A 115343-nucleotide genomic window follows, 5' to 3' on the forward strand; every position below is an offset into this window, starting at 1 on the left:
GCAGTGGCTTATATTGTGGCAAATGCGAAGAGCGATGCCAAAGCAGTGTATGCCGGTAGCTTTGCTTATTTACGTCTGTCTGGCTTGGTATTGGGTGGTTGGCAAATGGCTCGTAGCCTCTTAGCTGCGGAGCGTTTACGCAACAGCGACCCTACTTTTTATGGCGCCAAGATTGCTACGGCGCGTTTCTTTGCGGAGAATTTATTGCCACAAGCTAGTGCCTTAGCCACTTCGATTCTTGAGAGTGGCCACTCTACAAATGCTTTAGAGGTAGAGCAATTCTAAAGTTATTGGGATAGCTTTCTTGCTTCATGAATTTGAGAGATGAAGAATTGCTCAAAAGAGACAGCCAAAAAGGTCATCATCACACCAGCACCCAATATGAGTGAGAAGATCACCGTCAGAATCACTGGCCAGCCAGAGCGGGTACGATGGCGATCTTCAATGCCAGGATTAAATTGTGCATCCCATTTCTCATCAGGGCGAAGACCAAAGGCAATCGTCGTTAACCAACTGGCTTCTATAGCAATAAAACCGAAGGTGACGAGAACCCAACCAGGTGCGGAGTGAAAATGGGCGTTCTTTAAGATGATCCAACCAGCAATGCCGCCAATCAAAGAAAATAATTGTGCCCAGGCCAAAAAGGATTTTAGGCCTTGTAAGTAAAAACAATTGAGTCCGCTACCCGGGAAAAAAAATCCGAGGGCGCAAAAAATCAGTTTGGAGTTTTTCATTAATCTTTTATCTTTTGATTGACTTATTTATTGACATTGGGGCGCTGCGTAAAGCTCAGTACTTCACGATCAGCTCCAATCATCAGCAATTGATCGCCATTTCGGACGATGCTGCGATAGTCATTGAGCTCATACAGAAAATCATTTTCTAATTCATTACGTTGAGGCGTACATGCCATCTTGGTGCTCACAATCTTAGTGAAGGTAAAGCCACGATTATCTTCATCCAACTGTGCAGTAAACCGATTGCAGCCGGTGGAGCCACTCACGCGCTGACCAGCGGCATCAAAACTTATTTGAATGGGATTACTAGTGTCACCTTGTGGAATTTGGCGGGTACGTACCTCACCACTGCTGTTGGGGGATAAGTTCCAGCGGGTGAGCTCCCATTTGGTATTGCGAAGTTCACTGCTAGGGGGACTAGTTTTAGCGTTACAGGGCGGAATGACGTTAGCGCACCCAGTCAAGAGAGCGATACCCAGAGACGAAAACACCACAAATAGGCTTCTTGAAAAGCTCTTAGAGAGCTCTTTTGGGAGGGTATGGGTCACTATATTTGCATGCATATTTATCTAAGTTATTGTTTTATATGTATTTTTTATTCACTGGAGGCTTCTATTCTACTGTCTTAGGCGCTTAAAAAGGTGGAAGAAGTAGGGGTTTTCGTCTAGAATATGAGGTTTTCCGCTCTACCGTGCGTTACTTTGGTGGGCCGGAGCCCAAGATTTTTTCATTTTAGATTTTTTAAGGAATAAGTATGGTCGTCATTCGACTGGCACGCGGCGGTTCTAAGAAGCGCCCTTTTTACAGCATCGTTGCTACTGATAAGCGCAACCGTCGTGACTCGAACTTTATCGAGCGCATTGGCTATTTCAATCCACAAGCAGTTGCAACTGAGCAAGCTATGCGCATCGCTCAAGATCGTTTGACTTATTGGACTGGTGTTGGCGCGCAAATATCTCCAACCGTTGTTCGTTTGATCAAAAATAATCCTGCTGTTTAAATCACTTTGCTAAAGACTTCATCTATGTGGTGGAGTTTTTGGCAGCAGGATTTCAGTAGTTTTATTTCGGGAAAATAGGGTGTCTTTCAAATGAGTTCACCTTCCCTAAATGATTTGATTGAACTTGGCGCCGTTTCTGAGGCCCAAGGGTTACAGGGTCAAGTGAAGGTTAGACCTCACTCATCAGAGCCAGTAGCGCTTCTATCTTCTAAAGCTGTTTGGTTATCTCTGATCCCGCGTAGGGATGCAGGTGTCTCTGCGTCTGTTGAGCAGGCTTCGTTAACTCAATTTAAAGTGAAGAGCGCCAAAATGCATAGCGGCAATGTCGTCATGGCCCTAGAGGGCGTGAGCAATCGTGATCAAGCACTGGCATTAAAAGGCGCCAGAATATTAGTAGCGCGTGATGCGTTTCCGATACCAGATGATGATTCTTATTATTGGATTGATCTGATTGGATGCATTGCAGTGAATCTGCAAAATGAAGCACTTGGTGAGGTGATTGATGTCACTGAGAATGGTGCGCATGGTGTGATCGCCATTGGCGATGTATCAAACAAAACGATTAAACAATTAATCCCATTTGTAAAAGAAGTGGTGAAAAACGTAGACTTGGCTAATAAAACAATTACTCTTGATTGGCAGAGTGATTGGTGATGAACGAATAAAAAATAAACCGACGAATATAGATATGCGCTTTGATGTTGTGACTTTATTCCCAGAAATGTTCTCCGCTTTAACGCAGTGGGGTGTGACTGGTCGCGCATGTGAGCAATCACTAGCTAGTGTTCATCTGTGGAATCCGAGAGATTTTTGTACCGATCCTCGTAAGACGGTAGATGATCGCGCCTATGGCGGCGGTCCAGGAATGGTCATGATGGCCAAACCCCTGGAAGATACCGTTGCCAGTATTAAAGCGGCCCATCAGGCCGCCAATATCAAAACAGGCCCTATTTGCCTATTAGCGCCTCAAGGTGAGCGGTTTTCTCAGAAAATAGCCGCTGACATTCTCCAATATGGCAATTTGAGCTTCATTTGCGGTCGGTATGAGGCAGTCGACCAACGTTTTGTTGATCGAAATGTCGATTTGCAGCTCTCTATTGGCGATTTTGTCCTTTCTGGGGGTGAAATCCCCGCTATGGCGATGATGGACGCGGTGATTAGGCTGATCCCAGGAGCTCTTGGAGATGGCGAATCTGCGGCCCAGGATAGCTTTATGAACGGTCTTTTGGACTATCCACACTACACCCGCCCCGAAATATATGAAAATTTGTCAGTGCCGGACGTGCTTTTAGGTGGACATCACGCTAAAATAGCGGATTGGCGTCGGCAGAAGTCTTTAGAGCTGACGTTCAGGTTCCGGCCGGATTTAATTGAATCTGCTAGAGCCAATGGGTTGCTAACCCGAGAAGATGAACAATTTCTTCGCTCGCTGTGAATACTCTCAGTAGTGATTTAAAGGTTATGTTTTTGGTTTAGTGAAATTGTTTTAACTGCATCCTCTGTTAAGTCCGTTGATAAATATCTCGGGATTAAACGTTAACAAGATGTTTAAGGATTGAAAATGAATTTAATTGAAAAAATTGAGCAAGAAGAAATTGCTCGCTTAACTGCTAACAAAGTATTGCCAAGTTTTGCGCCTGGCGACACAGTGGTTGTTAGCGTAAACGTTGTTGAAGGTACACGTAAGCGTGCCCAGGCCTTTGAAGGCGTTGTGATTGCGAAGCGTAATCGCGGACTCAATTCTAACTTTATCGTGCGTAAGATTTCTTCTGGTGAAGGCGTTGAGCGTACTTTCCAAACATACTCACCATTGATTGCTAGCATTGAAGTGAAGCGTCGCGGTGATGTTCGTCGCGCGAAGTTGTACTACTTGCGTGATCGTTCTGGTAAGTCAGCACGTATTAAAGAAAAGCTTCAAGCTCGCACTAAGGCAGTAGCTGCTCCAGCTGCTGAATAATGGCTGCTTTGATGCAAATTAAAAAGGCGGCCTAGGTCGCCTTTTTTGTAGCCTTAAAATATGAATATGCCCAAGATCCCTGAGACCGAAGAAGATGCAATCAATGTGGCTGCACCGCCGGGATTTGATGCGCAAGCTATTCCGATTCATGAGGTTTGTAGTAATCAGAGAAAAGTACCTATAGAGCATCTTGAGCCAGCAAGCTTAAGGGCCCGTTTTGAGTCTCCTCCAGTATGGCAGCCAGAAATTACTGATGAGAATCGTCATGTGATTGCATCTGACATCATTGCTAAACGCAATGCTGCCGGCAAGGTGACTAAAGCAGCGGTACTGATTCCTTTGGTGTTGAAGGAAGATGGCTTATGGGTTTTATTGACACAGCGTACTAATCATTTACGTGATCATGCTGGGCAAATTAGCTTTCCTGGAGGTCGGATGGACTCGGAAGATCAGAGCCCTCACGAGACTGCGCTTCGGGAGAGCGAAGAAGAGATTGGTTTGGACCGCAAGCAGGTTGAGATTATTGGGCATTTACCGCAATATTTAACCGTTTCTGGCTATAGCGTTACGCCGGTAGTGGGGTTAGTACAAGCTCAGGCAGAATACGTCTTAGATGAATTTGAAGTGGCAGATGTATTTGAAGTGCCCTTACGTTTTTTGTTAGATCCAGCAAACCATCAGGTTAGGGTGTGGCAAAGTGAGCAGGGTGGCCGTCGTTTTTATTCAATGCCTTATGAGAACCGCTTTATTTGGGGTGCCACTGCGGGAATGTTGCGTAACCTATATCATTTATTAAAAGTATGACTTTCTTTTCTATTCTCTTCGCCCTCATTGCTGAGCAATATCGCCCAGTAACTGCTAGCCATTGGATTGTGCGTACTAGCACCCGTTGGCTAGATTGGGTCGCTGGAGAATTCGGTGGCAAGACTGAAGAAGGTGCAAGCCCAGTTGGCGCACGCTTGGCCTGCTTAGTAGCCTTTATTCTGCCAACCTTTTTAGTGTTCTTGGTTTATGTCACCTGTATGGTGACCTACCCAATCTTGGGTTTCTTGTGGAACATCGTGATTGCCTATTTGTTTTTCGGCTTTCGTCAGTTCAGCCATTCCTTTACTCTGGTCCATCAAGCCATTGAGGCTCATGATTTGCCAGCAGCACGCGCTGCATTAGGTGATTGGTATGGCCCAGACTTGGATACTTCCAATTTGACAGAAACTCAAGTCATCTCTTTAGCGCTTGAGCGTGCCATCATTGGCTCACATCGCCACGTGTTTGGTGTACTGTTCTGGTTCATGATGCCAATGGGCCCCGCAGGTGTTGTGCTCTATCGTTTGGCTGATATTGCTGCTCAGCGTTGGTCTGAGCGCGGTGACTTTAATTTGAGCGAAGCCGCACGTCATTTCTTCTTCGTGCTCGATTGGATTCCATCGCGTATCACTGCAATGGGCTTTGCAATTGTTGGTAATTTTGAAGGTGCTGTTTATGCATGGCGCTACCTCACTCAAAAATGGACTGACTCTTTGTCAGCAGTCATATTGGCTGCAGGTGGTGGCGCCTTGGGTGTGCGTTTAGGTGAGCCCTTAAGCGAGCCCGACAGCGATGAAGCATTAAGGATGGCAGAGGCTGGTGAGCCGCTAATCTATGAAGTAGGTCTTGAGCCTACCGAACGCACAATGCGCTCCGCAGTAGGCTTGGTATGGCGCCTAGTTATCGCTTGGATGGCTTTATTGCTAATGCTGACCATCGCTCTTTGGCTTGGCTAATTCCCTGAATTTGCGTATCTGCAGTTTTTGAGTCCGAGTGCAGCTGTCTAAATAGCGCCAGTCTTTCTGGCGCTATTTCATTTCTATCGACTGCATCTCTTACGGCGCAATCTGGCTCTGATTCATGTGCGCAATTATGAAAGCGACACTTTCCCAGTAAGTCTTTAAATTCTCTAAAGGCGTGTTGTAATTCACTTACGGACATGTGGGCCAAACCAAACTCCTGAAATCCTGGAGAATCAATGAGTGCCCCAAGCTTACCGGATGGATCTCTACCCCAAGCCTGCGGTAATTCAAAATAACGACAAGCGGTCGTAGTGTGCTTCCCAGTGTCTAAACGCACTGAATATTCTTGGGTAAGGGCAGCAGCATTAGGAACCCAGGCGTTTAAGAGGCTCGACTTACCCATACCTGATTGACCTACAAAGACGGAGACCTTGCCACAGAGAGTTGATTGGAGTGCATCAATCGATGCAGAATCAAACTTAGCGGATACCTCGCTTACTGAATAGCCCATGCGTGCATACGGCGCAATGATTTTGCGAGCGTGCTCTAGATTGTCTTTGAGGTCACATTTATTTAAGAGAATATGTAAGCCAATTTGATTAGCTTCTGCAGCTACTACAGCTCTACCCAAAAGATCGGGTGAGAACGCAGGTTGCGTTGCGAGTACTACCAAAATTTGATCGACATTAGAGGCAATGATCTTGCTCTTAAATGCATCTGATCGATAGAGAATATTCTCGCGGGGCTCAATTTGAATAATGCGCGCTTGATCTGCCGATGTCATCTCAAGAAGCATGCGATCGCCAACTGCACCAACGTGCTGCTTAGCAGGCGTGCTCACTTGTATTAATGAGCCCTGAGGCGATTCATTTCCTTGTGTGTCTAATACCAAACGCTGCGCTAGATAGTGCCTTCCATAAGAAGCAGTAAGTAGCGCGTGAAACTGTTCCATTGAAGATGAGTTTTAGCTTAGACGCTGTAAGTTAGCAATCCGCAGTGGAGCCGGTGGATGTGAGCTATAGAAGGCGGTATAAATCGGATCCGGAGTGAGCGTTGAAGCATTGTCTTGGTATAGCTTGACTAAAGCAGAGATCAAATCTTGAGCAGAAGATTTTTCGGCAGCAAAGCCATCGGCCTCGTATTCATGTTTACGTGAAGCTAGACTGGCAAGTGGTGTAAAGAAAAAGCTAAATACTGGAGATACCAGCATAAAGAGGGCTAGTGCTAAGCCGCCGTTATAGCCATTGAGGTTGGGCATCACGCCAAGGTCGGTGTAGAACCAGACTTTGGTGCTAATCCATCCCAGTAGAGCAAACATAGCAAAGCTCAAGGCAAAAGAAACGAAGAGGCGCTTACGAATATGCTTGCATTTAAAGTGGCCTAACTCATGAGCAAGCACCGCTTCCACTTCACCCGGGTTCAGTTTTTCAATCAAGGTATCAAAGAAGACAATGCGTTTTGCCTTGCCCATGCCAGCAAAGAACGCATTGCCATGCGCACTACGCTTACTGCCATCCATTACAAATAAACCTTGACTAGCAAAGTCACAGCGTTTCAGTAGGGCTTCGATTTGGGTTTTTAAAGGACCATCTTCTAGAGCTTGAAACTTGTTAAAGAGCGGGGCAATGAAGGTAGGAAAGATCCACTGCATCAGCAAGCTAAATGCAGTCAACACTCCCCATGCCCATAGCCACCAAAGATCACCAGCTTGAGCCATGAGAGTGAGAATCACCCAAAGCAGTGGGATACCAATTGCACCACCCACCCCTAAACCCTTCATCATGTCGCTGAAGAATAATTTTTTACCCATGCGGTTAAAACCAAAGCGCTCCTCCAGATGAAACTGTTTGTACCAGGAGAAGGGGATATCGATAATTCCGGAGATGATCACGATAGAGACTAGGAGGGCAATTTGTTGGGCAATTCCTTCGCCTAATAATTGCAGAAGAGCCATATTGAGAATTTGCAAGCCACCCAATAAAGTGAAGGTAATTAAAATAATGGCGCTGACCCCATTTTCTAAAATACCGAGGCGGAGTTTGGCGATAGTGTAGTCAGCTGCTTTTTGATGTTCGGCTAAGGTCACTTTTTCAGCAAATTCTGCAGGAACCCGATCGCGGTGCTGGGCTACATAGCGGATTTGACGTTGGGACAGCCAGTGGCGTAGGCCAAAACTGGCAATGAAGGCGATTAGAAAAACAATTGTGAATGTCATGAGATCATTATAGATATGAGCGAACAAACAAACATGGCCGAGAAAAAGGCGCCCCCCGCTAATGAGCACCTCATTTGGGTGGATATGGAAATGTCGGGTTTAAACCCCGAAACCGAGCGCATTCTAGAAATCGCCATCATTGTCACGGATGCCCACCTCAATACCATTGCAACTGCCCCGGTCTGGGTCGTTCATCAAGATGACACCATTTTAGGTGCAATGGATGCTTGGAATACAGGTACTCATGGCCGTTCTGGTCTGATCGATAAAGTCAAAGCATCTACATTGGATGAGGCAACTGTCGAAGCAGAGTGCATTGCTTTTTTACAGAAATATATTAAGGCTGGTATTGCACCGATGTGTGGCAATACGATTGGTCAAGATCGTCGCTTCATGGCTAAGTACATGCCGAAGTTAGAAGCTTATTTTCATTATCGAAGTATTGATGTGTCGACTCTCAAGGAGTTGTGTAAGCGTTGGCATCCAGAGTTGGTGAAGGGTTTTACTAAAAATCAGGCCCATACCGCCTTGGCAGATATTGAAGAATCTATTGAAGAGCTAAAGTACTACCGCGATAAATTTATCGTACCGCTGCCTTAATTTTGAGGTTTAGAAAGATGGGTATAGGTAATAAAGAAAAAGGTCTGCCGCAGCAGACCTTTTTGTATTTAAAGCGAGTTTAATTACTTGGCGTTAGCAACTGCATTTTCAGCTTTATCTACCAATGCAGCACCAATTTGATTTTTCCACTTGTTATATACGTCACGAGTGGCGGCAACAAAGAGTTTGCGATCTTCAGGCGTGAGGTAAGTTACTTTAACGCCATATTGCTCCACATCTTTCCAAGCCGGTTGATTTGGCTCTACTAGACCTTTGCGAGCAATAGCTACCTCTTGTTTACCAGCATCAATTGCTGCCTGCTGCACGATCTCGCGATCTTGAGGAGTCCAACTTTCCCAGACTTGTTTATTTACAACAAAGATCAATGGGTCAGCAACATAGCGCCATACCGTAACGTACTTTTGCCCCACTGTGTAGAGTTTTGCTGAGGCATAAACAGACTCAGGATTTTCTTGACCATCTACTGCGCCAGAAGCCAATGCAGCTTGAGTATCGGCCCAGCTCATCTGAGTTGGGTTTGCGCCTAGTGCTGAAAAAGTTTCGTTGTAAATCGGTGATCCCACCACGCGGAACTTCATGCCTTTAAGATCTTCTGGTTTCTTAATTTCTTTTTTAGAGTTAGAGATCTCTCTAAAACCATTTTCACCCCAAGCAAGTGGAACAACGCCTTGCTTCTCGATGATGTCTAGCAAATCTTTGCCTACAGGGCCTTTCACTAGAGCATCAATCGACTGATAGTTGGTCATCAAGAAAGGCAGCGAGAATAAATTAAGCTCTTTGACCTGTGGCGACCAGTTAATAGTGGAGCCAATTGACATATCAATCACGCCTTGACGGATCGCCGTGAACTCACGGGTCTGATCACCACCAACTAAAGAGGCACCAGGATAAAGTTTGATGTTGATACGCCCATTGGTGCGCTCACGTACGAGATCGGCCCAAATTTCTCCACCTTTCCCCCAAGGGAAGGCGGTGCCAAGTACCAGTGACATTTTGTACTCTGATTTATATTCCGCAGCGATTGCTAGATTCGAGTGCAATGACGCTGTGAGACCCACTACTGCAAGCAATGAAGCTAGTGTGCTTGTCAGGAAAGAGCGCTTATTCATTTGAAACCCCTTTTTTGCTTTTGATAAAGTTTTTTGATTCTATATGAGAACTCAAGGCACGCTCTTCTGGTGCGATGCACAAATTTTTAGTAGCCTAAATAACGTGGCAACCAAGTGGCAATTGGCGGGAATATCAAGACTAGAACCATCGCCATGAAGAACGCCCCAAGCAGCCAAATAACCCAAGGGATGGTTTCTTCCATTTTGACGCCAGCGATCTTGCAGGCCACCATCAGATTGACCGCGAGTGGTGGCGTAAATTGTCCCAGGGCAACCTTCAGTGTGAGGATGACACCAAACCACACTAGGTCCCATTGATAGGCTTGGGCAATTGGTAAAAGTAATGGCACAAAGATTAGGAATATCGAAATACCATCTAGAAACATTCCCAAGGTCATTAGTAGTAGGACGATGAGAGCCAAGACTCCTGCCTCACCAATGCCTGAGTGCGCAATCGCATGAGCCATTGGATCGATGACACCTAAGGTTGAGAGTGCATAGGCAAAGATGCCAGCCAAGGCGATGACCATTAAGATTACCGATGAGGTTTCTCCAGCCTCGAGAAGGATTACATAAAGGTCACGAATTTTGATGGTGCGATAAATCACCATACCTACAAACAGGCCATAAAACACTGCAACGACAGCGGCTTCCGTTGGCGTGAACCAGCCCGCGCGCATTCCACCCAAAATAATAAAGGGCGCACTTAAGCCCCAGAGTGCCTCTTTGCAACTTTTCCAAAAAGGTGGACGCGGTAAGTCCGCCTCTAGGGCACCCATCTTATGTTTGCGTGCCAGCCACACTGCAGGAACAATAAGGGCGATGCCAGCAAGTAGACCCGGAAACATTCCCGCAGCAAAGAGTGCTGGTACTGATGCACCTGGCACGAGAACGCTATAGACAACAAAGGCAACAGATGGGGGAATCAAAATATCGGTTGCGGCAGCTGCACCAACAATACTGGCTGCAAAAGCGCGAGGATAGCCAGCGTTTGCCATTGCTGCAATCATGACACCACCCACTGCTGCGGCATTTGCTGGGCCAGAGCCAGAGATACCTCCCAGAAACATGGCTACCAAGATTGCTACTAAGGGCAGCATGCCAGGGCCACGACCCACAATCGCTACTGCAAAATTCACCAAACGCTCTGCAACGCCGGAACGATCAAAAATAGAGCCTACCAATACAAACATCGGAATGGCTAGCAGCGGGTACTTAGCAATACCCGCATAAAAATTTTGTGGAACAGCTAGTAATCCATAGTTTGCTGTATCGAGGTTTGATAGGGTGATAGCAACAATGCCTCCAATGCCAAGAGCAGCACCAATTGGTACGCCAATGAGCATTAGCGTAATAAAAATCACAAAAAGAATGATGGCGATCGTAATCATTTAGTTCGCCATTGTTTGATCAGCAAGATTCCGGAGCGAACCGCAATTAGGATGGAGAGTAGCGGCAGCCAGATGGTGTACCACCATTTAGGAACTCCGATACCAGGAGATGTTTCTCCAAAGCGGTATTCATCCCAGGCTAGTAATGAGCCGAGATAGGCTAGCAGCAGGTAAAGTAAAAACGTTGCAGAGCCAGAAGCAATCGCGAGATTACGACGGCGCTGTGGTGAGCCCTTATCAGAAAAAATTTCAATCCGAATATTGCGATCTCTTGCAGCAGCAGCGCTGCCGGCAATTAAGGTCAAAGCCATCATTAAGAAGATTGAAAACTCTTCGGTCCAGGCAAATGATTGATTCGTGAAATAGCGAGCAAGTACATTGCCAAAAGTAATTAACGCTAAAAAGCCCATTACTGTGACAGTGATCCAATCTTCAATCCGTAAGCCTGGCTGCTCTAAAGACTCTGTCTGCTGATTTTCAACTTCTGTGATATTGAATTTGTCGCTCATAGGAAGTGCATCCCAATGACTCGCATCGGGAGAAAAGGGTAAAGTTATTTTTTGAGAGCGCTTTTGGGTCTAAAGACTTTGATGATCTCTTCATTGGTCTCGATATAAGGCCCACCGATTAAATCAATGCAGTAAGGAACTGCGGCAAAGATACCTGGAACGAGGACTTTCCCATTATCATCTTTGAGGCCTTCAAGTGTTTCGGCGATCGCTTTGGGTTGACCGGGCAAATTAATAACAAGCGCGGCATGTTCTTCAATTTCTCTTAGCACGGCAACTTGCCTTGACAATATTGCAGTTGGAACAAACTTCAGGCTAATTTGACGCATTTGTTCACCAAAGCCGGGCATTTCACGTGTTCCAGCATCCAAGGTAGCCTCAGGGGTGACATCTCTGCGAGATGGCCCTGTGCCTCCTGTAGTGAGGACTAGATCACACCTCATGTCATCTACCAATTCTACAATGGCTTCTGTGATGATTTCAGAGTCGTCTGAAATGAGGCGCTCATGAAAGTCGCAAGGATTTTTAATGGCTTTCATGAGCCAAGTCTGCAGGGCAGGGATGCCCTCATCTTGATATACCCCTTTACTGGCTCGATCAGAGATCGAGATCAGGCCAATTCTGACTTCATTTGGGGTGCTGCGCTTTTGGTCTTCGGTATGCTTCATGTTTCTATTCTAGCTATTATTAGGGCATGTTTACATATACATCCAGTCAGTTTCAAGAAATCGTCGATTTCTTGCTTAAAGAAGCCAAAAGAAGGGGGGCTTCGGACGCTGTTGCCGAGGTTTCTGAGGGTCAGGGCCTATCTGTAACGGTCCGTAAAGGCGAGGTTGAAACGATTGAGCAAAGCTTAGACAAGCAGGTCGGAGTCACGGTATTTTTAGGACATCACCGTGGCAATGCCAGCACAAGCGATTTTTCCAAAGCGTCATTGAAGGCAACTGTTGATGCCGCATATCATATTGCCGAGCACACTGCTGAAGATGCTTGTGCTGGACCGGCTGAACGTGAGCTCTTAGAAAAAAATCCTCGTGATTTGGATTTGTTTCATCCATGGAATATTGATGCAGCACATGCAGTGGAAATTGCCCGCATTGCAGAAGGCGCTGCATTTTCAGTGAGCAAGCAAATTCAGAATAGCGATGGCGCATCTGTATCTGCACACCATGCGCATTTCATGATGGGCACAAGTCATGGCTTTATGGGCGGCTATCCATTTTCTCGCCATTATATTTCTTGCGCACCTATTGCAAGTGAGGGCGGTAAGCAGCCAAATATGCAACGTGATGATTGGTACTCTACTTCGCGCATACCAGAAGAATTGGCTGACCCTGCCTTAATCGGTCAGTACGCAGCACAGCGTGCGCTATCCCGTTTAAAGGCGCGCTCATTGACAACGCGTCGTTGCCCTGTCATTTTTGAGGCGCCATTGGCTGCAGGGCTCTTGGGCGGATTAGTACAAGCTGTGTCAGGTGGAGCGCTCTATCGACGCTCAAGTTTTTTATTAGACAGCCTAGGCAAGCAAGTGCTTCCAAAACATATCAGCCTTTTTGAAAATCCCCATCTAAAGTCGATGACAGGTAGTGCGCCTTTTGATGAAGAGGGCGTGAAAACTGCTGCACGTACTGTTGTGGATAAAGGGATCTTAGAAGGATATTTTTTATCTACTTACTCAGCCCGTAAATTAGGAATGAAGACTACCGGTAACGCTGGTGGCGCACATCATTTAAAGCTACAGAGTAAGAAAACGCCCAAAGGTGGATTACCCGCTTTACTAAAAGAGATGGGTACAGGCCTCCTAGTTACTGAATTAATGGGGCAGGGCGTGAACTATGTCACTGGGGATTATTCACGAGGTGCCTTTGGCTATTGGATTGAAAATGGTGAAATCCAATATCCAGTTGAAGAGCTAACGATCGCAGGTAATCTACGCGATATGCTGTTAGATATTGCTATGATTGGTAGTGACACTTTGATACGGGGAACTAAAGAAACCGGCTCAATTTTGATTGGTTCGATGACTGTTGGCGGAAAATAAATACTGAAAGGGGATGGAAATGCAAAGACGTTCATTTTTAAAGAAAGCGACCATTGGAGCTGGAGTCGCCGCTATCGGCGCACCTGCGCTTGCGCAAAGCTTACCAACTCTCAATTGGCGTTTAGTATCTAGTTTTCCTAAATCCTTGGATAGCTTGTTCGGTGCACCCGAGGTATTTGCTAATTCATTACGCAAAGCTACTGATGGAAAATTTAATGTCAAAGTATTCGCTGCTGGCGAAGTTGTTCCTGCTTTGCAAGTATTAGATGCCGTTCAGAACGGCACTGTTGAATGCGGTCATACAGCGAGCTATTACTACTTAGGCAAGAACAGTGCATTTATATTTGATACTGCAGCGCCTTTTGGCATGACTGCAAGGCAACAATCAGCATGGATGCTTCATGGTAATGGTATGAAGTTGATGCGCGAGCTCTATGCAAGTTACAACATTGTTAATTTCCTGGGTGGACAAACTGGCACTCAGATGGGTGGCTGGTTCCGTAAAGAAATTAAGTCCCCTGAAGATCTCAAAGGATTGAAGTTCCGTATCGCAGGTTTTGCAGGGCAGGTATTGGCAAAGTTGGGAGTAGTTCCACAGCAATTACCTGCTGGTGAAATCTATTCAGCTCTTGAAAAGGGCACGATTGATGCTGCTGAATTTGTTGGGCCTTACGATGATGAAAAGCTGGGCTTAGCAAAGGTAGCTAAGAATTATTACTATCCTGCATTCTGGGAAGGTGCCGCTGGCCTTTCTTTCTTAGTCAATAAGAAGCAGTGGGACTCTTTACCACCTGCCTATCAAGCAGCCTGGGAGGCTGCTTGCTTTGAGGCCCATGTGGATATGTGCGCTAAGTATGATGCGTTAAACCCACCCGCACTGCAGCGCTTACTCGAGAGTGGCGCAGTCTTGCGCAAGTTCAATACTTCAGTAATGGACGCTTGTTTCAAGGCTAGTCAAGAAACCTATGCAGAGGAATCTGCCAAGAATCCTCAGTTCAAAAAGATTTTTGACGACTATCGCATCTTCAGAAACATGGAAGCGCAATGGTTTAATGTGGCAGAGCAAGCCTTTGCGCAATATAGCTTCAATAAGAAACTCTAAGTTAATTAATCACTCAAGAGAGGGGCTGCAAAGCCCTTTTCTTTTTTTACTCAATCTCACAGGGCTTATTAGTATTGCATCATGCTTGAAACCCTCATCAACCCAGTGACAGAATCCTTTCACGCACACTCGCTCGCATTTTTCATTTGCGCCATTTTGAGCGTCATCGTCGTGGGGATTTCGAAAAGTGGCTTTGGGGCTGGCTTAGGAGTGCTTTCTTTGCCGCTCATGGCTAGTCAGTCTACTTTAAATGAGGCATTAGCGATTTTATTACCGCTATTAATTGCGATTGATTTGGTAGGGATACGGCGATTCTTGAAGAATGCGAATTGGCGAATTCTGAAACTGATTCTTCCAGCGGCATTTTTTGGCATGTTGTTGGGGATGATTTTCTTTACTGTCATTACACCCAAAGCTTTAACACTTTTTGTGGGCGTATTTATTATGCTGTTTTTAATTCAGATGTTGGTGACATCCCATTTCGATTTGAGAGACGCCAAGCCTTATCCTTGGTTAGGCCGCCTCATGGGGGTCACTTCTGGGTTCACTTCCTTCGTAGCGCACAATGGCGGCCCACCTATCACCATCTTTATGTTGCGCGAGAACTTGTTACCAATGGTTTATACCTCTACTCTGGGAGTGTTCTTCGCTTTTATTAATTTTGGCAAGTTAGGACCTTATGCTTATTTAGATTTACTCCATTTCAAGCAATTGGCCACTTCAGCCATTCTTTTACCTTGTGTACCAGTAGGCGTTTATCTCGGTTTTTATTTAGCCGAAAAAATTTCAGTGAAGTGGTATTACCGTATCGTGCAGTTTTTCTTGCTAGTAGCCAGCGTCAAGCTCATTGCTGACGGCTTGATGTAACTCCTTATTGAGAGCTAAGAACCTGCTGTAAGAAGCGCGAGATATCAATGAGCTCTTCGCGGTTAACAGAGTGCTCCATTGGATACTCATTCCATTCGACCGAATACCCCATATTTTCAAGCAAAGCATATGAGGCTTGGGCGCGGTCTAGTGCAACTACTGGATCGTATTCTCCGTGAGCCATGAAGATAGGGGTATTTTGGTTTGCTGAGTGCTTTTCAGTGGGAGCAGTCGTTGCTAATGGTAAATATCCTGAGAGCGCCATCATGCCAGCGAGCTTGTGTGGAAAGCGTAGGCCGACATGTAAAACCATTGCGCAGCCTTGTGAGAAACCAGCCAATACGATGTTTTCATAAGCAATGCCACGACTTGCCTCACGCTCGATTAATTGAACAATAGATACAGCTGATTTCGAAATACCTGAAGCATCTTCTTGATCCACTAAGCTACGCCCAACAATGTCATACCAAGCAGGCATGACATAACCACCATTTAAAGTGACCGGCATACTTGGTGCGCTTGGAAAAACAAAGCGAATCCCTTGGCAGCCAGCCAGATTGAGTTCGGGGATGATAGGGGCGAAGTCGTTGCCATCAGCTCCAAGGCCATGCAGCCAAATAACAGCGGCTGTTGGGTTTGGGGTAGTTTCCAGTTCAATGCAAGGCAGTAATTCCATGGAGTATCCAGTAAGTATTGGGATGTTTTTAATGTGTCATTTTAATAGAGTATCTCAAAAGAGCGCCAGGGTAGTCAGTCAATACTATTGGGGTGTAAGATGTTTTCATCAGCAGCAAGTACCTTGGAGATTGCGGATGAAACCCTTCTATATTGACTATCCTCAGGAAAAAATTGAGGAACATCAACATGCTTATCGCTGCCAGTATTGCAAGATAGCGACAACGGTCATCTTTGGCTTACTGGAAAACCATGCAGAAGATTGCCAATATAGAAAACAGCAAAGTAAGTGGGTGCAGTTAGAAGTAAAGCTCAAGCCCCATAAACAACATTTTGATGAACCCCATGCCGACGAGGTGGATTAAATGAAAAGCTATCCCATTGCTCTTGAGTTAACTGTTTGGTTTGATCTTGGATTAAACCAATATGAGGTAGTGATTGATGGGGCCTCGAAGATTTCGATTAAAAGAACAGATGATGTATTGCATAGTAGGGAGCTTAGTGCCTCTGAGGTAGCAATTCTGATTGACGCGATTGAGGCAGTCAAAGTGCCCATCACTGAGGAGCTGCAGGCTAAGTCAAATAATAAAGCCACTTCAAGCTACGAACTGATTATTGAGTCGGCTCATTTTTCCTTGGAATTTAATTGGGAAAATTTAGATGTAGAGGCGAGTAGCTCTAATGCCTTTGAGTCTGTTGTTAAGCTTGCCAGCTTGGTTCAGAGCCTGGACTTAGAGCACTAACCGGTCTAACTTTCTACGACAACGAATTCACCCAGAGAGATTTTTTCTCTGAATTGAGAAAAAGAAAATCGGGCCTTAATTTTCTTGGTATTTATTACTTCAATCTTTCCTTCAGAGGTGAGATTGGCAAGATACTCGCCTTCCGGAAAGAGGGCTTCAGGAACAGTTTCAGTCTCTTGCATTTGAGCAGCGACTACGAGGCTTTTGGTAATTTTGATACGCATACCGTATCTTAGGTTATAGAAATTAGTAGTAATTTGAGGGCTGCACAATTTTGAAAATCAGATGCACCAATTCTGGGTTTTTAAAATGAATGCAAATAAAAGCATTGCAAATAGGGCTTTTCTAGGTTTTGCGCTTACATTCAATTTCATCTCGCACTCTAGTAGTGCAAGCCACCTTGCCTGGAGAGATTGAGACAAATCCATACCTGCTATCAATCGGAACCATGAATTGGGAAGTGCAAGCCCGTATTTTGTGGGTCTCTAGGCAGTCTAGAGGGATGCCACCAGGGGGTAATCAGAAAGGATTAAAATCAATAATTCTTTAGCTATCAAAAGCCTTAACTTTCAATAAATGATTGAGCGTAAACAATATGAGTAATTTAACCTTCCAGTTTGAAAAAGCCTACATTAATGGCCAATGGGTTGAGGCTGATAACAAAGCCACTATTTCTGTTAATAATCCCGCTACAGGTCAATTGATTGGCACGGTTCCCAATATGGGCGCAGCTGAAACGCGCAGAGCAATTGATTTTGCCAATCAAGCTTTACCGGCTTGGCGTTCCAAAACCGCTAAAGAACGTGCCAAAATCTTGCGCAAGTGGTTTGATCTCATCATGCAAAATCAAGAGGCACTCGCGCAACTGATGACAGCTGAACAGGGCAAGCCCCTAGATGAAAGTAGGGGTGAAGTTGCTTACGGCGCCTCCTTTATAGAATGGTTTGGCGAAGAGGCGAAACGCTTGTACGGCGAGACTATTCCTGGACACGCTCCTGATAAAAGATTAATTGTAATTAAGCAAGCTATCGGTGTGTGTGCTGCTATCACTCCTTGGAACTTTCCATCGGCCATGATTACCCGCAAAGTTGGCCCTGCCTTAGCAGCTGGTTGCACGATTGTTTTAAAGCCTGCAAGTCAAACGCCATTTAGCGCCTTAGCTCTATGCCAATTAGCTGAAGAGGCAGGCATTCCTCCTGGAGTGTTTTCTTGTGTAACAGGGTCTGCAATCGCAATCGGTGGTGAGCTTTCTTCAAATCCCATTGTCAAAAAACTCAGTTTTACTGGATCAACTGAAATTGGTAAGTTGTTATTAGCCCAATGCGCAACGACAGTGAAGAAGGTGTCCATGGAGTTGGGTGGAAATGCGCCATTTATTGTCTTTGATGATGCTGATATTGACGCAGCCGTTAAAGGGGCAATTATTTCTAAATATAGAAATGCTGGCCAAACTTGTGTTTGTGCTAACCGCATCATGGTGCAAGATTCGATATATGACGTATTCGTTGAAAAATTTACCAAAGCAGTTGGCGCCCTTAAAGTTGGCAATGGCTCTGAAGTCGGTACTGTTGTTGGACCCTTGATTGACGATAAAGCCCTTGCTAAGGTTGAAGAGCAAGTAAACGATGCCGTGAAAAAAGGCGGAAAAATTGTGATCGGCGGTAAGCGCCATGCATTGGGCGGTTCTTTCTATGAGCCTACTGTAGTTTCTGGCGCTACTAAAGATATGCTTGCATTTCGAGAAGAAACATTTGGACCTTTAGCCCCGATATTCAAATTTTCAAGCGAAGCAGAGGCCATAGTGATGGCTAACGATACACAATTTGGTTTGGCTTCTTACTTCTACAGTCAGAACATTGGCCGTATCTGGCGCGTAGCAGAGGCATTGGAATACGGTATGGTCGGCATTAATGAGGGCATTATTTCTAATGAAGTTGCTCCTTTTGGTGGAGTCAAGGAAAGCGGTCTAGGTCGCGAAGGCTCACAGCACGGCATCGAAGACTATTTAGAGCTCAAGTATCTTTGTATGGGCGGTATTAAGGCGGCAGAATAAAAAATAAATAGAAGAGCTCAAAAATGGGGTCCATCACTGTAGAAGATGCCATCACTTCCCGGAAATCCGTGCGGGCATTTACAAAAGATCCTGTACCAAAGGAGACCATCACTAAGCTCTTGAATATTTCTGCGAGAGCACCCTCTGGCACCAATACCCAGCCTTGGAAAGTCTACGTATTAGAAGGTAAAGCGCTGCAAGATCTTTGTGCCAAGGTATGCGCCGCTTATGACAGCATCGCTGCTAATCCAGAGTTAGAAAAAGAATATCAGGCAAGCTATGACTATTACCCAAACAAATGGTTTAGTCCATACATTGATAGACGTCGCGAAAATGGCTGGAGCTTGTATGGCCTTCTAGGTATTACTAGGGCCGATAAAGATAAAATGCATGCGCAGCAGCGCAAGAATTTTGAGGCTTTTGGCGCGCCGGTCTGTATTTTCTACACAATCGATAAAGAGTTAGGTAAGGGTTCTATGCTTGACTATGGCATGTTCTTGCAAAGCTTCATGATTGCAGCCAAAGGTGAAGGTTTAGATACTTGTCCGCAAGCTGCTTGGAATCATTACTCTAAAATTATCTTGCCCTTCATTGGCGCAAAAGATAATGAGATGCTGGTGTGTGGTATGTCGCTAGGCTATGTCGACAAGGCTGACATTGTGAACACCTTTCACACTCCCAGGGTAAGCGCAGAAGAATTTACTACTTGGCTTAGTTAAGGCCTGCTCTCATTTCAGCGGAGCGATCCCAAAGATTGGGAACTTGCTTAGAGGAATAACCAGAAACAAAGTTCTTCATACTGCCGGTCACGGGATCATAGGTATGCCGTTGAACTGCACCAATATTTGCGCCATACACATGAATGCTAATCGAAGTTTTATCAGGGATGGCATTGCTTACTACATGAATGTCACCAATAGCAGGACTCACTGCCTCAATATCGCCTTGGCGCAAAACAGTTTCAGGGCCATCCACAACTAGCCCTCCAGAGGGTAGTTGCTTATAGTGTTGCCCCTTTTCCATACCCCTAAGCATACCAATCAAACCCCAGATACAGTGATCATGGATTGGTGTTTTTTGACCTGGGCCCCAGACAAAACTCACTACCGAAAATCTTCCTAAGGGGTCTGCATGAAGTAAGAACTGCTGATAAAACTCAGAATGTGGAACTGTGCAAAATTCTGGGAGCCAGGCATCTGACTGAATCAAGGTTTTGAGTAATGTAGATCCCTTGCTAATGAGATTTTGTTCTACTGACTCTTGAGAAACCAGATTCGTCATTCCAATGACGAACTCACGCAAGGGGGCGATAGTGTCTGATGAATTATGCATATATTCAATTGCCTCGGATCTTCTGGAGCATTAGGCTGCCTTATGTCTTGATTATGATGCTGATCATAAAGCAAGCTCTTGCTTAATAGTAGCTCTATAAAAAATGGAGCGTATTTGATAGTGTTAAAGGCTTTATCAGTGGTACAAGGTGTGTGCAAGTAAAGCCCCTTAATAAATTAGGGCTTGACTATTGTATTCGATCGATTACAATAGTCCGAATACAATCTTGTAATGATTAGAGTTCTTGAAACAGAAGTATTTCGTAAGTGGCTAGATGGAATTCAAGATATATCAATTCGCATCCGCTTAGTAAGGCGCCTAGAAAAGGCTCAGCGCGGTAATTTCGGAGATGTAAAGCAACTAACAGAAGATATTTATGAGATGCGAGAATTTTTTGGTTGTGGTTGGCGCATGTATTACTTGAGAGAAGATAGCACTATCATCCTAATGTTAGGTGGTGGTAGTAAGAAGACTCAGTCATCTGATATCAAGCGTGCCAAGCAGTTAGCAAATGAATTGAGGAGTTAAATGAAAAAAATACAAAAAACTAAAATTTCATCATTACCTGAATTTGATATCGTACGTCATTTAAAAAGTAAAAAAGCGATGTCCGAGTACTTGAATCAGGTTATTGCAGAAGGTGATGATGCGGAGTTAGCAGCAGCCTTAGGCCATATAGCAAGAGCCAAGGGGATGGCTCAGATTTCTGAGCTCACTGGCATCACAAGAGAAGCTCTTTATAAGGCACTTAAACCGAATACCAAGCCACGTTTTGACACGGTATCCAAAGTAATTCAAGCTTTAGGAATGCGTATTGCCGTTCACGCTTAAGCAGCTAAGGCTTTTTCTGGCTCTACTACTGATGAGCGGATCAGGTAATCAAATGCTGCCAAGGAAACTTTTGCCCCATCACCCATGGCAATAATGATTTGCTTGTATGGCACAGTAGTGCAGTCACCTGCTGCAAATACACCAGGCATTGAGGTTGCGCCTTTATGGTCAACCATAATTTCACCATACTTTGAGAGCTCAACCGTACCCTTTAACCAATCAGTATTTGGTAACAAGCCAATTTGTACAAAGATGCCTTCAAGCTCAACAGTATGTTCAGTATTATTTTCGCGATCTTGGTAGCGCAATCCATGAACCTTAGCCCCATCTCCTAACACCTCTTTGGTGAGGGCGCTCTTAATGACTGTAATGTTTGAAAGGCTATTAAGCTTGGTCTGCAAAACAGCATCTGCGCGTAATTTGCTATCAAACTCGATCAAGGTCACATGACTGACGATCCCTGCCAAGTCAATCGCTGCTTCAACGCCAGAGTTGCCGCCGCCAATAACAGCGACACGCTTACCTTTAAACAATGGGCCATCGCAATGCGGGCAGTAGGCTACGCCTTTATTGCGATATTCCTGTTCACCAGGTACATTCATTTCTCTCCAGCGCGCTCCAGTACTCAGAATGATCGATTTACTCTTTAGTATTGCACCATTAACTAAGTCAACTTCAAAGCCATCATCGGTTTTACGCAATCCATTGGCGCGCTGTAAATTCATAATGTCTACTTCATAGCTTTTCACATGCTGTTCAAGGGCTTGAACTAATTTAGGCCCTTGAGTTTCTTGTACGGAGATAAAGTTCTCGATACCCATAGTGTCCATGACTTGACCGCCAAAACGTTCTGCAACAATGCCCGTCCGAATACCTTTACGGGCGGCGTAGATCGATGCAGCTGCGCCAGCAGGGCCGCCACCAATGATCAACATATCAAAACCATCCTTAGCATTGAGTTTCGCAGCATCTTTCTGTGGACTATTAGTGTCAAGTTTAGTAACGATCTCTTCAACCGTCATTCGCCCTTGTCCAAAGACTGCGCCATTCATAATGACTGTAGGTACTGCCATGATTTCATGTTGGTCTACTAGACCTTGGAAGAGGGCGCCATCAATCATCTCGTGCTCGATGTTTGGATTGAGCACGGCCATGAGGTTTAATGCCTGGACTACGTCTGGGCAGTTATGGCATGACAAAGAAATGAAAGTCTGAAAATGCAGTTTTCCTTCGATGCCGCGGATGCGCTCAATGATGTCTTGCTCAACTTTAGGTGGGTAGCCACTAGATTGCAAAATTGCCAAGATAAAAGAAGTCATCTCATGACCCATTGGTAAGCCAGAGAATGCAATACGTGAAACCTCACCAACTTTACTAACAGTAAAGCTTGGGATGTTCGTAGATTGCCCATTAGTAGACACAGTAATTTTGTCAGATAGCTCAGCTACTTCATTTAAGAGCTCGAGCATTTGTGCCGAGTTTTCACTAGTATCTACAGTTGCTGTTAAAACGATTGGGCTAACAATTTTCTCAAAGTAGGCCTGCAGTTGAGTTTTGATATTGTTATCTAACATGATGATTCCTTAATATAAATTAGGTGAGTCTATTGGGCAGGATCTAGTCCTCTCCAATAGACTCTCCGAAGAGAGTCTGTTTGGTTAAAGCGTATCGCTGATTTAGATCTTACCTACGAGGTCTAAAGATGGAGTCAAAGTTGCTGCGCCTTCTTTCCATTTAGCTGGGCAAACTTCACCTGGGTGAGCAGCTGTGTACTGAGCAGCTTTCAGCTTGCGTAAGGTCTCGCTAACGTCACGAGCGATTTCATTGGAATGAATTTCTGCAGTCTTGATGATGCCTTCTGGATTGATGATGAAGGTACCACGCAACGCTAAGCCTGCTTCTGGAATATGGACACCAAATGCATTTGTCAAGGTATGGGTTGGGTCTCCAACCAATGGAAACTTTGCTTTACCTACAGCTGGTGAAGTCTCATGCCAAACTTTGTGGGAGAAATGCGTATCGGTTGTGACGATGTACACCTCAGCACCAATTTTTTGAAATTCAGCATAGTTATTCGCTGCATCTTCAATTTCGGTAGGGCAGTTAAAGGTAAAAGCTGCTGGCATAAAAATAAGCACAGACCATTTACCTTTGAGGGTCTCGTCAGTAACAGTCACAAACTTACCATTGTGGAATGCTTCGGTTTTAAATGGCTGTACTGCTGTATTAATAATAGACATCATGTTCCTTTCAGGGGTTGAAAAATTTAACAACTGGATGAATTATGGCCCTATTGCTTATATCGTTCAAATGAATTAATATGATCTTATCAATCTATTTATTAGATAACAGAAAGGGCTCAATATGGCTGCATTACCCACTATTAAGCAATTGCGCTATTTAATTGCGCTTAGTGAAACCTTGAGCTTTACTAAAGCCGCCCAAATCTGCTTTGTTGGCCAGTCTACTTTGAGCGCTGGTCTAAAGGAATTAGAAGACAGTTTAGGTGTTCAATTGGTAGAGCGTGATAAACATTCAGTTTCTGTCACTCCAATTGGGCGTGGCGTGGTTGAGCGGGCGCAACGCTTAATTGTGCAGGCAGATGATTTAGTGGACTTTGTGGAGGGCTCTGCTGGGTCAATGGTGGGTGTGATTAAGTTAGGCGTAATACCAACGATAGCTCCTTTTCTCCTGCCAACTCTATTGCCTCAGATGCGAGAGCAGTTTCCAAAACTGAAGGTTGTATTGAGGGAGGACTTATCAGCCAATCTGATTGATAAGTTAAATCGCCACGAATTGGACTTTGCTTTAATCGCGCTACCTTACGATACCGAGGGCTTTCTCATTAAAGAATTATTTGATGATGAGTTTTGGGTAGTGGGTAGCCAAAATGACCCAGCTCTTAAAGGTAAAGAGGTGCAGTTAAACAATAAATTGACTGACCGCATTTTGTTATTAGAGGAAGGCAATTGCTTGCGTGACCACACTGTGAAGGCATGTAAGAGAAGTGCAGTTGCCAATCACTATGGAATTGAGGCAACAAGCTTACTTACCTTGCTGCAAATGGTCGAATCTGATTTGGGTATCGCGCTATTGCCCGCAATGGCAGTGAAGTCTGGGCTATTAAAGCAAACGAAGTTAATAGCGAAGCCTTTAACTGCACCAGCCCCTAAGAGAAGAATTGCTTTAATTGCAAGACCATCAACCGCTAGGATTGAAGAATTTAATGCCCTAGTCAAGGTGATGAAGAGTTAAAGAATATTTTGCAATCAAACGCACATTAGCTTTATTTATGGCGACACTTAAGGCACCAGATCCATGCCGCTTCTTTTAATGGGGCCAGCGGACTCTTGAGATCTTAAGTATTCGATTAGTTTTTTCGCATTCTCTGGATGTGCAGAGTTGACTACTATTGCTGCTGCAAAGGTTTGAATCAGTTGTACGTCATTGGGTATTGGGCCAATGTAATCAATTCCCGGCACATTAACTAATTCGCTACTGGGTTGAATTGCTATATTTGCACCTCTTGCTGCTAAAAGGTCGGTTGCTTGAGAGCCACGCTCAGTGACTTGCACCGTAATTTGATCTTCAATCTTGAGTCGTGGAAAAACTTCGGTAGTTAAATAAATACCGCTTGTACTGCCAGGAACTACAATTTTTTGGGCCTTAACTAGCGCCTCCCTGAAGGATTTCAGGTTGCTGATATCTGGCTTTTGCCCGCCTACTGGCACTGCTAACCCTAAGGGCGCACGTGCTAGATCGGCATCTGATTTAGGAAGAATTTTATCCATGGCAATTAATTCAGCAAGTCCTTCACGGGAAAGAATTACTACATCTGCGCTTGTGCCAGCGAGAAGTTGGGCTTTAATTGTCTTGGGCCCAGAACCTTGAGATGCCCCCGATTTTGTGATGACTTTAATGCCAGTCATTCTTTCAAAGGAAGGAAGCATTTGATTGTAGGGCCCCTGAAAACCGCCCGAGATTATGACTTCAAGTTGGGCCATTGCAGGAGCGCTTAGTATGAAAAAGAGTGCATATGCAAAAAAATATTTCAAGTAACAGCCTATTTATTTTGATTTAATAAATTTTTGAGCTCGTTTTCCAGTGTCGACTTCTGTGGTGTAGACGCTGCCTTCAGAATCAACTGCAATATTGTGGACCCAGTGAAAGTCACCTGCATTTCTGCCGCTTCTGCCAAAGGATCCTACTTTTTGTCCAGTATCACGTACTAGTACAGTAACTTCATTATTGGTGCCATCAGCAATCAAAATATACTTTTGACTTGCATCTGAAGGAATCAAATCCCATACCGATCCGGAGCCCCGAGTATCAGTTTCATATGCCATTTCACGTATAAATTTCCCATTTTTTTCGAATACTTGAATTCGATTATTTGCTCTATCGCAAACATATAGGCTGTTGTCTTTCATAAGGCGAACACAATGCACTGGATTGGCAAATTGCGTTGATGCCGGATTAAAATTCGGCATCTTTTCGTCACTAGGAGTATTTCCGTAGGCACCCCAATGGCGTTTGTATGTTCCAGTATTCGAATCAAACACAATTACGCGTTTATTCAAATAGCCATCGGCAATATAGACTTCATTTGCAATTGGATCGACATTCATGTGGGCAGGACGACCAAGCTGAGTAGTGTCATTACTACCGAGGCTTGCACCAGGAGAACCAATCTGCAGAAGAAACTTTCCTTGTTTAGTAAATTTTAGAATCATGTGATCAGTTTGATCGTTGCCACCAATCCAAACATTATCATTTGGGTCGATATAAATCCCATGTTCGTTTTTGGGCCAGTTGTAACCGTTGCCTGCACCACCCCATGCCTGTAATAGATTTCCGTTTTTATCGAACTCAAGAACAGGTGGAGCAGGGATACAGCATTTTGATCTTTTAGGGTTTAGCGTGGCACCCTTCTCATCGTCTGTGACAGTGAGTGGTCGATGAATAATCCATACATGATCATTTTTATCGGTAGCTACTCCTGCTACTTGCCCCAATATCCAATTATTAGGTAATGCCTTTGGCCAATAAGGGTCAACTTTGTATTGTGGCGCCTTTGTGCTCGATTGGTTCTGGGAAAATGCGCTGCAACTTACAGCTACCAATAGGATGAGAAGACCACGTTGAATCATTTTTTTCATAGAATTCTCCTTAGCGACTTGCTGGTTTTGATAAATAATTTAATGACTGAGCTTCGCTCTTTAGCGGCGTCACCTTATCTGGATCAAACCGTATCATGAGGTAATTAATGTGGTCTGGGATCTCAGTAAACCAATGTCCTGTTCCTGCCGGGATTACTACGACGTCTCCTGGCTGTAGATTGCGCGAAATACCATTCAGAATTTCGCTGCCATTATTTCCTGGGCCATTAAATTCAACTACCGTTTTTTGTGTTGCTGGTCTGCGTTGGCGTTTGGTGATATCAGGCCCAAGTACCAATGTTCCAGAGCCAGAAATGATGTGATAGACCTCACTAATTTGATCATGTTCTGCTACTGAGTCTGGATTTGGAGCATCAAGCTTGCCGCGGTAGACCATACCGATACCCACTCTTGCTTTGCCAATATCAATATCTCGCACCTGTTGGTCAATGTGACCTTCTTGAATCGCTTTTTTGGTATAGGCATTTAGTTCATCTATGGGTATAAATGTTCCTGGACACATATAGCAAGTTGGCTGAGGGTCGGTAGGGTTTACTTTTGGCTGGGCTGCCAGCGAAGCACAAATAAAAAATGAGGCAATGCCATATAGATATCTCATTCTATTTCCTTTTCGGTTACTCTTTGTAAAGAGCTTACTCTCAAATACCCTCTCAGATATTCAATTGTCGGGTTATCCCTTAGGGTTGTTTACTAGGTAGCATGTTAGATTTTCTCTTAGAAAGATAAGTGAAAAAATCATACTTGGAGGCAGTTATGAAATTATGTGGCATAACAAAACTATGCATCGTTATTGCATCAGTCATCGTATTTTCTTCGCAGGCGCAAGCTCAAGCAACGGCAAAAGATTTTGTAGTCATTAAGCCAGATCAAGTAGTCTGGGGGGATGCTCCTGCTGGTGTTAAAACAGCAGTTCTTTATGGGGATCCAAATAAACCTGGCATGTATGTTGTCAGAAATATATTTCCAGAGGGCGTTATGAGTACCCCACATTCTCACTCTCAAGATCGTTTTGTAACCGTAATTAAGGGCACTTGGTATGCAGGTACTGATGCAAGTTGGGACCCTGCTACAACCGTAGGTTTACCTGCGGGTAGCATGATGTTTCATCCTGCTGGCGTAGTTCATTTTGATGGCGCCTTGAAAGGTGCAACAGAAATACAAATTATTGGTATGGGCCCCGTCTCTACTACCAGCGTTTACCCTAAAGAAGGGCGGTTCGGAGCTCCTCGTAAGCTCAATTAAATAGCGACCCCCATATAACAGTAATGAATAGGATCGATTTTTGGAAATCAATCCAATGTGGGCTCAGTATTCAGTTATTCTGATTGCTTAATCTTTCCTAGGGTAGATGCGCATGACGAGTCGACGTCAGTTCATTGGGGCCACGGCCTCTTTACTGCTTCCTTTGCCTTCATGGGCACAGTCATTCCCCACAAAACCAATTCGCTACATTGTCCCAGTAGCTGCTGGGGGCGGTAATGACATGATTGCGCGGGTAGTCACCGAAAAGTGGGGCCGCATCCTTGGTCAAACTTTCGTGGTTGAAAACCAGAGTGGCGGTGGCGGAGTGATCGCTTGCCAAACAACGATGCGCGCAGCGCCAGATGGATACACTCTAATGCAGGGGTATGTCGCTACGCATGGTACAAATCCAGCAACCAGAAAAGTACCCTATGATGCTATTAAGGATTTCACTCCCATCGGAATGATTGGCGCAACACCCAATGTACTCATTGTGAATAGTCAAGTGCCTGTAAAAAACATGAGGGAGTTCATTGACTACGCCCGTAAGAATCCTGGAAAGTTAAGTTACGGTACTGCTGGTCAAGGTTCACTCACTCATATGACAATGGAGTTGTTTAAACAGGAAACTGGCCTCTTTATTCTTCATATTCCTTATCGAGGGATTGCTCCTGCATTTAATGATTTGCTTGGGGGGCAGACGCAAACTATGTTTCCTGGTTTAGCAGCTGCACTGCAGTACATTCAGTCTGGTAGGGTGCGTGCATTAGCAGTGACTGGACCTAAACGTAGCCCTGTATTGAAAGATGTGCCAACAATGGAGGAGCTGGGGTTCAAGGGCTTTGATGCTATGCAATGGTACGGCACTGTTGGACCGCTTGGCATTCCTGCTGATATTGTGAAGCGTTTGAATGAAACACAAGTAGCTACTTTAAAGTTACCAGAAATGCGTGAGAAATTGGCGATTGAAGCAGTTGAACCAATGCCAATGTCTCCCGAACAATTTAGCCAATTTATTAAGAATGAAGTGAAGCGGTGGAGTGCATTAGCTAAAGCAAGAAATATACAACTGGAAGAATAGGGTATGGCAAAAAAATTACGCGTAGGAATTTTGGAGGGTGATGATATTGGGCATGAGATTGTGCCGGTTGCCGTCGAGGTTGCTAAAGCAGCTGCTCTCCTTTATGGAGTTGAGATTGAATGGGTTCCATTGCCAATTGGTCGTCGCGCTCTCGATACGCGCGGACATACCCTTCCACCAGAGACCCTAGAGTCTCTTCATACTTTAGATGGCTGGATTTTGGGGCCTATTGGTCATCGAGCCTACCCAAAGCAGCCTAATGCCATTAATCCACATCCAATTTTGCGTAAGCAATTTAATCTATTTGCCAATGTTCGGCCAACCCGCTCTTATCCTGATATTGGCTGTATTCGAGATGATATTGATTTAGTCATCGTTCGTGAAAACAATGAAGGCTTTCAGCCTGACCGAAATATGCTGGTCGGAAGTGGGGAGTTTCGCCCAAGCGATGAAATCACTTTATCTGTCCGTGTGATTACTAGAACGGGCAGTCGTCGTGTTGCTCAAGCTGCTTTTGAGTTAGCTCGTCAGCGTCGCAATCATCTAACATATGTGCATAAGGATACTGTCTTTAAGTTAGGATGCGGCATGTTTGTAGAGGAGTGTAAAAAACTTGCTTCTGAATATCCTGATGTTTTAGTTGATGATGTCATCGTCGATACTTTTGCAATGCGCTTGGTTCGAGACCCACAAAACTTTGATGTGGTGGTGACAACGAATATGTTTGGCGATATTTTGTCAGATGAAGCTGCTGGCTTGGTGGGTGGCTTAGGTATGGCGCCGGGACTATGTATTGGGGATGGAGACGTAGTAATGGCTCAAGCCACTCACGGTTCTGCTCCAGATATTGCTGGCAAGGGGATTGCAAATCCTTATTCAATGATAGAGTCAACCCGTATGCTATTTGATTGGTTAGGACATAGTCGCAAGATTCCAGAGGCAGTAGCCATGGCTAAGGCGATGTCAGACGCTACGACTTTAGCCTTGCTAGATCCAAATGCAAGAACGGGCGATATTAATGGAAGGGGTAACACTGCTTCGATGACTAAAGCAGTATTGCAGGCTTTGAAATAAAACTGTGGTGATGTTTTTTTTGGTATGAGTTATTAGAATATAAAAAAGGAGTAGATATGAGTGAACATAACCATCAGGATGAACAACGTCGCCAATTATTGACATGGCTTGCAGCAAGTCCCCTGTTTGCACTCGCTGGAAATCAAAGCGTGATGGCTGATGAAGCAAAGGAACTCACCAGAAACTTTACAAAACGTCCTGACCCGATGGTTTGGGCACCAAACACGCCATTAGATTTGATTGCTAGTCCAAAAGACGCAATTAATGTTTTTGATTTTGAGCCTGTAGCCTTTACTAAGGTTCCCCCAGCCCATTTTGCTTATATGGCCTCTGGTATAGATGACGAAGTTACCTTGAGGGCCAATCGCAGTTCTTTCTTAAAATATCAACTACGCCCAAGGCGCTTGCGCGATGTTAGTCAAATAGATACATCAGTCACTTTATTTGGATCTCGCTGGAAGTCTCCTATTATTATTGCGCCAACAGGAGGTAATAAAGCCTATGATCCTGAGGGTGAAATTGCGGTAGCTAGGGCTGCACGAGCAGGTGGGTTTCTGAATGTTCTTTCAAATGCTGGCGGCTCTACTATCGAAGAGGTGATAGCAGCACGCCAAGGCGAGGTGTGGTTTCAGTTGTATGCAACCTCAAGTCCAGAAGTTGCAAAACAGGTTATCCGCCGCGTAGAAAAGGCGGGGGCTCCTGTTTTAGAAATTACAGTAGATCGAAATGGCGGAAGAAATCAAGAAACTTTTGCTCGATTAAAAAAATTAGATCCCAGAAACTGCGCTGGTTGCCATATTCATGGATTTGGGAGTGCGCAAGAGCGGCCTAATTATGATGGCATTGATATGACAGGTGTCAAATTGTCATCAAACAATATGACTTGGGACTTTATTAAGCAAGTTCGCGATACCACGAAAATGAAAATTATTATCAAAGGCATTTTGACTGAAGAAGATGCCAAACTCTGTCTTAAGTACGGGGTTGATGGCATTCATGTATCTAATCATGGCGGTAGAAGTGAAGATGGCGGGCGAGGATCAATAGAATGCCTGCCAGAGGTTGCAAGGGTTGCAAAAGGTAAGGTGCCTATCCTCTTTGACAGTGGTATTCGGAGAGGTAGTGATGTTTTTAAGGCAATGGCACTAGGTGCTAATGCGGTATGTGTTGGTCGGCCTTACTTATGGGGCTTAGGTGCTTTTGGACAACCAGGTGTTGAGCGTGTAATGGAAATTTTGCAAACAGAATTTAAATCAACCATGCAGCAGATGGGAGCTGCGAATATTGCAGCTATTCAGGAGTCAATGATTTACAAGGGGTGAGGCTAAGTCGGGCTAACTCAAAATATTGCTTCAATAACATTCTTTTTTGGTAAATCATGAATAAAACAATCTTAACTTGTGCAGTAACAGGCAATCTCACCAAACCCGAGATGACTCCTTACCTGCCAATTACCCCAGCTCAAATTGCAGAGTCATGCTTAGGTGCTGCTGATGCAGGAGCCGCAGTAGTGCATATTCATGTGCGCGATCCTGATACCGGTAAGCCATCCATGGATTTAAACCATTACGCCGAAGTGATGCGTTTAATCAAGGCAAAAAATCAAGAGCTGATTATTAATTTGACTACAGGCCCTGGCGGCAGGTATGTTCCAAACGAAGATGATCCTAAGGTGTTTGCACCAGGAACTACTTTATGTAATCCACTCAAAAGAGTAGAGCATGTTGCGCAGCTAAAGCCAGATATTTGCTCTTTGGATTTAAACACTATGAACTCAGGTGGGGATGTTGTAATGAATACGCCATCTAACGTGCGCAAGATGGCTAAAGTGATTCGGGATTCAGGAGTCATGCCTGAACTCGAGATCTTCGATACCGGCGATCTGAATCTGGCTAAAGATTTATTGCAGGACGGAACGATTGATGGCCCAGGGCTATTTACTTTTGTGATGGGCGTGAAGTACGGCTTAAATACCGACCCAGCTACTTTGTTATACATGCGAGATCAACTCCCTCAGGGTGCGAATTGGGCTGCTTTTGGCATTAGTCGTGCTGAGTATCCAATCGTTGCTCAAGCTTGGTTATATGGCGGTCACGTGCGCGTTGGCATGGAAGACAATATCTACCTTAGTAAGGGCGTGCTCTGCAAAACCAATGCTGAGTTGGTCCTTAAAGCAAAGGCCTTAATCGAAAGCATGGGTGGCGAGCTAGCCTCTGCAAGTGAAGCGCGTAAGATGCTGGGCTTACAGTCTTCGCAGTAAATGAATCTGTGATTTACTCGCGTGGGATCTTTGCCTGAACAGCAACGTCTTCCCATTTTTTCTTTTCGGCCGCTACAAATAGATCGGTGTTAGCAGGGGTATCACCAATTCCCCATCCACCTAAATCTTTCCACTTCGCTTTCGTTTCAGGTGAATTCAATACTTTTTTCAGTGCAGCATAAATCTTGTCTACTACAGGCTGAGGCGTTTTAGCTGGCACAAATAGACCAAACCAAGCAATCACTTCAAAGTTAGGGTAGCCCGCTTCTTGCATAGTGGGTACATCTGGTAGATCAGGGTTACGGGTTTTGCTAGTAACTGCCAAGGCGCGCAGTTTTCCACTGCGAATGTGTTCCATGGAGCTCGGTAAGTTATCAATCATCATCGTTACTTGCCCTGCTAATAAGTCAATCAGAGCAGGGCCTGCGCCTTTATAAGGCACATGAACAATATCAATCCCAGACATATTTTTAAACAATTCACCTGACATGTGAATTGACTGTCCTCTGCCCGAGGAGGCAAATGAATATTTGCCGGGATTTGCTTTAGCCAGCGCCACAAACTCAGCGACGGTCTTAGCGGGGAAGGCAGAGTTCACTACCATCACATTAGGAGTGGCCAAAACTACGCTAATAGCCCTCATATCCTCTGATTTATATGGCAAGCTTTTATATAAAGCATAGTTAATAGCATTGGTACCAATATTACCCATCGCCATTGTGTAGCCATCTGCTGGACTAGCAATTAATGCTTGCAGGGCAATAATTCCGGCAGCACCTGCTTTATTTTCAACTAATACTGATTGTCCTAGCTCTCTTCCGAGTTGATCTGCAAGCGCTCGAGATGCAATATCGGTAGTCCCTCCAGGAGCAGCTGTAACAATAATTTTGAGGGGCTTAGATGGAAATACATCAGCTGCTTGGCAAAATGTTGTCAAGGCCGAAAAGCTAATGAGAATACTGGCGAATGTTTTTAAACTAGCTTGATAGCACACGATAGTCCCCTTGATGGTGGATATGAATTTATCAAATCATTATAGGGTTGGCAGGATTGCTTTGATAGAGGATGCTTCATTGGTAAAAGCCCTAGGTTTTGAGCATAAATCGGCTTAAAAGAGCCTCATATAACAAGGCATTACAAATCTTGGAAATTCATACCAGAGTGGCGCTCTGAACTTGAAGGATCAAGGCCTACAAAAGATCGCGTGGGTTATGATTTCTGTAGTCGCTCAGGTAAGATGTTTTTAAAATCAGCCAAGCTTGATTTCTATAGGGCAATGAAATGCAATTTGACTTTCACTCAACACACTCCATCATCGTAGAGCGGGGCGGGTCTGCTAATTTAGCCAAACGTATTGTTGAGCGTGGCGGTAAATCCGTACTCATTGTGACTGATCCCGGTGTTTTATCAGCCGGATTATTAAATAAGGCACTTCCTCAATTTAAGGAGCTCGGACTTTCTCTGCAAGTTTTTTCAGATGTAGAGGCTGATCCACCAGTTTCTGTGATTGAGAGCGCTGTAAAGCTTGCTCAGAAATGTTCAGCAGATTTCATTGTTGGATTTGGCGGCGGTAGCTCAATGGATGTTGCCAAGTTGGTAGCGCTCCTAGCGCCCGGGAAAGAAAAGTTGGGCGATGTATATGGTATCGGTATGGCTAAAGGCCCACGACTATCACTCATATTAGTTCCCACGACCGCAGGAACAGGTTCTGAGGTCACTACTATTTCCATCGTCACAGTCAGTGAGAGTGAGAAGAAAGGCGTGGTATCTCCAAAGCTCTTGCCCGATGTTGCCTTGCTAGATGCTGAACTGACCTTGGGATTGCCACCACACGTTACAGCAGCAACTGGCATTGATGCAATGGTTCACGCGATTGAAGCATTTACTACTAAGCGCTTAAAAAACCCAGTCTCTGATTGTTTGGCAAAAGAAGCACTCAGATTATTAGCTGGTAATCTTCATGCGGCAGTAAACAAGGGTAATGACATCGTGGTCCGTGAGAACATGCTCTTAGGCGCTTGCCTAGCCGGTATGGCATTTACGAATGCGCCAGTTGCGGGGGTACATGCATTGGCATATCCAATTGGAGCTAGATTTCATGTATCACATGGCTTATCTAATTCTTTAATGTTAGGTCCTGTGATGCGCTTTAATATTGAACAAGCGCATGGTATGTACGCGCAACTTGGACAAATCATCAAGCCAGGCTTGCAAGGCTCCACCACAGAGCAAGCAGCCCAGCTAGCAGATTATTTGGGTGGCCTTGCTGGTGACTTGGGGTTAGCAAAGGGATTGCTAGAAGTCGGCATTACCTCAGATGATGTTGACCAGTTAGCAAGAGATGCCATGCTCCAAACTCGCTTACTACAAAATAGTCCCCGTGAAATTACTTTAGCCGATGCTACTGCTCTTTATAAAGAGGCCTTATGAGTAATCAAAAATCTTCACCACCCACTCGCGCAGATTTTGTAGCGTTTGAAGAAGTCCATTCAAGATGGAATGACAATGATGTGTATGGGCATATTAATAATGCGGTGTACTACTCATTTTTTGATACAGCAGTCAATCGCTATTTGATTGAGCACAATGTATTAGATATCCATCATGATCAAGAAATAGGCTTTGTAGTTGAAACCCAATGCCAATATTTTGCGCCAATTGTGTACCCTGATTTAATTCATGTGGGATTAAAAATTGTTCACTTAGGAAAGAGCAGTATTCGTTATGAGGTTGCGATCTTCAAAAATAATGAGGATATTGCGTGTGCACTAGGGTACTTTGTGCATGTGTACGTAAACCGCTTGAGTAATAAATCTACGCCGATTCCACAAAACGTCCGGACAGCATTACAAGAGCTTGTTAAAGTCAGTTGAATTTGCTGCCAATTTTGTATTCTTATCGAAGATGCCCCTATGCGATGAGGGCGCGGATGGCACTTCAATATGCTGGTGTTCAAGTTGAGCACAGAGAGATTGAACTCAGAAATAAGCCCCAGTCTATGTTGCGCCTATCACCCAAAGGCACGGTTCCTGTTTTATGTATAGATGGACTCGTCCTAGATCAAAGCATCGATATCATGCAATGGGCGTTAAAGGCATCCGATCCAGATGGTTGGAGTGACCTTGATGAAAGTATTGCTCAGGCTTGGATTAAAAAAAATGATGAGCTATTCAAGAGCTTATTAGATCAATACAAATACCCCAATCGACATTCCGAATTAGATCAAGCAGTAGTTCTTGCTGATGCCATGGAGTTGCTGTTAAAGCCGATGGAAGTCGCGCTGGGGGCTAGTAAATATTTACTGGGCAACAAGATGACATGGGTAGATGTGGCCATTTTTCCATTTATTCGACAGTTCATGATGGTCGATCAGCAAAGGTTTGCGAAATTACCATTGCCTCATGTTCAAAGATGGTTGCGCCAACATATGGAGTCTGAGCTATTTATTTCAGTGATGGATAAACATCCCGCCTGGAGGGATTGAGCACATGAGGTTTTTTGCATCTTTAGCCCACTAAATACTTAGGATGTAGATAAGTTTTAAAAAAAGCAGGCAGCTATACAATCAAGTGATTGGCAATCTCAAAGATAGTTCTGTAGCATTTTTAATCCAGTACACCGAGTTTTTTGCCCGGATGGAAGAGTTTGCTGCTACTAATTTCCAGTTTTTTTAAAGCCTATCTTCTCGCCGCTTTGGTATATTTAGCGCTAGTTTCGGTGATTGTATTGCTTGCCAGAAGTATTGAAAAACGACTGCTCATACCAAGCACCTGAACCTATATTCTTATTTATCATTACTACTTTTGGTAAGCGACGCCGATGGATACTAAAACAGAATTACACCGTGGCTTAGGCCGCCGTCATATTGAAATGATTGCCATTGGCGGTTGTATTGGTACCGGCTTATTCATGGGCTCAGGCAAAACGATTTCATTAGCAGGGCCTGGGATCATTCTGATTTACGCTCTTACGGGTTTTATTCTCTACTTTGTGATGCGAGCCATGGGCGAGTTATTGCTCTACAACCTCAACTACAAATCCTTTGTTGATTTTTCAGAAGATATTTTGGGGCCTGCTGCAGGCTTTTTTGTAGGCTGGTCTTATTGGTTTGCTTGGATTGTGGCTGCCATCGCTGAAATTATTGCGATTACAGGCTATGTCTCTTTTTGGTTGCCAGACTTACCTGGTTGGGTTTCAGCGCTGGGCTTCATTCTCTTATTGCTGACTTTAAATCTCCTTACCGTGAAAGCATTTGGCGAGCTTGAATTTTGGATGGCCATCATTAAAGTAGTCGCCATTATTATTTTGATCGCTTTAGGTATTTATTTGTGCTTTATCGGTTTTGTGTCTTCCAGTGGAGTAGAGGCTAAGGTGAGTAATTTGTGGTCCTATGGGGGCTTTTTCCCTCATGGAGTATTTGGCTTGCTTGCGGGTTTACAGTCGACAATTTTTGCGTTTGCTGGTATAGAAATTGTCGGCACCATGATGGCGGAGTCAAAAAATCCCAAGGTCTTATTACCAGATGCTATTCATAAACTGCCGGTGCGCATCATGATCTTTTATATTGGTACAGTGGTTGTCTTGATGATGGTTACACCTTGGATCGACATATCGCCCGATGAAAGCCCTTTTGTGAGAATGTTTTCTTTAGTGGGTATGGTCAGCGCTGCATCCATCATTAACTTAGTAGTCATCAGCTCAGCAACTTCATCTAGTAATAGTGGGGTCTATGCCACTTCACGCATGTTATATGGCTTAGCAAAACAGCATCATGCACCCGCAGTCTTTGGTAAGCTGTCTGCTTACAAGATTCCCACAGGCGGAATCTTTTTGGCTACAGGCCTCATGCTCTCGGCTGCTTTAATTCTGACGACGACTAAATCAGTGATGTCCGCATTTGAACTCGTAGGTAGCGTAGCGGCCATCATCTTTATTTATATTTGGTCCATGATCTTGATTGCGTATTTAACTTACTGCAAACGACTCCCACAGGCTCATGATGAATCTGAGTTCAAAATGCCACTCAGCAAAGTGATGCCTTATGTTGCTTTTACTTTCTTTGCCATTGTCTTGTACGCACTGACTCTGAGTGATGAAACCCGCATTGCACTTTATTTCTTGCCGGTCTGGTTTATTGTTCTCGGTATTTTTTATCGCATCAAAACAAGGGGGAATGAACAACATCAAGTACTCTTAGCCAATTTCCGAGAAAAAGTGAATGCTCAGGAAGCAGCGGCTAAACTCTATCTATCGGGGGAAAAATGAAAAAATACATCTTAGTTTTTTGCGCTGTAATGGGTATTTCAGCAGTGGGCATCGCCGCCCCGCAAGAGCCTATTTTTTCAGTAGTTGAAAAAGAGCAAAAACTCTATTTAAATACTTTAAAAGAATTGGTATCGATTGAGTCTGGAAGTAGAGACCGCGAAGGCCTAGATAAGATATCGCAACTCATTTTTAATCGACTTAAAGCGCTTGGTGGCCAAGTCGAGTTTATCGAGCCAGATGCAAGCATGTATCGAATGCACGACACACCTGAAAAGCCTGGCCGCATGGTGAAAGCCGAATTCAAAGGTGCTGGAACCAAGAAAATACTCTTGATTGCGCATATGGATACCGTATATCTAAAAGGGATGTTGGCTAAGCAGCCATTTAGGGTTGATGGAGACCGTGCTTATGGCCTTGGGATTTCTGACGATAAGCAAGGAATAGCATTGATTTTGCACACCGTCGATAGTTTAAAAAAGTTGAAATTTAATGAGTATGGAAAAATTACGGTACTCATCAATGGCGATGAAGAAATCAGTTCACCGGCAGCACGAGCTTATTTCTCTAAGCTCGGTGCGGAGCATGACGCTACTTTTTCCTGTGAGGCATCACAAGCAAACTCAGATCGTATCGCCCTTACTACGGCAGGGATAGCGGCAGTTAATTTAAATATTACCGGGAAGGCCTCACATGCTGGCTCTGCTCCAGAGTTAGGGCGTAATGCCTTAGACGAACTTTCATTTCAGATTCAGCAGATGCGTGATTTATCTGATCCCAAAGAAGGAATCAAAATGAATTGGACCTTAGCAAATGCGGGCACTAATCGAAATGTTATACCTTCAGTTGCGTTTGCTACCGCTGATGTGCGGGTGATGAAGAAGGAAGATTTCGATGTGGTGGAGAAAAAGGTGAGAGAGCGTGTAAAAACGCAGCAAATACCGGATACTAAAATTGATCTTGGTTTTGAGCGCCGCCGCCCACCCTTGATTACCAGTCCACAGTCTTTACAAATGGCCGAATATGCAAAAAAAGTGTATGCAGAGATTGGCCGAGACTTAATTTTAGGAACAGTTGCTGCTGGTGGTGGAACAGATGCTGCCTTTGCAGCGCTTGACACTCAAAATCCAGTGATTGAAAGTATGGGCGTCCAAGGTTTTGGTGCGCACTCTAATGACGATGAATATATTTTAGTGAGCTCGATTACCCCAAGAATGTATTTACTTTCCCGCCTCATTATGGATATTTCTAAAGGTAAAGTTGGGAATAAGAATTAATTTCTCCATATATTAAAGAGTAATAAAACGATGAAGAATTTATCAGTTCGGCTAGGTTTATTAATGCTGCTTTGCTCTTTTATGGGAGTGCTGCCTTCGCTTGCACAAGCAGAGACATCTGCAGAGGCTGGGCAATATTTGGCCACTGCCGGCGATTGCACTTCTTGTCATACTGCACCTAGTGGGAAACCCTTTGCTGGCGGACTCAAAATGGCCAATCAGTTTGGGTATTTGCTAACGCCCAACATTACTCCAGACATCGCAACAGGTATTGGTTCCTATAGCAAAGATGATTTTTTTCGTGTTCTACATAACGGGGTAAATAAAAAAGACCAAGATCTCTATCCTTTTATGCCCTATGTTGCCTATACCAAAGTGACTAAAGAGGATTCAGATAAGATTTATGATTATTTGAGAACAGTTCCAGCCGTTTCTAACCCGATTGAAGTCAATCATTTAGATTTCCCTTTCAATATTCGTACCAGCATGATTGTCTGGCGAGAATTATTCTTCAAAGTGGGCTCCTATAAACCAGATCCCGCTCAATCTGATGTTTGGAATCGCGGCGCTTATTTGGTAGAGGGTCTGGGCCACTGTAGCGCTTGTCATTCCCCCCGAAACTTAATGGGGGCAATTGAAAATTCCAAGGCATACACAGGCTCTGTAATTGATGGCTGGTACGCTCTGAATCTCACCTCAAATCCGCTGACAGGTCTTGGAAAGTGGTCAGCTGAAGATATTGCAACTTATCTTAAAACGGGTTCTTATAAGGGTAAGACAACTGTATTAGGCCCGATGGAAGAGGTCGTACACAACAGTACTGGAAAATTGACTGATGCCGATTTATTGGCAATGGCTACTTATCTCAAATCCATACCCGCTAACTCAAGCTTATCGAATGATCGTAAAAAAGTGGATGCAAGCTATCTTGCCGGCACCAAACTGTATGTTGATAACTGTAGTGGCTGTCATCAGTCTTCTGGTAGAGGTATTACAGGTGTTATTCCACCTTTAGCAGGTAACCCTGTAGTCATTGCTGCTCAACCTAACAATATTATTAAGGTAATGATCCGTGGCATCCAGCGACGAGATGGTTATATTGCGATGCCATCATTTGCCTCTAGATTGAATGATCAAGAGATTTTGGATATTGCTAATTACGTCAGATCGAGCTGGGGAAATAGCTCCAATCCCAACGCCACCCGATCTTTAGTGAAAAATATTCGGGCTAATCCAGGAATTTAAGTAAGCTTTTGCTGCCAGAAGCAGGCATTCAGACGTCAATGTAGTTAAAAACGACAATCTGAATGATTTTTAGTACTATCTAGATTATGGAAGTCGCCAACCAAATCTTTTTTATTGTTTTCGGTCTAATTACCTTAGCCATTGTGCTTAGTGCAATTCCGCAATTTCAGTCTTCGAGGGTAGACTGGCCTAGCATCTATTGGCCATTAAGCACCGGCTTTTATGCTTTGAGTGCCTTAAGTTTTGGTCTTGCCTTATGGGTCAATAAGTTTCTCCTAACGATAGCCAATACTTCATTATTGATGTCGTCTATAGCCCTTATTTGTTTGTATCGGTCTTGGAACGGAAAACCATTTAATAAAATACAGACTCTATTGATTTGGCTCCTACCCCTGGGGATTGCCATTCTTTATGAACCACTAAGAACGGCGCCAAATACATTCCACCAACGCGTTGCTTTGATCACTCTTACTCTAGAAGCATTAATCGTCTGGCAATTATTGGAATTAATAAAATTTTATAAAAAAGAGGGCTCAAAGATTGTTGGTTGGCTTGCCGTGATAACTTTATTCACGCTGATGGGAAATGTTGTTAGGACCTATCAGATTTTGAGTGGAGACGGACCAACAAATATTTTCCTTTACACCGAAGAACCTTTTGGTTTAGCTCTGCGATGGCTTACTTATGCCAATAACATTATTGCCTTTGTCGGATTGGGTGTCTTTTATCTACAAAAACAGATCAGCAAGGAAAATAAAGGTGCCAATGATTTAGCAAATTCTAAAGATGAAAATCAAAAAATTACCGATCTCCTCAAAGAAAAAGAGCGTCTGATCTATGGTCTGATGAAGGCCAATAAAACAGCAGCTACTGGTGCCTTATCAGTATCGATTGCTCACGAACTCAATCAACCTCTTGGAGCATCAAACCTTAATATCCAGTTTCTTAAAATGAAATTGGAAAAAGGTGTCATCAATCCTGAGCTTGGTAAAGAGATTTTGAATTCCTTAGAAGAAGACAATAAGAGAGCAGCTACGATTGTGAGGTCTTTAAGGTCAATCTTCACTGATGGTGAGGCCAATGCCCAAGAAGCTCAATTGGGTGATTTGATATCAAAAGTTCTAGATATTGTTAAGCCAGAGCTTAAGAGTAAGAATATTCAAATCCAGCTAAGAGTTGATGAGGACTTGGTAATTAAGGTCAATTCAGCAGAAATTGAACAAGTCATATTAAATCTGCTAAATAACGCGATTCAGGCTTTGGCTAACTCCGGTACGCTACAGCGTCGTATTGCTATAGAGGCGTATAAAGCTGGCAACTCAGTTCAATTGAGTATTTCTGACAATGGCACAGGTGTTGCCCCTGAGTTCAAGCCCCAGCTTTTTGAGCTATTGAGTACCACCAAGCAGGCTGGTATGGGACTAGGCCTCTGGCTTTGTAAGCATATCGTCACTAGATATAGCGGCTCGATCCATTACGAAGATATGATTGGTGGCGGCGCTAGGTTTGTTTTGGAATTTCCCCCCCCCCCGCTAATTGGCCTTAGGGCTAATTGACTAGGGCTCTTGCGGGGGCGACTATAGCACCCTAGATGTATTTAGGGTCTTATGAACTTAGCAGAAATTCAATCTTTTAGGCAGATCGGTAGACGTCTTCGCAATAAGCGTGAGGCGCGTGGATTGACTTTGCCTGCGATTGCGGGATCTTGTGGAATGACCATTTCTGAATTAGTTCACATTGAAAATGGCGAATTGCTGGGATTTAAACAAGCCCTAAAAGATGCTTTAAGTAATGCCGAGGCCTATGCCAAGGCTTTGGATGTTGAGTTGGATGATGTGGGGGGGCAGCATTCTGGGATAACAACAATAAATGCTAAAAATGATGAGGCCTTTATTCCAGTGTTTTTAAGAAAAAAATAATTAGTTCGGCTTACCCGCTCCTTACGGGTTTAACCACTTTGAGTGAAAACTGAAAGTGGTTTTTTATTGCCCAAATTCTGATACTTACTATTTTCTAGAAGATCTTGACTGGTAGCGTCCTAGTGCCAGAAGGGCGGTTCTAGAGCTCAATTGGCTTAATTTTTAATATTAAGCTTGGCAGGCTTAGCTGGACTGATGTCAGCATGAGAAATAATCTGCCAACCTGAAGCGTTCTTTTGCCAGACGTCAAGGCGTCCGGGCGGCTTATTAGACTGCTCAACCCCATAAACAGCTTCATTTGCTATGGTGGTTATATAGGAAATTACTAAAACATTGTCGGACTGAAGCACTTTGAAGTCGCTCAAAGCATATTTACCCAAGGTCAAGTTTTTAACTATGGAAATGAATTTTTCACGACCCACTATTCCCGAGCTTCCAATGCTTTGAAAGCTTGGTGAAATAGCCTTTTCGACTGCGCTAATATTTTTGGATTGCATATTCTCCCACCATAAACGGGTGAGATTTTCTCCCTGCATTTGAGGGCTTTCTTTTTGCTGGGCCAAGACTAAAGTTGAGGTCGATAATCCAATCACAACAATGAAGCAACTAAATAAAATCTTAAGAAAAGTATTTTGCATGATTGCTGCTCCTCGTATATCTCAATAAGAGATTGATCAGAAAGAATAGTCTTTCAACTCAAATCTTACTCTCTTACCTAGGGTTTTAAACCGCAATATCGTTTTATATCTATCAATCTAAATTCAGTAGCTCACATCCTCATTTCAAGCGCCCAGTAAGCTCTTTATAGTTTTAAATGATCAGAGGATTTCATAGTCCTAGAAAGACAAAACTCCTGCTATCGCCAGTGAAGGTTTTTATTGCTAAAGGATTGGGTAAAGTCAGCTGGATTTAAATAGAAAATAGAAGCTAGCTGGAGAGATTTTTGTCTTCAAATTGACCTAATAAAAATCAAAATTTTCGAGAAAAATTTTATAAAAAAAGTAATTTTTAGACTGAAATTGAAATGCAAAATCATCACATGCGATTGATCAAAGAGGTACGTTCATTAGTCAAAAATTTACTTTATTTTTTTAGGGCTTTTATAGTATTTATAAAGTTCATGCTTTTTAGAGGGGAAAGCGCTTAATTTTGCATCTTCCAAGATGTTAGCCCTACGGCTAATACTAATAAGTATAAGGGTTTGGGAAAATTCAGCTTCCGGAAACATCTAGAGTCTGAAGTGAATAAAAGCCTTAATGGGAGCTCGCTACTCTCGTTAAAAACATCGATGAAAAATTTCATTGCGAATGTCCATTTCGCAGGGATAATTTCGCACGCTTTTTTCTCCATTCTGATTCTGACATCGACAGCAGTCTTTGCAAATCCTGCAGTTCCTAATTTGCCAAAATTAGCACTACCAACCAATGGTCAAGTTGTCGCTGGAAATGCATCGATTTCACAATCGCAAACTGCAACTACTGCAACTATGAATGTGAATCAAACTTCACAACGAGCAGTGATCAATTGGGATAGCTTTAACGTCGGTAAAAATGCGACAGTAAACTTTAATCAACCAAATACGAATGCAGTAACACTCAATCGCGTCACTGGTGCAACACAATCGATGATCGATGGTGCAGTAAATGCCAATGGTCAAGTGATCTTCGTAAATCCAAATGGAGTCACCTTTGGTAAGGGTGCAGAAATTAATGCTGCTGGTGTAGTTGCTAGCACCATGAACATCGCTGATAAAGATTTCATGGAAGGTAAATCGACATACAAAGGTAACGGCACTGGTGCGGTAATCAATGAAGGCAAGATTAAGACCAATGCAGACGGTGGTTATATCGCCTTATTGGCCCCTGAAGTCCGTAATGATGGCTTTTTGATCGCCAAAAAGGGGTCTGGAACGGTAGCTATGGCCTCTGGAGAGCAAATTACCCTTGATTTTCAGGGTAATTCCTTGATGAGCCTCAAAGTCGACAAAGCAACCTATCAAGGTTTAATCGAAAACAAGCGGGTTGTTGAGGTCAATGGCGGTTTAGTGGTGATTGCCGCCGGCTCAGCTAACCAACTGATGGCTACGGTCATTAAAAATACCGGCAGGATTTCTGCTAGTAGCTTGGTGAACAATGGCGGCACGATTGAGTTAGTCGCCAATACCGTCACCCAGGCCGGCAAGGTAACAGCCAGCAGCAAAACTGGCCAAGGCGGCCAAGTCAACCTGATCGGTACTGACATTACCTTGGCAAGTAACTCCACAACCAGCGCCACCGGAGCAAGTGGCGGTGGACAAGTCAATGTAGGTCTTGCAAGCACTGCAGTCTCTGGCGGCACGCAAGTAAACAGTTCAACGCAAGCTGGTATTAAAGCCAATGCTGATGCAGCCGCTAATAGCAAACAACTGGCGAAGACTGTCACGATTAAGCAAGGTGCTCTAGTCGATACCTCTGCCGTCCAGTCTGGTAATGGCGGAGCGATTGCCATTTGGTCTGAAGTCAAAACCACTGTGGCAGGCATTTTGAAGTCAGTTGGTGGGGCGATAAGGGGTAACGGCGGCTTTATTGAGACCAGTTCTAAAGGAACTGTGGCGCTAGCTCCCCAAGCTCAAATCAATACCTCAGCATCCAATGGCAAGTCTGGCACTTGGCTTTTAGACCCCATTGATCTGACGATTGATGCCTCTACTGCAAACTTGATCTCAGCAGTACTAGCCAATAGCAATGTGACCATTGCCGTAACAGCCAGCACCACCACTTGCCCGATTGGTTCTTGCACCCAAAACGGTACTGGTAGTCTGACCATTGCTAGTGGGGCAGATATTCTTAAAGCGGGAGCCAACTACACCACTCTGACCTTAAGCTCAGCAGGCATCTTTAATCTGAATGCCAATATCAGTGGTCAGAACTTAGACGTGATCATTAGCTCTTCGATTGCTTACCTCAATGTAGGTACAACTATCACAGCGAGCAAAGTCACTGTACAAGCACAAACTATTTACGCTCAAGGAAACATCAATACTAATAACTACAGCATCGCTGGTAATGCAGGCTTCTTAGGAAACGCGATCCAATTATTGGCACAAGCCATTTATGTCTCTGGTGGTCTGAGCCTAAGCACCAGCTTGCCTGTCAATAATGCAACCATCGTCACAGTGAACGGCACAGCTAAACGCCCAGAAGAATTACCAACATACCTCATCGCTCACAACGCTGATCAAAATCTCAATCAGGTTTACTCAAGCGCAGCAGCCAATGATGAGAGTGCATTACAGACCGCCGTAGCTACTCAAGCAAACAGCAATGTGATTTACCTCACCGGCAGCAACTTATTGACCTTGCAAGCGACGGCACAGGTAAAAGCAAATGGCACAACGGGTGGATCCATTTATGTATCGGCTCCAATCATCAATACCCAAGCAGGTAGTGTGGTGCAAGCCAATGGCAACAACGGTCCCGGTGGATTGATTGCATTATCAGGAGATCAAATTACAGTAGCAGGCAACATTGCAGCAAATGGCACAACAGATGGCGGCACTATCTCGCTCATCGCTAATAACGGCGATCTCAATATTCAAACTAGCACGATTCAAACGAACGGCTCTACAGGTCGTGGCGGAAGCGTTGGCTTATCCGCAAACAATAACGTCACCATCACCGGCAGTGCAATCTCTGCAACAGGCTATACCCAGGGTGGACAAATCAAGATAGGCAATGATGCAAGCAAAGGCACATTGCCTTTTGCTTTATCTGCAAGCCTAGATCAGTATTCAAACATCAATGTAGCTCAGCTAGATCAAGATCTAAGTAATCAAAATGGGGGTTTCATCGAAACCTCTGGCCAAACTCTCAGCATGATGGCGAGCATTAATGCGGGTAGGGGTGGAATGTGGTTATTAGATCCGACTAACGTAACAATCAGTACCACTGCAGGAACGTCAACCGGAACCAATCCGCTTACATTTACTAATCAAACAAACGTTAGTGCAACACAAATCCAAACTGCAATCAATGCAGGAACCAGCATCCAAATTATTGCTGATGGCACGATCACTCAAACAGCTAACTTAACATTTGCCCCAGCCTCAGGTGTGAACGTCGGCCTTACCTACGACACCAGAACTGGTACAGCACAGTCAATCACCCTAACGGGCACCACTACCAACACGGGTGCCGGTAATCTAACCCTAAATTACTTATCTAGCGGCCAAATCATCATCAATGGCGCAATTAACTCAACAAGCACCGGAAAAATTAACGTTGTAGCGCAATCTTTTTATGCCACAAATACATTAACAACCTGTTCAGCTGGAACATGTGCAAGTATTTATAACGGCTCTTCAGGAAGCATCACCACCAAAGGTGGTTATGTTGTGATGGATGCCACTGGAGGCACGCTCAGCGGCTCAACGATTACCGCTGGCGCAATTCTGAATGGACCCATTTGGCTCAACGCCGGCATTAATACCACTACCTCTGGTGGGGTAGGTAGCAGTGCTGGCGGAGATTTCTCGGTAGCAGGCTCTAATAATTTAGCGAGTAATACTGGTTCATTTGAGCCCAATGTAAGTGTTCTCAATATTGGAGGCAATGCCAGCTTTCAACTAAAGAGTAATGCCACTGCTAACTATGGCTTTGTAGTAGCAAGTTATGCGACTACTTCGCCAATTACTGCTTACGGCAATATCGATATCACTAGCAATGGAATTACTAGTTCTGGCAATGGTTTGATCTATATCTCATCTGCATTAACTTCTACAACTGGTAATGTCACCTTAAATGCAACATCTATTAGCGCGACTTCCACTACAAATCCAGGCATTAGTTCAATTGCAGCGGGAACAATAACGGCTAACGCTGGAACAATTTCGATTAACGGCACTTCTAATGCAAGCTCTGCTGTTGTTTTGGCAGGGGGCTTGTCTGCAAAAAGTATTGCGATCACCGGCACCGCAACTACTGCGACAACAATTGTTTCTTTGGGGGCAATGACTATTGTTGCTGGCGGCTCTAACTTAACCGTAACAGCCAACAATACAGCTGCGGGAGCGAATACTGGAATCACTCAATCTGGCACCATTAATGATAATGCAAGCGGCGGCAACATCAGCTTCATTTCAAATAATGTGATTAACCAGACTGGTGCAATCACTCTGGCAGCTAACGCGGCTGGTGCATCTACTATTTTGTATGACACACGAACTGGCAATAAGTTATCCACTATTACAGCGGGATCTCTAACATTGGCTACTGGCAGCACTAAGGCGGTGAATTACTCGATTCTTGCAGCCGGTGCGGCGCTATCAACTGGTGCAGTTAATGTTAGCGGCACAATTACTATTAATAACACCTATGGCTGTGCATCCGCTCCGTGTACTACCCTTAGCGCAGTAGATAACTACATCACGTTAAGTAATTTCTCAACGTTAGCTACTACCTCAACAGGCGTGACCATTGGAGGTGCGTTAACTGGTGGAACCGGCATTTATCTTGATGGTGTTACCTACAGCGGAAATCATGGCGTCTATTCCACGGTAGCAATAACGGCTACTACAGGTAATATTGATATCTTAGGTATTACCAATGGCGGAGCAAGTGCAAGCGGGATTTTTGCAAGCGGTGCTGGCGCTACATTGACCGCAAGCACTGGCAATATTATTCTCAACGGCTATCAGCTTGCTGGTAATGCCGCAGTTAATTTGAATGGCGTGATTACTGCAACAGCAGGATCAGTAACTATTACAGGATCCAATACCACTGGTAATTTTGCATTCTGGGATAACTCCCTTATTACGGCTGCAACCGGAATTTCTATCACCGGTACATCTGCCCCTGGAAATGGTAATGCCGCAGTGAGTATGAGCGGTGCTTTGACGGTTACTGGAGTAGGGGCACCAATTACTTTAATTGGTAACAACACTGCAAACCCTGGCGTATCTGGTATTGCTGAAACAGGCATCATTACTGGTGCCAGCGGAAGCAATATCACATTCATCAGTAATGGCATCATTAATCAAACTGGTGCAATTAACTTAGCAGCAAATACTAGTGGCAATGCAAGCGCCGTTACTTATGACACTACAAGCGGCAATAAAGCGGCCAATATCACTGGCGGCAATTTAACAATTGCAGCTGGCTCCACCAGTGATATTAATTACGTTGTTAAATCTGCTGGCTCTGGAATTAATCCGGGCAGTATTGGTTCTGCTACCGTTGCTTTGCCTGGTTATCTGCTGTTAGATAACACTTACGGCGCTGCGAGTGGAACACCTGTATCTGGCTATATTACGAATGCAAATTCGGGCACATTAACGGGTGCAATTATCGGTGTGAATGTGAATTCAGCTATCACTGCAACCAAGAGCATTACCTTAATGGGTGCCTCGCAGACGGGTTATTACTCAGTCAGTATGACCGCTGCAATTGCTGCATCGCAGGGCTCCATTACCATTACAGGCTCAGGTATTAATTACTCCATTTATAGTTCCGCCGCAGGAACATTAACTGCATCAACAGGCTCCTTAACAATTAACGGCACGTCGACTACGGGTCAGGCAGTTCAATTAGCGGGTGCCATCACAACCCAAACGGGCATCACGATTAATGGCACAGGTACTACCGCAACTACCATTGTGACTGCAGGCGCAATGACGCTTGGTATAGGATATGCAGCCGGAACTTCATCAAGTCCAACAGTTATTTCTAACGCAGCAGGTACCTCAGGTAGCTTAATTGGTTTAGTAAGCGGCGCAACAATGCCAACTGTTAGCTCTGCAGCAATAAGTATTTTGGTGGCAGGAACTAATGTTGCCTATGGTAATCCAGCTACGGCAATTGCTTTACTCAGCTCAACCTCTAATACCGCTACTTATATTATTGGATATGCTGATGCAACTTATTCCAAGATGGTTCAAGTCGTTTTAACGTCTAGTAGTGGTTCTGTTTACGCAACAGAGAGTTCTGCCAAGTACAACACAACTCTTCTTTCCACAGGTGGAGCATCTAATCTATTGGGCGGCTCTACTAATATTTTATCGCTTTGGAATGGTTCTGCTGCAGGGGGTCTTGGAACTTCAACGGCGATGACTCTTGCAACATCGTCAACCACTGGTGGTTATGGCGCTGCTAATTTAGTTTTAAGTGGGGTCGGATACGTTCGTAATAACCCCTCTGGAAATATCACCATTACTGCAAATAACACCGCTGCAGGTGGTAATATCGGTATTTCCCAATCTGGGGCCATTATTAATAATGCTAATGGCAGCAATATTTCATTCATCTCTAATAACTTAATTTCTCAAGCTGGCACTATTACTCTGCCGGCCAACACCAGCGGTACAGCATCCAATATTACTTATGACACTACTGGCGGCGCTGCCACCACAACAAACAGTAAGTTAGCAACGGTCACTACTGGTGCCTTGAGCATTGGAGCCAACTCTACCAGTGCGATTAATTACTCTGTGTTGACGGCAGGGGCAAGGATTGATATCGCCGGCGTAGTATCAGTACCAGGCACCATTACTTTAGATAACACTTATGGTTGTACTGGTGTAAGTTGTGCACCGGCAACTGGTTATCTCAATACCGCTCTGGCAAGTTGGGCCACCTACGTCACTACGAGTTATGGCGTTCAGGTTGAGAGCGCTCTCACTGGTACTGCTATTACGATTAAAGGCATTAACAACGCCGCCAGCACTGGCGCAGTCTTGTTGCAGGCAGCCTTGGTAAGTACTACGGGTGATATCAATATCACGGGCACTACGACTAGTGGCTGGGCTATTACCAACTGCGTTAATGGAGTAGGGGCCTATAACAACACCAATACCGCTAATAGTGGTGCGATTAATTTAACGGCTACTGCCACCACAGGATATGGTGTGGGTGTGTACTTTGTAAGCTATGGCGCCATGAGCGCTAAATCGATCACCGTCATTGGCAATAGCGCTGGTAACTACGCTGCCTACTTAGGTGCTATGACGATCGTGTCTGGGGGTGGCAATATTAATGTGACCGGTACTGTCACTACCAGTAGCAATACTGCTATTTATCAAGCTGGTGCTATTGCTGATAATGCCGCCGGATCAAATATTAGCTTTATTGCCAACGGCATCATTAATCAAACCGGCACCATTGCTCTGGTGGCTAACACCACAGGAACAGCGGCGAGTATTACTTACAACACCACTAGCGATGGCATCGCTTCGACCATTGCTACGGGTGCTTTAACAGTAGCAGCGGGTACGAATAACTCTGCGATTAACTTCATTGCTAAATCTGCTGGAGCAGCAATTAACCCAGGCGTGATCGGTAGCACAACAGTGGCGCTGCCTGGCTACGTCTTACTCGACAACACCTATGGTTGCTCTGGAACAGGCTGCACCCCCATTACAGGGTTTATTAATACGACTAGCGCTAACCTGAGCTTGGCGACAACTTCTGTTGGTTTAACCATCAACAATGCAATTTACGCTTCCGGCTCAATCACGCTAAATGGTATTGCTAGCGGATCACAAGGCATTAACTACTCGGCAGTGATGACCTCTACTGCCAATAATGTGACCTTAAATGGTGGCACTACTAATAACTATGCTGTATACAACGGCGGTCAAGCTACTCTCATTACTGCTAATAACATTAATATCACCGGAACTTCAACCTTAGCGGCAGGTTGGGATGTATACATAGGACCATTAACCATTAATAGCGCCGCTACTGGTGGCAGCATTACTGTAACTGGCAATGTGATTAATACCCCAGGGGCAAATGGCGGCATCAATCAGTCCGGGGCAATTACGGGTACCAATGGCTCAAACATCAGCTTCATCTCAAACAACAATATTAGTCAGGCTGGCACTATTACTCTGCCGGCCAACACCAGCGGTACAGCATCCAATATTACTTATGACACTACTGGCGGCGCTGCCACCACAACAAACAGTAAGTTAGCAACGGTCACTACTGGCGCCTTGAGTATTGGAGCCAACTCTACCAGTGCGATTAATTACTCTGTGTTGACGGCAGGGGCAAGGATTGATATCGCCGGCGTAGTATCAGTACCAGGCACCATTACTTTAGATAACACTTATGGTTGTACTGGTGTAAGTTGTGCACCGGCAACTGGTTATCTCAATACCGCTCTGGCAAGTTGGGCCACCTACGTCACTACGAGTTATGGCGTTCAGGTTGAGAGCGCTCTCACTGGTACTGCTATTACGATTAAAGGCATTAACAACGCCGCCAGCACTGGCGCAGTCTTGTTGCAGGCAGCCTTGGTAAGTACTACGGGTGATATCAATATCACGGGCACTACGACTAGTGGCTGGGCTATTACCAACTGCGTTAATGGAGTAGGGGCCTATAACAACACCAATACCGCTAATAGTGGTGCGATTAATTTAACGGCTACTGCCACCACAGGATATGGTGTGGGTGTGTACTTTGTAAGCTATGGCGCCATGAGCGCTAAATCGATCACCGTCATTGGCAATAGCGCTGGTAACTACGCTGCCTACTTAGGTGCTATGACGATCGTGTCTGGGGGTGGCAATATTAATGTGACCGGTACTGTCACTACCAGTAGCAATACTGCTATTTATCAAGCTGGTGCTATTGCTGATAATGCCGCCGGATCAAATATTAGCTTTATTGCCAACGGCATCATTAATCAAACCGGCACCATTGCTCTGGTGGCTAACACCACAGGAACAGCGGCGAGTATTACTTACAACACCACTAGCGATGGCATCGCTTCGACCATTGCTACGGGTGCTTTAACAGTAGCAGCGGGTACGAATAACTCTGCAATTAACTTCATCGCCAAGTCGGCAGGTTCTGCGATTAATCCAGGCACTATTGGCACCTCTACAGTGGCCTTACCTGGCTATGTACTCATTGATAACACTTATGGCTGTACAGGAACCAACTGCACACCCGCTACTGGCTTTATTAATACAACGACGAATAACTTAGCTTCCTTAGCTACGACTTCAATCGGCTTGACGGTCAATAATGCCATTTATGCAGTAGGCGCCGTCACTGAAAATGGAGTCTCAAGTGGTTCACAAGGTATTGGTTACACAGCAGCAATGACTTCTACGGGTAGTAATGTCATCTTGACTGGAGGCACGACGACTAGTTATGGCGTATATGGCACTACTTTAATTACTGCCAATAACATCACGATTACTGGCACCTCATCTGGCGCACCTTCTTATGATGCCTATGTAAATGCTCTGACTATTAATACTGGCGCTACGGGTGGCAGCATCACGATTACCGGTAATGTGATCGGTACCCCTGGCGCTGCTGGTGGTATCTATCAGTCTGGTGCGATCACTGGGGTCAGTGGTACCAACATTAGCTTTATCTCAAACAATAATATTAGCCAGAACGGTGCAATTAGCTTAGCAGCAAACACCAGCGGTACGGCATCCAATATTACTTATGACACGACTACCGGTAATAAGACTTCGACTATTAGTAGCGCTGCCTTAACAATTACTACTGGATCCACGTCAGCTATTAACTACATCATCAAGACTAATGGCGGCACGATCTCTCCACCAGCGATTACCGTTCCTGGTTACATCCTGTTAGATAATACCTGCCTAGGCTGCGCAACAGCGACAACGCCAGCTAATGCTGCAGTCAACGGTAATGCAATTACTTTAGGCGGCGCATTATCTGCTGGTACTTTAGCGGGCACAACCGGTGTAACGATTAATGCAGTAGCCAATGGTACAGGCGTAGGTTTTGTGCAAGGCGCCAATGCCATCGCCTCTAGTGCTGGTGGCGTTACTATTGCTGTGAATGGTCAAACGGGTACTGGATATACCAGCTCAGGCGCTATTGCCGCCACTGGCCAAGCGGTCACGATCAATGCAACTATCACCACCGGTTCAGCTATCAATGACACCGGTGCGATCACTGGTGGAGTAGTGATCATTACTGGCTCACAAACAACCTCTACAGCAACCGCAACCGTAGTAACGGCTACTGGCCTCATCACAGCCAACAACGTCACGATCACCGGTAACGGCGGCGCAGCATCAACTATCGTCTCGCTTGGTGCAGTAACGATTAATGCCGGTGGTAGTAACCTCACAGTGACGGCTAATAACGTCGCAGCAGGGGGTGCTAATGGTATTACTCAAACCGGTGCCATTACAGATAACGCAGTCGGTAGCAATATCACCTTCACCTCAAATAACATCATCAACCAAACTGGTGCCATTGCTTTAGTAGCGAATACGGGTGGCACTGCAGCTAATATCACCTACGATACGACCTCTGGTACTAAGGCTTCCAACATCACCACTGGCGCTTTAACAGTTGCCGCTGGCACCAACAACTCTGGTATTAACTTCATCGCCAAGTCGGCAGGTTCTGCGATTAATCCAGGCACTATTGGCACCTCTACAGTGGCCTTACCTGGCTATGTACTCATTGATAACACTTATGGCTGTACAGGAACCAACTGCACACCCGCTACTGGCTTTATTAATACAACGACGAATAACTTAGCTTCCTTAGCTACGACTTCAATCGGCTTGACGGTCAATAATGCCATTTATGCAGTAGGCGCCGTCACTGAAAATGGAGTCTCAAGTGGTTCACAAGGTATTGGTTACACAGCAGCAATGACTTCTACGGGTAGTAATGTCATCTTGACTGGAGGCACGACGACTAGTTATGGCGTATATGGCACTACTTTAATTACTGCCAATAACATCACGATTACTGGCACCTCATCTGGCGCACCTTCTTATGATGCCTATGTAAATGCTCTGACTATTAATACTGGCGCTACGGGTGGCAGCATCACGATTACCGGTAATGTGATCGGTACCCCTGGCGCTGCTGGTGGTATCTATCAGTCTGGTGCGATCACTGGGGTCAGTGGTACCAACATTAGCTTTATCTCAAACAATAATATTAGCCAGAACGGTGCAATTAGCTTAGCAGCAAACACCAGCGGTACGGCATCCAATATTACTTATGACACGACTACCGGTAATAAGACTTCGACTATTAGTAGCGCTGCCTTAACAATTACTACTGGATCCACGTCAGCTATTAACTACATCATCAAGACTAATGGCGGCACGATCTCTCCACCAGCGATTACCGTTCCTGGTTACATCCTGTTAGATAATACCTGCCTAGGCTGCGCAACAGCGACAACGCCAGCTAATGCTGCAGTCAACGGTAATGCAATTACTTTAGGCGGCGCATTATCTGCTGGTACTTTAGCGGGCACAACCGGTGTAACGATTAATGCAGTAGCCAATGGTACAGGCGTAGGTTTTGTGCAAGGCGCCAATGCCATCGCCTCTAGTGCTGGTGGCGTTACTATTGCTGTGAATGGTCAAACGGGTACTGGATATACCAGCTCAGGCGCTATTGCCGCCACTGGCCAAGCGGTCACGATCAATGCAACTATCACCACCGGTTCAGCTATCAATGACACCGGTGCGATCACTGGTGGAGTAGTGATCATTACTGGCTCACAAACAACCTCTACAGCAACCGCAACCGTAGTAACGGCTACTGGCCTCATCACAGCCAACAACGTCACGATCACCGGTAACGGCGGCGCAGCATCAACTATCGTCTCGCTTGGTGCAGTAACGATTAATGCCGGTGGTAGTAACCTCACAGTGACGGCTAATAACGTCGCAGCAGGGGGTGCTAATGGTATTACTCAAACCGGTGCCATTACAGATAACGCAGTCGGTAGCAATATCACCTTCACCTCAAATAACATCATCAACCAAACTGGTGCCATTGCTTTAGTAGCGAATACGGGCGTACCAATAGCCAACGTGATTTATGACGCTACCAGAGGTAACAAAGCTTCTAACATCACTGGCGGCGCCATAACATTTACAACCGGTGCAAGCTCGGTTATTAATTACATCGCTAAATCAGCGGGATCTGCGATAAATCCAGGCGCAATCGGAACGTCCACAGCATCTTTGCCTGGCTATGTTCTCATTGATAACACTTATGGTTGTACTGGCACTGGCTGCACACCAGTTACTGGCTTTATTACAGCGAATAATATTTCCGGTACCTTGGCAACAGCCTCTGCCGGTTTATCAATCAATGGCGCCATCTATAACGCTGGAAACATTACCTTAAATGGTGTCTCAAGTGGTACACATGCTATTAACTACTCGGTAGCTATTAATACTACTGGTGGCGCCATTACGATGAATGGTATATCGAGTACTAATTACGCTATTTATGGCAGCGCTGCTGCCGGGATTGTGAGCGCATCTAGCGCAACACTTGGCGTTGTCACGATGACGGGTTCTGCTGCCACTAGCAATCAATATGCAATTAATACTGTCGCTTCAGCAACGATCACTGGCAAAGCAGGTGTTTACTTAAGTGGCTTAGGTGTAGGTGGCAATATCACCATGGGTGCACTCATTCAGGACTCGGGAACTGGTGGCGGCGTCATTGTTAATGCCGTGGGCAACGTCAGTCTTGCAGGCGTAACTAATTCTGGTGTAAATGGTATTCGGATTACGGGTGGTGATGGTATAGCTGCGGGTACAACTACCGGCGGTAACGTTACTGCCGTTGGCACCATCACAAATACTGGAGGGGTAGTGGGCATTTCTATGGCTGCTCCCGAAAATGCAGCCTGTACTACTGGTTGCACGATTGCCAATGCCATCAGCATTACCACTACCAATGCTGATGCCACTAAGAATATCTCCTACGGTATTCTCGGCGGCGCACTTCTTAAGCCGTCTGCATATTCAGTAACGTATACCAGCGGTAACTTCATAAACTACCGCCAAAAACTTACCAATACTTTAGCTATTTCAGTAACACTGACTGGTGATTACTCGGCGGTCTATGGCACTGCCTATAACTCTGCTTCAGCAAATGCTTGGTTACAGGCTAACTCTACTGTCAACTATACAGGCTCTATTACTGCTAGCTTTGGTGTCACAACTACCTCATTGGCATACGTAAAATCAGTCTTGATGTTTAGTCCAACAGTAGGGGGCACTACAGCCTCTAATGGTACCAATGCCAACGCGGTACAGACTAATACAGCTCTTACTACGGCTAGCGTATCAACAACAGATGGATCAGCTGTGACTGTAGTTCCAGCGAATCATACGTACACTATTACTCCCGCGGTCCTGGGTATTGCAATATCTGGCGTTTATAACGGTACAACTTCGTATGCAAATCAAAACGCTACTATTGTCACAACAGGCTTGGCGGCATGGGATACGATTACTAACGTCACAGTGAGTGCTGCAAATGCCAATACTGCTAGTGCCTACGTGACAGCAATCGCCGGTACAGCAACTGGCATTAATAGCTTTTCTTCGCTCAATTACTTAATGAATAGTGCCTACAACGGCACTTTATCTAGCGGCTTACCAGTTAATGCTTCACAAAGCGCGGCAACCAATAAAGTCACCATTACTCCAGCGCCATTGGGTGTGACTATTAATGCTATTTATACCGGCACCACTACAGTGACTCCAACAGCATTTACTGTTACCGGCTTGGTCAATAGCCAAACAATTAGCAGTATTAGTGCTGCAACGATCAATGCAATTAATGTAGCGGCCAATAATAGTAACTACGTCACTGCAATTACTGTTGGCAGTGGTACTGCATCCATCGGTAACTACTTCATCAATCCAGCATACAACACGGTTAGCAGCAATACTCAAAATACCGTCACGCTGACACCAAAAGTATTGACTGTGACTGGCATTACTATCGCCGCTAAGACCTATGATGGTTCGAAGAGTGCTACTGTGAGCGGCGGCTCATTAGTTGGTGTAGCAGCAGGAGATTTGGCTAATGTCACTCTCGCTCAAACTGCTACATTTGTATCTGCTAGTGCAGCCAATAACGTAGCTCTGGTGATGGTGGATAGTATTTCAGGATCGGCAAGCGCTAACTATGTCTTGACCCAGCCTACAGGCATTACTGCCAATATCGCCCAGAAGGTGCTCACGGTAGGAGGTGCAACAGTTGCTGCAAATAAAGTCTATGACGGCAGCACTGTAGCCACGATTACTGGTGGAACCTTAGTTGGCGTAGTTACTGCTGATGTTGCCAATGTGAACTTAATTCAGGCGGGTAGTTTTGCGCAAAGTAACGTGGCTAATGCAATTAGCGTCACAATGAGCAATACCCTGACTGGACCTGCATCAGCAAACTACGTTCTGACTCAACCGGCGAATGTGACTGCTAATATCACACCCAAAGTGCTAACAGTGACTGGTACTACAGTTGCAAATAAGATGTATGACGGATCAACAGCAGCCACCGTTACTGGCGGAACCTTAGTAGGTGTTCTGGGTGCTGATGCAGCCAATGTGACTTTAACAAAGGCTGGTAGCTTTACTACTGCAAATGCTGGAACTGGTACTGCAGTCACCATTACAGATAGCATTAGCGGAAGTGCTAGCGCAAATTATTCATTAACGCAGCCTACAGGCATTACTGCCAATATCACACCAGCACCATTAGGCATCACCTTAGCTACCGTCTATAGTGGCTCAACTACCGTTACGCCAACATCATTCAGTCTGACTGGCTTAGTGAATGGTGAAACTATTAGCGCTATCTCAAGCGCTACTGTGGCTAATATCAATGTCGCTGCTAATAGCAGCAACTTTGTACGTTCGATTGTGATTGGCAGCGGTACAGCATTAGCAAGCAATTACACATTCAATACAGCGACCAGCACAACTGCAGGCACAAGCTTAAATACCGTCACACTATCTACTAAAACATTGACCGTAACTGGCACGCTCGCTGATGCCAAAGTCTATGACGGTACAACTAGCGTTAACGTTTGGGGTGGATCCTTAGTTGGGGTAGTGGGTGGTGATGTGGTGAGTCTTAAGCAGGCTGGTACATTCAATAGTGCCAACGTGGCTTCAGCGGTGACTGTGTTAGTGAGCGATAGTATTTCTGGGGCATCTAGCGGCAACTACACCTTAATTCAACCTACCGGTATAACAGCAGCCATTACGGTTAAGGCATTAACTGTTAGTGATGGCACGGTAGCGCATAAAACCTATGACGGCACTACTAGCGCAACCTTAACTGGGGGCTCATTAATTGGGTTGGTTGCTGGAGATACATCTAAGGTGACCTTAGTGCAGGCCGGAAGCTTCTCATCACCAAACGTCAGTAACGGCATCATCATTATTGTAAATGACTCGATTACTGGCGTCGCGGCAAGTAACTATCGCTTAATTCAGCCAACCGGTATTACTGCCAATATTACGCCAGCGATGTTGGGTATTCAGGTGGTGGGTGTAGCTAACGGTACTAATAACATTACCCCAATTTCTTATACGATTAATGGCTTGATTAACGGTCAAACGATTACTGGTTTAAGTAGTGTGACGGTCAGTAGTTCCAGCATTAGCAGTAACGGCAGCAACTTTGTCACCGGTATTGTGATCTCTGGCGGTACCGCATTAGCAACGAACTATGCGTTTGCACCAAGCTATAGTGCTACATCTGGTATTGGCCAAAATATTGCCACTCTCGTTGCCGCGAGTCAAAAAGTATTAACTGTCATCAACACGGTTGCCGTTACCAAGGTATATGACGGTACAACGACGATCACTATTACTGGCGGCACTCTAGTTGGTTTAACTACTGGCGATGCTGCCAATGTGACTTTGGTTCAATCCGCAGCGCTCACCAGCGCCAATGTGAATAGCGCTGCTTCTGTGATCATTAGTGACAGTATTACTGGTACAGCTGCAGCTAATTACATCTTGGTACAACCATCTGGCATTACTGCGATTGTGACGCCAGCGCCATTGGGCATCACCGTTACCGCTGAATATAACGGCACAACTAGCGTCACCCCATCTGCATTTACGGTAACCGGCTTGGTAGCAGGGCAGACCATTACAGGTCTCTCTAGTGCCACCGTTAACAATGCAAACGTAGCCAATAATGGTAGCAACTATGTCACCTCGATTGTGAGCAGCGGTGGTACTGCATCCCTCAGTAACTACAGCATTAACTCTGCTTACAACGCAACAGCCGGTAACACGAAGAACATGGCTACGATTACTGCAAAAGCATTGACTGTGGGCAGTGGCTCCGTTGTTGCTGATAAGGTCTACGATGGCACGACGGCCGCAGCCATTACTGGTGGTGCATTGGTTGGTGTGATCGGCTCTGATGTGGTTAATCTCACTCAGGCAGGTAGCTTTGCTCAAAGTGCTGTAGGTAGCTCAATTGTGGTTACAGCTGCCGATACATTGAGCGGCACAGCTGCTTCCAACTATTCAATTACCCAACCAACGGGTTTAACTGCCAGCATTACTCCTAAGACATTGACTGTGAGTGGTGTCTCTGTAAGCAATAAAGTGTATGACGGTACAACTACTGCTGTTGCTTCAACTGGTAGTCTGGTTGGATTAGTGAGCGGGGATAACACTAAAGTCACATTAACTCAAAGCGCAAGCTTCTCTAGCGCTAATGTTGGTAACAGTATCCCAGTTACCGTATATGAAAGCATTAGCGGAGCTGCTGCAGCTAACTACACCGTAGTTCAACCTAGCGGCTTAAGCGCCAATATTACTCCTAAGGCCTTGACCATTACCGGCACTACGATTGCTAATAAAGTTTATGACGGCACGACAAGCGCTTCGGTAACTGCAGGTACATTAGTAGGGCTTGTTACTTCAGACCTTGCCAATATTATCTTCACGAAAGCAGCTAGCTTTAGCTCTGCCAATGTGGGCGTAGCAATTTCGATTGTGATGAATGACAGTATCAGTGGCTCTGCTGCAGGCAACTACACCTTAACTCAACCTACCGGAATTACCGCTAGCATTACCCCGAAGCCTTTAACTGTTACTGGTACTAGTATTGCTAATAAGAGCTATGACGGTACTGCAGTAGCAAGTATTTCTGGTGGCAGCTTAATAGGCGTCGTTTCTGGAGATACTGTTGGTTTAAGTCAGTCTGCAAGCTTTAGTCAATCTAATGCAGGTACCGGTCTTGGAGTTACTGTTGCTGACACTCTAACGAATAATGCTGCTGGTAACTACACCCTGACACAACCAACCGGGTTTACGGCCAATATTACGCCAGCGCCAATCACAGTGATGATCGCAAGCCAAACTAAGCAATATGACAGTACTAATTCTGCTAGCTTAGAGGCTGGAACCAGCGGTAATGCTGGTAGTTATACTCTCAGCGGATTTATAAATGGGCAGGGTGCCTATATTACCCAAACGAGCGCTACCTACAACAGTGCTAACGTTGCTAACGCAACAAGCATCTCCGCTTCATTGAGCTCTAGCAACTATGTTGCTGCTGGCAGCACCAATTTATCTAACTACGCATTGCCAACATCCGTTAGTGCAGTTGGCACAATTACTCCAGCACCTTTAACAATGACAGCTAATGCTGCTGCCAAGTTTGTGGGGCAGGCTGATCCAACATTTACCTATACCTTGTCAGGTTTGAAGGGTGCTGATACCTCTAGCGTACTTTCTAATGCAGCTGTGACTCGACCCGCTGGTGAAATCGCAGGCGCTTCTTACGCTTTAACCCCAGGAGCAAGTGCAGCCAACTACACTATCGTGCCAGTCAGTGCTAATTTGACAATTCTGGCTCAAGGTCAGCTCATGATTACCATAGGTAATAGCTCTGTTGCCTATGGCAGTTTGACTAGTAGCAATATCGCCGCATCTGCAACAGTTTCAGCTTCGTACTGCTCTATTGGTAGTGATTGTTCAGCACCTTACATCATTACCCTGAATGTAATGCCTGGTTTATCGGCTAATACCTTTATTGCTACTGATGCAAAGAGTGGAACTGCTCAAGGTAACTACACTCTGACTGTGACGCCACCGACATTTAATGCTTCTAATAGTAGTGCTGGCGGTTTCTTAAATGTAGGTAACTATACCTTCACTCCGTCAAGCTCTGTAGTGACTAATCCAGGATACGCAACCAACTACGCTACTGGTTACCCAATTATTACCGTCGCTGGCACGATTACCATTACTCCGTTGACATTAAGTATCAATAACCCAAGCCCAAGCAAGGTATACGATGCCACTAATGCGATTGTTGCTAAAACTCTGACTGCAAGTAATGCAATCGCTGGTGATCAGTTAATCATTCGCGGTTCAGGCACTTATGCAAGTGCAAACGCAGGAACTGGACTTTCATACACTTTGAATGGCATTTCTATCAGTGGTACTGATGCGGCTAACTATGCATTCATAGGTAATGTGACTGGCACAAATGGCGTGATTACTCAGGCAGTACTAAGTATCTCCGGTGCCACGGTTGCCAATAAGACTTATGACGGCACAAATGCAGCAAGCTTTAGTGGCGGCACATTAAACGGCGTAGTTAGCTCTGATAGTGTTAACTTGACATTGACCCAAGTAGGCACCTTTAGTCAAATTAATGTAGGTGACAATTTGGCAGTGACCGCTGCCAATGTTTTGGGTGGCAGCGCTGCAGGTAACTATAGTCTGACTCAACCTACTGGCTTAACAGCCAATATTACGCCAAGAGCATTGACCGTTACCGGTACAAGCGTAGCGAATAAGACCTATAACGGTAATGATGTAGCCGTAGTTTCTGGTGGCACATTAGTCGGTGTAGTCAATAGCGACAATGTGACCTTGGTGCAGGCTGGTAACTTTCCTTCAGCTAACGTCGGCACAGGGCTCGCAGTTACCATTGCTGATACCTTAACTAATAATGCTGCTGGTAATTACACGCTAGCTCAGCCAACTGGCTTTACTGCCAACATTACCGCCAAGGCATTAACGATTACAGGCGCCACAGTAGCGAATAAGACCTATGACGGTAGCAATGTGGCCAGCATTACTGGCGGAAGCTTAGTTGGTAGAGTTGGTAGTGAAGATGTGACGCTTACTGAAGCTGCTGCTTTCAGTCAGTCTGATGTGGGCAATGGTTTAGCGGTTACAGCCACGAATATTCTCGGCGGTACTGCTGCAGGCAACTACACCTTAACCCAGCAAACTGGTTTGACCGCCAACATTACACCTAAGGCCTTGACCGTTACCGGCACTACTGTAGCGAATAAGATTTATGATCGCACAAACGTAGCGACTATTTCTGGAGGCTCCTTAGTCGGGGTAATTTCAGGCGAGACCATTGGTTTAGTTCAGGTTGGCACTTTTGGACAGATCAATGTGGGCACAGGTCTTGCAGTCACTATCGCGGATACCTTAACTAATAATGCAGCAGGTAATTACACGCTGACCCAGCCAACGGGCTTAACTGCTGACATTACACCAAAGGCTTTGACTGTAACTGGAACCACGGTAGCAAACAAAACCTATAACGGCAACAATGTCGCAGCGATTACCGGCGGTAATTTGGTGGGTGTAGTGAGTAGTGATAATGTGAGCCTCAATCAAGCAGCCACCTTTAGTCAATCTGATGTGGGTACAGCTTTAGTAGTCACAGCAGCTAATACACTCTCAAATAACACTGCAGGTAACTACACACTGGTTCAGCCTGCTGGATTAACTGCAGACATTACTACTAAAGCCTTAACTATTAGTGGCGCTGCAGTTGCAAATAAGGTCTATGACGGCACTGTTGCAGCAATCTTTACTGCAGGCACCTTGAGTGGGAAAGTTGGCTCAGATGATGTAATTTTGACTCAAGCAGGTAGCTTTAGCCAGGCTAGCATCGGTACAGGCTTAACGGTCACAGCGACTAGCATTCTGAGTGGTGCCGCCGCAATGAACTACTCACTCACCCAGCCAACTGGTCTGAGCGCTAATATTACTGCTAAGGCCTTGACTGTCACAGGCGCAGTAATTGCTAATAAAGTCTATGACGGTAGCAATGTGGCAACATTTAGCGCAGGCACCTTAAATGGCGTAGTGAGCTCTGATACTGCTAGCTTGATAGTGACTCGAGGTGCAAGTTTTAGCCAGGTTAATGTAGGTAATAGCTTAACAGTGACTGCTGCATATGCAATTAGCGGTTCTGCAGCTGGTAATTACACCTTATCTCAGCCAACCGGTTTAGCTGCAAATATTACCCCAGCACCATTAGGCATTACAGTAGCTGCGACCTATAGTGGTAGCACTACTATCACTCCAGCAAGTTATACGATTACCGGTCTAGTAAATGGTGAGACTATTACTGGTATCAGCAGTGCTACAGTAAATAATCTCAATATCGCAGCTAATAGTAGTAATTACGTCACTGCAATAACTGCCAGTGGGGGTACTGCATCATTGAGTAATTACGCTATCACTCCAAGTTTTAATAGTGGTGCAGGAGGCACCCAAAATACTGTCACTCTTGCTGCGAAAGCCTTAACAATTACTGCTGATAATGTGACTGCGCCGGTCTACGGTACAGCTTATGCTTTAGGCACAACAGGATTTACAGCTGCTGGTTTGGTAGGTAACGATGCCGTGAGCGCTGCTACTCTGAGCTACGGATCAGCCACCAGCGTTGCCGCGACTACGAATGCTGACACCTATAGTGCAAGCATTATCCCAAGCGCAGCAGTAGGTACCGGGTTGGCTAATTACACCATTTCTTATGTTGCCGGTGATTTAACAGTGGGCAAGGCAGCCCTCACGATTACCCCTAATGCTGTTAATACTGTATTTAATGGCAGCATCTTGGATAAGGCGACTTATTCACAAGCTATTGGCAATTACACACTGACTGGCTATAAAAATACAGATTCAGTAGTAAATGTTCCAGTAACTCTCAGCGGTAGCATGAACTTTAGTGGTGCTAGTAATACCGTCGTTCAAGATGTGGCGAACTACACTTTAGCTGTTGGTAGTTTGACTGGCAGCACAAGCAATACGAACTACACCATTACTTTCTCAAACACTGCTAACAATACCTACAAAATTAACCCTGCAGTGCTGAGTATTGCTGCAAGCAAAGTGTATGACGGAACTACTGCATTTGCTGCCAGTTCTGTAAGCGCCGTCACCACTATTGGTAATCAAGTTGTTTCTTTAGCAGGTTCAGGCACATCTAATAGTGCGGATGTGATTGGTGTCAGCAGCCTCAGTACCACTGGATTGAGTATTGCTAATACTGCTTTTGCGAATAACTATGTACTGCCAGCAAGCACTAGCAACGTATCTATCACCCCAGCGTTAATCACAGTATCTATCGCTACCCAAACCAAGGTATATGACGCTACTAATACTGCTACTCTGAATTCTGGAAGTTATAACTTCAGCGGCTTTGCTGTTGGCCAAGGCGCTTCTATTAATCAAACGAGCGCAACGTTTAACAGTGCTAATGTCGCTAATGCCACGACTGTCTCAACTACTTTAAGTAATGCTAACTATGTTGCTAGTGGCTTAACAAATCTATCAAACTATTCATTACCACTATCGATTAGTGGTAATGGCTCAATTACAAGAGCAACTCTAACAATGACAGCCAACGCGGCTGCTAAGTTTGTAGGCCAGTCTGATCCAACGCTCACTTACACCTTAACTGGCTTGAAGGGTGCTGACACTTCTAGCGTACTCGTCAATCCAGTAGTTAGTCGCCAAGCAGGCGAGACTGCCACCAGCGATGCGCCAAATAATGGCGCTCTTTACACTATTAGCCCTAGTGCCACAGCAGCAAACTACACCATCGTGCCTATCACAGCAGGCTTTACTGTAGTGGCGCAAGGCCAATTACTGCTTACTGTTAGCAATACTTCAGTAGTGTATGGAACATTAAAAGCTAGCAATCTAGGCACATCAGCTGCAGTATCAGCTTCCTATTGCACTATTGGTTCTGATTGCTCTGCGCCATACATTGTTAATTTGAATATTGCAGCAGGATCATCTGCTAATACTTGGACTGCGACTGACGCAAAATCTCCACAAGGTAAATACACCTTAAGCATTAACTTGCCAAGCTTGAGCAGTGCAGATAACAGTACTGGCGGATACCTGAATGTTGGCAGCTATACGCTGACCCCATCGTCTACTGTGACAACCGTTGCTGGTTATGCAACTAACTATGTCACCAGCTATCCAGTATTGACGGTTGCAGGTACTACTTCGATTACCGCCTTGCTACTTAATATCAATACCCCAAGTCCATCCAAGGTATATGACGCTAGCAATACTATTATTGGCAAAGTTTTGACTGCAAGTAACGCTATTGCAGGTGATCAGCTGGTGATGAGCGGCTCGGGTGCTTATGCAAGTATTAATGCAGGTACTGGTTTGGCTTACACCATTAATAGCGTTGCCATTTTTGGAGCTGATGCTGCTAACTATGCCTTCAGTGGCACTGTAGCTGGCACTAATGGGGTAATTACTCCAGCGCCATTAACTGTGAGCGGCATTAGCGCAAACAATAAGATATATGACGCTACTAATGCGGTTACTTTCTCAGGCACACCAGCCTTGATTGGGGTGGTGCAGGGCGATACCGTTATAGCAACTGGTATACCAACAGCAATATTCTCTCAGTCCGATGTTGGCGATAATTTACCGGTTAATTTTGGTAGCAACAGCTTGACGATTAGTAATACAAACTACTTTATCAGCAGATTGACCCTGAGCCAAACTGCCAATATCACTCGAGCACCCATTACGATCACTGCCGCGAAGTTATATGATGGCCTAGTTTCTTTAGTAGGAGCTGATCTCACTATTACTGGTGTCGCTGGTCAAACACTGGCTATATCCTCCGGCGGCGCTATTCTGACTAATGCCGATGTAGGAAGTGCTGCGCTGCAAAGTCTAAATAACCTGGTATTAGCAAATGGCACGGGATCAGCCTCTAACTACACCCTCAGTAGCCCAGTATTTGGTAATGTGATCATTACTCCAGCGCCATTGACAGTAACTGCAACAGCGGCTTCTATGGTTTATGGCTCGGCTGTACCAAATCTGGAATACACCTTCAGTGGTTTAGTGCCTAACGACAGCGCAGCAAACTTTAACGGTAGTCTTGCAACGACTGCTAGCAATACAGCTAATGTGGGCTCAAACTACCTCATTAGCCAAGGAACATTGAGCGCTGGTGGCAACTACACCATTGGAAGTTATGTTCCAGCGAATATTACGATTACTCCAGCGCCATTAATCATTACTGCTAGTGCTGATAGCAAGGTGTATGGCAGCATGAGCACGAATGGTGGCGTCTCATATAGTGCTGGTGTAGCAGTCGGCTCTACCGGATATACCGTATCTGGATTAATTGCTGGCAATAATGACGCAGTGATTGCCGTGAGATTGGCTAGTGCTGGTTCTGCTGCTAACGCAGCAGTGAACAATGGCAGCCCTTATGTAATTTCAGCTAGCGGCGCTAGTGGTGGTGGATTGGCAAACTACACCATCACTTATGTCGACGGCGCATTAACAGTTACTCCAGCACCATTGACAGTAACTGCAGTCGCAAAATCGATGGTCTACGGCGCAGCTGTACCAAATTTAACGTATACCTATACCGGTTTAGTGGCCAATGACACCACCACCACCTTTATTGGTGGCCTCACCACAAGCGCTACTAATATTTCTGGTGTGGGATCAAATTATTTGATCAGCCAAGGGACCTTAGCTGCCAGCGCTAACTACACGATTACTAGCTACGTTTCAGCGAATATCACCATCACTCCAGCTCCTTTGGTTGTCACGGCAAACTCAGCTACTAAGGTCTACGGCTCAGGTCTACCAAGTTTGACTTTTGCCTATACTGGTTTGGTAAGTGGTGATACTAGCGCTAGCTTTACTGGTAGCCTCACAACGACTGCGACTAGCAGCTCTAATGTGGGATCAAATTACCCGATTAACCAAGGTAGCTTGTTAGCCGGCGGTAATTACGTTATTGCAACTTATATTCCTGGAAATCTGACAATTACCCCAGCGCCATTGGCAGTAAGTGCAACAGCGACATCTATGGTTTACGGCTCAGCTGTCCCTAATTTGAGTTACACCTATACTGGTTTAGTAAATGGCGATACTGTTGCTAGCTTTACGGGTGGCCTCGCAACGACTGCCACCAGTAACGCTAGCGTAGGTTCTAACTATTTAATTAGCCAAGCTAGCTTGCTTGCTAATACTAACTACACCATTACTAGCTATATCCCAGCGAATGTCACAATTACCCCGGCACCATTAATCATCACTGCCGATAGCAAGTCGATTGTGTATGGTGATCGGGTATTACCAACGTTAACGTACACCCAAACTGGCCTCATTGGCTCAGATCAAATTACCGGTAGCTTGGCTGCGCCTACAAACTTGAACCTCTTTAATGGTAACGATGGTTCTGCTAGCCCAGTGAGTACGAATTCTATTACCTACCCAATCGGTCAGGGCACTCTCAATGCCAGCACTAACTACGCAATTACTTATGTACCCGCCAATGTCAATGTGACACCTAAGGCACTCATTATTTCTACTGCACCGATTGCATCGATTACCTATGGAACTTCACTGAATTTGAGTTCCGCGGCTGCACTGGCTGATGGTCTCATTAATGGCGATTACGTTACTTCAGTCAGCGCTAAGTTCAGTAATAGCGGAAATATGTTCAGCACTATCGGTTCTGCAACACCTGCAGGTACTTATGCTGGATCGATTCAAGTAGTTCCTGGCAGTGAGCTTGGCCTTGGTTTATCGAACTACAACCCAAGTTATAGAGCAGGGGATTTAACGATTGGTAAAGCCAATTTAACAGTCACTGTAGCCAGTGATGCCAAATTGGTTACAACATCAGATATACCCAATTATGGCGGCATCATCGCCAGCGGCTTTAAGAATGGTGAAACCATCGCCAATCTTAATGGCACAGCAACCGTGATCAGAACAAATTCTACTGTTCAGGCTGCAGGCTCCTATCCAGGCGTGCTGACAGCAAGTGGCTTAGATTCAAATAACTACAATATCAATTATGTTCCTGGAACTTATACGATTCTTCCTGCAAATACCTTGCTGGTGAAGTTAGGCAATACAAACACTAGCTATGGATCAGCCGTCTCATATAGTCCAGTGGCAAGCTACTTAACAGCAGATAACACAGTAATCAGTAGTAGCAATGGATCTGGATTAACTGTGGCTACTAACGGAAATGAAATTACTGTTGCGGACAATGCGGGCGGTCAATATCAGTTCACTGCTACACCTATTGGTGGTCAAGTCAGTAGTTCTGGCAACCTCAATGCGGGCGCTTATCAATTGAGCGCAGGATCACCAAGTATTTCTGGTTCAAACTTCACTAGCGCCTTCGTAGTGGGCGCGGCAACAGTACAACCAAGAGCGCTGACAGTTGGCCAAGACTTTACCCTTGGCGCCGTGAGTAAGGTTTATGACGGCAACACTACTATTAATGCTGTTGGATCAGCGATTACTCCTACAGCAAACAGCAATATCGTTAATGGGGATGTTGTAAAAATTTCTGCTACTGGTAGCTACGGCTCTAAAAATGTTGCTACCAATATTCAATATACGATCGATATCAACTTAGGTGGATCTGATGGAAATAACTACTACATCGCTGGTGGTTCTGCAGTCACTTCCAATAATGGATTAATCACCCAACTGACAACACCAGTGGCCTGGGTTGGTCCAACATCTGGCGGAAACTGGTCTAACCCCAATAACTGGGCAGCAGGGGCAATTCCTGACTTTGCCAACGTGAAGTACGTCAACATTCCAACCGGAACGAGTGTTATTTATGACAGTGGCTTAACTGCGCCAGTTGAAACGATTGCAACGAATAGTGGAAATATCACCTTTAACACTGGTACTGCATCTACTATTCCAATGGTGATTAATGGTAAGGGCACAATTACCGTAGCAGCAAACACTGCAGCTACCTTAATAGGAGATAACGCTTATACCGGCAATGCCATCATTGGCGCTAATGCAACCCTGATTGCTGGATCTAATACGGCCCTAGGCGCAGGAAATATCTTGGGCAATGGCGGATCGTTTGGCACTACAAATAGTGCAATCTTAAGCGCTGTTATGGCGACTGGTTCACTCAACTTAATTAGCAGTATCAGCACAAGTGGCACCCAATCTTATGGCAATCTCACATTGGATACTGGCTCGGTAACTCTCAGTTCGAATAATGCAGCCATATTATTCCTTGGCACAATCGATGCAAGATCTGCCAAAGCACAGTCCTTGGTAGTAAATGCAGGTAGCGGAGTAGTAACCATTGCCGATAGCATTGGATCAACAGCCCGCATTGGCTCCCTGGAAGTCACTGGTGGCTCAATCTATATCTTGGCTGATATTCTAACTGGTACTTTCCAAAAGTACCACGGCAATATCTTTATTGGTGATGCAAGTTATCTCAATAAAACCTCTGCTATTGGTTTCTTATTTAATAGCCGTCGCTCTTACTTTGAATATCAGCGCGGTAGTTTGACTAGCACGATTGATTACCTCAATGCCAATCCTATTTTCATCAGGACCATGATTTCTGAAGATCCTCAGGTGGTTTTTGATGGCACAGTCAACGATACAGTTGCCAATACCCATACCTTATTAGTTGCCGCAATTGCGCCTACTAAAGCATCTGCTGCTGTGGATGCCCCAGTCATTTCCTTTAAACAGACAGTTGGTTTGGATAAGCCTTTGTATAGCTTAAATAGTCAAACTGCGATCAGCCAATCTGATGTAGCAATTACCAGCACAGATCAGTATGTTGGCCAGATTGCCATTGTTGGTGGCGCCGCAACTTATGCAAGTCAGACCTATAGCGCTGCCTCAATGACTGCGAGTGCAGCAAGCACAGGCGGGAAAGTTCAGTTCTCGGTATATGATCCAGCCGCTAAAGTAAGCTTCATGCTGCCAACCCACACAAGCAATGGTGTTGAGCAATTGAATTTATATAACGGCAACTCGGCCACATTAGCAATTTATGGCTCTACCAATTACGCTGCATATGCCAATACGGGTTCTGCAGCTAATCAGTGGTCAGCTCCAACCATCGGAAATGCCTTGGGTTATGTGCCACCAACACCTCCTGCACCAGTTTCAGTTCTGCCAATTGAGCAGACTGTGAGTGCTGCTGTATTAAGAGAGATCTATCAGTACCATCTTGATCAAGTACAGAATGCTATGCCTAGTCTTGCGCAGAAACAGCCTACTGCAGAAGTCGATATTGGTGAGATCACGACAGATGATGCAAAGACTCCTCGTCGCATCAGCTCTACCAGAATTCGGTTAAATCCAGATGGCACCGAGTCTGTATGTAAAACCGATGAATCTGGAAAAACTACTTGCGGCAAAGATTAATACTGCTGCTAGCTAAATAAGCTGGATTAATAAGTGGGCAGTCTTGTGGATCGGGTGAGATGAGCTGCGCCAAAACTTGGGCTAAATTCGTGACCAAGGGATTTAGGGGCTTCAGGATTCTGGTTTTATAGCACCCAATTTATTTACCAGCCCGATCTAGTTAGAAACATCAATTTGCATTAATATAATTTGACTATAGGAGGCTTAACAAATGATGACCCCTGATGAGATCGCAAAACTCATTCCAGCAGAAAAAGCGCAATTTCGTTCACCAATACCTACCCAGGCAATTTCAAGCGATGAGTTTTTTCCTGGGGTGCAGACTGCTAAGCAAAAAGAATTCGAGAACCGCGTCAAAGACATCGGCACAAAGCTTGCTAAGCATCAAGGCATACCTCGCCGCCGGTTTTTTCAAAGCGCTGCTGGAATGGCAGCTGCTTTTCTTGCGATGAATGATACCTTTGGCCCACTCTATGGTGTTAGTCATGCGGAGGCAGCAACACCAGAGTTGGCGAATGAAAGGGCTGCTGCCTTAAAAGATCAGTTCATTATGGATATGCACACCCATTTTCTACGTGACGATACTCGGCTTGAAGGTTTTGTTAGATCCCGCGAAGCCGTAGGTAAGGCCTCATGGAATCCTGCATTAGTCAATAAGCCACAAACCTTGGATGACTTGAAGTTTGCCAATTACTTTAAAGAGGTCTATTTAGATAGCGATACTAAAGTGGCATTGATTTCTGGTTCTGGATCTGAGGATCCTCGAGATTGGTTTTTAACCAATGAAATGAAAGCGCGAGCACGTCAATCAGTAAATCAAGAATCCGGCACCAAAAGAATGTTCTCGCATGCCATTTTTATGCCGGGAACGCTGGGCTGGCTAGAAAAGGCCGAAGCCGATTATGAAAATTTAAAGCCAGATTCGTACAAGGGTTACACCATCGGTGACAACACCAATAAGCAACTATCAAAGCACCCTTGGCGTCTTGATGATGAAAAATTGCTATATCCATTTTATGAGAAGTTGGCTAAATGGAGTAAGACTAAGCCAAGTCTTGCAAATGTGTGTGTGCACAAGGGCCTTTATCCACCGTCCGTCACGCAGCAATATCCTCACTTATTGGCTTATGCAAATGTAGATGACGTTGCTAAGGCTGCTAAAGATTGGCCTCAACTCAATTTTGTGATCTATCATTCCGCTTTTCGATATACAGGCGGAACTTGGGATATAGGTTGGGAGCAATTTAGACAAACTGGCCGCATTGATTGGGTGACGGATTTAGCCCAGATCCCACAAAAAACCGGCGTTAATAATATTTACGGAGATTTAGGACAAATTTTTGCTCAAAGCACAATTTCTGAGCCAAGATTATGTGCCGCAATGTTGGGTCAGCTCATACAAGGTCTAGGGCAAGATCATGTTGTCTGGGGTACCGATGCCATTTGGACGGGTTCTCCCCAGTGGCAAATTGAGGCCTTTCGTAGATTAGAGATTCCTGAGGATATGCAGAAAAAATATGGTTTTAATCCTTTGGGAGCTGCAGATGGACCAGTAAAGCGAGCAATCTTTGGTGAAAATTCTGCGCGGCTTTATAACTTCACTGCTGCACAGCGAGCAGGCTTAGCGAACGATAAGATTACCTTGGCAAAAATTCATTATGACCAGTTTGGGGATGGCAGAACAAACTTAAGATATGGTTATATGCAGGCTTAAGCTTGTTAAAGTGTCGTACTAATGCGATGTGGGTCTGACGCTAAGATAGCTCATAGAAGAAAAAGCCACCCTCGGGTGGCTTTTCTAATGCTGGTGGGTCGGGCGAGATTCGAACTCGCGACCAACGGATTAAAAGACGCAAAATTGTTCTAAAACAGTAATTTAGACATTGGCTTAAACCTGCCTAGATTCAGGTGCGATATAGGCAGCGAGTTTTGTGGGGTCGATTGGGTTGGGGTGGAGGTCGGGTGGCATCGACACCGGTTTGTCGGGTAAACCGACAAATCATCTGCTGAACCTAGATGTTTCTCTAAATAATTAATCCATTAAAAACAATAGCTTGGCCAGTAAAAAATCAATATAAGGGCGGATATTTGATCTTGCTCAATGTATTAACAAAATTGTTGACAATATTGTTATCAAAATATTAAAGTGGCTAAAAGGTAAACAAATGGTCATTTCTAAAGAAAAAAGAACGCAGAGCAATATCAGAGTAGGTAAAGATAAGCCAGCTCTGGGTCTTGTTGTTTCGAATAAAAGAAGTTTGGATATTCAGAATATCTTGCGGGAACGCATCGCTAAGCAAGAGATTGCACCTGGCGCTAAATTAGGAGAGAGTGAGTTAGCCGAAGAGTTTCTAGTGCCCCGTAATATTATTCGCGAGGCTTTTATTGGCTTAGAGCAACGCGGATTAATTGAGCGTATTCCAAACCGTGGCGCAGTTGTAATTCGCCTAGACCTTTCTCAAGTATTCGAAATTTATGACGCCCGAGAGGTTTTAGAGGGATTGTGCGCTCGATTAGCAACCCAAAATACTTCTCCAAATTCATGGCAAGACCTTGTAGATCTGTTTAATGGAAAAATGAAACTCTATATTGAGAATCATGATTACGAATCATTTTTAGCGGGCTATGGACTATTTAGAAGGCGCATGTTGTTGGCCGCAAATAATCCGGTCTTAACCAATATGCTAGATATGGTTTATGAAAAAACCCAAGCAATTATCCGCAGAATTCTAATCTTGCCTGGACGCGCTTCTATAGGCCTGATGGAGCACCAAGCTGTATTAGATGCTATGCGAAGTGGTGATGCTGATCTTGCAGAGCAATTAAGAAGACAAAATATTCGTAGCGCTAAGGATGCATTACGGCGATATGAAAGTTTCGTCTTATAGACTTAAATATGAATAAATTAGATCAAACTTGTGGACCATTATCGGGATACAGAGTCCTTGAAATGGGGTCAACTATTGCTGGCCCTTTTTGCGGAAGATTATTGGCCGATTTTGGGGCTGAGGTAATTAAGGTTGAGCCCTTTGAAGGAGATGCAGTTCGTACGATGGGACATCACGTTAAAGATAAGTCACTATATGCATCTAGTATTTTTAGAAATAAGTCACTGATCTCAGTTGATCTTAGAACATCTGAAGGTCAAGAAGTTATTCGAAAGATGATTCCAAAGATCGATGTGATCGTTGAAAACTTTAGACCTGGCGGTCTGGAGAAGTGGGGTTTAGGCTATGAGGATCTAAAGACTATTAATCCCAGCTTGATCATGGCAAGGATTAGTGGATTTGGTCAAACGGGCCCATATAGCCAGCGGACTGGATACGGTGTGATTGGTGAAGCGCTTAGTGGATTAAGGCAAATCACTGGAGACCCTGATCGCCCTCCTACAAGAGTTGGAGTCTCTTTGACTGATTACATCACCGGGCTTTATGCAGCATTTGGCGTAGTGATGTCACTCTTGGCAAGAACTAAAGACGGGCAAGGGCAGACTATAGATACTGCGTTATATGAGTGCGCCTTTAGTTTTATGGAGCCTCATATTTCAGCATTTGACCAATTAGGTGTTATAGCGAATAGAACAGGCTCTCGTTTGCCAGGCAGTACTCCAAATAATTTATATGAAACAAATGATGGTCACTTTGTACATATCACGGCAATGGGAAATTCTTTATTTAAAAGATTGGCTGAAGATTGCATGAAGCAACCAGAATTAGTTAGTGACCCTCGTTTTTGTAGCGCAATAGAGCGCTCTAAAAATTATGTGGAATTGGATTACCTAATTAATCTATGGACCAGTAGTTTGAGTGTTGACGCTGTTGAAGAAAAACTCAACTCTACAAGTGTCCCAGGAATTCGTATTTTTGATATGGCGGATATCTTCCAAGATCCTCACTACAAGGATAGAGACGCGATATCAAAAGTGAGGGATGATGAGCTAGGAGCGGTTGCTATGGCCTCACCAGTCCCGCGACTTTCAAGAACGCCTGGGGAAATACGGCATACAGGAAAGCGTATTGGTGAAGATACTCTCTCCGTACTTGCTCGAGTTGGTGGTTTTTCAAAAGAGGAATTAAGCCGCCTGCAAGCGAACCGTATTATTTATGCACATGAAAATTTAACGTAGAACAGGATTAAAGTAATGGCATTTGAAAATATCTTACAAGAATATAATGAGAAAAAAATAAAAGCCTTGGCCATGGGGTCTGCTGCAAAGCTTGAGCAAAGAAAAAACGATGGCATCCTAAATGCAAGAGAGAGAATCTCTTATTTGGTAGATCAGGATAGTTTTATAGAGTCCGGACTCTTTGGGACATCATCTGCTGTTGAGTCCGATAGAGAAAAGACCCCAGCAGATGGCAAGATCACTGGATACGCAAAAATTGATGGTCGAGATGTTGCAGTAGTCTCAAATGACTTTACAGTAAAGGGTGCTTCAAGCAGTGCTACAAACGGCAAAAAGATTGGGCAAATGAAGCGAGTGGCAACCCAAAGAGGTTTGCCAATTGTTTTTCTCGGCGAATCCTCGGGTGCAAGGATGCCAGATACGATGGGTTCAAAAGGTATGGGCTCTATGTTGGGTAATGACCCTACACAATACCGAAGAATGCGCGAAACACCTTGGGCAAGTGCTGTGTTGGGATATTGCTACGGATCTTCTACTTGGTATACGGGGTATTCCGACTTTAGTGTGATGCGCAAAGGCGCCATTATGGCCGTATCTAGTCCTCAGCTGGTCTCTTTGGCAATTAAAGAGCAAGTCGATCCAGAGGAGATTGGTGGATGGAAGCTGCATAGCGAAACGACTGGACTCATTGATAGAGTTGTAGAAACAGATGAGGAGGCTTTGGATTCAATCAAGGAATTCTTATCTTATATGCCAGCCCATCATAAACAAGCTCCACCTGTTTGTCCTGTGCCAAAAGATTCTGGTAGTCAAATGACTAATATTTTAGATTTGTTGCCAGAAAAAAGAACTCAGGTATATGACGTTCGCAAAGTAATCCAGGCAATTGTTGATACTGGCAGTTATTTTGAATTGAAACCTCGTTTTGGCAAGGTCTTAGTAACAGCGCTAACACGCTTAAATGGGCATTCAGTTGGGATTATTGCTAATAATCCTTTGGTGAAGGGTGGTGCGATGGATACCGAAGCTTGCGAGAAGGCAACAAATTTTATCGTGATGTGCGATTCCTTCAATATCCCAATTGTTATGCTGGTTGATACGCCTGGATTCATTATTGGATTAGATGCGGAGCGTAAACGCGCGCCAGGAAAAATTATTAATTTTATGAGCGCAGTATCACTCACAACAGTCCCAAAAATCACAGTAGTTTTGCGTAAGAGTTATGGACAGGCTTATCTGAATATGGGTGGCGGGAGAAATTCTGATGAATTTGCAGCCTGGCCAACTGCTGAGATTAGTTTTATGGATCCAAATTTTGCGACTAGCATTGTTCATGGCTTAAATCCAGGAGATGATGGCTATGAAGAAGCTGTTGCTGAGATGGCAAAGGGGAGTAATGTTTGGGATATTGCCTCAATGTATGCAGTTCAATCCGTAGTCTTGCCGAGCGAAACCCGCGATTATCTTATTCGCATGCTTGAAGTGCATCGTATGCGTTTGAGTAATGGCGTAGGTGAGCATTTAATGCGCACATGGCCTACAGCATATTAAATTTATGATATTAAATAAGGTCTTAGTTGCTAATAGAGGTGCTGTTGCCGCTAGGGTATTACGTGCATTAAATGAAATGTCGATTCCCTCAGTTGCCGTCTATTCTGAAGCTGATGCTGGAGCACCCTATTTAGCTTATGCTTCAGAAAGTTATTATATTGGAGCCTCATCAGCAAAAGAGAGTTATCTTAATCAGGACCGGATATTAAAAGTTTTACAAGAATCAAATGCTGATGCGATTCATCCTGGTTATGGATTCTTATCTGAGAATTTTGGGTTTGCCTCAGGTGTAGTTGCCCTAGATAAAGTATTTATAGGGCCTAGTCCAAAATGGATTGAGGCGATGGGGCATAAGACAAAAGCAAGAGAGTTAGCTCGACAATATGGATTACCAGTAGGGCAAGGCTCAGAGGTTCTACCCCCTGACCAGGCGAAAGTTGCAGCAGCAGCGCGCAAGATTGGATATCCTGTTTTAGTTAAGCCAGCTGCTGGCGGCGGTGGCATTGGTATGCTTCCAGCTTATGATGAAGCTCAATTATTTGAGGCAGTAGAGCGAGCAAGATCTATGGCTGAAAGAGGCTTTTCCAACCCCGAAGTGTATTTAGAAAAGCTCCTGCTGCGCCCAAGGCATATAGAAATACAAATATTGGGTGATCAATACGGTTCGGTACGTCACTTATATGAACGCGATTGTTCTATTCAGAGAAGGCATCAAAAGGTAATAGAAGAGGCTGGTGCTCCAGGGATAAATAGGGAAGTAATTGATTCGGTTGCTGATAATGTGACTCAAGTGATGAGCGAGATGCAGTATGACAACATTGGTACCGTGGAAATGCTAATGGGCGAAGATAAATCTTTTGCCTTTCTGGAAATGAATACCCGCCTCCAGGTGGAGCATGGCGTAACAGAGGAGGTTACGGGTGTGGATTTAGTGCAATCACAAATCCTATTGGCTGCAGGCGCAAGATTGGACGAAGTTTTGCCAAAAGATATTTCTATTGAAGGTCATGCAATACAGGCAAGAGTCTATGCGGAAGACCCCAAACGTTTTTTTCCATCGCCTGGTAAATTGACTATTTTTCGTCCCCCGACTAGCAAAAATATCCGCGTAGAGACTGGATATGCGCAAGGCCGAGATGTAACGCCTTTTTATGATCCGATGATTGCCAAGGTCATAGCGCATGAAAATACAAGAGAGCAAGCAATATTGAGTCTAAAAGAAGCTTTAAAGGAATTTGAAATCGAGGGTGTTAAAAATAACATTCCTGCTTTATTGCAGGTCTTAGATTCTGGTGAATTTAAGTGTGGAAAGATTCACACGAACTCGCTATCTGAAATTATGGCTAAAAATAATAATTAAGAGGATATGATGAAAAAAAATGAATTATGCTCTGAGGTAACTGGTTCAGTATGGAAAATAAAAAAACAAGTCGGAGAAGAAATTTTAGAGGGTGACATTGTTATGATTCTTGAGTCTATGAAAATGGAGATTCCAGTGATTGCTGAAGAGCCAGGGACATTAATTGAATTAAAGGTTTCCGAGGAAGATACGGTTGCAGAAGGACAAATTGTGGCGATAGTAGAAAGTAAATAAAATCCTAAAAAGGGGGGCGTAAATGAGGCTAATAAAATCTTTTGTAGTAATCAGCTACATTCTTTTGTTTGGTGGTAATGTTGCCGCGCAGTCGATTGCAAATTATCCTGATAGAACGGTCACTATCATAGTTGGATTTCCCCCGGGTACTGCTACCGATACTGTTGCACGTGTTTTGGCAGAAAGATTTACCAATAAATTTGGTAAGACTTTTATTGTTGACAACAAAGCGGGCCAAGGTGGGAGTATGGGTTCTGCATTTGTTGCCAAAGCAGCGCCAGATGGGTACACCTTGGTATTGAGTGCAACTGCTCCGTTAGCGATTAACCCTAATTTATATACCAATATTACCTATGATCCACGTAAGAACTTTGCTCCTATTGGATTGGTGTCATGGTTACCATATGTATTTGTCACTAACCCTAAAACTGGCATTAATACAATTCAGCAATTAACTGAAAAGGCCAAGGCAAATCCGGGTCAGCTAACCTATGCATCAATTGGTAATGGAAGTACTAGTCACTTATTGATGAGTATGTTGACGCGCCAAGCTGGAATTAATGTGACACATATTCCCTACAAAGGAAGTGCGCAGTCTCAAACGGATGTAATGTCTGGACAGGTCGATATGACCTTTGACACGATGTTAACTCTGATGCCACATATTAAGGCTGGGAAATTAAAGGCTGTAGCAACGGGTGGTCTGACTCGTTCACAGTTTGCGCAAGATGTGCCAACTTTAGATGAGCAGGGCCTTACAGGTTTTAATGCTGGTGCTTGGCTAGGCCTTTTGGCGCCTGCCGGAACCCCTAAGCCCATCATTGATAAGCTACATAAGGAATTAAATGCCATCTTGGATGACCCAGATGTAATTAAGCGATTGAATGAACTCGGATCTGAGTCTCTTAAGAGCAATAGTCCAGCAGAATTTTCAGCATTCATTCAGACGGAGTACACGAAGTGGGGGCAAAGAGTTCGAGACTCAGGCGCCAAAATAGAATAAATATCTGAAAGAATCTTAATGATAAAGATTGCAAACCAAGAGGAGGCTCTTTCATATCATGAGCAACCCAACGGTCTTAAATATTATCGGCAGGATTATTTTGAGAGGGAGATTGACGATAGTCGATCTCCTCAGTCATATTTAATCAAGCAACTGCCTAACATTACTAACCCTCTCCATTTTCATGTGCAGAATCAATTCCAGGTATTTATAGAGGGCTCTGGATATTTTGGTCGACATACTATAGGACCATACATTGTTCATTATGCTGGTGCCTATACTGGATATGGTCCGATAGTTGCTGGCCCATTGGGTCTCGATTATTTAACGTTGAGATCCATGCATGATCCAGGGGCAAAATTCTTACCAGAAAAAAAGAGTCAATTTATTAAAGGGCCAAAACATCATCTTACTAGTAGGCAATTTTTACCATCGACACCCCAATCGATATGGGGTCTGAAGTCCCCCGAATTTTCTTGGGATCATTTTGAGGCTGATGTTGGTCTTGGCATTGGTTTACTAAAGATGCCTAGCTTTACATCTTATTTGGTAAAGCCTGCGGATAATGTAGATGGAATATTTCTAGTTGTAATTGGTGGAGCAGTTTATATTGATGGTGTTGTTATTGGTACCAAGCAAAATATTTTTGCCTCATCCAAAGAAAAACCATTTGAAATTAAAGTATTAGATGGCTACGCTGAATTACTAGTTCTGCAAATGCCTTTAAAAGAAAAAACCTATCAGCGCTAATAGGCTGATTTTTTTATTCTTTATCAATGGTGGGTCGGGCGAGATTCGAACTCGCGACCAACGGATTAAAAGTCCGCTGCTCTACCGACTGAGCTACCGACCCGGTAAAACGGAAATTATAGCAAGAAGTTGCTAGCTGCCCCTTGGTCTGAGGGGGCTGCCCGTAAGTCCTTGTACTTACAAGTACGTTATGAGTTAACTCGTCTTGCCACTGGTGGGTTTTTGGAAAAATACTCCTTAATTCCTCTCAAAATAGCCTCAGCAATCTGGTCCTGATAGCCATCATCATTCAATCTGGCTTCTTCTTGAGGGTTGCTGATAAAAGCAGTTTCTACGAGGATAGAAGGGATGTCTGGAGCCTTTAAAACAGCAAAGCTGGCTTGCTCTACCTTTCCCTTATGCAAAGGTGCAAAGCCACCAATTTGCTTGAGAATGGATTGGCCCACCTGCATGGAGTCTTTAATTTGAGCAGTCGTTGACATATCTAGGAGTAAGTTAGCCACTTGTCGATCTTGCGTCTTGATATTGATGCCGCCAATGAGGTCTGAAGCATTTTCTTTATTAGCCATCCAGCGTGCCATTGAGCTACTTGCACCCATTTGGGAGAGGGCAAATACTGAGGCGCCTTTAGCTCTTGGCTCAATAAACGCATCGGCATGAATCGATACAAATAAATCTGCCTCAACGCGCCTGGCTTTTTGAACCCTGACATGGAGCGGCACAAAGTAATCGCCATCTCTGGTGAGGTAAGGGCGCATATAGGCTTCACCCTCAATTTTGTCCTTGAGTCGTTTGGCAATCGAGAGCACCACGTTCTTTTCTCTCGATCCTGCTGCACCAATAGCGCCAGGATCTTCGCCACCATGACCAGGATCAATCGCAATGGTGATGAGGCGGTTGTATTTGGCTGGTGCAGGAAGTGGTTTATTTTCTGGAATGGCTTGGACCACTGGATTCGCTGGTACTTTTGCCGCTTCTTTTTCTTTCTTAGTCGCAAACTGTGCAATCAAATCAATTTCTTCATTTGATTTGGCAAGAGCACTTTCTTTCCGGGCGCTACTTTTGACTAACTCCATGAGTGGGTCAGGTGGCGTAGTGGGGTATAGATCAAATACCATGCGGTATTTGTATTCACCAACGGGATCAAGCGTGAAGAGTTGTGGCTTGATCGGTTCTTTTAAGTCAAACACCAAACGCACAATCCCTGGCTGAAATTGTCCCACCCGAATTTGCGATATATAAGGATCATTTGGCTTTACTTTGGCGACCAAGTCTTTCAAGGTCGGATTGAGTTCTAGGCCCTGCACATCCACTACTAAGCGATCTGGGTTGGTGAGGATCTGTTGGGTAATAGGTAGTGGCGTATCAGACTCTAAAGTAATGCGGGTGTAATCCTCTGATGGCCAAATACGCACACCCATTATCTTAGCGCCCCAAGCAATATCGATCTCAGTGAGTAGTAGCGCAAAACTCAAGAACTTCGCTGAAGTCTTGAGGTGCTGTCTTCTAGAGAAATTCACTTTTTTACTGCTCATGGATTTACTTGCGTTGCCTGAACATTCTCAAGCACTTTTCTGCCTTGCTCAGAAAATGCATTTAGTTCGAGTGCACGTTCATTTTCTTCTTTGCCTGCTGTTAGCTGAATCTGAATATCAAAATCGGGTAGAGTACCCTCAGCCTTTTCTGGCCACTCGATTAAGCAAAAGCCGGGGACATCAAAGTATTCTGCAAATCCTGCCTCTTGCCACTCTAGAGAATCGCGCATTCTGTACAGATCAAAGTGATGGGCAGTAAAGGCTTGTTGATTGCTTTGGAGTTCGTAGGGTTCACACAGGGTATAGGTTGGGCTCTTCACTTTTCCTTCATAGCCCAAGCCCTGAATCAAATATCTCGCAAAAGTTGTTTTGCCAGATCCTAGGTCACCCTCTAAGGAGATATTGAGGTGAGCTTTGGGGGAATGCTTCATCAACTCTTGAATAGAGGCGGCAAGACGCTGGGCTAGGGATGCAGTTTCTGCTTCCTGCCTACAATATTGCTTGAGCGATGCTGTTGGAGATGCCAAAGGCGTCTGATTTGCGGTCATTGCCCTAGTTTATTCAATTATTGAGCTACATTCTGTATTGCCTATGTCTTTATCTGCCCCTTCACCTAATAGCGCTAGCTCTCTAGATCAGCCAAAGCTTCGAGCTTGGCTGGGGGAGCAGGCTGAGAGCTTGGGTTTCGATGGTTTGCGGATTACCGATACCCATCTCGGCCTTGCCAGTGAGCGCTTACAAGAATGGCTTGCAGAAGGACGCCATGGTCATATGGAGTACATGCAGCGCCATGCAGACTTACGCTCCAATCCTCAGCTATTAGTGCCAGGTACCGTGAGAGTCATTTGTGTATCAATGAATTATCTGCCTCCTGAAAGTAATTTCGATACCGAATGGCAGCGCTTGGAAGACCCCTCACAAGCAGTTATCTCCCTGTATGCCCGTGGGCGCGATTATCACAAAGTACTGCGTAATCGTTTGCAAGAATTTGCCAAGGCGATTGAAGAAAAAATTGGGGCCTTTGGTTATCGGGTATTTACAGATTCAGCGCCCTTAATGGAAGTAGAGCTTGCGCGCAAAGCAGGATTAGGTTGGCGCGGTAAACACACGCTCTTACTGAATCGAGAATCTGGCTCCACTTTTTTCTTAGGGGAGATCTTAGTAGATGTGCCATTGCCGCTGGACGAGGAGCAGGAAGACCATTGTGGTACTTGTCAATCCTGTATTGAGGTATGCCCGACAAAAGCGATCACTGCTCCCTACAAATTAGATGCCCGTCGTTGCATCTCCTATCTCACCATTGAAAATCCCGAAGCAATCCCAGTCGAGTTCAGAAGCGCGATGGGTAATCGGGTATATGGTTGCGATGATTGCCAATTAATCTGTCCTTGGAATAAGTTTGCCAAGCGTACGCAATTACCAGACTTTGCACAGCGTCATGGTTTAGGCCAGGCTAGTCTGCTACATCTTTGGTCGTGGACTGAATCAGAGTTTGAGCAACGCCATGAAGGTAGTGCAATACGTCGCATTGGTTATAGCCGCTGGCGCCGTAATCTGGCAGTAGCGATGGGCAATGCCTTAGCGAGTACTACTGTTTCAAAAACTGATAAGGCGCAGATACATCAAGTCTTAAGCAAAAGTTTGCCCGCCGCTGACTCTTTAGTAGCTGAACATATTGAATGGGCTCTAAGGGTTTACAATTGATGCATGTCATCAGGAAATCAACCCTACATTGATCCTAGCGAAATCGCGCTAGAGGGTTCAGCGGCCGAGCGATTCAAAAGTCCTAACAATGCCTTTTGGGCCGGTATGCGAGATGCAGCTGGCGCCCCAGCAATGGTTCTATTTGCTGGTATGGTGGGTTTTGGAGCGATGGGTAAGACTAATGGCTTTGATGTTTGGTTTACTACCTTTACTTCATTTTTCATGTTCGCTTTACCAGGACAGGTGGTCTTACTTGAGATGGCTATTACTGGTTCATCAGCTATCGCAATTGCTTTAGCAGTGACATTAACATCGACCCGTTTTGTCACAATGACGGTGACACTCTTTCCGCAGTTTCATCAAAAAGATCGCAATCGGAGTTTGTATGCCTCAGTCCATTTGTTGGCCATGACTGCATGGGCAATTTCGATGAGGGAGTTTCATGCGATCGAGACCAAGCATCGCTTAGCGTATTTTGTTGGCTTAGGACTACTCTGTTGGCTGATTTCTATACCTGGCACGATCTTAGGTTATTACTTAGCCGGCATGGTGCCACCAGCCATCACCTTGGGTCTCGTATTTATTAATCCACTATTCTTCTTGCTAACTTTTACGGAAGTAAAGCCTTGGATTAACCGAATTGCACTGATGTTGGGTTGTATCTTTGGCCCCATTTTCTTCTTCATCGATCGCGACACTAGCTTACTCACATCCGGTCTTGTGGCTGGAACGTTGGCTTACTTTATTGATCGTCAGTACTTGCGTAAGAAACCCGGAGTTATCAGGTGATGGATACCATGGCTAATGCACTCTCCGGTTGGGGGTTATGGATTGCCTTAGTGGGCGCCTGCCTTGGCACTTACTTCTGTCGTGCAATTGGCGTGCTTCTCTCCAATAGTATTAATCAAGATAGCGAGATCTTCCGCTGGTTAGCTGCGGTCACTTATGCGATGGTTGCTGCGTTAACAATTCGCCTCATCGTAATGCCTATCGGCTTGATGGCAACGGTGCCTTTATGGATGCGCATTCTGATTTGCGCATTAGCGATTGGCGTAATGATTTCAAAACCCACTAAGCGATTGGTTCCAGCCTTGCTAACTGGAACCTTGCTAATGGTAGGTTACGGTATCGTTCGCTAGCTCAGATTTATAGATGTGCCGCCAAAATTCTGGCGATATGTACGGCTTCCCTTTGTGTGCCATCAGCAATTTGATGACGGCAACTAGTGCCATCGGCCACTACCCAGCTATCGGGTGATTTGCGAATGCTCGGCAAGAGACTAAGTTCAGCCATTTGTTTAGATACTTCAATGTGCTCTGCTTCATAACCAAAACTACCCGCCATGCCGCAGCAAGAAGATTCAATCAACTGAGGATCTGCTTTAGGAATGAGTTTAAGTAACTCCATCGCAGGCGCTACTGCTGCAAAAGCCTTCTGATGACAGTGACCATGAAAGAGTACTGGCTTACTCGCTTCTTTAAGATTCAGTTTGAGTGTTCCTGCTTTGGCTTCGCTCGCCAAAAACTCTTCTAAGAGTTGCGCTTGTTTAGAAATTGCGATGGCATGCTCACCAAATCCCATCACTAAGGCTTCATCTTTCAAAGTGAAGAGACAGGAGGGCTCTAAACCAATAATGGGGATGTTCTTTTGCGCATAGGGTGCGAGATGATCAACAAGCTCCCCAAGCGTTTCTTTGGCTTTATCCACCATACCAGCGGCGAGATAGGTTCTGCCACAGCAAAACTCTTTAGAGCAAGCGTTTTGTGTTTTTTCTGTTTGTTTTTCTTTATTACTTTGGCTCTTATTTGGAATATGCACGCGATAGCCTGCAGCTTTGAGCACTTTGAGTGCAGCGATGAGATTTTCATCTTCAAAATAGGCATTAAAGGTATCTGCTAGCAAAACTACACCTTTGCTATTAGCATCCTGCGCTAATTGCTCTGGTGTGAATTGATAACTTTGGGCTACTTTCTGGTTCCAGAAAGTTTGACCCTTCCAGATTGGCAAACTTCTTTGTGCGGAGATGCCCATGATCCACTCTTGTAACTTAGCAATGGGCGCGATGTGATTACGCAGGTTCAGTAGCGCTGGCAAGAGCGGAATATTGCTAATGATGGCTGCGTATTTGGGCAGATAAGCTACTGCTAGGTCTCGCAAAGAGTAGCCAACACGTTTCTTATAGGCTGATAAGAACTCAATCTTCATCTTAGCCATATCAACGCCAGTAGGGCACTCACGACGGCAGGCCTTGCAACTTACACAAAGCTCCATCACTTCTTTGATGGCATCACTTGCTAGTGGTGAAATAGAATTATCTTTGATATCTAGTTGATTCGATAGTGCTAGACGTAAGGTATTGGCTCTGCCTCTGGTGAGATGTTTTTCATCACGCGTCACACGATAACTTGGGCACATGACTTCAGCATCAAACTTGCGGCAGTGACCATTGTTATTGCACATATCGACGGCTTTAGCTAAACCCATCGCTGGATCGCCGCCAGAGCCTGGTGCACTTGTTTCTTCTGTAACGGGATTGTTCTGTACATTCCAAGCAGACCAATCTAATGCTGGCTGTAAGGCAATCACCTTGTAATTGGGCGCAAATCTAAAGTTGCTTGCATCATCCATCTTCGGTGGATTAACAATCTTGCCTGGGTTAAATAACCCTTTGGGATCAAAAGCATGTTTGATTTCTGAGAGAGCTTCAGTGATCTTGGGTCCAAATTGCCAAGAGATCCACTCACCACGACATAGCCCATCACCATGCTCACCGCTATAGGCGCCTTTGTACTTTCTGACTAACTCTGAAGCTTCTTCTGCAACAGCACGCATCTTTTGGGCGCCATCTCTACGCATATCCAAAATAGGGCGTACATGCAATGTGCCAACCGAGGCGTGAGCATACCAAGTGCCTCTTGATCCATGTTTAGAGAACACTTCGGTTAATGCTTGGGTGTAATCGGCTAAGCTCTCCAGTGGCACAGCGCAATCTTCAATAAAACTCACTGGTTTGCCATCGCCCTTCAGGCTCATCATGATATTCAAGCCTGCTTTACGAACTTCCCAGAGATTCTTTTGTAAAGATGCATCCGGCATTGCTACTACCGAACCTGGCAGACCTAAGTCACTCATCAGCTCTTGAAGGGATTTGAGTTTGTCTAGGAGTGGTGCATGCGCTTCACCAGAAAACTCCACCAACAGAATGGCTTCTGGCGTTTGAGTAGTGTGATCAATAAGTGCTGTCTCAATTGTTTTCTGAAAGCTAGGATTGCTGCGCGCCAAATCAATCATGGTGCGATCGACTAACTCAACAGCAGTTGGCCCCAGCTTCACAATGTGCTGGGCGCTATCCATGGCCTTGTAGAAACTGGCAAAGTTCACAATGCCCAGCACTTTGTGTTGTGGCAAAGGTGCTAACTTAAGTTTAAGAGATTTGAAATACGCTAGCGTTCCTTCACTACCCACGAGTAGGTGAGAAAGATTGACGCTGCCATCTTGGGTGTAAGGTAATTCGCTTTGAGGATGAAAGATATCAAGGTTGTAACCTGCAACCCGTCGTAATACCTTCGGAAAGCGTGCCTCAATCTCGGGCTGCAGTGTATTGGCTAAGTCTTTAACAAAGTCACCCAATTGCTTGGCCACTCCAGAGCTACTTGCATAGTTAGCAAATTCACCGACTCTGCCATCTGCTAGCCAAGCATTAATTCCTAAAACGTTATGTACCATATTGCCGTAAGCAATCGAGCGACTACCGCAAGAGTTATTGCCCGCCATGCCGCCAATCGTTGCTTGCCCTCCAGTAGAAACATCTACTGGATACCAAAGACCATGTTTTTTGAGTGAGCTATTGAGGTGGTCAAGTACCATGCCGGGCTCAACTTCTGCATAGCCCTGATCAATATTGATATCAAGAGCATTTCTGAAGTATTTGCTGTTATCAATCACTAGTGCTGCGCCAGTAGTTTGACCGCACTGACTAGTGCCACCACCACGAGGGAGTACTGGTACTCCAAGTTCTGCTGCAATCTGAATGCTACTTGCAATATCTTGCGCAGTCTTCGGCACAAACACCGCTACTGGCATGGCTTGATAAATAGATGCGTCGGTAGCGTAACGACCACGGCTAGCGCTATCAGTCATCACCTCACCAGAAGTCTCTTGACGCAAGCGTTTGGCTAATTGCGCTTGATCCACCATCAGCTCTTTGAGATCGAGGGGCTTGTTCATTTAACTGTCTCTACTAGCTGCACTTCAGCTTTGAGTAACTGCACAATGACATCACGCTTGTTCTGTACGTGCTTGATCATGATTCTGCGCATACGGGCACTATCGCGGGCTTTGAGAGCATCGAGCATCTCTTGATGTTCTTCAACCGCTTTTTCCCATTTAACACCGTCTTGATTAGATCGAAAGCGCAAGGCTTCAATGCGGGCATTTACTTGAGAGAAGAGTTGAGCAAGCACGGGGTTATTCGCTGCCTGATTAATCAGATGATGAATCCGTAAGTTCAACTTGTAATAGGAAGATAAATCACGACGGGCGTAAGAAGCCATCATTTCATATTGAAGGGCTTCTAGTTCAGAGAGGGCGGCATCACTAATATTGTTTGCAGCTAGCTCACCAGAGAAACCTTCCAAGTCTGCAATCACGTTAAAAGTATGAATGACATCCTCAAGACTGAGTTGCACAGCAATCGCACCACGGTTAGCAATCAGCTCTACTAGCCCATCGGCTGCTAGGCGACGAATCGCTTCCCGAATCGGTGTGCGAGAAACATTCAAACTCTCAGCCAGTTCCCGTTCATTGAGTTTGCTGCCAGGGGCAATCTTGCCTTCAACCAAAAGCAGTCTGAGCTTTTGGAAGATGGCCTCATGTAAGTTCTGAGAATTAGGCTGCTCTATTACTGTCATGACATCCGTTTCCTATACTCTAAATTTGTATACAAAAATATCAATAAACCATCATAAAGCATAAATATAGGCTTTAAATGCTAAATAATGGCTTTATTTTAAGTTTTTCTGTAAATATTTTGTATACAAAATAGAAAATTGGCAAAAATTGTCTTACACTAGGGGGATTATTTAACCCAAACCCAGCGAGACAAAACATGCTCAAACTCGATAACCACGCATCTGGACGCCATTTCTTACATATTCCTGGCCCAAGCCCAGTTCCGCCACGCGTATTGCGTGCGATTAGCTATCAAACTATCGACCATCGTGGTCCTGAGTTTGGTCAATTTGGTTTAAAGGTTTTGGATGGTATTAAAAAGATTTTTAAGACTAATCAACCCGTCATTATTTATTCAGCTTCTGGCACTGGCGCATGGGAAGGCGCATTAGTTAACGTTCTCAGTCCTGGTGACAAGGTGCTCTTTTATGAAACCGGCCAATTCGCGAATTTATGGCGCGCTCTTGGTAAGCGTCTAGGTCTTGAGGTTGAAGTAGTGGGTAAGGCTGGACAAGATTCTTGGCGTTGGGGTGTAGATGCTGCAGTAATTGAAGAGCGTTTACGTAAAGATGCGCAGCACGAGATCAAAGCGGTTTGTGTTGTGCATAACGAAACCTCTACTGGAGTGACATCTAATATTGCTAACGTTCGTAAAGCAATTGATTCCTTAAAGCATCCCGCTTTGTTATTGGTTGATAGCGTATCTGGCATAGGTTCCGCAGATTATGAGCATGACAAATGGGGCGCAGACGTGACGATTTCTGGATCACAAAAAGGCTTGATGTTGCCACCTGGGATTGGCTTTAATGCTTTATCAGCAAAGGCAATTGAGGTGAGTAAGAGCAACAAAATGCATAAGGCCTATTGGGCTTGGGATGAAATCCTCGAATCGAATAAAAATGGTTTCTGGCCTACAACACCAAGCACTAATCTCATGTATGGATTACATGAGGCAATGGACATGATGATGGCTGAGGGTCTCGATACCATTTTTGCCCGTCATCAACGTTTAGCCGCAGCTTGTCGTGAAGCGGTGAATGCTTGGGGCTTAGAGATTCAGTGTCAAGATAAGGATTGCTATTCACCGGTACTCACGTGTATTGCTACACCTGAAGGGATGGATGCGGATGTGCTACGTAAACATGCTTTAGAGAAGTTCAATCTCTCTTTAGGAACTGGCCTTGGCAAGATCAAAGGCAAGGCATTCCGTATTGGTCATTTGGGCGACTGCAATGAACTCAACCTAATGGCCGCCTTAAGTGGGGTAGAAATGAGTTTAGGTTCGATGGGCTACAAACCCAAGGCAAGCGGCGTAGTCGCAGCCCAGGAGTTCCTTAAATAAGCAGTGCTGGGGCTAAGTTAGGCCATTTAGGGTTGGTGGGCCTGGATTCCTCAGGGCGAATCGGGCTGCACCCCTTATAATTCCAGTACTTATATAGAAGTGCACTGATTAGATACACCATATTCGAGACAGAAAGACAAACATGTTAGCTACTAAACCTTACTTAACTCAAGCTGATGCGCAAAAGATTTTGGACGCAGCTGATCAATATGCTGCCCAAAATAATTTCGCGGTGACGATTGCTGTTTGTGATGATGGTGGTCATCTCTTGGGGTTAATTCGTCGTGATGGTTGTGCTCCTGTATCTTCATATATTGCGCAAGAGAAGGCGCGTACTGCAGCAATGGGTAAACGCGAGAGCCGTGTTTATGAAGAAATTATTAATAACGGCCGCACATCCTTTTTATCTGTCCCACATATTTCAGGGATGTTAGAAGGTGGGGTCAATATCGATGTAAATGGATTCACCATCGGCGCAGTCGGCGTTTCCGGCGTTAAATCGACCGAGGATGCTGCCACTGCTAAGGCTGGCATCGCGGCCATCCTATAAGTTTTCTTTTGATAAATACTGATACTGAAATAACTTCTTCTACAGGGCTTGACGACACAGTCGCCCCTGCCGCTACTCCGGCAACAATCACTTTTGCTGATTTTGGTTTAGACCCAAAGATTCAAAAGGCGGTATCTGACCAAGGCTACACCATCCCAACGCCGATTCAGGCGCAAGCGATTCCACATGTTTTAGCGGGTAGAGACTTAATGGGCGCGGCACAAACTGGTACTGGTAAAACTGCCGCCTTTGTATTGCCAATCATCCAACAGATTTTGCGCCACGCTAGTAATAGCGCATCACCTGCGCGCCATCCGATTCGCGCCTTAGTGCTGACGCCCACCAGAGAGTTGGCAGTGCAAGTAGCTGAGAATGCCGCAAGCTATTCCAAACATACTGATTTACGTGCCGCCGTGGTCTATGGTGGCGTGGATATGAAAGAGCAAGTTGCGATTTTGCGTAACGGCATCGAGATTTTGATTGCGACACCAGGCCGCTTGCTTGATCACATTGGCTCAAAGGTTGCCAATTTATCCCAAGTAGAAATTCTGGTTCTGGATGAAGCTGACCGCATGCTGGATATGGGTTTCTTGCCAGACCTGCAACGCATCATTAATTTAATTCCAGCGCAAAGACAAACTCTATTATTCTCCGCAACCTTCTCGCCAGAAATTAAAAAACTGGCGCAAAGCTATTTGCGTACTCCTGTCACAGTTGAGGTAGCACGTCAGAACGCTGCAGCCGATACGGTGAAGCAAGTAGTCCATATGGTGGCCTCAGCAGATAAGCAACGCGCCATAGTCAGAGTACTGGAAGAGCGCACCCGCCAAGGTTTATCCCGTCAATGCATCATTTTTACCAACAGTCGTTTAGGATGTGCCAGATTGTCTCGTGCACTTGAGCGCGATGGCATCAAAGCGGGCGCAATTCATGGTGATAAGAGTCAGGGTGAGCGCACTCTCACATTAGATGCATTTAAATCAGGCGCGATTGAAGCTTTAGTCGCAACTGACGTTGCAGCCCGTGGCTTAGATATTCCGGATATGCCCTGCGTGATTAATCATGAGTTGCCTTACAGTGCTGAAGATTTTATTCACCGTATTGGCCGCACTGGTCGTGCAGGCAGCACCGGTGATGCGATTGCTCTAGTAGATGCTAGCGAAAAGCGCTTACTCGATGACATCGAAAAATTGATGAAGCGTAAGTTAGAAGTCAAGCCTTTGCCAGAAGGTGCTCCTTCACAAAGTAGAGCGCCTTCAAATAGTGCTGCATCAAGTAGAACCGGCAGTGCTTCATCTAGTAGATCCTCATCCAACACTACACCAGCAAAAATATCAGACCCATTTTTCTATCAGCCTTATGAACCCACTGCTGTTCCACCATCTACAGAAGGCGCAAAGCCCGAAGAGAAAAAAGTGGGCATTGTGGCGGCTAAGCCCACGGTAGGGGCTTTACTTGGTGGCTTTAAAAAGAAATAAAGTAGTTCATTAACTTCTCCAAGCACGAGTGGCAGCCAAGAGCCACTCTGCAATGGTGATATTTTCACCATCAGGCAAATCTCTTAATCCCAAATGCTGTGCTGCCTTGCGTAATTCTGCAAGCGAGTGCTTTTCATCTTCGGTATTGATCTGAGTTGCTAAAGTTTGCTTGCTCAATTTCTCGCCATGCTCATCAAGTACGAGAGGTAGATGCCAGTATTGCGCTGTGTGATATCCCAGCACCTTCTGTAGATGAATTTGCCGGGCAGTATTGCTGAGTAAATCTTCACCACGCACAATATGTGTAATACCTTGCTGTGCATCATCTACCACCACTGCAAGTTGATAGGTAAATACTCCATCATTTCTGCGTAGAACAAAATCACCCACCTCTTGATTGAGATCTTGGCTTTGATGACCTAGTGCCAAATCCTCAAATTCAATCTGGCAATGCTGGGGAAGGGCGAGTCGCCAAGCAACTTTGGGCGTACTGAATAATTTTGGTAAATGAACCTCTAAGGGATTGGGCCTGCAAGTCCCTGGATAGACCATCTCCTGATTGCGGGGAGTAAGTACACCTAGTTTAGCTAGGGCATTTGCAATGGTTTGCCGAGAACAGGTGCAGGGGTAGAGTAGATTTAGCCCTGCCAGGCGCTCTAAAGCGGCTTGGTAGAGATCTTGGCGCTGGGATTGATAGGTGCGTTCTTCATCCCAAGAAAGGCCACAGGCAAGGAGTTGGGCTTGGATTTGCTGCTCAGCCCCAGGGATGCATCTGGGGGTATCTAAATCCTCGATTCTGAGCAGCCATTTACCCCCATTTTTACGGGCATCTAACCAGCTTCCCAGGGCGGTAAGCAAGGATCCTGCATGGAGTGGGCCGGTGGGAGAGGGGGCAAATCGCCCGCGGTAGCCGTCGGCTGGGGATGAGGGGTTTTTCAATATAGACACAGCTAAAATCATCTCATGGCTTCACCCCATTTTGTACATCTTCGCCTCCATTCCGAGTTTTCAATTACGGATGGGATCGTTCGTATTGACGATGCCGTTGCTGCTGCTGTCAAAGATGAAATGGGTGCCTTAGCCCTGACCGATCTGAGTAATTTATTTGGATTGGTGCGTTTTTATACCGCAGCACGTGCCGCCGGTATTAAACCCATTACCGGTGCTGATGTTTGGGTGAGCAATCCCCAAGACCCAGATCAACCCCATCGTTTATTAGTCTTAGTGCAAAACCATTCTGGCTATCTCAATCTTTGTGAATTACTTAGTAGAGCTTCTTTGGAAAACCAATCGCGTGGTCGCGCTGAAGTTGACTCTGCTTGGTTTAGTGAGCCCGCCGCTAAAGCGGAAGATAAGAGCGCTAAAAGAACCTTAACTTATGGATTAATTGCCCTGTCGGGTGCGCGCCAGGGTGAGATAGGCACTGCTTTATTGGCAGGTCAAGAAGAGCAAGCCAAAATAGCTGCAAAACGCTATGCAAAATTATTCCCCAAGTCTTTTTATATTGAGGTTCAGCGTGGGGGACATCAGCAAGATGAGAAGCAGCTCCAGCTAGCCTGCCATTTGGCTGCTGAGCTCAATCTACCAGTGGTGGCAACCCACCCAGTGCAGTTCATGAAAAAGAGCGATTTCATAGCCCATGAAGCAAGAGTCTGCATTGCTGAGGGCGAGTTACTTGGTAACCCACGGCGTACCAAGAAATTTAACGATGAGCAATACTTCCTAACGCAAGCAGAAATGGAAAAGCGCTTTTCAGATTTGCCGGCTGCGTTAGCAAACTCTGTTGAAATTGCCAAGCGTTGTAACTTATCACTCGTACTAGGGCAACCACGCTTACCTGATTTTCCGACTCCTCCCGGCATTACCCTTGATGAATATCTCCTCGCACTTTCCGAGGTGGGCTTAGAGCGGCATATGGAGCGTAACTTCCCAGATGCAGAGGAGCGCGCTAAAGAGATGCCGCGTTATCACGAGCGTTTGGTATTTGAAGTCAAGACGATTTCTCAAATGGGATTTCCGGGCTACTTCTTAATCGTGGCAGACTTCATTAACTGGGCTAAAAATAATGGCGTACCGGTAGGCCCTGGCCGTGGCTCTGGGGCAGGCTCCTTAGTAGCTTACTCTCTAGGCATTACTGACCTTGACCCACTGCGCTATAACCTGCTCTTTGAGCGTTTCTTAAATCCAGAGCGGGTATCGATGCCTGACTTTGATATCGACTTTTGCCAGCATGGTCGTGACCGGGTGATTCAGTATGTGAAAGATAAATACGGCAAGGATGCCGTGAGTCAAATTGCTACCTTTGGAACGATGGCAGCACGCGCAGCGATTCGGGATGTGGGCCGCGTGTTGGAGCAGGGCTATAACTTCGTTGACGGCATTGCCAAATTGATTCCGAATAAGCCAGGTCAATACATGACGATTGAAATGGCCAAGAAAGAAGAGAAGCAATTAGCTGAGCGTGAGAAGAATGAAGATGAGGTACGCCAACTACTCTCTCTTGCGCAGCAATTAGAGGGTATGACTCGCAACGTCGGTATGCATGCTGGTGGCGTATTGATTGCTCCTGGGCGCCTAACCGATTTTTGCCCACTCTACACGCAAGAGACTAAGGATCAAGATAGTAGCTCCGTGATTAGTCAGTTTGATAAAGATGATGTGGAGGCTATTGGTTTGGTGAAGTTCGACTTTCTGGGATTGACCACCCTGACTATTTTGGCTGCAGCAGAGCGCTGGATTAAAGCGCTCCATACCGATCGCAAGGATTGGACTATCAGCGAGATGGCGCTTGATGATGAAAAAGCGTTTGAGGTTCTCAAGAAAGCCAATACCGTTGCAGTGTTCCAATTAGAAAGCCGCGGGATGCAAAGCTTGCTTCGGGAAGCCAAGCCTGACCGTTTTGAAGACATCATTGCGCTCGTAGCCTTATATCGCCCAGGCCCAATGGATCTGATTCCAGAGTTCATTGAGCGTAAGCATGGTCGTCAAAAAGTAGAGTATCCAGATCCGCGAATTGAATCAGTGCTCCGTGAGACCTACGGCATCATGGTCTATCAAGAGCAGGTGATGCAGATGGCCCAGATGATTGGCGGTTACTCATTAGGCGGTGCTGATATGTTGCGTCGTGCCATGGGTAAGAAAAAGCCAGAAGAGATGGCGCAGCATCGCAAGATCTTTAGTGAAGGCGCAAAAGCAGGCGGTATTAGTGAAGGTAAGGCAAACGAGATTTATGACTTGATGGAACGTTTTGCGGGCTATGGGTTTAATAAATCTCATGCTGCTGCTTATGCGCTCTTAGCTTATCAAACCGCTTGGCTCAAAGCCTACTACCCAGCCGAATTTATGGCGGCCAACTTATCGCTTGCCATGGACGACACCGATAAGGTGAAGATTTTGTATGACGATTGCTTAGTAAATCAGATTCGGGTGTTCTCACCCGATATCAATACAGGGGTATACGATTTCACACCCTTGCGTGCTCCTGATGCCGCAGCAGATATGCCAATTGCCCATATTCGCTATGGCTTAGGCGCTGTCAGAGGGACCGGCGAGGCCGCGATTGAAGCTATTGTCAAAGCGCGCGAGACTGGTGGGCCATTTAAAGACTTATTTGATTTCTGCGCACGAGTAGATCGCAGACAAGTTAATCGCCGTGCGATTGAAGCACTGATGCGCGCGGGAGCATTTGACAGTCTCTATCGTGATTCAGTGCCTGCGGGCGGCAATCTCTACGACATTCGTTCTACTCTGCTAGCTTCTTTGGCAAGAGCAATTGAAGCTGCAGAGCAGGCTGAGGCTTCCATTCATCAGGTGAGTTTGTTTGAGGCTGCTGGCGAAGAAGATCGACATCTGCCAGAGCTAGTACGTGAACCAGTTTGGTCCGAGAAAAAACGCCTCCAAGAAGAAAAGACTGCTTTAGGACTTTGCCTCACCGGACATATGTTTGACGCTTATCGTGATGAGACGGCCCATTTCATCCGCCAACCTCTAGCTAAAGTAGCTGAAGGCAAGGATCAGTTGATCGCCGGCATTATTACTTCGGCACGGATGCTCACTGGCCAACGGGGCCGCATGATGATTGCGACAATTGATGATGGTAGTGCTGCTATTGAGGTAACCCTCTATAGCGAAGTGTATGAGCCGAATCGTTCCTGGCTCAAAGAGGATGAGATGTTGATTGCTAAGGTCAACGTGACACCTGATAAATTTTCGGGCGGTATGCGGGTTGTCTCTGAAGCAGTGATGGATATTACTGGTGCGCGCATGCGTTTTGCCCGAAACGTACATGTCTGTATTGATTCAGCAATTGACTTAAAGATGCTACGGAGTCAAATTGGACCTTATTTAATGGCCAATCGTGTCAGAGATCCAAAGAAGGGTGCTCCTCCTCCAGTAATGCCGGGCTCCAATGATGGCGTGAAAGGTTTGATGCTCACCGCTGCCGTTACTACTAGTGGGGGCGCTTGCTTAATGCAATTCCCAGAAGAGTTGCGCATTTACCCTGATGACGCTTGTCTACATAGCCTCAATCAATTGCTAACCTCGAAACAAAAAGATCCTGTACAGGTTCAGTACCACTAAGTTAGTGTGATCGCTTGCTCAATTGCTGTAATCACTTGAGCGGGCTCTAGTAAATCCAAACACTCACTATTGCTATCGGCACGATCAAGGCAGCCTGCTTTGCGGCAAGGCACACATTCACCAGGACCTTGCAAGATGGTGACATTTCCAACAGTTTGCGTACGGGCCCGAAGTTCATAAGGTTGTTCGCCAATAAAGCCATTTGGCCATGGGCCAAAGTTGGTTGGTGGAGTGGCGCCAAATAAAGCAATCGTAGGAGTGTTACAAGCTGCTGCTAAGTGGGTGATAGAGGTATCCACACCAATATATAAGGCGGCACCCCGCAATAGTGTTCCTGCTTGTGGAATCGATAGCTTACCTGCAGCGTTAATCACTTTTGCAGCAGTTTTATCATCCAAAAGAGAGATGATGTCGCGGTTGAGTTGCACATCTTGCTTAGCCGGCGATGCACTTAATACCACTTGTAAATCTTTTTTCACTAAGTAAGTAATGAGTTGTTGCCAATGTGCTAGAGGCCAACGCTTATAAGCCGTTAGCGGTCCTGGATGAACCACCACGTAGGGCTGCACCAGCCCATTCGCAATTACAGGAGTGAGAGCTTCACCTTCGGGCGGGGTAACGGCAATCGGTTTGCTAAATAAGTCCGCTGGGTTTCTGAAGAAGATTTCGAGTAAACGCAACTTTTCTGCAATCACGTGTTGCTTAAAGTAATCTACGTTCACAGCATGCATACAGATGAATTTCTTCCAAGCATTTTGTTTTTCGCTTTTATTTCTCTTGGATTTATCTTCTACATCTTTGCCTTGAGGGTGCCCACCCAAAACACCCACTCTTCTGAAAGCAGAAATGAGACCATAAAGATAGGCACGGTCGCTAGGCTGGGTAATGATGGCTAAGTCATAGCGCTGAAACAGTCGATTAAAGAGAGAAAGATATTCTCTAATGCCCGGACGATCTGAGGTTTCAATCATTTCAGTGATATCGGGGTTACCGTAAAGCATATCGAGCTTGCCGCGATAGCCTAGAAAGTGAAATTCTGCATCTGGCCAGAGTTCTCTAGCCTTACTAATCAGGGGGGTAGTGACCAAGACATCGCCAATTTGCCGGGTGGCGATGAATAATACTTTTTTAGGTTTGAGGTCTGAGAAGGCAGTCATTTACTTACATAGCCTTCGCTAGAATCTTTTCACGGACACGGCGGGCATTCTGGGTAGCATTACTTTGATCATGAATCTGATGAAAGAGGTGCAGGACTTCAGTAGCCCACGATCCTGATTTGCGAATGATGTGGTGGCGCTGTAAGCGAAAGATAAAATCAGCATCCTCATGACCCCAACCAGTCATCGTTTCATCAAAACCATGAATGGCCTCGGCATCTGACTTCCAGCACGCCATATTGCAACCTTTAATCCGGCGCCAAACGAACTTTTTATAGTCTCGCCAAGAGCCATTACCAAACTTGATTTTAAGGGGCCAGTATTTATTAATGCCACCACTTAGGCGCGTGCCCAGAAGGCTGCTACTGAAGCGTTGAAAATCCCAATGAGGCCAAGTCATCAGTTCTTGAGTCAGTTTTTCATTGAGGAGCACTCTGCTACCAGTAACCAAGCATCCTGCTTGTGCTAATTGTCGATGACGTGCAACAAAATCAGGCTGCACAATGCAGTCACCATCTAAAAATATCAAATAGTCACCATGTGCAGCAGCGATGGCTTGATTAAGAATGATGGTTTTCCGAAACCCTTGATCCTCTTGCCATAAGTGCTTAATTGGTAGAGGGCAAGACGCTATAAACTGCTGAATCAGCTGCTTGGTGCTATCAGTGGAACCATCATCAGCAATGATGATTTCAAAATTGCGATCAGTCTGTGTCGCAAGTGACTCTAGGCAAAGTTTGAGAGCTTGTGGCCAGTTATAGGTGGCCAACAAAATCGAAATCATTTACCAGCATCCCGATTGAGATACCACAACTTGATATAACGATAGTAAGTGCCTTGGCCATTAGAGATTGCTAAAGCAAATCCTTGAGCGCCATCCAAGAAGCCCGCGCGAATAATATAGGTACGAAAGAATGCCCAGAAGCCATGAAGTACTGCCTTAAGAGGATGACTGGTTTTACCTTTGGCAAATGCTTGCTGTGCAGAGGCAGTGGAATACCGATCTAACTTTTGCAGAACTTGGGAATAGTTCATAAAGCTGTAATGCAGCATTGGGTTTTTGAGCTTGGCTACTTGCCCCTGAGGAATTAATCGCTCATGCACTAAGTCATCGGAGAAGCGGGCATTGCCACGTTTAAAGAGACGGTCCACATAGTCAGGGCTCCAGCCAGAATGGCGAATAAAGCGTCCGCAATACCAAGAGAGGCGAGGAATGGCAAAGCAGCCTACCTGGGCGCTATGGGCAATAGCAGTCAGAATTTCAGTTCGAAGGGCAGGAGTGAGTCTTTCATCCGCATCGAGAGACAGCACCCATTCGCCTGTAGCCAGATCCAAGGCACGGTTCTTTTGGGGGCCAAAACCAGGCCAATCAGGTGGGCTGGCAATCATAGCCCCATAGTTTTGGGCAATCTCTAGGGTGCGGTCAGAGCTGGCCGTGTCGACCACAACGATCTGCTGGGCAATGCCTTCCAGAGAGGCCAGACAATCGTCCAAATTGGCCTCTTCATTGCGGGTGATGAGTATGACTGATAAGGTGGGCATAATTCATTATATGAATGCTCAAGACCGTACCGCCCTAAATCGCTTAATTACCTACCTTAAACCCCATATTCGGTTGATTATGGGCTCTTTGATAGCCATGGCCTTTGTGGCGGCTGCTGAGACCTCAATACCCGCTTTGATGAAGCCTTTACTTGATGAAGGCTTTACTGGCCAACTGAACAGTAAGCTTTGGCAGATACCTGTTTTCTTAGTTGGCTTAGCAATGGTCCGTAGTTTGGCGCAATTCTTTTCTAACTATTTATTGTCGCGCGTGATTAATTCAGTTCTCCTTAAACTGCGCGAACAAATGTTTCAAACATTGCTGCACGCGAGAACAGCTTTTTTTCAAAAGAACTCCGCATCCAATTTAATTAATGCTGTGGTATTTGAGGTGAACAACGTTCTTGCCGTTATGGGTGGAATGTTAATTAGCTTAGTGCGTGACACACTCACAGTCATCGGTTTGATGGGCTATCTGATTTATTTAAATTGGCAATTAACCCTCGTTGTATTAATTATCTTTCCAGTGATCGCTTTCATTATGAGTAAGGTTAACCGCCGTTTAAGGTCGCTTAATCGTGAACAACAAACACTCACAAGTGATTTAGCTTATATCGTTGAAGAGGCTGCTGCAGGTTATAAAATTGTCAAGGTTCATGGCGCTGAACAATATGAAATGAACCGCTTTCTTGAGAAGGCTGAGCGTCTGCGCCAGTTTGCTCTAAAGTCAGCTGTGGCAGGCGGCTTGAACCAGCCAATAACCCAGCTGATCGCCTCGATGGCCTTGTCGGTGGTATTGGTGATTGCCTTGATGCAGTCCGCTACTGAGGGCACTACTGTTGGCGGATTTGCAGCCTTTATCACCGCAATGATGCTAGTAATTTCTCCATTGAAGCACCTAGCTGACATTAATCAGCCCTTACAACGCGGCTTGACAGCAGCAGAAATGATTTTTGGGCTCATGGATGAGCCATTGGAAGAAGCGGAAGAGCGCAAACTGAATATGAAGTCCTTAGATAAGGCGAAAGGTAGTATTCGTTTTGAAGATGTTGGATTCTCGTACCAACAAGAGGTAGGTCGAAAAGATGCCTTGCGCGGAATTAATCTTAGCATTAAGCCTGGTGAAGTAGTCGCTTTTGTTGGCCCTTCTGGCGGTGGTAAATCTACCTTAGTAAATTTATTGCCTCGTTTCTTTAAGCCAACTAGTGGACGTATTTTCTTGGATGACATTCCCTTGGAAGATATCGTCTTGGCTGACGTCAGAAAACAAATCGCCTTTGTGAGCCAAGATGTCATTCTGTTTAATGACACGATTGCTGCAAACGTAGCTTATGGTGCTACCGGTCAAGAGGGTATAGATCGGGGGCGAGCCATGGAGGCATTAGAGGCAGCTAATTTGGGTGCTCTCATTCAAGAATTGCCAGAAGGTATTGATTCGCTGATTGGCGATAACGGCAATCGTTTATCTGGCGGTCAGCGCCAGCGGCTTGCAATTGCTCGGGCGATTTATAAAAATGCCCCAATCTTAATTTTGGATGAAGCGACTTCTGCTTTGGATTCTGAGTCAGAGCGCCAGGTACAAGATGCGCTAGACCGGCTGATGGCCGGCAGAACAACTTTAGTAATTGCGCATCGTCTCTCTACGATTGAGCATGCTGACCGGATTGTGGTTCTAGACCATGGTCAAATTGTTGAGAATGGCCCACATGGAGACTTAATCAAAAATGATGGTCTTTATGCCAATCTACACCGTATTCAGTTCGCGAACGCCTAATTGAATCTAATGAGTCTAGTTAATTAGCCCAGTTAACTCAGTACGATGTCATATTGCTCTTGGCGGAAGCTACCCTCTGCTTGCAGGGTAATCGGCTTACCAATGAAGTCACCCAGTTGCGCTAAGAATTGATTTTCTTCTTCTAAAAATAAATCAATCACATCGGGAGCGGCAACAATTCTAAATTCACGTGGATTAAATTGACGATGCTCACGCACAATTTCACGCAAAATTTCATAGCAAATCGTTTGGGCAGTTTTGATCTCACCCTTGCCCATGCACGTAGCACATGGCTCGCAGGTGATATGAGCTAAGGACTCACGTGTCCGTTTACGTGTCATCTCTACTAAGCCTAGAGCAGAAAATTCACTGAGTGAGGTGCGAGCATGATCGCGTTCAAGATTGCGTTTGAGCTCATAAAGCACGGATTCTTGATGGTCTTTACCTAGCATGTCAATAAAATCAATAATGATGATGCCGCCGAGGTTACGTAAACGCAGTTGACGAGCAATAGCTTGAGCAGCTTCTAGATTAGTTTTAAAGACAGTGTCATCTAAATTGCGCGCACCGACATAACTGCCCGTGTTCACATCAATTGTCGTCATGGATTCTGTCTGGTCAATCATCAGATAGCCACCAGACTTTAGATCCACTCTGCGACCTAATGCTTTATTAATCTCGGTATCAACATCAAATAGGTCAAACAGGGCACGTTCACCACGATGCAGGGTCAGTTTGCCTAATAGGTTAGGCATATACAAACTGGTAAATGCCTTAAGCTTTTCAAAGTTCTCAGCCGAGTCCACCCGAATTTGCGTAGTTTCTTCGCTAGCAACATCTCGCAAAACACGTTCAGCAAGACTAAGATCCTGATAAAGCAGGCTTGGCGCCGCCTTGTGCATTTTTGCTTCCTGAATGTTTTCCCAGGTAGTACGCAGGTAATGCATGTCATGCAACAGTTCTGTATCGGAAGCGTCTTGGGCGCTAGTGCGCACAATAATGCCGCCTTTTTCATCAGCAGCCATGAGTCCAGCAAGTCGAGTTTTAATCGCTTCACGTTCTTCTGCTTGATCAATGCGTTGAGATACGCCGATATATTTTTCGGTGGCAGGATCGCTGCCTGCTGGTGGCAGGTAGACTAAGTTACGACCCGCAATGCTCAGTTGCGCTGTCAAACGAGCGCCCTTAGTCCCCAGAGGATCCTTGAGCACTTGCACCAAGATTGTTTGACCTTCGAACAAAAGTTTTTCAATTTGGGCTTGCGGATTATTTTGGACAATGTCAGCCACGTGCATAAAAGCAGTCCGCTCAAGACCAATTTCAATAAAAGCAGACTGCATTCCTGGAAGTACACGCACTACTTTAGCAAGGTAGATATTGCCAACAATGCCACGCTGACGTGTTCGCTCAATTTGCAATTCTTGAACGGCACCTTGCTGGATTAAAGCAACTCGTGTTTCTTGCGGAGTGATATTGATGAGGATTTCTTCATTCATATGCGTGTTACTTGAGCGCGCCCTAGAAGTTGTACGGTTTCATAAATAGGTAAGCCCATGATACCGCTATAACTGCCTTCAATCGAAGGGATAAATGCGCCCCCAAGCCCTTGAATACCATATGCGCCCGCTTTTCCAAAAGGCTCGCCACTGGCAATGTAAGCAGCTATCTGCTCTTGGGAGAGTTGGGCAAAGTGCACCCTGGATACCTGTACTAAGCAAAGTGGTTTTTTACTGGGATCGATAGTGACGGCAAGGGCTGTCAGAACTTCGTGAACTTTTCCGCTGAGTATATTCAAGATGCGCGCAGCATCAGTTGCATCAATTGGTTTTCCTAAAATTTCGCCTTCACCATGATTTGGTAGGCTAACAGTGGTGTCAGCGCATAAGATCGGCGCCCAGGGAAGACCACTCTTTTGCCAGCGCACCAAAGCAGCAGTGCTCTTTGCTAAGGTAACGCGTTCAACATAGTCGCGAGCTTTTTCATTGGGAAGAGGGGTTTCAATACTTTCGCTATCTTCACCGAAGCTTGGCGCCAACATCTCAAAGCGCACACCCATTTGTTTTAATAACTCTTGGCGTCGTGGGCTTTGCGAAGCGAGGTAGATAAAAGAATACAAAGAATTACTCACGATGGTAGGGGTGTCCCTGCAGGATGGTCCAGGCACGATACAGTTGTTCAACGAGGAGCACTCTAGCCATGGCGTGTGGCAAGGTTAAGCTAGAAAGCCGCCATATCTCTTGCGCATTGGACTTCAGGCTAGGGTCTAGACCATCAGCCCCGCCAATTAAAAAAGTAATATCAAAACCTTCTTGCCGCCATGAGGCCATTTGAGTTGCTAGGTTTTGGGTTGTTTGATCCTTGCCACGCTCATCTAAGGCAATCACTCTTGAGCCTTTAGGAATCGCAGCAGCGATCTTGATTGCTTCTTTGGCCGGCGTGAGATCAGGTTTGATCTCTTTAGTGTCAATACTGCAATCTGCTGGCATGCGTTTGACATAGTCGTGGGTTACTGTGGCAACCCAATCAGGCATCTTGTGTCCAACAGAAACGATCGTTAGGCGCATGACTAAGATTAAGAATCAGGCAGGAAATAAAGCGTGACGAACTTATTCGTCGTCTTCAAGCTCGCTGGCCTTTACAAGTCCTTTGCTACCAGCCAACTTCACGCGTACAGGTTTTGCACCCCACATGCCTTCTAGCTGGTAGTAAGAGCGCAACATCGGTTGCAAGATATGGACAACGATATCGCCGCAATCAACCAAGACCCATTCACCAGTCTCTAAGCCTTCGATGGAGATGACTTCGCCACCTTGAGTGTTGACATCTTCTTTGACAGACATCGCCAGTGATCGCGTTTGACGATTACTTGAGCCAGTAGCAATGATCACGCGATCAAATAACTCACTAAGTTTGGTCGTGTCATAAACGCGGATATCTTGCGCTTTAACATCTTCTAAGGCATCAATAATGACGCGTTGTAATTTACGTAATTCCATAGTTTCTCAATGATATTTTCTAGTATTTAGGATGATCTTAGCTTGATTACTGATACAAGCCTAGCTTTGTAATGATTTCTAAGGTGTGAGCGGGGATTTGCTCAGAAGCAATCTGGCCACGAGAGGAAGCTTTTAAGCAATTGCGTAACTCAGTAGACGAAAGGTCTACTGATAGGCTCTTGTCAATATAGATGAGGCCAGCAGGACTATTTTCAAGGGCAGCTGGATCATTTATTTGATGTAGCTCTAATAATTCCTCAATTTCAGGACTCATCTGTGTAGCCAAATCAAAATGGGGTCGGCTGGCTACTGCCAAGTTCATGTACCTAAATAAGCCTTTCCAGGAATTCCAAGTCGGTAGTTGAATTAGAGAATCTGCACCCATTAACCAAGTCAAACTACTCTCTGGGCCAAAGCGCTCGCGGAGCGCTTGCGCAGTATCAATAGTGTAGCTAGGCCCAGCACGATCCATCTCAATTCGATCAATCCCAATTTGGGTGGGGATCTGAAGATATAAAAATGCCCTGGCTAAATCAATGCCAGCAGCTTCGGTAAGTTGAAGGCGAATTTTTGCAGGCGTGATCTCTAAGCCTTTCTGCCATGGTTCACCGCTCGGAATAAGCAGTAGCTCATCTAAGCACAATACTTTTGCAAAGTGACTAGCCACCTTTAAGTGACCAATGTGGGGTGGATCAAAAGTTCCCCCGAGGATGCCAATTTTCTTTGGAGCGTTCAAGCTAACCAATCGCGTGGCTTGAGATAGTAATCGTAAAGCTTAGCCTCAGGAGTTCCAGGCTTGGGCTGATAGTTGTACCACCACTGCACTACCGGGGGCATCGACATCAAAATAGACTCAGTTCGTCCACCAGAGTGAAGTCCAAAGATCGTGCCGCGGTCAAAGATCAGGTTGTATTCCACATAACGGCCACGTCGATATTCTTGGAAAGACTTTTCTTCAGGTGTGAATGTATCTTGATAGCGGCGTTGTACGATTGGCAAATAGGCGTTGATAAAGGAATCACCCACTGCACGGGTCATTGCAAAACTCTTCTCAAAGCCAAGTTCATTGAAGTCATCAAAGAAAACGCCACCAATTCCGCGAGGTTCATCACGATGCTTTAAATAAAAATATTCATCACACCATTTTTTAAAGCGTGGATAGAGCTCATTACCAAAGGGGTCTAAAGCATCTTTAGCAGTTTGATGAAAGTGTTTGCAGTCTTCATCAACGCCGTAATAAGGCGTGAGGTCAAAGCCACCACCAAACCACCAAACCGGTTCTTTATCTGGGGCTTGCGCAATAAAGCAGCGCACATTCATATGAGTAGTAGGGACTTTGGGATTATGGGGATGAAATACCAATGACATGCCTAGTGCCTCAAAGCTACGACCAGCCATTTCAGGGCGATGGTGGGAAGCGGAGGGCGGCATTTGATCACCACGGACGTGCGAGAAGCCTACGCCACCTTTTTCTAAAATGTTGCCGCCATCCAAAGTACAGGTGCGACCATAGCCCTTGAGTTTGCTATCTTCAGGTTTTTGCCATTCGTCAGCAATAAAAGCTTTACCATCAAGCGCACTCATTGCGCTAGTAATGCGATCTTGCAAACCCAAGAAATAATCTCTCAGGGCTGCGATGTCAATTTGTGTCTGTTGTGTTGTCAAGTGTGCCTACCTATTTACTTGATTGCGCGATAGCCAATATCTTTACGATATTGCATGCCATCAAACTGAATCTGATTAATTGCATCATAGGCTTTTTGTTGTGCGCCCCGCACGGTATCAGCAAGGCCTACTACACACATCACTCGACCACCCGAAGTCAGTATTTTGCCATCTTGCAGTTGAGTGCCTGCGTGGAAAGTGATTTGATCTTCAGTATCAGCAGGAATGCCGCTAATCATATCGCCATGACGCGGGGTATCTGGATAGTTGTGAGCTGCCAGCACTACGCCTAAGGCAGTGCGACGGTCCCATTTCAGATCAACTTCATTGAGCTTGCCATCAACAGCATGATCCAAGGCATTTACTAGATCACTCCGAAGGCGTGCCATGATCGGTTGCGTTTCTGGGTCGCCCATGCGGCAGTTGAACTCTAAAGTTTTGATCTTGCCATCGGGACTAATCATCAGGCCAGCATATAAGAAACCTGTATAGGGGATGCCATCAGATGCCATCCCTTTAACCGTTGGCATGATGACTTCACGTAGTGCCCGTGCATGGATTTCTGGTGTGACAACAGGGGCGGGGGAGTAGGCACCCATGCCGCCAGTATTGGGACCTTGGTCGGCATCGAGTAAGCGCTTGTGATCTTGACTAGTTGCTAAAGCCAATACATTTTTGCCATCAACGAGCACAATAAAACTTGCTTCTTCACCAGTCAAAAACTCTTCGATCACAACCCTTGCGCCAGCATTACCCAATTTGTTATCAGCAAGCATCATGCCTACTGCGGCATGCGCTTCGCTTAAGCTCATGGCAACCACCACACCTTTGCCAGCAGCAAGGCCATCAGCTTTAATCACAATCGGTGCACCTTTGGCGTCAATGTATGCATGCGCTTCAAGAATGTTGCTAAATGTTTGGTAATCCGCAGTTGGAATACCATGACGTTTCATAAATGCTTTGGAAAAATCTTTAGAAGACTCTAGTTGTGCTGCTAATTGCGTTGGGCCAAAAATACGTAAACCCTGATTGCGGAAGACATCCACAATACCGGCAGCTAAAGGCGCTTCCGGTCCAACCACGGTGAGATGAATCTTTTCGCGTTTAGCAAAATTCGCTAGTTCTTGTAAGTCGGTGATCGGTAAGTTCTCGATACCTGCTGCACCTTGCTTGGCGGTAGCAGTGCCACCATTGCCCGGGGCCACATAGACGGTTTGTACTTGGGGCGATTGGGCAAGCTTCCAAGCTAAAGCATGTTCGCGTCCACCGGATCCAATGAGAAGAATTTTCATAGTGAGTAAAAGTTCTATTTAAAGAGCTGCGTTTGTAAATACTTCTTGAACATCGTCTAGATTTTCAAGGGCGTCTAGTAGTTTTTGCATGCTTTCTGCTTGATCACCTTCTAAAGTGATCTCAGTTTCAGGACGCATCGCTACAGTAGCCAATTCAGGCTTAAGACCAGCTTTACTAATGGCATCCTGAACTTTAGTGAAGTCAGGGACAGGAGAGAGTACTTCAAGTGAGCCATCATCATGGGTAATGACATCTTCTGCGCCAGCATCAAGAGCAACTTCCATCAGTTGATCTTCGCTCGTACCTGGTGCAAATAACATTTGGCCGCAATGCTTAAAAAGAAAGGCAACCGATCCTTCAGCGCCCATATTGCCACCATTTTTATTGAAAGCATGGCGTACCTCTGCAACTGTCCGAGTCCGATTATCCGTCAAGCAATCCACAATGATCGCGGCGCCATTCATGCCATAACCTTCATAACGAATCTCTTCGTAGTTCACGCCTTCAAGCGATCCAGTACCACGGGCAATCGCTCTTTGCACATTGTCGTTAGGCATATTGGAGTCTTTCGCTTTATCAATCGCTAGGCGCAAGCGAGGATTGGTAGCAATGTCACCGCCACCCAATTTAGCAGCGACAGTAATTTCTTTAATGAGTTTTGTCCAAATCTTGCCGCGCTTTTCGTCTTGACGACCTTTGCGGTGCTGAATATTGGCCCATTTCGAGTGGCCGGCCATACGGGTAATTCCTTTTAATAATTTGGCTAGAAGTCCTCATTTTAAAGGGTTCTAGATCAAAGGTAGAGGATTGCCAGTCATTTTTTGTTACACTCTCATCTCTTAGCAGTAACAAAGCATCAAAGTGAGCAGAATTTCCACTGCAAACACCTGCCTCGGTGATGGAATTGGTAGACGTGCCGGACTCAAAATCCGGTGCCGCAAGGCGTGGCGGTTCGAGTCCGCCCCGAGGCACCACTCAAATGACGGCTCAGTCTTTGAGAGATTTCAAAATCTTAAATCTCATACGAGTCTGATTCGTTATTCATGGCTTGCTCGACGATTTTCTTTGTCAAGGTCGGCGAGAAGAGCTCAATAAAGGTATACACAAAAGAGCGCAGATAGGCGCCTTGTTTGACGCCAAGATGGGTCACGTTATTGCCAAATAAATGAGTTGCTTGAATTACTTTTAGATTGCGATCTCGTTCTGGGTCATAAGCATGGCCTGCGACGATGCCAATGCCCATACCAGTTTCTACATAAGTTTTAATGACGTCCGCATCAATCGCTTCCAAAATAATATCTGGTGTGATATTTCTTTGTGCAAAAGCGGCATCAATTTTACTGCGGCCAGCAAAGGCCTTGTCATAGGTGATGATGGGGTACTTTGCAATCTCTTCTAAAGTGACTGTAGCTTGATTTAGGAGTGGGTGACTTAATGGCACCATCACAACATGCTGCCATTGATAACCAGGTAGCGCAAGGACTCCAGGCGTATTGGCGATGCCTTCAGTGGCAATCGCGATATCAGCTCGATCATGGGTGAGTAGCTCAGCAATTTGTCCAGGGTTACCTTGCGCAATGCTGACGCGTACCTTTGGGAAACGCTTGGTAAATTCCATGAGGACTTTAGGAAGTGCATAGCGAGCTTGTGTATGCGTTGTTGCAATGACCAAACTGCCTTGGTCTTGACTCGCAAAATCTTTACCAACCCGTTTCAAAGTTTCAACTTCGTCCAAGATGCGCTCGACAGAAGTCAAAATACGTTTACCTGGCTCAGTGAGTGAGCGAATGCGTTTACCGTGGCGGCGAAAGATCTCCACACCTAACTCATCTTCGAGCTCGATAATGGCCTTAGATACGCCAGGTTGAGAAGTAAAGAGGGCCTTAGCTGCCGTTGTCAGATTAAAGTTTTGCCTAACGGCTTCACGTACAAAACGGAATTGGTGGAGATTCATAAGGATTCCTATCTATATATCAACAAAGATATAGGAATCAAATTCTAAATGAATTTTGGGTATTAAGCTTTAGATACCCAGCGCAACCCTACTAGCGCTAGGAGGAAGTAGAGGAGGGGTGGTGTTAAGGCAGTCATCAAGGCAGGCCAAGATCCCAATAGGCCCACGTTTGAGAATAAGGAGTTAAAGAGTTGGAAGCTCATGCCAAGCATGATTCCACCGAAAACTTTAATGCCAACACTACCGGCACGTACTTTTAAATAAGCAAAAGGCAATGCTAAAGCTAGCATCACAAAAATCGTGAGAGGGTAAATCACTTTCTTCCAGAAGGCAATGGCATGGCGTTGCGCATCTTGCTTGTTATCGCGAAGATGAGAAATGAAGCGACCCAAACTAACAATAGACATTTTTTCTGGGTTAATGAGTAAGACACTCAAAATCTGAGGTGTCACTTCTGACTCTAGTGTCAGTATGGGGTGTCTAAATGTCTGCGCGGAAAATACCGGATTCAATGGGTCGGCTTGCTTGATTTCTTTAAAGCGCGTTTCTGTAACATCGTTTAGCACCCAGATACCAGTTTCATCGAACTGGCCTGATGTAGCGGTTCTAATAGAGAGCAGGTGATAAGTATCATTAAACTCATACATTCGGATATTGCTGATTTCATTATCTTTATCGATCTTGCCGACGTTGACATAACGGACGCCAGGCCTTACTGGACCACTACCATCTTCATCGCGCAGCCGGTCTTTTACCCAAACTCCGGTTCTGAATTGGGATGAGTAAACAGAGCCCAAGGCTTTCATGCGAAGTTGCTCTGATTTGTTTTCGGCATATGGGCCAATCCATTCGCTCATGATGAGTGTGAGCGCTATGAGTGGGAGTGAGATTTTGGTAAGGGTGATCAGGGCGCGTTTCACATCTAATCCGGCAATACGAAGGATCGTAAATTCGGATTGACTAGCGAGCATTGCAAAGACGTAAATACTGCCAATCAGTCCTGCAATTGGAATAATTTCAGAAATTCGGCTAGGCGCTTTTAGGAGAACATGCAGTAAGGCAAGGGGCAGCGTGTAACCGCCCTGGATTGATCCAAGCTCACTCAAGATATCGAAGAATAAGAATAGGGCGACAAGGGCAAACAAAATAAAACCAAACGCCGCATAAATTTGCTTGGCTAGGTAGCGTTCATAAATGAAGGGAAAGAACTGTTTCATTTACTCGTAAATCCAGCAGGCAATTGGCGACGCCACCATTTTAAAGAGGGATTAATGCGATTTCGAATGAGGGCAAAGGCAATTAAAAATGCCAATACATGGATTGGCCAAATGCCAACAAACATACTAACCTTTCCTTGAGAAACAAAGTTCTGCGTCAGGTTTAGTAGATTGCTATAGATTAAATAAATTAAGACCGCATAGAACATGGCAGTGTAGTTACCAAGACGCGGGTTAACGTAGGCTAGCGGGATTGCAATCAGCACTAATCCAAGGGCCATCAGTGGCAGGCCAATACGCCAGAGCAATTCGGCGCGATTTTGGCTGATGTTATTGGGATTAGTATCAGCGAGTAACTCAGTGACGGTCTTTTCTCGATCGCGTGGTGCCGGAGCTAAGGTTTCTTTACTCCGAATTTTGGTGCTGTACTCATCAAATTCCAAAATTCTGAAGTCAGGCTGCGTCGGTTGACCCTCATAGCGTCGACCGTTGTGCAGCACGATAGACTTTTCCCCGCCTTCAGAGTTTTGAATGAAACCACTAGAGGAGACAGCAACACTCATCCTTCCATTCTTAGAGTCAGCAACAAAAATATTTTTTACTTCATTTTTATCAACATCAAGTTCCTCAATGAAGAACACCCGCTCTGCTTTAGCGGATTCTTTGAATTGCCCAGCGCTCACCATAGAAACATCATCACGCTGTTGGAAGCGTTGACTAATCAGTGTTGATTCGCGATTTGCCCAAGGCCATACAAAGAGTGCCAGCAGCGCAATAATAATAATCAGTGGTGTTGCAAACTGCAGAATGGGGCGAATTAAATTAGTGATACTTAAGCCACTTGCAAACCACACAATCATTTCTGAATCTTTGTACCAGCGCACTAAAACGATGAGCGTCGCAACAAAGAGGGAGACGGTGAGTAAGACTGCCATGTAACCAAGAGTAGCCAGTGCAATTAACACCAGAGCATCTTCTGGGTTGACAGCACCGTTGGCAGCAAAACCCAAGATTCGAATGACCAAGGTGGTAACCATAATGGTCACCAAGACCAAAAAGACCCCGCCAGTTGTAAAACTGAGTTCGCGGCGGAGGGCTTGTTTAAAAATCATCTGAAACTGTTTATCTGGATTCTGGGGTTATTAGTGGGGTTTAATTAGCTTATATTGGTGCAGATAAAAGAAGTTCTTCTCATGTCGGAGGATAATGGATAAAAGACCGTTTTTAGTACTTTCCTGCCCCTTGATACGACTTAAACATACCGCTATAGATTATGACAATTCAATTTAGTACCAAGATTTTCCCTCAAGCTGACCTCCAAAGTGCAAAAGCCCTTAATTCCAGTCTAAAAAGCCTCCTGGCCCACACTTCAGACTGTTTAGTTTTAGCTTATTCCAAAGCTGACTTTGATAGTTTTAGCGGTGCAAAAGCTACCAAGAATAAGTCTGGATTTTTGGCTGAGCTTGACCGCTTGCTGAGTGGCTCAGTGAGTCATGCCAACTTGCTAGGGGATCTTGATGACAAGCAATCATCTGTCTGCCTCTTGCGTGCTGAAAAACCATGGGCTACAAATGGCGTAAAGGCAAAACGTGTTCTATTACTAGGTTTGGGTGATTTACATCTGGCAAGTGAACGCAGTCTGACTAGTTTTTCTAAAGTAGTGCGCGCAGGATTGAAAGCCTTAAGTGGAGGTTCGATTGAAAATGCGCTTTGGTTTGTGCCAAGCTTTGCACAAAAATCAGAATTGATTGCTGAAGAAGTGCGCTTAACTATCCAATATGGAGGCGATCAAGCCTATCGTTTTGGTGTGCGTCAACCAGCCATGAAATTTAAAGTAAAAGATAAGGCAGATACTTTCAAACATTTAGTTTTTGCTGGTAATAATGCTTGCGCTAAAGAGCTGAAGCTTGCTGTGGAGCAAGGCCTTGCCATGGTTGAAGGTATGTATTTAGCAAAAGACTTGGGTAATCTTCCTCCGAACATTTGTACGCCTACTTACTTGGCTAAGACGGCTCAAGGCTTGAGTAAGAAAGTTGGCTTGAAGGTTGAAGTGCTGGGCCGCAAGCAAATTGAAGCCTTAGGTATGGGCTCATTCTTATCTGTTGCCCAGGGTTCTGAAACGCCACCCCAATTTATTGTCATGCGTCATCAAGGCGGCAAAACTACTGATGCGCCGATTGTCTTGGTAGGCAAGGGGATTACGTTTGATACTGGTGGCATTTCCTTGAAACCTGGTGAAGCCATGGATGAGATGAAGTACGACATGTGTGGTGCTGCTTCAGTGATTGGCACTCTATATGCGGCTGGCTTAATGAAGCTCAATCAGAATGTCATTGGCGTGATTCCAACTTGCGAGAACATGCCCTCAGGCCAAGCAACTCGACCGGGCGATATTGTGAAGAGTATGTCAGGGCAAACAATTGAGATTCTGAATACAGATGCTGAAGGCCGTTTAATTCTGTGTGATGCGTTAACGTATGTCGAGCGCTTTAAGCCTAAAGCGGTAATTGATATCGCGACCTTAACAGGAGCATGTGTTATTGCGTTAGGTCATGTGCACAGTGGATTATTTTCAGAAGACGAAGGTTTGGTCAATGCCTTGACCAAGGCAGGCAAGACCTCCTTAGATACTGTGTGGCGCCTCCCATTAGACGCTGCCTATCATGAGCAACTCAAATCAAACTTTGCTGACGTTGCTAACATTGGTGGGCGTCCAGCAGGCAGTGTTACTGCTGCTTGCTTCTTGTCACGCTTTACTGAAAAGTACAAATGGGCTCACTTAGATATTGCTGGCACTGCCTGGAAGAGTGGCGCTGCAAAGGGTTCTACTGGTCGTCCAGTACCTTTGCTAGTGAATTTTTTGCTTGAGCAGAAGTAAGCTTTCCCCTTATATGGCCCGTATCGATTTTCATAGCAATGTCGCTGACAAGCTGGAATATGCTTGTCGCCTCACACGCAAAATTTGGAGCGCTACTCCTGAGGGTCAGCCAGTTCGCAACATTGTGATGGTTGGTGAGCAGACGGATTTAAAAAAGCTAGATGAGTTACTTTGGACTTTTAGTAGTGCTGATTTTTTACCCCATTGCTTTATTGATGATGAGCTTGCTACAGAAACTCCGATTGTTTTAAGTGATGACTTTGCTTCTCCAGCTTTATCGAGTCTGCCACATGCAGATGTCATGATTCACTTGGGGATGCGGATGCCGCAAGATGTGGCTGCTTTAGTAGCGCGCTTTCCCCGAATTGTTGAGGTGGTCACTGTCGATGAAGCGGAACGCTTAGCCGGGCGCGAGCGTTACAAGGCTTACCGCGATCTAGGTCATGAGTTGCATAACTTTGATCAATCTCAGAGTTAATACTCTATGTTGATTCATCCACAGTTTGATCCAGCTGCGATTCGCATTGGATCATTTGCAATTCATTGGTATGGATTAATGTATCTCATGGCTTTTGCACAATTTTTATTGTTAGGTCGTTTGCGTATTCGTGCCCCACGCTATCAGGCTCTAGGTTGGACCTATAAAGATCTCGAAGATTTATTATTTGCAGGCGTCTTAGGCGTTGTTCTTGGCGGTCGCTTGGGCTACACCCTGTTTTATATGCCTGGCCATTACCTTACTCATCCTTTAGATATGTTGAAGATCTGGGAAGGCGGCATGTCTTTTCATGGCGGTCTTTTAGGTGTGTTACTTGCTTTGTATTGGTTTGCAAAAAAACGTAAGACTACTTTTTTTGTCGTGAGTGATTTAGTAGCTCCCTTAGTACCTTTTGGTTTGGCGTTTGGTCGACTAGGTAATTTCATTAATGGCGAGTTGTGGGGTAGGCCTACCGATCTTCCTTGGTCTATAGTCTTTCCAATGGTTGATAACATCCCGCGCCACCCATCTCAAATCTATCAATTACTGGGCGAGGGTATTTTGCTTGGTGTAGTGTTGTGGATGTATTCCGGGAAGCAACATCGCGTAGGTCAGGTCTCGGGACTTTTCTTATTGGGTTACGGCATCTGCCGTTTCTTAGCTGAATATGCACGTGAACCAGATACATTCTTGGGCCTCTTAGGTTTAGGTTTATCCATGGGGCAGTGGTTATGTGTGCCGATGATCTTGCTTGGTATTTACTTGATGGGCTCATTTAAACCAAAGTCCATCGAATAAAGACATCCTTAAGGGCTGAAGCCCTCATGTTGCATTGCAAAAATATATAAATATCGACATCCTTTAGTTACAATCACTAACTTAATGGATTTCAAGGCATTTGCAGGAATACATTGAATGATCGTTTTTTGTCGTTAGTATTTCTGAAAAGACCTAGATGCTTGAAAAGTTAGCAAAAGCCCGTTATTTTTCGCGCCTTACTGGTGCCGTGAATCGCCTCATCTCTGAGCGCGGTGAATCTAATGCCGTTAGCATGGCTGACGATGTCATTCATAACTATCGCAAGCTTACTAAGGATCAGCACGCCAAGTTTTTTACTTTCCTATTTCAAAAGCTGAATCCAGATCCAGTAGCGGTAATGTCTGCAGCACAAAATTTTTCTGCAGAAGGTAATGCTCGCAATTACATTAAATTGCAACGTGTTGCTGAGCCGCCTAGGCAAGAATTATTTCGTCGCTTAAATCGTGCAACAAATGGTACTGCAGCTTTGGTAGCAATGCGCCGAGATCTTTTGCAACTACTTGATAAGCAGCCTGAGTTAATTGCGGTTGATTTTGATTTGCGGCATCTTTTATCTTCTTGGTTCAATCCCGGTTTCTTAAAAATGCATCGGGTGGATTGGAAATCACCAGCTGAGATTTTAGAGAAACTCATTCAACACGAAGCGGTGCATGCAATTGACGGCTGGGATGATCTACGTCGCCGCCTGCAGCCTGACCGTAGATGTTTTGCATTCTTTCATCCTCAACTACCAAGTGAGCCACTAATCTTTGTTGAGGTTGCTCTCCTGCCAGAAATACCTGCAGTAATTACGCCGCTGGTAGATAAAAAGGCTGAGACAGTGCATCAAACCTCAAGTTATAAAGTTGCAGCTTTTTATTCTATTAGTAACTGTGAGCCTGGTTTGCGTGGTGTTTCCATGGGTAATTTCTTGATCAAGCGCGTTGCTGAACAATTACATGAAGAGTTTCCAAGTCTTAAAACTTTTGTCACTTTATCGCCTATCCCTGGGTTTATTGATTGGGTTGCTAGTGGCGCTGATATCGATGGCGAAAAATTTAGTGTGCAACTGAAGCCAGCGATTCGAATAGCGCGGGAGCAATCACTAGAAACTTTGGGTTTAGCGAAACGCTCTTGGACTGAGCGTTTAAGTGCTGGCTGGCATCCTGATACTGCGACTGCAAAAGAAAAATCAGCTTTACTATGTCTCGCCAGTATTTACTTAGGGCTCGGCTCAGCAGGACGCAATGGTAATCCTGTTGCTAAGTTTCATTTAGGAAATGGCGCAAAGCTACATCAAATCAATTGGTCAGCCGATCTTTCGCGTAAGGGTCTGCGTGAATCAGCAGCATTAATGGTTAATTATTTATATGATCTTTCTGCCGTAGAGGAGAACCATGAGCGGTTTACTCAAGGTGAAATTGATTATTCAAGGGCAGTAGGCCGTTTAATGGTGCCCTAGATAGGGTTTTGGAGTAGCAACTGCTCAGAGTAGTGCTAAGAGATTCGCTTTAAAATGATGTAGCGAAAAAGTCAGAACTCATAAAATTGGCAAAGTGCATTAACTGATGTTTACAAAATAATAGTTATCAAGGAGATCAATATGACAGATTCAAAGGAAATTAGTCAGCTGCGTCGAACATTATTGCTTGGTGCAGCAGGCGCATCCGTTGCCGGATATGACATTAATGCATGGGCACAAACTGCCGCCTCTCAAACACTGAAAATTTCACATCAATTTCCAAGCGGCACAGATTTCCGAGATCGCCTATGCAAGAAATTTGCTGATGAAGTCAGTAAGAAAACAAATGGCGCCCTAAAGTTTGATGTTTATCCGCAATCTTCTTTGATGAAAACCAACGCCCAATTTAGTGCTTTACGCAAAGGGGCGTTAGATTTGAGTTTTTATCCAATGCCTTATGCAGGCGGTGAAGTTGTTGAGGCCAATATTGGTCTGATGCCGGGGTTGGTCACTAGCTACGATCAGGGTGCTAAATGGAAGAATGCTGAAGTTGGCAAGATCTTGAATAAGGTAATGGAGTCCAAGGGCATTATTATTGTTAGCTGGGTTTGGCAAGCTGGCGGCGTTGCAACGCGTTCTGGCCCAATCATCGTTCCTGATGACGTTAAGGGTGTAAAAGTGCGCGGTGGAAGTCGAGAGTTTGACGCTATGCTGAAAGCAGCGGGCGGTTCGGTCATGACCTCAATCCCTTCTAATGAAATCTATCAGGCAGTTCAAACAGGCTCATTAGATGCTGCCTATACCTCCTCAGCGAGCTTGATGTCATTCAAATTAGCAGAGCTGACTAAAAACTTTACCTCCGCTAAAAATAAATCTTACTGGTATATGTTAGAGCCACTCATGATGTCAAAAATAGTGTTTGATGCATTGCCAGCAAAACAGCGTGAAATTATTATGGCAGTTGGCACTGATATGGAAAAATTTGGTACTGAGCAAGCAAAACTTGATGATATCGATGCTTCCATTGCCTTTGCAAAGGCTGGTAATAAAGTATATGAATTAGATGCATCCGTAGTGGAAAAATGGAAAGCTGTAGCTAAAGTCTCGGCATGGAAAGAATTTGCTGAGCGTAATGAAACTTGCGCAGCGATGATGCGCTCTGCAGAGAAGATTAGCTAAAATGATGAAAATTTTGGAGGC

At 45.1% G+C, this 115343-nt stretch carries 89 protein-coding genes, 2 tRNA genes and 1 pseudogene (1 of these 92 cut by a window edge); 54 read left to right on the forward strand and 38 right to left on the reverse strand.

Features of this window, described 5'->3' with window-relative positions:
• On the forward strand, positions 1 to 285 hold the 3' end of the coding sequence (locus ICN29_RS09200; RefSeq protein ID WP_216132511.1) for an acyl-CoA dehydrogenase. The gene continues 1503 nt to the left of window position 1, outside the view; only the last 285 of its 1788 coding nucleotides appear in the window; the start codon falls outside the window, past its left edge; it ends in the stop codon at positions 283 to 285.
• A 2-nt stretch (positions 286 to 287) separates the two neighbouring features.
• On the opposite strand, the gene ICN29_RS09205 is transcribed toward ICN29_RS09200, so the two are convergent.
• Positions 288 to 641, reverse strand: a complete 354-nt coding sequence (locus ICN29_RS09205; RefSeq protein ID WP_255538165.1) for a hypothetical protein — start codon at positions 639 to 641, stop codon at positions 288 to 290.
• 116 nt (positions 642 to 757) lie between these two features.
• Positions 758 to 1300 (reverse strand): META domain-containing protein, encoded by a 543-nt coding sequence (locus ICN29_RS09210; protein ID WP_216861525.1) that lies wholly within the window; start codon positions 1298 to 1300, stop codon positions 758 to 760.
• A gap of 191 nt (positions 1301 to 1491) precedes the next feature.
• On the opposite strand from ICN29_RS09210, the gene rpsP reads away from it, so the two are divergent.
• From rpsP to ICN29_RS09240, 6 genes are all read left to right on the forward strand, one after another.
• Positions 1492 to 1737, forward strand: coding sequence for a 30S ribosomal protein S16 (rpsP, locus tag ICN29_RS09215; protein WP_088524866.1), 246 nt, complete (start codon positions 1492 to 1494; stop codon positions 1735 to 1737).
• A 90-nt stretch (positions 1738 to 1827) separates the two neighbouring features.
• On the forward strand, positions 1828 to 2391 hold the full coding sequence (gene rimM, locus ICN29_RS09220; protein WP_216132515.1) for a ribosome maturation factor RimM: 564 nt from the start codon (positions 1828 to 1830) through the stop codon (positions 2389 to 2391).
• A 34-nt stretch (positions 2392 to 2425) separates the two neighbouring features.
• Positions 2426 to 3172 (forward strand): tRNA (guanosine(37)-N1)-methyltransferase TrmD, encoded by a 747-nt coding sequence (gene trmD, locus ICN29_RS09225; RefSeq protein WP_216132517.1) that lies wholly within the window; start codon positions 2426 to 2428, stop codon positions 3170 to 3172.
• A gap of 126 nt (positions 3173 to 3298) precedes the next feature.
• Positions 3299 to 3694, forward strand: a complete 396-nt coding sequence (gene rplS / locus ICN29_RS09230) for a 50S ribosomal protein L19 (protein WP_216132519.1) — start codon at positions 3299 to 3301, stop codon at positions 3692 to 3694.
• Between the two features lie 66 nt (positions 3695 to 3760).
• Positions 3761 to 4498, forward strand: a complete 738-nt coding sequence (locus ICN29_RS09235) for a CoA pyrophosphatase (protein ID WP_216132521.1) — start codon at positions 3761 to 3763, stop codon at positions 4496 to 4498.
• On the forward strand, positions 4495 to 5454 hold the full coding sequence (locus tag ICN29_RS09240; protein WP_216132523.1) for a CobD/CbiB family protein: 960 nt from the start codon (positions 4495 to 4497) through the stop codon (positions 5452 to 5454). The genes ICN29_RS09235 and ICN29_RS09240 overlap by 4 nt, the downstream gene beginning before the upstream one ends.
• Here ICN29_RS09240 and rsgA read toward each other — a convergent pair.
• Together rsgA and ICN29_RS09250 are read right to left on the reverse strand one after the other, a co-directional pair.
• Positions 5399 to 6412, reverse strand: a complete 1014-nt coding sequence (rsgA, locus tag ICN29_RS09245) for a ribosome small subunit-dependent GTPase A (RefSeq protein WP_216132525.1) — start codon at positions 6410 to 6412, stop codon at positions 5399 to 5401. The two genes, ICN29_RS09240 and rsgA, sit on opposite strands and share 56 nt — an antisense overlap.
• A gap of 12 nt (positions 6413 to 6424) precedes the next feature.
• Positions 6425 to 7675: a M48 family metallopeptidase gene (locus ICN29_RS09250; protein WP_216132527.1), complete on the reverse strand. Its 1251-nt coding sequence runs from the start codon at positions 7673 to 7675 to the stop codon at positions 6425 to 6427.
• Between the two features lie 15 nt (positions 7676 to 7690).
• Here ICN29_RS09250 and orn point away from each other — a divergent pair, with 15 nt between their 5' ends.
• Positions 7691 to 8275 carry an oligoribonuclease gene (gene orn / locus ICN29_RS09255; protein ID WP_255538166.1) on the forward strand — a complete coding sequence of 195 codons (585 nt, stop codon included), beginning with the start codon at positions 7691 to 7693 and terminating at the stop codon, positions 8273 to 8275.
• Positions 8276 to 8358: 83 nt separating this feature from the next.
• Here the strand turns inward: orn and ICN29_RS09260 are convergent, their stop codons facing one another.
• The 4 genes from ICN29_RS09260 to mog all read right to left on the reverse strand — a co-directional run bounded on the left by ICN29_RS09260 (position 8359) and on the right by mog (position 11973).
• Positions 8359 to 9405, reverse strand: a complete 1047-nt coding sequence (locus ICN29_RS09260) for a DctP family TRAP transporter solute-binding subunit (protein WP_216132528.1) — start codon at positions 9403 to 9405, stop codon at positions 8359 to 8361.
• A gap of 86 nt (positions 9406 to 9491) precedes the next feature.
• Positions 9492 to 10796 (reverse strand): TRAP transporter large permease, encoded by a 1305-nt coding sequence (locus ICN29_RS09265; RefSeq protein ID WP_216132530.1) that lies wholly within the window; start codon positions 10794 to 10796, stop codon positions 9492 to 9494.
• Positions 10793 to 11305 carry a TRAP transporter small permease gene (locus ICN29_RS09270; RefSeq protein WP_216132532.1) on the reverse strand — a complete coding sequence of 171 codons (513 nt, stop codon included), beginning with the start codon at positions 11303 to 11305 and terminating at the stop codon, positions 10793 to 10795. Before ICN29_RS09270 ends, ICN29_RS09265 begins: the two co-directional genes overlap by 4 nt.
• Positions 11306 to 11349: 44 nt before the next feature.
• Complete coding sequence (mog, locus tag ICN29_RS09275) at positions 11350 to 11973, reverse strand: molybdopterin adenylyltransferase (protein ID WP_216132534.1); 624 nt, start codon at positions 11971 to 11973, stop codon at positions 11350 to 11352.
• Between the two features lie 26 nt (positions 11974 to 11999).
• Between mog and pmbA the strand changes: the two genes are divergently transcribed.
• The 3 genes from pmbA (at position 12000) to ICN29_RS09290 (ending at position 15315) form a co-directional block, all read left to right on the forward strand.
• Positions 12000 to 13346: a metalloprotease PmbA gene (gene pmbA, locus ICN29_RS09280; protein ID WP_216132536.1), complete on the forward strand. Its 1347-nt coding sequence runs from the start codon at positions 12000 to 12002 to the stop codon at positions 13344 to 13346.
• 19 nt (positions 13347 to 13365) lie between these two features.
• A complete protein-coding gene (locus ICN29_RS09285; protein WP_216132538.1) occupies positions 13366 to 14448 on the forward strand; it encodes a TRAP transporter substrate-binding protein in 1083 nt (360 codons plus the stop codon).
• Positions 14449 to 14529: 81 nt separating this feature from the next.
• Positions 14530 to 15315 (forward strand): sulfite exporter TauE/SafE family protein, encoded by a 786-nt coding sequence (locus ICN29_RS09290; protein WP_216132541.1) that lies wholly within the window; start codon positions 14530 to 14532, stop codon positions 15313 to 15315.
• 4 nt (positions 15316 to 15319) lie between these two features.
• On the opposite strand, the gene ICN29_RS09295 is transcribed toward ICN29_RS09290, so the two are convergent.
• Positions 15320 to 15991 (reverse strand): alpha/beta hydrolase, encoded by a 672-nt coding sequence (locus ICN29_RS09295; RefSeq protein WP_216132543.1) that lies wholly within the window; start codon positions 15989 to 15991, stop codon positions 15320 to 15322.
• 136 nt (positions 15992 to 16127) lie between these two features.
• Between ICN29_RS09295 and ICN29_RS09300 the strand changes: the two genes are divergently transcribed.
• Positions 16128 to 16355, forward strand: coding sequence for a hypothetical protein (locus ICN29_RS09300; RefSeq protein ID WP_216132545.1), 228 nt, complete (start codon positions 16128 to 16130; stop codon positions 16353 to 16355).
• Positions 16356 to 16733 carry a hypothetical protein gene (locus ICN29_RS09305; RefSeq protein WP_216132547.1) on the forward strand — a complete coding sequence of 126 codons (378 nt, stop codon included), beginning with the start codon at positions 16356 to 16358 and terminating at the stop codon, positions 16731 to 16733.
• A 5-nt stretch (positions 16734 to 16738) separates the two neighbouring features.
• Here the strand turns inward: ICN29_RS09305 and ICN29_RS09310 are convergent, their stop codons facing one another.
• Positions 16739 to 16957, reverse strand: a complete 219-nt coding sequence (locus ICN29_RS09310; RefSeq protein WP_216132549.1) for a hypothetical protein — start codon at positions 16955 to 16957, stop codon at positions 16739 to 16741.
• Between the two features lie 371 nt (positions 16958 to 17328).
• Between ICN29_RS09310 and ICN29_RS09315 the strand changes: the two genes are divergently transcribed.
• Together ICN29_RS09315 and ICN29_RS09320 are read left to right on the forward strand one after the other, a co-directional pair.
• Entirely contained in the window at positions 17329 to 18786 is a 1458-nt protein-coding gene (locus ICN29_RS09315) for an NAD-dependent succinate-semialdehyde dehydrogenase (RefSeq protein WP_216132551.1), read from the forward strand.
• Positions 18787 to 18809: 23 nt separating this feature from the next.
• Complete coding sequence (locus tag ICN29_RS09320) at positions 18810 to 19505, forward strand: nitroreductase (protein ID WP_216132553.1); 696 nt, start codon at positions 18810 to 18812, stop codon at positions 19503 to 19505.
• On the opposite strand, the gene ICN29_RS09325 is transcribed toward ICN29_RS09320, so the two are convergent.
• Complete coding sequence (locus tag ICN29_RS09325) at positions 19498 to 20118, reverse strand: cysteine dioxygenase family protein (RefSeq protein ID WP_216132555.1); 621 nt, start codon at positions 20116 to 20118, stop codon at positions 19498 to 19500. The genes ICN29_RS09320 and ICN29_RS09325 overlap by 8 nt on opposite strands.
• A 231-nt stretch (positions 20119 to 20349) precedes the next feature.
• Here ICN29_RS09325 and ICN29_RS09330 point away from each other — a divergent pair, with 231 nt between their 5' ends.
• Together ICN29_RS09330 and ICN29_RS09335 are read left to right on the forward strand one after the other, a co-directional pair.
• Positions 20350 to 20646 (forward strand): type II toxin-antitoxin system RelE/ParE family toxin, encoded by a 297-nt coding sequence (locus ICN29_RS09330; protein WP_216132557.1) that lies wholly within the window; start codon positions 20350 to 20352, stop codon positions 20644 to 20646.
• Positions 20647 to 20949, forward strand: coding sequence for an addiction module antidote protein (locus tag ICN29_RS09335; RefSeq protein WP_216132559.1), 303 nt, complete (start codon positions 20647 to 20649; stop codon positions 20947 to 20949). It abuts the gene before it with no gap.
• On the opposite strand, the gene ahpF is transcribed toward ICN29_RS09335, so the two are convergent.
• Positions 20946 to 22523, reverse strand: coding sequence for an alkyl hydroperoxide reductase subunit F (gene ahpF / locus ICN29_RS09340; protein WP_216132561.1), 1578 nt, complete (start codon positions 22521 to 22523; stop codon positions 20946 to 20948). The two genes, ICN29_RS09335 and ahpF, sit on opposite strands and share 4 nt — an antisense overlap.
• A gap of 102 nt (positions 22524 to 22625) precedes the next feature.
• Positions 22626 to 23189, reverse strand: a complete 564-nt coding sequence (ahpC, locus tag ICN29_RS09345; protein WP_216132969.1) for an alkyl hydroperoxide reductase subunit C — start codon at positions 23187 to 23189, stop codon at positions 22626 to 22628.
• 124 nt (positions 23190 to 23313) lie between these two features.
• Between ahpC and ICN29_RS09350 the strand changes: the two genes are divergently transcribed.
• On the forward strand, positions 23314 to 24204 hold the full coding sequence (locus ICN29_RS09350; RefSeq protein ID WP_216132563.1) for a hydrogen peroxide-inducible genes activator: 891 nt from the start codon (positions 23314 to 23316) through the stop codon (positions 24202 to 24204).
• A gap of 47 nt (positions 24205 to 24251) precedes the next feature.
• On the opposite strand, the gene ICN29_RS09355 is transcribed toward ICN29_RS09350, so the two are convergent.
• The 3 genes from ICN29_RS09355 to ICN29_RS09365 form a co-directional block, all read right to left on the reverse strand.
• A complete protein-coding gene (locus tag ICN29_RS09355) occupies positions 24252 to 24953 on the reverse strand; it encodes a substrate-binding domain-containing protein (RefSeq protein ID WP_216132565.1) in 702 nt (233 codons plus the stop codon).
• A 63-nt stretch (positions 24954 to 25016) separates the two neighbouring features.
• A complete protein-coding gene (locus tag ICN29_RS09360) occupies positions 25017 to 26108 on the reverse strand; it encodes an NHL repeat-containing protein (RefSeq protein ID WP_216132567.1) in 1092 nt (363 codons plus the stop codon).
• 10 nt (positions 26109 to 26118) lie between these two features.
• Positions 26119 to 26727 (reverse strand): cupin domain-containing protein, encoded by a 609-nt coding sequence (locus ICN29_RS09365; RefSeq protein WP_216132569.1) that lies wholly within the window; start codon positions 26725 to 26727, stop codon positions 26119 to 26121.
• 155 nt (positions 26728 to 26882) lie between these two features.
• Here ICN29_RS09365 and ICN29_RS09370 point away from each other — a divergent pair, with 155 nt between their 5' ends.
• The 5 genes from ICN29_RS09370 (at position 26883) to ICN29_RS09390 (ending at position 31786) form a co-directional block, all read left to right on the forward strand.
• Positions 26883 to 27371: a cupin domain-containing protein gene (locus tag ICN29_RS09370; RefSeq protein WP_216132570.1), complete on the forward strand. Its 489-nt coding sequence runs from the start codon at positions 26883 to 26885 to the stop codon at positions 27369 to 27371.
• 112 nt (positions 27372 to 27483) lie between these two features.
• Positions 27484 to 28452, forward strand: a complete 969-nt coding sequence (locus ICN29_RS09375) for a Bug family tripartite tricarboxylate transporter substrate binding protein (RefSeq protein ID WP_255538167.1) — start codon at positions 27484 to 27486, stop codon at positions 28450 to 28452.
• A gap of 3 nt (positions 28453 to 28455) precedes the next feature.
• Positions 28456 to 29526 (forward strand): isocitrate/isopropylmalate dehydrogenase family protein, encoded by a 1071-nt coding sequence (locus tag ICN29_RS09380; protein WP_216132574.1) that lies wholly within the window; start codon positions 28456 to 28458, stop codon positions 29524 to 29526.
• Between the two features lie 56 nt (positions 29527 to 29582).
• Positions 29583 to 30848, forward strand: coding sequence for an alpha-hydroxy acid oxidase (locus ICN29_RS09385; protein ID WP_216132576.1), 1266 nt, complete (start codon positions 29583 to 29585; stop codon positions 30846 to 30848).
• A 56-nt stretch (positions 30849 to 30904) separates the two neighbouring features.
• A complete protein-coding gene (locus ICN29_RS09390) occupies positions 30905 to 31786 on the forward strand; it encodes a beta-keto acid cleavage family enzyme (RefSeq protein WP_216132578.1) in 882 nt (293 codons plus the stop codon).
• Between the two features lie 13 nt (positions 31787 to 31799).
• On the opposite strand, the gene ICN29_RS09395 is transcribed toward ICN29_RS09390, so the two are convergent.
• The gene (locus tag ICN29_RS09395) at positions 31800 to 32723 is read right to left on the reverse strand and encodes a Bug family tripartite tricarboxylate transporter substrate binding protein (protein WP_216861526.1); all 924 of its coding nucleotides are present in this window, start codon (positions 32721 to 32723) and stop codon (positions 31800 to 31802) included.
• 344 nt (positions 32724 to 33067) lie between these two features.
• Here ICN29_RS09395 and ICN29_RS09400 point away from each other — a divergent pair, with 344 nt between their 5' ends.
• The 8 genes from ICN29_RS09400 to ICN29_RS09435 all read left to right on the forward strand — a co-directional run bounded on the left by ICN29_RS09400 (position 33068) and on the right by ICN29_RS09435 (position 41489).
• Positions 33068 to 34216 carry an iron-containing alcohol dehydrogenase gene (locus tag ICN29_RS09400; RefSeq protein ID WP_216132580.1) on the forward strand — a complete coding sequence of 383 codons (1149 nt, stop codon included), beginning with the start codon at positions 33068 to 33070 and terminating at the stop codon, positions 34214 to 34216.
• A complete protein-coding gene (locus tag ICN29_RS09405) occupies positions 34213 to 34659 on the forward strand; it encodes an acyl-CoA thioesterase (protein ID WP_216132582.1) in 447 nt (148 codons plus the stop codon). The genes ICN29_RS09400 and ICN29_RS09405 overlap by 4 nt, the downstream gene beginning before the upstream one ends.
• Before the next feature lie 14 nt (positions 34660 to 34673).
• Complete coding sequence (locus ICN29_RS09410; protein WP_255538179.1) at positions 34674 to 35270, forward strand: glutathione S-transferase; 597 nt, start codon at positions 34674 to 34676, stop codon at positions 35268 to 35270.
• A 335-nt stretch (positions 35271 to 35605) separates the two neighbouring features.
• Positions 35606 to 37051, forward strand: coding sequence for an amino acid permease (locus ICN29_RS09415; RefSeq protein WP_255538168.1), 1446 nt, complete (start codon positions 35606 to 35608; stop codon positions 37049 to 37051).
• The gene (locus ICN29_RS09420) at positions 37048 to 38325 is read left to right on the forward strand and encodes a glutamate carboxypeptidase (protein ID WP_216132584.1); all 1278 of its coding nucleotides are present in this window, start codon (positions 37048 to 37050) and stop codon (positions 38323 to 38325) included. The genes ICN29_RS09415 and ICN29_RS09420 overlap by 4 nt, the downstream gene beginning before the upstream one ends.
• A 30-nt stretch (positions 38326 to 38355) precedes the next feature.
• Positions 38356 to 39570: a c-type cytochrome gene (locus ICN29_RS09425; RefSeq protein ID WP_216132586.1), complete on the forward strand. Its 1215-nt coding sequence runs from the start codon at positions 38356 to 38358 to the stop codon at positions 39568 to 39570.
• Between the two features lie 86 nt (positions 39571 to 39656).
• Positions 39657 to 41126 carry a sensor histidine kinase gene (locus tag ICN29_RS09430; RefSeq protein ID WP_216132588.1) on the forward strand — a complete coding sequence of 490 codons (1470 nt, stop codon included), beginning with the start codon at positions 39657 to 39659 and terminating at the stop codon, positions 41124 to 41126.
• A gap of 51 nt (positions 41127 to 41177) precedes the next feature.
• A complete protein-coding gene (locus ICN29_RS09435) occupies positions 41178 to 41489 on the forward strand; it encodes a helix-turn-helix domain-containing protein (RefSeq protein ID WP_216132590.1) in 312 nt (103 codons plus the stop codon).
• A gap of 155 nt (positions 41490 to 41644) precedes the next feature.
• Here the strand turns inward: ICN29_RS09435 and ICN29_RS09440 are convergent, their stop codons facing one another.
• Positions 41645 to 42127 (reverse strand): nuclear transport factor 2 family protein, encoded by a 483-nt coding sequence (locus tag ICN29_RS09440; RefSeq protein ID WP_216132592.1) that lies wholly within the window; start codon positions 42125 to 42127, stop codon positions 41645 to 41647.
• Positions 42128 to 42777: 650 nt separating this feature from the next.
• On the opposite strand from ICN29_RS09440, the gene ICN29_RS09445 reads away from it, so the two are divergent.
• From ICN29_RS09445 to ICN29_RS09485, 9 genes are all read left to right on the forward strand, one after another.
• Positions 42778 to 69765 carry a YDG domain-containing protein gene (locus ICN29_RS09445; protein ID WP_216132594.1) on the forward strand — a complete coding sequence of 8996 codons (26988 nt, stop codon included), beginning with the start codon at positions 42778 to 42780 and terminating at the stop codon, positions 69763 to 69765.
• 211 nt (positions 69766 to 69976) lie between these two features.
• Positions 69977 to 71479 (forward strand): amidohydrolase family protein, encoded by a 1503-nt coding sequence (locus tag ICN29_RS09450; protein WP_216132596.1) that lies wholly within the window; start codon positions 69977 to 69979, stop codon positions 71477 to 71479.
• Between the two features lie 451 nt (positions 71480 to 71930).
• The gene (locus ICN29_RS09455; RefSeq protein ID WP_216132598.1) at positions 71931 to 72653 is read left to right on the forward strand and encodes a GntR family transcriptional regulator; all 723 of its coding nucleotides are present in this window, start codon (positions 71931 to 71933) and stop codon (positions 72651 to 72653) included.
• Positions 72654 to 72661: 8 nt separating this feature from the next.
• The gene (locus tag ICN29_RS09460) at positions 72662 to 73891 is read left to right on the forward strand and encodes a CaiB/BaiF CoA transferase family protein (RefSeq protein WP_216132600.1); all 1230 of its coding nucleotides are present in this window, start codon (positions 72662 to 72664) and stop codon (positions 73889 to 73891) included.
• Positions 73892 to 73906: 15 nt separating this feature from the next.
• Complete coding sequence (locus tag ICN29_RS09465; protein ID WP_216132602.1) at positions 73907 to 75442, forward strand: acyl-CoA carboxylase subunit beta; 1536 nt, start codon at positions 73907 to 73909, stop codon at positions 75440 to 75442.
• Positions 75443 to 75446: 4 nt separating this feature from the next.
• Entirely contained in the window at positions 75447 to 76802 is a 1356-nt protein-coding gene (locus tag ICN29_RS09470) for an acetyl-CoA carboxylase biotin carboxylase subunit (protein ID WP_216132603.1), read from the forward strand.
• A 6-nt stretch (positions 76803 to 76808) separates the two neighbouring features.
• The gene (locus ICN29_RS09475; RefSeq protein WP_255538169.1) at positions 76809 to 77036 is read left to right on the forward strand and encodes a biotin/lipoyl-binding carrier protein; all 228 of its coding nucleotides are present in this window, start codon (positions 76809 to 76811) and stop codon (positions 77034 to 77036) included.
• A 22-nt stretch (positions 77037 to 77058) separates the two neighbouring features.
• Positions 77059 to 78039 carry a tripartite tricarboxylate transporter substrate binding protein gene (locus ICN29_RS09480; RefSeq protein ID WP_216132605.1) on the forward strand — a complete coding sequence of 327 codons (981 nt, stop codon included), beginning with the start codon at positions 77059 to 77061 and terminating at the stop codon, positions 78037 to 78039.
• A gap of 18 nt (positions 78040 to 78057) precedes the next feature.
• A complete protein-coding gene (locus ICN29_RS09485; protein WP_216132607.1) occupies positions 78058 to 78789 on the forward strand; it encodes a hypothetical protein in 732 nt (243 codons plus the stop codon).
• 27 nt (positions 78790 to 78816) lie between these two features.
• On the opposite strand, the gene ICN29_RS09490 is transcribed toward ICN29_RS09485, so the two are convergent.
• The 3 genes from ICN29_RS09490 to tsaE form a co-directional block, all read right to left on the reverse strand.
• A tRNA-Lys gene (locus ICN29_RS09490) sits at positions 78817 to 78892 on the reverse strand.
• A gap of 85 nt (positions 78893 to 78977) precedes the next feature.
• Positions 78978 to 80324 (reverse strand): N-acetylmuramoyl-L-alanine amidase, encoded by a 1347-nt coding sequence (locus ICN29_RS09495; protein ID WP_216132609.1) that lies wholly within the window; start codon positions 80322 to 80324, stop codon positions 78978 to 78980.
• Complete coding sequence (gene tsaE, locus ICN29_RS09500; RefSeq protein ID WP_216132611.1) at positions 80321 to 80872, reverse strand: tRNA (adenosine(37)-N6)-threonylcarbamoyltransferase complex ATPase subunit type 1 TsaE; 552 nt, start codon at positions 80870 to 80872, stop codon at positions 80321 to 80323. The genes ICN29_RS09495 and tsaE overlap by 4 nt, the downstream gene beginning before the upstream one ends.
• A gap of 43 nt (positions 80873 to 80915) precedes the next feature.
• Here tsaE and queG point away from each other — a divergent pair, with 43 nt between their 5' ends.
• Genes queG through ICN29_RS09515 form a run of 3 tightly spaced genes read left to right on the forward strand, consistent with a single transcriptional unit; the run spans position 80916 to position 83167 of the window.
• Complete coding sequence (queG, locus tag ICN29_RS09505; protein WP_216132613.1) at positions 80916 to 82028, forward strand: tRNA epoxyqueuosine(34) reductase QueG; 1113 nt, start codon at positions 80916 to 80918, stop codon at positions 82026 to 82028.
• 3 nt (positions 82029 to 82031) lie between these two features.
• Positions 82032 to 82817 carry an AzlC family ABC transporter permease gene (locus ICN29_RS09510; RefSeq protein ID WP_216132615.1) on the forward strand — a complete coding sequence of 262 codons (786 nt, stop codon included), beginning with the start codon at positions 82032 to 82034 and terminating at the stop codon, positions 82815 to 82817.
• On the forward strand, positions 82817 to 83167 hold the full coding sequence (locus ICN29_RS09515; protein ID WP_216132975.1) for an AzlD domain-containing protein: 351 nt from the start codon (positions 82817 to 82819) through the stop codon (positions 83165 to 83167). The genes ICN29_RS09510 and ICN29_RS09515 overlap by 1 nt, the downstream gene beginning before the upstream one ends.
• A gap of 7 nt (positions 83168 to 83174) precedes the next feature.
• Here the strand turns inward: ICN29_RS09515 and ICN29_RS09520 are convergent, their stop codons facing one another.
• Together ICN29_RS09520 and ICN29_RS09525 are read right to left on the reverse strand one after the other, a co-directional pair.
• Complete coding sequence (locus ICN29_RS09520; RefSeq protein WP_216132617.1) at positions 83175 to 86255, reverse strand: FAD-binding and (Fe-S)-binding domain-containing protein; 3081 nt, start codon at positions 86253 to 86255, stop codon at positions 83175 to 83177.
• The gene (locus ICN29_RS09525) at positions 86252 to 86938 is read right to left on the reverse strand and encodes a GntR family transcriptional regulator (RefSeq protein ID WP_216132619.1); all 687 of its coding nucleotides are present in this window, start codon (positions 86936 to 86938) and stop codon (positions 86252 to 86254) included. Before ICN29_RS09525 ends, ICN29_RS09520 begins: the two co-directional genes overlap by 4 nt.
• Positions 86939 to 87135: 197 nt before the next feature.
• Here ICN29_RS09525 and ICN29_RS09530 point away from each other — a divergent pair, with 197 nt between their 5' ends.
• From ICN29_RS09530 to ICN29_RS09540, 3 genes are all read left to right on the forward strand, one after another.
• Positions 87136 to 88320: a pyridoxal-phosphate-dependent aminotransferase family protein gene (locus ICN29_RS09530; RefSeq protein ID WP_216132621.1), complete on the forward strand. Its 1185-nt coding sequence runs from the start codon at positions 87136 to 87138 to the stop codon at positions 88318 to 88320.
• 142 nt (positions 88321 to 88462) lie between these two features.
• The gene (locus ICN29_RS09535) at positions 88463 to 88870 is read left to right on the forward strand and encodes a GlcG/HbpS family heme-binding protein (protein WP_216132623.1); all 408 of its coding nucleotides are present in this window, start codon (positions 88463 to 88465) and stop codon (positions 88868 to 88870) included.
• Positions 88871 to 88878: 8 nt separating this feature from the next.
• Positions 88879 to 90348, forward strand: a complete 1470-nt coding sequence (locus ICN29_RS09540) for a DEAD/DEAH box helicase (RefSeq protein ID WP_216132625.1) — start codon at positions 88879 to 88881, stop codon at positions 90346 to 90348.
• 9 nt (positions 90349 to 90357) lie between these two features.
• Here ICN29_RS09540 and gluQRS read toward each other — a convergent pair whose 3' ends face one another.
• Complete coding sequence (gene gluQRS, locus ICN29_RS09545) at positions 90358 to 91308, reverse strand: tRNA glutamyl-Q(34) synthetase GluQRS (protein WP_216132627.1); 951 nt, start codon at positions 91306 to 91308, stop codon at positions 90358 to 90360.
• A gap of 3 nt (positions 91309 to 91311) precedes the next feature.
• On the opposite strand from gluQRS, the gene dnaE reads away from it, so the two are divergent.
• Positions 91312 to 94929, forward strand: a complete 3618-nt coding sequence (gene dnaE / locus ICN29_RS09550; RefSeq protein ID WP_216132629.1) for a DNA polymerase III subunit alpha — start codon at positions 91312 to 91314, stop codon at positions 94927 to 94929.
• Here the strand turns inward: dnaE and ICN29_RS09555 are convergent.
• Genes ICN29_RS09555 through ICN29_RS09565 form a run of 3 tightly spaced genes read right to left on the reverse strand, consistent with a single transcriptional unit; the run spans position 94926 to position 97628 of the window.
• Complete coding sequence (locus ICN29_RS09555; protein ID WP_216132630.1) at positions 94926 to 96086, reverse strand: glycosyltransferase family 9 protein; 1161 nt, start codon at positions 96084 to 96086, stop codon at positions 94926 to 94928. The two genes, dnaE and ICN29_RS09555, sit on opposite strands and share 4 nt — an antisense overlap.
• Positions 96087 to 96090: 4 nt before the next feature.
• Positions 96091 to 96870 (reverse strand): glycosyltransferase family 2 protein, encoded by a 780-nt coding sequence (locus tag ICN29_RS09560; RefSeq protein WP_216132632.1) that lies wholly within the window; start codon positions 96868 to 96870, stop codon positions 96091 to 96093.
• Positions 96867 to 97628 carry a glycosyltransferase family 2 protein gene (locus tag ICN29_RS09565; protein ID WP_216132634.1) on the reverse strand — a complete coding sequence of 254 codons (762 nt, stop codon included), beginning with the start codon at positions 97626 to 97628 and terminating at the stop codon, positions 96867 to 96869. Before ICN29_RS09565 ends, ICN29_RS09560 begins: the two co-directional genes overlap by 4 nt.
• 10 nt (positions 97629 to 97638) lie before the next feature.
• Between ICN29_RS09565 and msbA the strand changes: the two genes are divergently transcribed.
• Positions 97639 to 99402 (forward strand): lipid A export permease/ATP-binding protein MsbA, encoded by a 1764-nt coding sequence (msbA, locus tag ICN29_RS09570; RefSeq protein WP_216132636.1) that lies wholly within the window; start codon positions 97639 to 97641, stop codon positions 99400 to 99402.
• A gap of 32 nt (positions 99403 to 99434) precedes the next feature.
• On the opposite strand, the gene rng is transcribed toward msbA, so the two are convergent.
• The 8 genes and pseudogenes from rng to ICN29_RS09610 form a co-directional block, all read right to left on the reverse strand.
• A complete protein-coding gene (gene rng / locus ICN29_RS09575; RefSeq protein WP_216132638.1) occupies positions 99435 to 100898 on the reverse strand; it encodes a ribonuclease G in 1464 nt (487 codons plus the stop codon).
• Positions 100895 to 101530 carry a Maf family protein gene (locus tag ICN29_RS09580; protein ID WP_369411667.1) on the reverse strand — a complete coding sequence of 212 codons (636 nt, stop codon included), beginning with the start codon at positions 101528 to 101530 and terminating at the stop codon, positions 100895 to 100897. Before ICN29_RS09580 ends, rng begins: the two co-directional genes overlap by 4 nt.
• Positions 101523 to 101966, reverse strand: coding sequence for a 23S rRNA (pseudouridine(1915)-N(3))-methyltransferase RlmH (gene rlmH / locus ICN29_RS09585; protein ID WP_216132640.1), 444 nt, complete (start codon positions 101964 to 101966; stop codon positions 101523 to 101525). Before rlmH ends, ICN29_RS09580 begins: the two co-directional genes overlap by 8 nt.
• Positions 101967 to 102011: 45 nt before the next feature.
• A pseudogene (rsfS, locus tag ICN29_RS09590) lies at positions 102012 to 102398 on the reverse strand (ribosome silencing factor); the annotation flags it as partial.
• Positions 102399 to 102444: 46 nt separating this feature from the next.
• Positions 102445 to 103134, reverse strand: a complete 690-nt coding sequence (locus ICN29_RS09595) for a nicotinate-nucleotide adenylyltransferase (protein WP_216132644.1) — start codon at positions 103132 to 103134, stop codon at positions 102445 to 102447.
• A complete protein-coding gene (gene hemF, locus ICN29_RS09600; protein ID WP_216132977.1) occupies positions 103131 to 104042 on the reverse strand; it encodes an oxygen-dependent coproporphyrinogen oxidase in 912 nt (303 codons plus the stop codon). Before hemF ends, ICN29_RS09595 begins: the two co-directional genes overlap by 4 nt.
• Positions 104043 to 104077: 35 nt before the next feature.
• A complete protein-coding gene (gene purD, locus ICN29_RS09605) occupies positions 104078 to 105355 on the reverse strand; it encodes a phosphoribosylamine--glycine ligase (protein ID WP_216132646.1) in 1278 nt (425 codons plus the stop codon).
• Between the two features lie 18 nt (positions 105356 to 105373).
• A complete protein-coding gene (locus ICN29_RS09610; RefSeq protein WP_216132648.1) occupies positions 105374 to 106093 on the reverse strand; it encodes a YebC/PmpR family DNA-binding transcriptional regulator in 720 nt (239 codons plus the stop codon).
• 152 nt (positions 106094 to 106245) lie between these two features.
• Between ICN29_RS09610 and ICN29_RS09615 the strand changes: the two genes are divergently transcribed.
• Positions 106246 to 106330: transfer RNA gene (locus tag ICN29_RS09615), tRNA-Leu, on the forward strand.
• A 38-nt stretch (positions 106331 to 106368) separates the two neighbouring features.
• Here the strand turns inward: ICN29_RS09615 and ICN29_RS09620 are convergent.
• The 3 genes from ICN29_RS09620 to lptF all read right to left on the reverse strand — a co-directional run bounded on the left by ICN29_RS09620 (position 106369) and on the right by lptF (position 109639).
• On the reverse strand, positions 106369 to 107310 hold the full coding sequence (locus tag ICN29_RS09620) for a CysB family HTH-type transcriptional regulator (RefSeq protein WP_216132650.1): 942 nt from the start codon (positions 107308 to 107310) through the stop codon (positions 106369 to 106371).
• Between the two features lie 62 nt (positions 107311 to 107372).
• Positions 107373 to 108527, reverse strand: coding sequence for an LPS export ABC transporter permease LptG (gene lptG / locus ICN29_RS09625; protein ID WP_216132652.1), 1155 nt, complete (start codon positions 108525 to 108527; stop codon positions 107373 to 107375).
• A complete protein-coding gene (gene lptF, locus ICN29_RS09630) occupies positions 108524 to 109639 on the reverse strand; it encodes an LPS export ABC transporter permease LptF (protein WP_216132654.1) in 1116 nt (371 codons plus the stop codon). Before lptF ends, lptG begins: the two co-directional genes overlap by 4 nt.
• A 161-nt stretch (positions 109640 to 109800) precedes the next feature.
• Between lptF and ICN29_RS09635 the strand changes: the two genes are divergently transcribed.
• The 5 genes from ICN29_RS09635 to dctP all read left to right on the forward strand — a co-directional run bounded on the left by ICN29_RS09635 (position 109801) and on the right by dctP (position 115322).
• A complete protein-coding gene (locus tag ICN29_RS09635) occupies positions 109801 to 111405 on the forward strand; it encodes a leucyl aminopeptidase (protein WP_216132656.1) in 1605 nt (534 codons plus the stop codon).
• Positions 111406 to 111418: 13 nt separating this feature from the next.
• On the forward strand, positions 111419 to 111883 hold the full coding sequence (locus ICN29_RS09640) for a DNA polymerase III subunit chi (protein ID WP_216132658.1): 465 nt from the start codon (positions 111419 to 111421) through the stop codon (positions 111881 to 111883).
• Positions 111884 to 111889: 6 nt separating this feature from the next.
• Positions 111890 to 112681 (forward strand): prolipoprotein diacylglyceryl transferase, encoded by a 792-nt coding sequence (lgt, locus tag ICN29_RS09645; RefSeq protein WP_216132660.1) that lies wholly within the window; start codon positions 111890 to 111892, stop codon positions 112679 to 112681.
• Positions 112682 to 112838: 157 nt separating this feature from the next.
• A complete protein-coding gene (locus ICN29_RS09650) occupies positions 112839 to 114143 on the forward strand; it encodes a malonyl-CoA decarboxylase domain-containing protein (RefSeq protein WP_216132662.1) in 1305 nt (434 codons plus the stop codon).
• A gap of 141 nt (positions 114144 to 114284) precedes the next feature.
• On the forward strand, positions 114285 to 115322 hold the full coding sequence (gene dctP, locus ICN29_RS09655; protein ID WP_216132664.1) for a TRAP transporter substrate-binding protein DctP: 1038 nt from the start codon (positions 114285 to 114287) through the stop codon (positions 115320 to 115322).
• Positions 115323 to 115343 lie beyond the last annotated feature (21 nt).

The sequence above is a fragment of the Polynucleobacter nymphae genome, from assembly GCF_018882155.1.
GTDB lineage: Bacteria > Pseudomonadota > Gammaproteobacteria > Burkholderiales > Burkholderiaceae > Polynucleobacter > Polynucleobacter nymphae.

Coding starts and splice junctions, on each gene's coding strand:
- dctP (WP_216132664.1), top strand. CDS start 114,285: ATGACAGATTCAAAGGAAATTAGTCAGCTGCGTCGAACATTATTGCTT.
- ICN29_RS09370 (WP_216132570.1), top strand. CDS start 26,883: ATGAAATTATGTGGCATAACAAAACTATGCATCGTTATTGCATCAGTC.
- ICN29_RS09560 (WP_216132632.1), bottom strand. CDS start 96,870: ATGATTTCGATTTTGTTGGCCACCTATAACTGGCCACAAGCTCTCAAA.
- ICN29_RS09610 (WP_216132648.1), bottom strand. CDS start 106,093: ATGGCCGGCCACTCGAAATGGGCCAATATTCAGCACCGCAAAGGTCGT.
- ICN29_RS09415 (WP_255538168.1), top strand. CDS start 35,606: ATGGATACTAAAACAGAATTACACCGTGGCTTAGGCCGCCGTCATATT.
- ICN29_RS09450 (WP_216132596.1), top strand. CDS start 69,977: ATGATGACCCCTGATGAGATCGCAAAACTCATTCCAGCAGAAAAAGCG.
- ICN29_RS09475 (WP_255538169.1), top strand. CDS start 76,809: ATGATGAAAAAAAATGAATTATGCTCTGAGGTAACTGGTTCAGTATGG.
- ICN29_RS09435 (WP_216132590.1), top strand. CDS start 41,178: ATGAACTTAGCAGAAATTCAATCTTTTAGGCAGATCGGTAGACGTCTT.
- ICN29_RS09495 (WP_216132609.1), bottom strand. CDS start 80,324: ATGAGCAGTAAAAAAGTGAATTTCTCTAGAAGACAGCACCTCAAGACT.
- purD (WP_216132646.1), bottom strand. CDS start 105,355: ATGAAAATTCTTCTCATTGGATCCGGTGGACGCGAACATGCTTTAGCT.
- ICN29_RS09335 (WP_216132559.1), top strand. CDS start 20,647: ATGAAAAAAATACAAAAAACTAAAATTTCATCATTACCTGAATTTGAT.
- orn (WP_255538166.1), top strand. CDS start 7,691: ATGAGCGAACAAACAAACATGGCCGAGAAAAAGGCGCCCCCCGCTAAT.
- ICN29_RS09465 (WP_216132602.1), top strand. CDS start 73,907: ATGGCATTTGAAAATATCTTACAAGAATATAATGAGAAAAAAATAAAA.
- ICN29_RS09400 (WP_216132580.1), top strand. CDS start 33,068: ATGCAATTTGACTTTCACTCAACACACTCCATCATCGTAGAGCGGGGC.
- ICN29_RS09520 (WP_216132617.1), bottom strand. CDS start 86,255: ATGAACAAGCCCCTCGATCTCAAAGAGCTGATGGTGGATCAAGCGCAA.
- ICN29_RS09390 (WP_216132578.1), top strand. CDS start 30,905: ATGAATAAAACAATCTTAACTTGTGCAGTAACAGGCAATCTCACCAAA.
- ICN29_RS09265 (WP_216132530.1), bottom strand. CDS start 10,796: ATGATTACGATCGCCATCATTCTTTTTGTGATTTTTATTACGCTAATG.
- lgt (WP_216132660.1), top strand. CDS start 111,890: ATGTTGATTCATCCACAGTTTGATCCAGCTGCGATTCGCATTGGATCA.
- ICN29_RS09460 (WP_216132600.1), top strand. CDS start 72,662: ATGAATAAATTAGATCAAACTTGTGGACCATTATCGGGATACAGAGTC.
- ICN29_RS09320 (WP_216132553.1), top strand. CDS start 18,810: ATGGGGTCCATCACTGTAGAAGATGCCATCACTTCCCGGAAATCCGTG.
- dnaE (WP_216132629.1), top strand. CDS start 91,312: ATGGCTTCACCCCATTTTGTACATCTTCGCCTCCATTCCGAGTTTTCA.
- ICN29_RS09405 (WP_216132582.1), top strand. CDS start 34,213: ATGAGTAATCAAAAATCTTCACCACCCACTCGCGCAGATTTTGTAGCG.
- ICN29_RS09555 (WP_216132630.1), bottom strand. CDS start 96,086: ATGACTGCCTTCTCAGACCTCAAACCTAAAAAAGTATTATTCATCGCC.
- ICN29_RS09640 (WP_216132658.1), top strand. CDS start 111,419: ATGGCCCGTATCGATTTTCATAGCAATGTCGCTGACAAGCTGGAATAT.
- pmbA (WP_216132536.1), top strand. CDS start 12,000: ATGTTTACATATACATCCAGTCAGTTTCAAGAAATCGTCGATTTCTTG.
- ICN29_RS09650 (WP_216132662.1), top strand. CDS start 112,839: ATGCTTGAAAAGTTAGCAAAAGCCCGTTATTTTTCGCGCCTTACTGGT.
- ICN29_RS09430 (WP_216132588.1), top strand. CDS start 39,657: ATGGAAGTCGCCAACCAAATCTTTTTTATTGTTTTCGGTCTAATTACC.
- ICN29_RS09355 (WP_216132565.1), bottom strand. CDS start 24,953: ATGGCCCAACTTGAAGTCATAATCTCGGGCGGTTTTCAGGGGCCCTAC.
- lptG (WP_216132652.1), bottom strand. CDS start 108,527: ATGAAACAGTTCTTTCCCTTCATTTATGAACGCTACCTAGCCAAGCAA.
- queG (WP_216132613.1), top strand. CDS start 80,916: ATGTCTTTATCTGCCCCTTCACCTAATAGCGCTAGCTCTCTAGATCAG.
- ICN29_RS09425 (WP_216132586.1), top strand. CDS start 38,356: ATGAAGAATTTATCAGTTCGGCTAGGTTTATTAATGCTGCTTTGCTCT.
- rlmH (WP_216132640.1), bottom strand. CDS start 101,966: ATGCGCCTAACGATCGTTTCTGTTGGACACAAGATGCCTGATTGGGTT.
- gluQRS (WP_216132627.1), bottom strand. CDS start 91,308: ATGATTTTAGCTGTGTCTATATTGAAAAACCCCTCATCCCCAGCCGAC.
- ICN29_RS09300 (WP_216132545.1), top strand. CDS start 16,128: ATGAAACCCTTCTATATTGACTATCCTCAGGAAAAAATTGAGGAACAT.
- trmD (WP_216132517.1), top strand. CDS start 2,426: ATGCGCTTTGATGTTGTGACTTTATTCCCAGAAATGTTCTCCGCTTTA.
- rng (WP_216132638.1), bottom strand. CDS start 100,898: ATGAATGAAGAAATCCTCATCAATATCACTCCGCAAGAAACACGAGTT.
- ICN29_RS09445 (WP_216132594.1), top strand. CDS start 42,778: ATGAAAAATTTCATTGCGAATGTCCATTTCGCAGGGATAATTTCGCAC.
- ICN29_RS09375 (WP_255538167.1), top strand. CDS start 27,484: ATGACGAGTCGACGTCAGTTCATTGGGGCCACGGCCTCTTTACTGCTT.
- ICN29_RS09385 (WP_216132576.1), top strand. CDS start 29,583: ATGAGTGAACATAACCATCAGGATGAACAACGTCGCCAATTATTGACA.
- ICN29_RS09530 (WP_216132621.1), top strand. CDS start 87,136: ATGCTCAAACTCGATAACCACGCATCTGGACGCCATTTCTTACATATT.
- ICN29_RS09210 (WP_216861525.1), bottom strand. CDS start 1,300: ATGCATGCAAATATAGTGACCCATACCCTCCCAAAAGAGCTCTCTAAG.
- ICN29_RS09510 (WP_216132615.1), top strand. CDS start 82,032: ATGTCATCAGGAAATCAACCCTACATTGATCCTAGCGAAATCGCGCTA.
- ICN29_RS09330 (WP_216132557.1), top strand. CDS start 20,350: ATGATTAGAGTTCTTGAAACAGAAGTATTTCGTAAGTGGCTAGATGGA.
- ICN29_RS09250 (WP_216132527.1), bottom strand. CDS start 7,675: ATGACATTCACAATTGTTTTTCTAATCGCCTTCATTGCCAGTTTTGGC.
- ICN29_RS09295 (WP_216132543.1), bottom strand. CDS start 15,991: ATGGAATTACTGCCTTGCATTGAACTGGAAACTACCCCAAACCCAACA.
- ICN29_RS09440 (WP_216132592.1), bottom strand. CDS start 42,127: ATGCAAAATACTTTTCTTAAGATTTTATTTAGTTGCTTCATTGTTGTG.
- lptF (WP_216132654.1), bottom strand. CDS start 109,639: ATGATTTTTAAACAAGCCCTCCGCCGCGAACTCAGTTTTACAACTGGC.
- ICN29_RS09305 (WP_216132547.1), top strand. CDS start 16,356: ATGAAAAGCTATCCCATTGCTCTTGAGTTAACTGTTTGGTTTGATCTT.
- ICN29_RS09350 (WP_216132563.1), top strand. CDS start 23,314: ATGGCTGCATTACCCACTATTAAGCAATTGCGCTATTTAATTGCGCTT.
- tsaE (WP_216132611.1), bottom strand. CDS start 80,872: ATGACCGCAAATCAGACGCCTTTGGCATCTCCAACAGCATCGCTCAAG.
- ICN29_RS09515 (WP_216132975.1), top strand. CDS start 82,817: ATGGATACCATGGCTAATGCACTCTCCGGTTGGGGGTTATGGATTGCC.
- ICN29_RS09565 (WP_216132634.1), bottom strand. CDS start 97,628: ATGCCCACCTTATCAGTCATACTCATCACCCGCAATGAAGAGGCCAAT.
- ICN29_RS09235 (WP_216132521.1), top strand. CDS start 3,761: ATGCCCAAGATCCCTGAGACCGAAGAAGATGCAATCAATGTGGCTGCA.
- ICN29_RS09470 (WP_216132603.1), top strand. CDS start 75,447: ATGATATTAAATAAGGTCTTAGTTGCTAATAGAGGTGCTGTTGCCGCT.
- ICN29_RS09310 (WP_216132549.1), bottom strand. CDS start 16,957: ATGCGTATCAAAATTACCAAAAGCCTCGTAGTCGCTGCTCAAATGCAA.
- ICN29_RS09360 (WP_216132567.1), bottom strand. CDS start 26,108: ATGAAAAAAATGATTCAACGTGGTCTTCTCATCCTATTGGTAGCTGTA.
- ICN29_RS09380 (WP_216132574.1), top strand. CDS start 28,456: ATGGCAAAAAAATTACGCGTAGGAATTTTGGAGGGTGATGATATTGGG.
- ICN29_RS09420 (WP_216132584.1), top strand. CDS start 37,048: ATGAAAAAATACATCTTAGTTTTTTGCGCTGTAATGGGTATTTCAGCA.
- ahpC (WP_216132969.1), bottom strand. CDS start 23,189: ATGTCTATTATTAATACAGCAGTACAGCCATTTAAAACCGAAGCATTC.
- ICN29_RS09635 (WP_216132656.1), top strand. CDS start 109,801: ATGACAATTCAATTTAGTACCAAGATTTTCCCTCAAGCTGACCTCCAA.
- mog (WP_216132534.1), bottom strand. CDS start 11,973: ATGAAGCATACCGAAGACCAAAAGCGCAGCACCCCAAATGAAGTCAGA.
- ICN29_RS09270 (WP_216132532.1), bottom strand. CDS start 11,305: ATGAGCGACAAATTCAATATCACAGAAGTTGAAAATCAGCAGACAGAG.
- rsgA (WP_216132525.1), bottom strand. CDS start 6,412: ATGGAACAGTTTCACGCGCTACTTACTGCTTCTTATGGAAGGCACTAT.
- ICN29_RS09260 (WP_216132528.1), bottom strand. CDS start 9,405: ATGAATAAGCGCTCTTTCCTGACAAGCACACTAGCTTCATTGCTTGCA.
- rpsP (WP_088524866.1), top strand. CDS start 1,492: ATGGTCGTCATTCGACTGGCACGCGGCGGTTCTAAGAAGCGCCCTTTT.
- ICN29_RS09290 (WP_216132541.1), top strand. CDS start 14,530: ATGCTTGAAACCCTCATCAACCCAGTGACAGAATCCTTTCACGCACAC.
- ICN29_RS09285 (WP_216132538.1), top strand. CDS start 13,366: ATGCAAAGACGTTCATTTTTAAAGAAAGCGACCATTGGAGCTGGAGTC.
- ICN29_RS09455 (WP_216132598.1), top strand. CDS start 71,931: ATGGTCATTTCTAAAGAAAAAAGAACGCAGAGCAATATCAGAGTAGGT.
- ICN29_RS09325 (WP_216132555.1), bottom strand. CDS start 20,118: ATGCATAATTCATCAGACACTATCGCCCCCTTGCGTGAGTTCGTCATT.
- ICN29_RS09535 (WP_216132623.1), top strand. CDS start 88,463: ATGTTAGCTACTAAACCTTACTTAACTCAAGCTGATGCGCAAAAGATT.
- ICN29_RS09525 (WP_216132619.1), bottom strand. CDS start 86,938: ATGACAGTAATAGAGCAGCCTAATTCTCAGAACTTACATGAGGCCATC.
- ICN29_RS09240 (WP_216132523.1), top strand. CDS start 4,495: ATGACTTTCTTTTCTATTCTCTTCGCCCTCATTGCTGAGCAATATCGC.
- msbA (WP_216132636.1), top strand. CDS start 97,639: ATGAATGCTCAAGACCGTACCGCCCTAAATCGCTTAATTACCTACCTT.
- ahpF (WP_216132561.1), bottom strand. CDS start 22,523: ATGTTAGATAACAATATCAAAACTCAACTGCAGGCCTACTTTGAGAAA.
- ICN29_RS09315 (WP_216132551.1), top strand. CDS start 17,329: ATGAGTAATTTAACCTTCCAGTTTGAAAAAGCCTACATTAATGGCCAA.
- ICN29_RS09365 (WP_216132569.1), bottom strand. CDS start 26,727: ATGAGATATCTATATGGCATTGCCTCATTTTTTATTTGTGCTTCGCTG.
- rplS (WP_216132519.1), top strand. CDS start 3,299: ATGAATTTAATTGAAAAAATTGAGCAAGAAGAAATTGCTCGCTTAACT.
- rimM (WP_216132515.1), top strand. CDS start 1,828: ATGAGTTCACCTTCCCTAAATGATTTGATTGAACTTGGCGCCGTTTCT.
- ICN29_RS09480 (WP_216132605.1), top strand. CDS start 77,059: ATGAGGCTAATAAAATCTTTTGTAGTAATCAGCTACATTCTTTTGTTT.
- ICN29_RS09620 (WP_216132650.1), bottom strand. CDS start 107,310: ATGAATCTCCACCAATTCCGTTTTGTACGTGAAGCCGTTAGGCAAAAC.
- ICN29_RS09485 (WP_216132607.1), top strand. CDS start 78,058: ATGATAAAGATTGCAAACCAAGAGGAGGCTCTTTCATATCATGAGCAA.